83 protein-coding genes and 1 tRNA gene (2 of these 84 cut by a window edge) are annotated in these 115,343 nt (G+C 71.4%); 37 read left to right on the top strand and 47 right to left on the bottom strand.

Annotated features, from left to right (window positions below):
- From AB0K14_RS25890 to AB0K14_RS25875, 4 genes are all read right to left on the bottom strand, one after another.
- On the bottom strand, window positions 1-1,276 hold the start of the coding sequence (locus AB0K14_RS25890) for a polymorphic toxin-type HINT domain-containing protein (protein WP_360459282.1). 5,174 nt of this gene lie to the left of the window's left edge; the window shows 1,276 of its 6,450 coding nt (coding positions 1-1,276); the start codon lies at window positions 1,274-1,276; its stop codon lies beyond the left edge, outside the window.
- A gap of 422 nt (window positions 1,277-1,698) precedes the next feature.
- Window positions 1,699-4,626: a BTAD domain-containing putative transcriptional regulator gene (locus AB0K14_RS25885; RefSeq protein WP_360459280.1), complete on the bottom strand. Its 2,928-nt coding sequence runs from the start codon at window positions 4,624-4,626 to the stop codon at window positions 1,699-1,701.
- A 78-nt stretch (window positions 4,627-4,704) separates the two neighbouring features.
- Window positions 4,705-5,565 carry a calcium-binding protein gene (locus AB0K14_RS25880; RefSeq protein WP_360459278.1) on the bottom strand — a complete coding sequence of 287 codons (861 nt, stop codon included), beginning with the start codon at window positions 5,563-5,565 and terminating at the stop codon, window positions 4,705-4,707.
- A gap of 96 nt (window positions 5,566-5,661) precedes the next feature.
- Window positions 5,662-6,801: a trypsin-like serine protease gene (locus AB0K14_RS25875; protein ID WP_360459277.1), complete on the bottom strand. Its 1,140-nt coding sequence runs from the start codon at window positions 6,799-6,801 to the stop codon at window positions 5,662-5,664.
- Between the two features lie 362 nt (window positions 6,802-7,163).
- Between AB0K14_RS25875 and AB0K14_RS25870 the strand changes: the two genes are divergently transcribed.
- The 4 genes from AB0K14_RS25870 (at window position 7,164) to AB0K14_RS25855 (ending at window position 13,216) form a co-directional block, all read left to right on the top strand.
- Complete coding sequence (locus tag AB0K14_RS25870) at window positions 7,164-8,552, top strand: HAMP domain-containing sensor histidine kinase (RefSeq protein WP_360459275.1); 1,389 nt, start codon at window positions 7,164-7,166, stop codon at window positions 8,550-8,552.
- Window positions 8,553-8,688: 136 nt separating this feature from the next.
- The gene (locus AB0K14_RS25865) at window positions 8,689-11,439 is read left to right on the top strand and encodes an Hsp70 family protein (protein WP_360459273.1); all 2,751 of its coding nucleotides are present in this window, start codon (window positions 8,689-8,691) and stop codon (window positions 11,437-11,439) included.
- Window positions 11,440-11,587: 148 nt separating this feature from the next.
- Window positions 11,588-12,019, top strand: coding sequence for a hypothetical protein (locus AB0K14_RS25860; RefSeq protein WP_360459271.1), 432 nt, complete (start codon window positions 11,588-11,590; stop codon window positions 12,017-12,019).
- Window positions 12,020-12,163: 144 nt separating this feature from the next.
- Window positions 12,164-13,216: a DUF6042 family protein gene (locus AB0K14_RS25855; RefSeq protein WP_360459269.1), complete on the top strand. Its 1,053-nt coding sequence runs from the start codon at window positions 12,164-12,166 to the stop codon at window positions 13,214-13,216.
- 450 nt (window positions 13,217-13,666) lie between these two features.
- Here AB0K14_RS25855 and AB0K14_RS25850 read toward each other — a convergent pair whose 3' ends face one another.
- Window positions 13,667-13,855: a hypothetical protein gene (locus AB0K14_RS25850; protein ID WP_360459267.1), complete on the bottom strand. Its 189-nt coding sequence runs from the start codon at window positions 13,853-13,855 to the stop codon at window positions 13,667-13,669.
- 119 nt (window positions 13,856-13,974) lie between these two features.
- On the bottom strand, window positions 13,975-14,451 hold the full coding sequence (locus tag AB0K14_RS25845) for an EF-hand domain-containing protein (RefSeq protein WP_360459265.1): 477 nt from the start codon (window positions 14,449-14,451) through the stop codon (window positions 13,975-13,977).
- Window positions 14,452-14,613: 162 nt separating this feature from the next.
- On the opposite strand from AB0K14_RS25845, the gene AB0K14_RS25840 reads away from it, so the two are divergent.
- The 6 genes from AB0K14_RS25840 to AB0K14_RS25815 all read left to right on the top strand — a co-directional run bounded on the left by AB0K14_RS25840 (window position 14,614) and on the right by AB0K14_RS25815 (window position 19,725).
- Entirely contained in the window at window positions 14,614-15,672 is a 1,059-nt protein-coding gene (locus AB0K14_RS25840) for an SDR family oxidoreductase (RefSeq protein WP_360459263.1), read from the top strand.
- Window positions 15,669-17,348: a fatty acyl-AMP ligase gene (locus AB0K14_RS25835; protein ID WP_360459261.1), complete on the top strand. Its 1,680-nt coding sequence runs from the start codon at window positions 15,669-15,671 to the stop codon at window positions 17,346-17,348. Before AB0K14_RS25840 ends, AB0K14_RS25835 begins: the two co-directional genes overlap by 4 nt.
- On the top strand, window positions 17,341-17,586 hold the full coding sequence (locus AB0K14_RS25830; protein ID WP_360459259.1) for an acyl carrier protein: 246 nt from the start codon (window positions 17,341-17,343) through the stop codon (window positions 17,584-17,586). The genes AB0K14_RS25835 and AB0K14_RS25830 overlap by 8 nt, the downstream gene beginning before the upstream one ends.
- A gap of 303 nt (window positions 17,587-17,889) precedes the next feature.
- Window positions 17,890-18,369 carry a YbaB/EbfC family nucleoid-associated protein gene (locus AB0K14_RS25825; RefSeq protein WP_360459258.1) on the top strand — a complete coding sequence of 160 codons (480 nt, stop codon included), beginning with the start codon at window positions 17,890-17,892 and terminating at the stop codon, window positions 18,367-18,369.
- 123 nt (window positions 18,370-18,492) lie between these two features.
- Window positions 18,493-19,059, top strand: a complete 567-nt coding sequence (locus AB0K14_RS25820) for a dihydrofolate reductase family protein (protein ID WP_360459256.1) — start codon at window positions 18,493-18,495, stop codon at window positions 19,057-19,059.
- 240 nt (window positions 19,060-19,299) lie between these two features.
- Window positions 19,300-19,725, top strand: coding sequence for a hypothetical protein (locus AB0K14_RS25815; RefSeq protein ID WP_360459254.1), 426 nt, complete (start codon window positions 19,300-19,302; stop codon window positions 19,723-19,725).
- A 66-nt stretch (window positions 19,726-19,791) separates the two neighbouring features.
- On the opposite strand, the gene AB0K14_RS25810 is transcribed toward AB0K14_RS25815, so the two are convergent.
- Window positions 19,792-20,838, bottom strand: coding sequence for a saccharopine dehydrogenase NADP-binding domain-containing protein (locus tag AB0K14_RS25810; RefSeq protein ID WP_360459253.1), 1,047 nt, complete (start codon window positions 20,836-20,838; stop codon window positions 19,792-19,794).
- A 71-nt stretch (window positions 20,839-20,909) separates the two neighbouring features.
- Between AB0K14_RS25810 and AB0K14_RS25805 the strand changes: the two genes are divergently transcribed.
- From AB0K14_RS25805 to AB0K14_RS25785, 5 genes are all read left to right on the top strand, one after another.
- Window positions 20,910-21,854, top strand: coding sequence for a helix-turn-helix domain-containing protein (locus AB0K14_RS25805; RefSeq protein ID WP_360459251.1), 945 nt, complete (start codon window positions 20,910-20,912; stop codon window positions 21,852-21,854).
- 213 nt (window positions 21,855-22,067) lie between these two features.
- Window positions 22,068-24,176 (top strand): UvrD-helicase domain-containing protein, encoded by a 2,109-nt coding sequence (locus AB0K14_RS25800; RefSeq protein ID WP_360459249.1) that lies wholly within the window; start codon window positions 22,068-22,070, stop codon window positions 24,174-24,176.
- A gap of 133 nt (window positions 24,177-24,309) precedes the next feature.
- Window positions 24,310-26,457, top strand: coding sequence for a tetratricopeptide repeat protein (locus AB0K14_RS25795; protein ID WP_360459247.1), 2,148 nt, complete (start codon window positions 24,310-24,312; stop codon window positions 26,455-26,457).
- Window positions 26,458-26,590: 133 nt separating this feature from the next.
- Window positions 26,591-29,122, top strand: a complete 2,532-nt coding sequence (gene fxsT, locus AB0K14_RS25790; protein ID WP_360459245.1) for an FxSxx-COOH system tetratricopeptide repeat protein — start codon at window positions 26,591-26,593, stop codon at window positions 29,120-29,122.
- A gap of 174 nt (window positions 29,123-29,296) precedes the next feature.
- Entirely contained in the window at window positions 29,297-29,863 is a 567-nt protein-coding gene (locus tag AB0K14_RS25785) for a hypothetical protein (RefSeq protein ID WP_360459243.1), read from the top strand.
- Between the two features lie 156 nt (window positions 29,864-30,019).
- Here AB0K14_RS25785 and AB0K14_RS25780 read toward each other — a convergent pair whose 3' ends face one another.
- A complete protein-coding gene (locus AB0K14_RS25780) occupies window positions 30,020-31,555 on the bottom strand; it encodes an ankyrin repeat domain-containing protein (protein ID WP_360459241.1) in 1,536 nt (511 codons plus the stop codon).
- A gap of 246 nt (window positions 31,556-31,801) precedes the next feature.
- Between AB0K14_RS25780 and AB0K14_RS25775 the strand changes: the two genes are divergently transcribed.
- Both AB0K14_RS25775 and AB0K14_RS25770 read left to right on the top strand, forming a co-directional pair.
- Window positions 31,802-32,083: a hypothetical protein gene (locus AB0K14_RS25775; protein WP_360459240.1), complete on the top strand. Its 282-nt coding sequence runs from the start codon at window positions 31,802-31,804 to the stop codon at window positions 32,081-32,083.
- Window positions 32,084-32,207: 124 nt separating this feature from the next.
- Window positions 32,208-32,690, top strand: a complete 483-nt coding sequence (locus AB0K14_RS25770) for a GNAT family N-acetyltransferase (protein ID WP_360459238.1) — start codon at window positions 32,208-32,210, stop codon at window positions 32,688-32,690.
- Between the two features lie 193 nt (window positions 32,691-32,883).
- Here AB0K14_RS25770 and AB0K14_RS25765 read toward each other — a convergent pair whose 3' ends face one another.
- Complete coding sequence (locus AB0K14_RS25765; RefSeq protein WP_360459236.1) at window positions 32,884-33,663, bottom strand: AraC family transcriptional regulator; 780 nt, start codon at window positions 33,661-33,663, stop codon at window positions 32,884-32,886.
- A 50-nt stretch (window positions 33,664-33,713) separates the two neighbouring features.
- Here AB0K14_RS25765 and AB0K14_RS25760 point away from each other — a divergent pair, with 50 nt between their 5' ends.
- From AB0K14_RS25760 to AB0K14_RS25750, 3 genes are all read left to right on the top strand, one after another.
- Window positions 33,714-34,127: a DUF2000 domain-containing protein gene (locus AB0K14_RS25760; RefSeq protein WP_360459234.1), complete on the top strand. Its 414-nt coding sequence runs from the start codon at window positions 33,714-33,716 to the stop codon at window positions 34,125-34,127.
- A gap of 214 nt (window positions 34,128-34,341) precedes the next feature.
- Window positions 34,342-34,905, top strand: coding sequence for an RNA polymerase sigma factor (locus AB0K14_RS25755; RefSeq protein WP_360459232.1), 564 nt, complete (start codon window positions 34,342-34,344; stop codon window positions 34,903-34,905).
- Window positions 34,902-35,552, top strand: coding sequence for a hypothetical protein (locus AB0K14_RS25750; RefSeq protein WP_360459230.1), 651 nt, complete (start codon window positions 34,902-34,904; stop codon window positions 35,550-35,552). The genes AB0K14_RS25755 and AB0K14_RS25750 overlap by 4 nt, the downstream gene beginning before the upstream one ends.
- Before the next feature lie 85 nt (window positions 35,553-35,637).
- Here AB0K14_RS25750 and AB0K14_RS25745 read toward each other — a convergent pair whose 3' ends face one another.
- Together AB0K14_RS25745 and AB0K14_RS25740 are read right to left on the bottom strand one after the other, a co-directional pair.
- A complete protein-coding gene (locus AB0K14_RS25745) occupies window positions 35,638-35,862 on the bottom strand; it encodes a hypothetical protein (protein ID WP_360459228.1) in 225 nt (74 codons plus the stop codon).
- Between the two features lie 135 nt (window positions 35,863-35,997).
- Window positions 35,998-37,353, bottom strand: a complete 1,356-nt coding sequence (locus AB0K14_RS25740; RefSeq protein WP_360459226.1) for a WD40 repeat domain-containing protein — start codon at window positions 37,351-37,353, stop codon at window positions 35,998-36,000.
- A gap of 464 nt (window positions 37,354-37,817) precedes the next feature.
- On the opposite strand from AB0K14_RS25740, the gene AB0K14_RS25735 reads away from it, so the two are divergent.
- Window positions 37,818-38,660, top strand: coding sequence for a VCBS repeat-containing protein (locus tag AB0K14_RS25735; RefSeq protein WP_360459224.1), 843 nt, complete (start codon window positions 37,818-37,820; stop codon window positions 38,658-38,660).
- Window positions 38,661-38,822: 162 nt separating this feature from the next.
- Here the strand turns inward: AB0K14_RS25735 and AB0K14_RS25730 are convergent, their stop codons facing one another.
- Window positions 38,823-42,032 (bottom strand): family 78 glycoside hydrolase catalytic domain, encoded by a 3,210-nt coding sequence (locus tag AB0K14_RS25730; protein WP_360456194.1) that lies wholly within the window; start codon window positions 42,030-42,032, stop codon window positions 38,823-38,825.
- Between the two features lie 48 nt (window positions 42,033-42,080).
- Window positions 42,081-43,292: an alpha-L-fucosidase gene (locus AB0K14_RS25725; protein ID WP_360456191.1), complete on the bottom strand. Its 1,212-nt coding sequence runs from the start codon at window positions 43,290-43,292 to the stop codon at window positions 42,081-42,083.
- Window positions 43,293-43,775: 483 nt separating this feature from the next.
- On the opposite strand from AB0K14_RS25725, the gene AB0K14_RS25720 reads away from it, so the two are divergent.
- Together AB0K14_RS25720 and AB0K14_RS25715 are read left to right on the top strand one after the other, a co-directional pair.
- Window positions 43,776-47,120 (top strand): discoidin domain-containing protein, encoded by a 3,345-nt coding sequence (locus tag AB0K14_RS25720; protein WP_360456188.1) that lies wholly within the window; start codon window positions 43,776-43,778, stop codon window positions 47,118-47,120.
- A gap of 55 nt (window positions 47,121-47,175) precedes the next feature.
- A complete protein-coding gene (locus AB0K14_RS25715; protein ID WP_360456185.1) occupies window positions 47,176-48,153 on the top strand; it encodes a hypothetical protein in 978 nt (325 codons plus the stop codon).
- A gap of 87 nt (window positions 48,154-48,240) precedes the next feature.
- On the opposite strand, the gene AB0K14_RS25710 is transcribed toward AB0K14_RS25715, so the two are convergent.
- Window positions 48,241-49,401, bottom strand: a complete 1,161-nt coding sequence (locus AB0K14_RS25710; RefSeq protein WP_360456183.1) for a S1 family peptidase — start codon at window positions 49,399-49,401, stop codon at window positions 48,241-48,243.
- Window positions 49,402-49,850: 449 nt separating this feature from the next.
- On the opposite strand from AB0K14_RS25710, the gene AB0K14_RS25705 reads away from it, so the two are divergent.
- Window positions 49,851-50,360: a hypothetical protein gene (locus AB0K14_RS25705; RefSeq protein ID WP_360456180.1), complete on the top strand. Its 510-nt coding sequence runs from the start codon at window positions 49,851-49,853 to the stop codon at window positions 50,358-50,360.
- A gap of 524 nt (window positions 50,361-50,884) precedes the next feature.
- On the opposite strand, the gene AB0K14_RS25700 is transcribed toward AB0K14_RS25705, so the two are convergent.
- From AB0K14_RS25700 to AB0K14_RS25650, 11 genes are all read right to left on the bottom strand, one after another.
- Window positions 50,885-51,019, bottom strand: a complete 135-nt coding sequence (locus AB0K14_RS25700) for a hypothetical protein (RefSeq protein WP_360456177.1) — start codon at window positions 51,017-51,019, stop codon at window positions 50,885-50,887.
- Window positions 51,016-51,924, bottom strand: a complete 909-nt coding sequence (locus AB0K14_RS25695) for a phytanoyl-CoA dioxygenase family protein (RefSeq protein ID WP_360456174.1) — start codon at window positions 51,922-51,924, stop codon at window positions 51,016-51,018. Before AB0K14_RS25695 ends, AB0K14_RS25700 begins: the two co-directional genes overlap by 4 nt.
- A 90-nt stretch (window positions 51,925-52,014) precedes the next feature.
- Window positions 52,015-52,698 (bottom strand): LuxR C-terminal-related transcriptional regulator, encoded by a 684-nt coding sequence (locus AB0K14_RS25690; RefSeq protein ID WP_360456171.1) that lies wholly within the window; start codon window positions 52,696-52,698, stop codon window positions 52,015-52,017.
- 74 nt (window positions 52,699-52,772) lie between these two features.
- Window positions 52,773-54,257, bottom strand: a complete 1,485-nt coding sequence (locus tag AB0K14_RS25685) for an AMP-binding protein (RefSeq protein WP_360456168.1) — start codon at window positions 54,255-54,257, stop codon at window positions 52,773-52,775.
- Window positions 54,258-54,292: 35 nt separating this feature from the next.
- A complete protein-coding gene (locus AB0K14_RS25680) occupies window positions 54,293-55,087 on the bottom strand; it encodes a phytanoyl-CoA dioxygenase family protein (RefSeq protein ID WP_360456165.1) in 795 nt (264 codons plus the stop codon).
- A 23-nt stretch (window positions 55,088-55,110) separates the two neighbouring features.
- Complete coding sequence (locus AB0K14_RS25675) at window positions 55,111-55,962, bottom strand: AAA family ATPase (RefSeq protein ID WP_360456162.1); 852 nt, start codon at window positions 55,960-55,962, stop codon at window positions 55,111-55,113.
- Between the two features lie 85 nt (window positions 55,963-56,047).
- Window positions 56,048-57,826, bottom strand: a complete 1,779-nt coding sequence (locus AB0K14_RS25670; RefSeq protein WP_360456159.1) for an ABC transporter ATP-binding protein — start codon at window positions 57,824-57,826, stop codon at window positions 56,048-56,050.
- Window positions 57,823-59,616, bottom strand: a complete 1,794-nt coding sequence (locus tag AB0K14_RS25665; protein ID WP_360456156.1) for an ABC transporter ATP-binding protein — start codon at window positions 59,614-59,616, stop codon at window positions 57,823-57,825. The genes AB0K14_RS25670 and AB0K14_RS25665 overlap by 4 nt, the downstream gene beginning before the upstream one ends.
- Before the next feature lie 11 nt (window positions 59,617-59,627).
- Window positions 59,628-62,219: a condensation domain-containing protein gene (locus AB0K14_RS25660; RefSeq protein WP_360456153.1), complete on the bottom strand. Its 2,592-nt coding sequence runs from the start codon at window positions 62,217-62,219 to the stop codon at window positions 59,628-59,630.
- Window positions 62,209-63,183, bottom strand: a complete 975-nt coding sequence (locus AB0K14_RS25655; protein WP_360456150.1) for a TauD/TfdA family dioxygenase — start codon at window positions 63,181-63,183, stop codon at window positions 62,209-62,211. The genes AB0K14_RS25660 and AB0K14_RS25655 overlap by 11 nt, the downstream gene beginning before the upstream one ends.
- Entirely contained in the window at window positions 63,164-68,017 is a 4,854-nt protein-coding gene (locus AB0K14_RS25650) for an amino acid adenylation domain-containing protein (RefSeq protein ID WP_360456214.1), read from the bottom strand. Before AB0K14_RS25650 ends, AB0K14_RS25655 begins: the two co-directional genes overlap by 20 nt.
- A gap of 88 nt (window positions 68,018-68,105) precedes the next feature.
- Between AB0K14_RS25650 and AB0K14_RS25645 the strand changes: the two genes are divergently transcribed.
- The gene (locus AB0K14_RS25645; RefSeq protein WP_360456147.1) at window positions 68,106-68,807 is read left to right on the top strand and encodes a hypothetical protein; all 702 of its coding nucleotides are present in this window, start codon (window positions 68,106-68,108) and stop codon (window positions 68,805-68,807) included.
- On the opposite strand, the gene AB0K14_RS25640 is transcribed toward AB0K14_RS25645, so the two are convergent.
- The 7 genes from AB0K14_RS25640 to vioD all read right to left on the bottom strand — a co-directional run bounded on the left by AB0K14_RS25640 (window position 68,762) and on the right by vioD (window position 85,085).
- Window positions 68,762-70,573: a non-ribosomal peptide synthetase gene (locus tag AB0K14_RS25640; RefSeq protein ID WP_360456211.1), complete on the bottom strand. Its 1,812-nt coding sequence runs from the start codon at window positions 70,571-70,573 to the stop codon at window positions 68,762-68,764. The genes AB0K14_RS25645 and AB0K14_RS25640 overlap by 46 nt on opposite strands.
- Window positions 70,573-71,604 (bottom strand): guanitoxin biosynthesis L-enduracididine beta-hydroxylase GntD, encoded by a 1,032-nt coding sequence (gene gntD, locus AB0K14_RS25635; RefSeq protein ID WP_360456144.1) that lies wholly within the window; start codon window positions 71,602-71,604, stop codon window positions 70,573-70,575. The genes AB0K14_RS25640 and gntD overlap by 1 nt, the downstream gene beginning before the upstream one ends.
- Window positions 71,601-74,699, bottom strand: coding sequence for a condensation domain-containing protein (locus AB0K14_RS25630; RefSeq protein ID WP_360456141.1), 3,099 nt, complete (start codon window positions 74,697-74,699; stop codon window positions 71,601-71,603). Before AB0K14_RS25630 ends, gntD begins: the two co-directional genes overlap by 4 nt.
- 37 nt (window positions 74,700-74,736) lie before the next feature.
- On the bottom strand, window positions 74,737-82,455 hold the full coding sequence (locus AB0K14_RS25625) for an amino acid adenylation domain-containing protein (RefSeq protein WP_360456138.1): 7,719 nt from the start codon (window positions 82,453-82,455) through the stop codon (window positions 74,737-74,739).
- Window positions 82,452-82,676 (bottom strand): MbtH family protein, encoded by a 225-nt coding sequence (locus AB0K14_RS25620; RefSeq protein ID WP_360456135.1) that lies wholly within the window; start codon window positions 82,674-82,676, stop codon window positions 82,452-82,454. The genes AB0K14_RS25625 and AB0K14_RS25620 overlap by 4 nt, the downstream gene beginning before the upstream one ends.
- Window positions 82,677-82,844: 168 nt before the next feature.
- Window positions 82,845-83,783, bottom strand: coding sequence for a ParB N-terminal domain-containing protein (locus AB0K14_RS25615; protein ID WP_360456132.1), 939 nt, complete (start codon window positions 83,781-83,783; stop codon window positions 82,845-82,847).
- 177 nt (window positions 83,784-83,960) lie between these two features.
- Complete coding sequence (gene vioD / locus AB0K14_RS25610; RefSeq protein WP_360456129.1) at window positions 83,961-85,085, bottom strand: capreomycidine synthase; 1,125 nt, start codon at window positions 85,083-85,085, stop codon at window positions 83,961-83,963.
- Window positions 85,086-85,285: 200 nt separating this feature from the next.
- Here vioD and AB0K14_RS25605 point away from each other — a divergent pair, with 200 nt between their 5' ends.
- Window positions 85,286-86,374, top strand: a complete 1,089-nt coding sequence (locus AB0K14_RS25605) for a hypothetical protein (protein WP_360456126.1) — start codon at window positions 85,286-85,288, stop codon at window positions 86,372-86,374.
- 136 nt (window positions 86,375-86,510) lie between these two features.
- On the opposite strand, the gene AB0K14_RS25600 is transcribed toward AB0K14_RS25605, so the two are convergent.
- Window positions 86,511-87,350, bottom strand: coding sequence for a hypothetical protein (locus AB0K14_RS25600; protein WP_360456123.1), 840 nt, complete (start codon window positions 87,348-87,350; stop codon window positions 86,511-86,513).
- Window positions 87,351-87,989: 639 nt separating this feature from the next.
- On the opposite strand from AB0K14_RS25600, the gene AB0K14_RS25595 reads away from it, so the two are divergent.
- Window positions 87,990-90,410, top strand: coding sequence for a hypothetical protein (locus AB0K14_RS25595; protein WP_364338908.1), 2,421 nt, complete (start codon window positions 87,990-87,992; stop codon window positions 90,408-90,410).
- 108 nt (window positions 90,411-90,518) lie between these two features.
- Here AB0K14_RS25595 and AB0K14_RS25590 read toward each other — a convergent pair whose 3' ends face one another.
- Both AB0K14_RS25590 and AB0K14_RS25585 read right to left on the bottom strand, forming a co-directional pair.
- Window positions 90,519-91,388 (bottom strand): hypothetical protein, encoded by an 870-nt coding sequence (locus tag AB0K14_RS25590; RefSeq protein ID WP_360456117.1) that lies wholly within the window; start codon window positions 91,386-91,388, stop codon window positions 90,519-90,521.
- 141 nt (window positions 91,389-91,529) lie between these two features.
- Window positions 91,530-92,027, bottom strand: coding sequence for a hypothetical protein (locus AB0K14_RS25585; RefSeq protein WP_360456114.1), 498 nt, complete (start codon window positions 92,025-92,027; stop codon window positions 91,530-91,532).
- Between the two features lie 300 nt (window positions 92,028-92,327).
- Between AB0K14_RS25585 and AB0K14_RS25580 the strand changes: the two genes are divergently transcribed.
- The 7 genes from AB0K14_RS25580 to AB0K14_RS25550 all read left to right on the top strand — a co-directional run bounded on the left by AB0K14_RS25580 (window position 92,328) and on the right by AB0K14_RS25550 (window position 98,461).
- Window positions 92,328-92,510, top strand: coding sequence for a hypothetical protein (locus AB0K14_RS25580; RefSeq protein ID WP_360456111.1), 183 nt, complete (start codon window positions 92,328-92,330; stop codon window positions 92,508-92,510).
- Between the two features lie 351 nt (window positions 92,511-92,861).
- Window positions 92,862-93,041: a hypothetical protein gene (locus tag AB0K14_RS25575; protein WP_360456108.1), complete on the top strand. Its 180-nt coding sequence runs from the start codon at window positions 92,862-92,864 to the stop codon at window positions 93,039-93,041.
- Window positions 93,042-93,280: 239 nt separating this feature from the next.
- Window positions 93,281-93,354: transfer RNA gene (locus AB0K14_RS25570), tRNA-Arg, on the top strand.
- 308 nt (window positions 93,355-93,662) lie between these two features.
- The gene (locus tag AB0K14_RS25565; RefSeq protein WP_360456106.1) at window positions 93,663-94,691 is read left to right on the top strand and encodes a pectate lyase; all 1,029 of its coding nucleotides are present in this window, start codon (window positions 93,663-93,665) and stop codon (window positions 94,689-94,691) included.
- A 14-nt stretch (window positions 94,692-94,705) separates the two neighbouring features.
- The gene (locus tag AB0K14_RS25560) at window positions 94,706-95,695 is read left to right on the top strand and encodes a right-handed parallel beta-helix repeat-containing protein (RefSeq protein ID WP_360456103.1); all 990 of its coding nucleotides are present in this window, start codon (window positions 94,706-94,708) and stop codon (window positions 95,693-95,695) included.
- Between the two features lie 25 nt (window positions 95,696-95,720).
- Complete coding sequence (locus AB0K14_RS25555) at window positions 95,721-96,716, top strand: pectate lyase (RefSeq protein WP_360456100.1); 996 nt, start codon at window positions 95,721-95,723, stop codon at window positions 96,714-96,716.
- Window positions 96,717-96,889: 173 nt separating this feature from the next.
- Window positions 96,890-98,461, top strand: a complete 1,572-nt coding sequence (locus AB0K14_RS25550; RefSeq protein WP_360456097.1) for a hypothetical protein — start codon at window positions 96,890-96,892, stop codon at window positions 98,459-98,461.
- A gap of 55 nt (window positions 98,462-98,516) precedes the next feature.
- Here the strand turns inward: AB0K14_RS25550 and AB0K14_RS25545 are convergent, their stop codons facing one another.
- Together AB0K14_RS25545 and AB0K14_RS25540 are read right to left on the bottom strand one after the other, a co-directional pair.
- Complete coding sequence (locus AB0K14_RS25545; protein WP_360456208.1) at window positions 98,517-99,110, bottom strand: lytic polysaccharide monooxygenase; 594 nt, start codon at window positions 99,108-99,110, stop codon at window positions 98,517-98,519.
- A 284-nt stretch (window positions 99,111-99,394) separates the two neighbouring features.
- Window positions 99,395-100,627 carry an SGNH/GDSL hydrolase family protein gene (locus AB0K14_RS25540; RefSeq protein ID WP_360456094.1) on the bottom strand — a complete coding sequence of 411 codons (1,233 nt, stop codon included), beginning with the start codon at window positions 100,625-100,627 and terminating at the stop codon, window positions 99,395-99,397.
- A 222-nt stretch (window positions 100,628-100,849) separates the two neighbouring features.
- Between AB0K14_RS25540 and AB0K14_RS25535 the strand changes: the two genes are divergently transcribed.
- Window positions 100,850-102,016: an endo-1,4-beta-xylanase gene (locus AB0K14_RS25535; RefSeq protein WP_360456091.1), complete on the top strand. Its 1,167-nt coding sequence runs from the start codon at window positions 100,850-100,852 to the stop codon at window positions 102,014-102,016.
- Between the two features lie 146 nt (window positions 102,017-102,162).
- Here the strand turns inward: AB0K14_RS25535 and AB0K14_RS25530 are convergent, their stop codons facing one another.
- Window positions 102,163-102,576, bottom strand: coding sequence for a DUF3995 domain-containing protein (locus AB0K14_RS25530; protein ID WP_360456088.1), 414 nt, complete (start codon window positions 102,574-102,576; stop codon window positions 102,163-102,165).
- A 262-nt stretch (window positions 102,577-102,838) separates the two neighbouring features.
- A complete protein-coding gene (locus tag AB0K14_RS25525) occupies window positions 102,839-103,849 on the bottom strand; it encodes an NADP-dependent oxidoreductase (protein ID WP_360456086.1) in 1,011 nt (336 codons plus the stop codon).
- Between the two features lie 100 nt (window positions 103,850-103,949).
- Here AB0K14_RS25525 and AB0K14_RS25520 point away from each other — a divergent pair, with 100 nt between their 5' ends.
- Window positions 103,950-107,054: a BTAD domain-containing putative transcriptional regulator gene (locus AB0K14_RS25520; protein ID WP_360456083.1), complete on the top strand. Its 3,105-nt coding sequence runs from the start codon at window positions 103,950-103,952 to the stop codon at window positions 107,052-107,054.
- Between the two features lie 258 nt (window positions 107,055-107,312).
- Here AB0K14_RS25520 and AB0K14_RS25515 read toward each other — a convergent pair whose 3' ends face one another.
- From AB0K14_RS25515 to wrbA, 7 genes are all read right to left on the bottom strand, one after another.
- A complete protein-coding gene (locus AB0K14_RS25515) occupies window positions 107,313-107,915 on the bottom strand; it encodes a hypothetical protein (RefSeq protein ID WP_360456080.1) in 603 nt (200 codons plus the stop codon).
- Window positions 107,912-109,531: a VWA domain-containing protein gene (locus tag AB0K14_RS25510; protein WP_360456077.1), complete on the bottom strand. Its 1,620-nt coding sequence runs from the start codon at window positions 109,529-109,531 to the stop codon at window positions 107,912-107,914. Before AB0K14_RS25510 ends, AB0K14_RS25515 begins: the two co-directional genes overlap by 4 nt.
- Entirely contained in the window at window positions 109,528-110,682 is a 1,155-nt protein-coding gene (locus AB0K14_RS25505) for a toxic anion resistance protein (protein WP_360456074.1), read from the bottom strand. Before AB0K14_RS25505 ends, AB0K14_RS25510 begins: the two co-directional genes overlap by 4 nt.
- The gene (locus AB0K14_RS25500; protein ID WP_360456071.1) at window positions 110,679-111,755 is read right to left on the bottom strand and encodes a hypothetical protein; all 1,077 of its coding nucleotides are present in this window, start codon (window positions 111,753-111,755) and stop codon (window positions 110,679-110,681) included. The genes AB0K14_RS25505 and AB0K14_RS25500 overlap by 4 nt, the downstream gene beginning before the upstream one ends.
- A gap of 190 nt (window positions 111,756-111,945) precedes the next feature.
- On the bottom strand, window positions 111,946-112,092 hold the full coding sequence (locus AB0K14_RS25495) for a DUF1059 domain-containing protein (RefSeq protein ID WP_360456068.1): 147 nt from the start codon (window positions 112,090-112,092) through the stop codon (window positions 111,946-111,948).
- 95 nt (window positions 112,093-112,187) lie between these two features.
- Entirely contained in the window at window positions 112,188-113,273 is a 1,086-nt protein-coding gene (locus tag AB0K14_RS25490) for a serine hydrolase domain-containing protein (protein WP_360456205.1), read from the bottom strand.
- Entirely contained in the window at window positions 113,273-113,905 is a 633-nt protein-coding gene (gene wrbA, locus AB0K14_RS25485) for an NAD(P)H:quinone oxidoreductase (protein WP_360456065.1), read from the bottom strand. The genes AB0K14_RS25490 and wrbA overlap by 1 nt, the downstream gene beginning before the upstream one ends.
- A 74-nt stretch (window positions 113,906-113,979) precedes the next feature.
- Between wrbA and AB0K14_RS25480 the strand changes: the two genes are divergently transcribed.
- Window positions 113,980-114,438 carry a MarR family transcriptional regulator gene (locus tag AB0K14_RS25480; protein ID WP_360456062.1) on the top strand — a complete coding sequence of 153 codons (459 nt, stop codon included), beginning with the start codon at window positions 113,980-113,982 and terminating at the stop codon, window positions 114,436-114,438.
- Between the two features lie 27 nt (window positions 114,439-114,465).
- Here the strand turns inward: AB0K14_RS25480 and AB0K14_RS25475 are convergent, their stop codons facing one another.
- Window positions 114,466-115,343: the 3' portion of an esterase-like activity of phytase family protein gene (locus tag AB0K14_RS25475; RefSeq protein WP_360456059.1), read on the bottom strand. Its footprint extends 316 nt past the window's final position; the window shows 878 of its 1,194 coding nt (coding positions 317-1,194); its start codon lies beyond the right edge, outside the window; the stop codon is at window positions 114,466-114,468.

The raw sequence follows: 115,343 nt of genomic DNA, 5'->3' as shown, positions 1-115,343 counted from the left end.
GCTTGGCGTCCGGGTTGCCCAGCCCGTCCACGACCTCACCCAGGTGCCCCTTGTCGGTGTAGGTCAACGCCACCACCCGACCGGACACGTCGGTGACGGACTTGAGCTTGTTGATGATGAACAGGTTGTCCAGGTTCGTCCCGGTCAGCTTCCTGCCGCCGAGGATGTACGAGAACGCGTCCCCGCGCTGGTAGTAGTCCAGGGTCAGCGTGCGGCGGCCGGTGGCGTCGGTGACGTGCTTCAGCACACCGGTGTTGCGGTTGCCCAGCAGCGCCCGCTCGTAGGTGAACGACATGGTGTTGCCGCTCTTGTCCACCGTCGCCGTGTGGTAGCCCTGCGCGTCGAAGAAGAACTCCGTGCGCTCCGGCGTGGTGAACACCCAGCGCCGCTCGTCATCGCCGCCCGGGAGGTACCGCAGGTACAGGTGCACGCCCGCCGGCGCGTCGTAGGTCCAGTTGCGGCTGTCGGCGCTGTCGTGCTTGTTCAGCTCGAACACGTGCCCGGTGCCGTCGCCGTCGACCAGGCTCACCGTGGTCGGCCAACCGAGCAGCCCCGGCAGGAGGCCGCCGAACTCCAGCGGTGTGCCGAGCCGGTTCAGCGTCGACGCCGTGACCGACCACCCGGGGCCGGCGTAGGAGTTCGAGGTGTCCGAGGAGTTGTAGGACAGCCGGCTGAAGCTCGCCAGGCCACGGCTGGGGTTGGTCAGCACGTCGTAGTTCCACACGGCGTTGCCGGAGAACTGGTTGACCGACAGGTCCCCGCCCGCGCCGGTGGGCAGGCTGGCGTAGGAGTAGAAGTGCTCCAGCCCGAGCTGGTCGGAAGTGGGCTGCTCCACGCGCACGTCCAGGTCGAGCGTGGGCACGCCCGCCGTCTCGGACAGCCACCTGCGGGTGCTGGTGTCGTAGACGTCCCACCGCAGCGTGAACTGCTCGCGGTCGTTGCCGATGTCGGCCAGCGCCGGGGCCTTCACGCGTGCGTCGAGGGTGACCTCCGCGCCCGGCGCGAGGTTCGCCGGCAACGCCGTGTCCAGCCGGTTCCCCGCCGTGGCGTCACCGCCGTTGGGCAGGGTCCAGTGGTAGGACAGCACGTGCCTGCCCGCCACCAGCGGTGACTGCGTGGTGTTGCGGACGGTCACCCGCACCGGGTGCTCGTCGCCCGGGATCATCCGCCGCGGCGTGTCCGGCGCCGCGTAGGCGGCGGACGCCTGATCGGCCTGGATCGGCCTGCTCTGCGGCGCCTGCGCGGACGATTCGGCCGCCTCCGCCGCCACGGCCACCTGGGTGCACCTCGGTGACGGTGGCGCGGCCACCCTGGGCGCGGTCTCCGCGGCTCTCGCGGCCGGTGCCGGCACCGGTGACAATCCTGCCGCCACCAGCGCCAGCAGCGAAGCGGCAGACCAGAACAGACGTGCTTTCCCCTTGTTCACGCGTTTCCCCCCGCGCCGTGCGCAGGCACGCTCCACCCATCGGCGGTCCCCGAAGAACGCCGCCGACGTGAGCAACCTGCGTTCCACCCCTACGAACAACAAGGCCTCATGATCCCCACCAAGGCGGCCTTGCGAGCATTCAAGCACAGCGGACGTGTTCGGTGATGGGCTTTCCAGGTGACGGGACGGCCGTCGTGGACCTACTCCGCGTAGAGCCGGCGCCCACGTGCGTATTCCACGTGGGAAGGCAGAAGTGCATACCTGCCACCAGATCACCGCTGGACGGAACGATCCAGTCCGTCCGGGCCGGCGGGCTCGGCGAGCACGTCCGCCACCGAGAGGCCCGTCTCCAGGCTGACGGCGTACCGCTCGGCCGACGAGAGCCGCCGGGACAGCGTCTCCTGAGTCTGCCGGAGCCAAGCCCGCTCCTGCGCGGGCACCGGCACTCCCAGCTCCTCCCGGATCGTGGTGGCCAGCCACAGCAAGCGGTACGCGTGCACCGGTCGGTCGACGTGCGCCGCCGCCAGTGCCTCCAGCACGCTCGCCTGCCGCCACCGGTCCCCCACCTCGTAGTGCACCCGCAGCCCGGCCCGCAGCGCGGGCACCGCGTCACCGCCCTCCCGCAACGCGATCAAGCCCAGGATGTTGTGCGTCCAGGCGATCCCCTCCCGGAAGTCCAGCTCGACGAAGTGGCTCAACGCCTGTCCCGCCAACACCCGCGCCCGCGTCAGGTCGCCCGAGTACAGCGACACCGCCGCCAGGTGCACCCGCGTGGACGACACGTTCTCCGCATCACCCAACGCCCCGTAGTCACGCAACGCCCTCTCCAGCAGCGGTTTCGCCCCCGCGAGATCACCGGCGAGCCACGAAGCGAACCCGGTCATCTGGACGACGTCCGTGCGCCCCGACTCGTCGTCCGCCGACTCGTAGGTCGCCAGAGCCTCGGCATACCAGGCCATGGACGCGCGATACTCACCGCGCTCGCACGCGATCGAGCCCAACAACCGCCGGCACTGCGCCATCCCCTGCCGATCCGCCAACTCCCCGTGCGCGGACAGGGCACGACGGGCGAAGTCGGCCGCCACGCCGTAAGAACCCTCGAAGTAGCTCAGGAACGCCACCGACGACAACGCCCGGGCCCGCTCCCCCGCCGGCGCGTCCGGACACCGCCGAAGCGCCTCCAGCAACGAACTCCGCCCCTCCCGGTACCGCCCGCGCGACCGGCGGTACCGGGCCAGCGCCAGAGCCATCCGCAGCTCACCCGGCGTACCGGCGAGGTGCCCCGACGCGGCCCGCAGGTTGTCGTCGTCGACCGCGAGGCGGTCCAGCCACACGGCGGAATCCGCCCCGCGCGACTGCCGGTCGGCCTCGACCGCCAGCGCCAGGTAGTGCTCGGCGTGCCTGCGCCGGGTCTCGGCTTCCTCGGAGCCCTCCCCCGCCAGCCTTTCCCAGGCGTGATGACGGATCGTCGCCGGCAACCGGTACCGCGCCCGACCACGCCGCCGGTCCACCATCACCAGGGACTTGGCCACCAGGTCGGACAGCACGTCGACCGCACGCCCGGCCGTCTCGGGCCACACCGCCTCCACCGCGGCCCGGTCGAACCCGCTCGCGAACACCGCCAGCCTCCGGAACCGTGACCGGCCCGCCGGATCGAGCAGGTCGTAGCTCCACGCCAACGTGTCGTCCAACGCCCGGTGGTGCGGCCGGTCCGGGTGCCGGTGCGCCCGCAGCAGCGCCGGATCCCGGAGCCGATCGGCGATCTCGCGCACGGTGAGCACCGCCGTCCGGGCCGCGGCCAGCTCCAGCGCCAGCGGCAGCCCGTCCAACCCGAGGCAGATCGCGGCCAGCGCGGGCGCGTCGGCGTCGGTCAGCTCCCGCACGGCGGGCAACGCCGCCCGGTCCAGGAACAGCCGCACCGCGTCGAAGTCGCGGGCCTCGGCCAACGTCACCGCGGCACGGGTCGGCACCGGCAGCGGCGCCACCGGCCACACCACCTCGCCGACCAGCGCCAGCGACTCCCGGCTGGTGGCGAGCACGCGCAACCGCGGGCAGGACCGCAACAGCCCTTCGACCAGCCCCGCGCACGCGTCCACCAGGTGCTCGCAGTTGTCCAGCACCAGCAGCAGCTCCCGGTCACGCAGCCGCTCCGCCAGCGCAGTCACGTCGGGATCGCCCCGCACGCCCAACGCGTCACAGACCGCCCGCGGCACCAACCCCGGTTCCGACACCGCCGTGAGGTCGACGAACCCGTGGGCGACCGAGCCGGCGACCGCGATCGCCAACCGGGTCTTGCCGCAGCCGCCGACACCGGTGAGCGTCACCAGCCGGCGCTCGGCGACCAGGCTGGTCAGCTCCGCCACGTCCTTGTCCCGGCCGATCAGGCTGGTCAACGGCGCGGGAACGGACGCGGGAACGAAGGCGTGGCGCGTCCGCTCCCACGGCGTCCGCGGTTCCCGACCCGCCAGGATCGCGGCTTCGAGCCGACGCAACGCCGGTCCCGGCTCCACCCCCAGCTCGGTCAGCAGGGTGGTGCGCGCCCGGTGGTACGCGGCGAGCGCGTCGGCCTGCCGGCCGCCCCGGTACAGGGCCAGCATCAGCAGTTCCCACAGCCGTTCACGCAACGGGTACCGCGCAACCAGCGGCTCCAGCTCGACGGCCACCCTGGCGTGCCCGCCCAACGCGAGTTCGGCACCGCACAGCTCCTCCACCGCGTACTGCCGGGCCTCGCGCAGCCGCGCCACCTCGGCCCGCGCCCACTCACCCACCGCGCAGTCCGCGAGCACGTCACCCCGCCACAGCTCCAGCGCGGCGCGCAACGCTTGGGCCGCCTCCTCCGCGGACGGCGCCGTGCGGCCCGACCGGAGCAACGTGTCGAAGCGGTGCACGTCGACGTGCTCGACCGGGACGTCGAGCAGGTAGCCCGGCGACCGGGTGCCGATCAACGACCTCAGCCCCGCGGTGCCCAGCGCCCGGCGCAGGTGCGCGACGTGCGCGTTGAGCGTCTTGACCGCCGAACCGGGTGGCTGCTCGTCCCACAGCGCGTCGATCAGCGCCGAGCGGGACACCACGTGCCGGGCCCGCAGCGCCAGCAGGCCGAGCAGGGTCCGTTGCCGCGGCTTGCCCAGCGCCACCGGACCGCCCGGCCCGATGACCTCCACCGGGCCGAGCAGTCGGATGTCGAACGTGTCGGGGAACATGTCCGCGGGCGCCCCCTCCGAGGTCCTCGGGAGGAGGAGGCCGCACGCCCCCGGCTGATACCGCCGATGCCGAACTCCTCAGCGGGTCCGCTCGCAGCCGACGAGCCGGGCACCCTGCGGACCGGGGTCGCAGAGGTCGGACTCGACGGCGCCGGACGGTCCGGTGCCGCCGTCCAGGAGGTCGGAGCCGGAACCACCGTGCAGGCGGTCGACCCCGGCGTACCCGAACAGCAAGTCGTCACCGCCACCACCGACGAGGTCGTTCACCCCGCCGTTGCCGCCGAGGAAGTCCGCGGCCGGGCCGCCGGAGATGTTCTCCACGTCGGTGGCGATCGTGTCGCCCTCGCCGGCCTGCCCATCGTCGTTGGCCTGGCCGTCGGCGTCGGCGTTCACGCCCACGAGGTGGTCGGCGTAGCTGACCGTGTCCACGCCGGGGCCGCCGGCCATCCGGTCGGCGCCCGTGCCGCCCAGCAGCAGGTCGTTCCCGAACCCGCCGTGGAGGAAGTCGGCGCCGGGCCCGCCCTTGAGGGTCGCGCTCCCCGAGTCGGCCCGCAGCACGTCATCGCCGCCACCACCCGTCACCAGCGCCGACATCGGGTCCCGCACCAGCAGCCGGTCGTCCAGGTCGCCCAGGTCCAGCAGGATCGAGGTCACCCCGGAGAGGTCGCAGGTGACCTTGTCCGGGAAGTAGTCATCGGGGCTGGGCGTGCACTCCGGCCCCCGGGCGTCGAGCGGGCCGATGTCGACGACGTCCATGTGGGTGGCGTTCGACCGCCAGGTCTCCACGTGGTTCGCGACCCCGTCGGAGGCCCTGAACTCCAGGACCGAGCCGACCACCTGGAGCGACCCCACCGCCGGATCGCCTTCCTCGGCCGTCACCACGGGCGCCGGCGCGACGCACAGCACGGCAACCACCGCCGCGTTCACCATCGTGCGCATGATCTCTCCTGTCTCTTCACGTGTGCGCTCTTGGTATCCGGGGACGGTTGCCGTCGGGTTGCCGAGGGCCCGCGAAGGCACTCGGCAACCGGGTTCCTACTCGCAGGGGTGGTCGTTGAACGCGCTCGGGAAGGCGTGGATCCAGTCGCAGAAGTTGTTCGACCGGGCCGGGGTCACCCTGGTCGCCCAGTTGCCGTGGTAGGCGAGGACCCCGATCACCCGCCGGTCACCGCTGTTGTACTTGTAGACCGGCGACCCGCTCTGGCCGTTCTGGGCGTCGACGTTGGTCTTGATCTGCCTGGCCAGCAGGAGCTGCGCCGTGCCGTCGCCGCCGTACTGGTAGTTGTCGCACTGGCCGTCGGCCGAGGGAGAGGCGGCGCACTGGTAGGACGAGCCCGGGTAGCCGGCGGTCCAGTGGTCACCCGTGTGCCCGCTGGAACGCCACCCCAGCCAGCCGAGGTGCGCGGTGGAGTTGAGGTCCTGGAGCACGATCATCCCGTAGTCGTAGGCCGGGTCGGCCCAGTCGTACCAGCCGCTCACGCTGAAGTACCAGTGGCTGTTCTTCAGGCCGTTCGGGAAGACGCCGATCCCGTCCTGGCCGGGCGCCACCTTGCGGTTGTGGTACCAGCCCGTGCCCGCCCCGCCGCCGCCCTGGTGGATGCAGTGACCGGCGGTGAGGAGGTGCCGCGGCCCGATCAGCGAACCCGAGCAGTTCGAGGTGCTCGCACCGGGGGCCAGGATCGAGCTGATCGTCCGCCACGGGTAGCCCGTGGTCACCGGGCGCAGCACCCGGTTGTCGGGGCCGAAGATCGTCCGGGTGCCGAACCCGCCCTCGGCGGTGCTCGTGGTCCCCGGCTTCGGTTCGCCCTCCGGGTCCTGGTCGGGTGGTGTCGGGTTGTGCGGGCGGACCTCCTGCGGGCCCGTCGGTGACAGCGCGGTCTGCCGGTAGAGCCGGCCGTCCGGGGAGATCGCGACGCCGAGCTCCCAGGTCGTCGGCCGGGTGATGTCGAGCCGCCTGGCGTCGTCGTCGGTGAGCGCGGCGACCTTCGGCTGGGCGTTGGGGTCGGTGTACTTGGCCAGCCCGACGCAACGCCAGTCGCCGCGCCGGTCCAACTCGGTCGCCGGGCGGTCCGCGCACGGGTCCTCCGCCTTGGCCGCCGACGCCGTCACGACCGGGGCCAGTGCCGCGAGCAGCAGCACCCCGATCGCCAGGGCCGGCAGGTGTTCCCTTCTCATCGTGTCCCACCTCTCTGGCCCGGCGGTCCGGGCCGTGGGACACAGCAGAGGACCGCGTGGTTGCCGCGGGGCTGGCGGAAGGCTGCCGTCGGGTTGCCGCGGCCTGGGCTGTCGACAGCCTCGCGAACCAGCGGTTCCGGTTGCGGCCGGTCACCGCCCGGGTGGGCTCGGCGGCCGGGCACCCTGAAGGGACGCTGAAGTCGGCTGAACCGGATTTCAGGGACGTCGCCGCGTGGCTGGGGCATAGTCTTCGGCACGCGGCCGCAGGCGGCGGCACGCCGGGACACCACGTCGCTGGCCGGGGAGTGCACCGTTCGGCGCACGGGCTACCGACCGGTCGACCACGACGGGGGTGCGAAGTGATGTGGCGCCGATCTCGACACCGCTCGTTGCGCCTGTCGGTCACGGTCGCGGTCACCGCGGGGATAGCCGTCCCGGTTGTCGTGGTCGCGGCGTTCGCCGCGGTGTTCGTGCGGGACGAGGCGACGTGGCTCGACTCCGTGGCGCTGAGTTCCCACGTCCTGTGCAGCCCGGTCACCGAGGCGACGCAACAGGACCTCGGATTCGACCGCACCGAGGCGGTCCAGGCGGGCAGACCCCACTACTGCGTCGAGCGCGTCGAGCGGGTCGACGCCCCGCTGACCGCGGAGGAGTCGACAGGCCGGATCGCTTCCGCGTCCAGGACACCGCACGAGATCACGCTGACCCCGCAGTTGTCGTTGTGGCCGTGGACCGATACGCAGCGGGTCACCTACCGGATCACCACTGATGACGAGCGGATCCTGGCCGGTTTCGACGCCGAACGCCTGCTGTCGCCCGAACAGCGGGGCCGGTTGTCGAACGCCCAGCAGGCCCTCAACGAGCAGGTCGTGCTGCTGGCCTACGGCGCGGTGCTGTTGATCGCCCTGTTCGGCGGGATCGTGTGGATCGCCACCGGGCGGGTGCTGCGGCCGGTGGAGGCGATCCGGCAGGAGGTCGCCGACATCACCGAACACGACCTCACCCGCCGGGTCGCCGTGCCGCGCACCTACCGGGAGATCGCGGTCCTGGCGACCACGCTCAACACCACCCTCGACCGGCTGGAGACCGCGGTGGTGCAGAACCGGCGGTTCGTCGCCGATGCCTCGCACGAACTGCGCAGCCCGATCACCGCGCTGCGGGCGGAGCTGGAGATCGCCACCGCCCACCCCGACCTGGCCGACTGGCCCGCCGTGGTCGACGCCGCGCTGGCCGACACCGACCGCCTGCAACACCTGGCCACCGACCTGCTCCTGCTCTCCCGCCTCGACGACAACCCCGCCGCCGCGGTCGACCAGGACACCGTCGACCTCACCGCCCTGGTCCGCGAGGAGGTCGAGCTCCGCCGCACCCGGCACGCCCTCACCATCGACACGGCCGACGATCCGGTGCCCGTGCGCGGTAGCCGGGCACTGCTGCGCCGACTGCTGGGCAACCTGCTCGACAACGCCGAACGCCACGCCACCACCGCCGTCACCGTCCGTCTCACCACCACCGGCGACCACGCGGTGCTGGACGTCCTCGACGACGGCCCCGGCATCCCGCCCGAACACCGCGAACGCGTCTTCGACCGCTTCACCCGCCTCGACGACGCCCGCACCCGCGACACCGGCGGCACCGGCCTCGGCCTGCCCATCGCCCGCCGCATCGCCACCACCCACGGCGGCAGCCTCCACGTCACCGGGCACCCCACCGGCGGCGCACGCCTGACCGCCACCCTCCCCCTGCGGTGACCAGTTCCCCGCCGGGTGCGCCACGACAGGATCTGCCGGTAGCTCGCGCGATGCACTGCGTAGCCTGGTCGTGAGAAGCACCCGGCACGTCGCGGGCCCCGGTAACGCCTGACCGCACGGAAGTGACCTTGTACGCATGGTGCACGTTGGGGTGGCGATCGGCTGTTCGCGTTACGACGACCCGCGGGTCGCGGATCTGAAGTACGCCCACGAGGACGCCGCGCGGTTCGCGGGCACCCTCACGTCCGTCGCCGGAGTCGCGCACCGCGACATGCTGGTGTTGCACGACGGCGTGGGCAGTCCACGTGCGCTCCCGACCCGCTCCAACGTGCTGCGCACCCTGGCTTCGCTGGCGACCCGCCCGGAACCGATCGACACCCTGCACTTCTTCTTCAGCGGTCACGGCTACCACTCGTGGGCTGACGGGTCCGACTACCTGATGGTGGTGGACTCGATCGCCGAGGCGATGGAGGAGACGTCGCTGCGGTTCGAACTGCTGCTCAGGCTCATCAAGGAGAGCGGCGCGCGGCACACCGTGCTCTACCTGGACGCGTGCCGCTCCTCGATCGCCGGCGGCAAGGCCGCGGAGTCGACGTTGGCGCACGTCGAGGACCTGTGCGCGCCCGGGATGGTGTCGTTCTGCTCGTGTGCGCCGGGTGCGGTGTCCTACGAGGCGGACGAACTGGGCGGCGGGGTGTTCACCGCCGCCCTCACCGAGGGCCTGAGCGAGGCCGGGCGCTGCGTGACCGTGCAGGACCTGGACGACTACCTGCGGGTCGCCGTGCCGAACCTGAGCCACCGCACGGGCAAGCCCGTCCAGCACGCGCACACGCGTGTCGAGCCGCTGCCGGTGCGGGACCTGGAGATCGTCGAGCCCCGGATCCGCAATTCGTGGCGGTTGGAGACCACGTTCGGCGCGGAGCTCCGCCCCCGACGCCCGCAGGCGCCCGCCGTGGCCGACGACCCGCTGGTCGCGGTGGACTTCGGCACCAGCTACTCGGCGATCGCGTTCACCGACGAGAGCGGCGAGGTGCGGCTGGTCAAGGGAGGTGACCACCGGGTACTGGTGCCGTCGGTCGTGTCGTTCACACCGGACCTGGACTACCGGGTGGGCACGGGCGCGATCGAGATGGAGTCCTACGCCGTCGACCGGACCGTCCGGCACGTCAAGCGGCACCTCGGGACCGGGAAGCTCGTCCCCGTCGGCGACCGCGGCGTCGCACCGGAGGCGGTGGCGTCACTGGTGATCGGCAGCCTCAAGGCGTCGGCGGAGGAAGCGCTGGGTGTGCCGGTGCGGCGGTGCATCGCGAGCTACCCCGCCAACTTCGGGATCCGGCAGACCAACGCGCTGCTGCGCGCGTTCCAGCTCGCCGGGATCCGGGTGGACCGCATGGTCGGCGAACCCAACATCGCCGCCACCCTGCTGCACGCCGCCAGGCCGGACCTGGAGGAGGCCCTCGCCTTGGTGGTGGACCTGGGCGGCGGCACGTTCGACGTGGCCGTGGCGGAACTGGGCGACGGGATTGCCGAGATCAAATCAGTGGCCGGCAGCAACGAGCTGGGCGGCTTGGACTACGACGAGGCGATCCTCGGTCACGTCCGCCGCGAGCTGGTCTCGCGGCACAGCGGCCTGATCCTCGGTGAGCAGGTGGTGTCCGAGCTGCGGCGCGAGGCCGAACGGGCGAAACGCGCCCTCACGACCCACGACAAGGCCCGCGTGGTCCTGCGCGACCTGGAGACCGACCACGGCCTCGGGGACGTCGAGGTCGTCGTGACCCGCGACGCCGTGCGCCTTGCGGTCTCCTACCTGGACGACCAGGTCACGAAGGTCGTGCGGTCCGCGCTGGGCGGCGCCGGGATCAGGCCTTCGGACCTGGACGTCGTGCTGCTCAGCGGACAGGGCGCGAAGATCTTCACCGTCGCGGAGATGATCCGGGCGCTGGCCCCGCGCGCGGAGGTCGTGGACCAGTTCCAGGAACTGGCCGTGGTGCGCGGCCTCGCCACCTACGCGAACGTGATGACAGGCCGTGACAACCACTTGTTGCTGCTCGACGTGGCACATCGGGGTATCGGCTTCCGCGCTCGCCTGGCTGACGACGGCTCGGCGTTCCACAAGTCCGCTGACGCTCCCGACCACACCGAGACCATCACGCAGCGGCTCACGACCATCCCGAGCACCCGGTCGGAGACCTACGTGTTCACCGGAGCCGGTGACCACGTGGAGATCAGCGTTGTGGAGACAGCCGAGGTACCCGACGACGACCTGGAGATCGGCGTCGTCCGATTCGCCGCACCCGGCACGGAGGTGGTCCTGGAGTTGTTCATCGACTTCGACGCGAACAGCACGGCCACCCTGAGCGTGCACGATCGCACCAACAGCGTGTGGCGCTCATTCCAGCTCAACCAGCTGTACCGCGATGCCTACCGCATGTCTCGCGCAACGGACGCAAGCCTCGTGCGCCCCATGATGAAGCTGCAGCACGATGGCGTGACGACCGACGACCACGTTCTGCGGCCGACGGACACCGACGTGCACGGGACACGTGCCGCCCTGCTCGTGGAGCAGAACGACGTCCGCATCACGAAGGGTGGGCTGGCCATCCGGTCCGGACGCCCCGACACCGCGATGCGGTTGTTCTACCAGGTCATGGTGTTCGGCATCGACGGGGCGAAGGAGGCCCGAGACCTCACGAGCGGTGTGTGCGGGGCATTGGCGCAGTCGCCCGAACGACACCGCGTGCCGGTCGTCTCCGACCTGGTGAAAGCGCTCGTGGCGTTCTGGCGACAGCGTCCGATCGACCGCCACAGCATCGGCGAGCAGATCGAAGCCATCCGTCGGCTGGGCGACTTCCCGCAGGTGCGCGACCTGGAGGCGTTGCTGACCTGATGCGGCCCGGTGAGCGCATGGGTATGCCCCACTTGGACCGATCACCCGGCCGAGGTTGCGTGATGCAGCACTGCATCCCCGTCCGCCGTCCGGCCGCACACGCGCCAACCCGGCCCACGGCGTTCCACGACCCGCTTAAGATGCCGGAATGGCGGAGGGCGGGTTCGTCGAAGTACGCGGGGCCAACCGGGCCAACAACGTGGTCCTGCACCTCTTCGCCGTGGCGTTGATGGTCACCGGACCGATCGTCTACGCGGCCAACGACGGCGGCACCGTCGGCATCGTGCTCACCGCGGTCCTGCTGCCGTTCGGCATCGCCGTGTGGCGCGGTATCGCGCGCGCCAAGCGGCGGCTGCTGCGCCTGGACGAGCTGGGTCTGCCCGCGACCGCCGTGGTCCTGTCCGTGGAGCCGATCAGCGAGGACGCCACGGTCCGCGTCCGGCTCCTGATCAAGGGCCCGGACGTGCCCGAGTTCGTGATCGAGCACGACACCAGGTACGACTCCAGCCTGAAGCGAGGGAACAAGCTCGCCGCCACGGTCGACCCCGACGACCACCGCGACTTCGAACTGGACTACTAGTAGGACTTCGCCAGGCTCGAAGTGGTCCAGGCCCAGGCCGTCCTTGAGTTCGCGGTAGTCGTGCTCGATGCGCCACCGCATCGCATTGAGACGTCGGAGGGTGGATCGCCCGAGTGAGTCCGGTGTCGCTGTTAGGTTGACGTCATGGCGATCTTGGGGACGTTCGAAGACGACGGCTACCGGCCGGAGTCCGGCACGCTCATCGTGCGTGATGACGGTCCGTACGAACGGCGGGGCCCGTTCGGCCAGAACAATCCGAAGGTGCAGCCGTGCGGCACGATCGTGCGCACCGGTAACGGCTGGTTGGAGGGCTCGGCGGGTCCTGGCCCGGACGTGGTGCGCCTGGAGGTGCACGACTCGGCGCCGGAGGACGACACCGTCGATTGGGCGGACGTCGTGGAGATCCCGTATCGAAGCCCGTCCGGCAAGGTAGGTCTCGGCTACGTGACCGGCGGGTTCAGTGGGGACACCTTCGCGCTCTCCGGTGCGGGTGCCTATCGCGTGCGGGTGACCCGGCGACGTATCGCCGAGGGTGCGCGGGCTGATCGCTGGCTGCTTCGCTTCTGGCCCGCCGAACCGGCCCCACCACGGTGGTGGAAACGACGCGAAACCGCCGTGCTGCCCGCCCAACCGGGGTGGGACAACCTGTTCAGCACCGAGTTCACAGCGCTGCTCCGGGCCGTGGAGGACACGCAGAAGGAGCCAGGGGGCGCGACGATCGAGTCGCTGCGGCAGTGGTTCGTCCGGCGGGAGCAGGGGCACTGGCTGGACCTGTCGGTGCGGGACCGGGTCCCGGTCCTGCTGCACCCACCGGATTTCGCCAGGCAACTCGGCATTCGGGAGCCGGACACGCTGATCGATACGCTGGACGTGTTCGTCGCCGTCGGGGCACTGGTCGAGGATGGCGGCAGCTACCGGAAGCCGGCCGTGGCACCGAATCCGGAGGACGTGATCGACATGTCCGACACGCACCGTGATCGGATCGTCAGGCAGCGCGACCACGACCGGTTCCGCGACTACGCCACGGACCTGGTATCCGTCGCCTTGTGGAACGGTTCGACACAGACACTTGGCGATCTCGCCGACCGCACACTCGTTCCCGAGGACGACGTCCGCGCCACTCTCGAGTGGGCCGAGCGTCAGAACCTCCTGCACGTCGTGGGTTCCCTCGACGCAACGTTCACCATGACGCTGTAGCTACGCATCGAGGAAGATCGTTGTGCGCTGGACAGGTGGTCTCCGGTGAGGCGGGCGGCGCGACTGCGGATGTGGCTGATCGATTCGGGTGGATGGTGTGGCGCAACGGTTGTCAGTCGGGCAGCACCGGCTTCTGGGACGTCCCTGTCGCTGATGGGCGTTCTGGGGCGCGGCGCGGTGGTCGGTGTCGCGGTCGGGGGTTCTCGTTCCATGCCTTGATCCAGTCGCGGATGTCGTTCTCCAGGGCGCGCGGGGATTTGTGGGCGGCGCGTCGTGGTGGTCTGCCGGTGAGCAGACCGAACCACCGCTCGACCCTTTTCAGACGCAGGACCCTACCTGTGGATTTCCCGCTACGCCGGTGACGGGATCGGCGGGCCGCTCGACCGGCCAGGCGGGCTTCTCCGTCGCTCGGGCGGTTGGGCCGGCGTCAGATACCACGTGCCATGGCGATCATCCCTTTGAGGTCCGGACCCGCCCTCGTTCCTCCGTCGACCAGGATGTCGGTCCGGTCAGGTACCCGGGTTTGTCATCAGCGCAGAAGGCGAGCACCTCGGCGATCTCGTCGGGCAGGCCGAATCGCTTGAGTGCCGCGAACTCAAGCATCTTGCCGGCGCCGGTTTTCTCTTCGACGCGACCCATGGAGGTGTCGAACGGCCCCGGCGAGACGGATACCTTTCGGAAACAGGTCCGGGAACTCGGGCGAGAACGCCATCGCCACCCGAAAGGCCTCGGCTGTCCGGGTGGCGTCGACGCGCCGGTCAGGCCGCGATCGGGCCGAAGATCCAGTTCCCCTTGGCGTCCTCCTCCGGGCTGCGGAAGAACTGCTCGTTGGCGGCGTGCAGTTCGTCGCGGTCGAGCCACCCGTTGCCGTTCAGGTCGAGCTGGTCGAACGCGGCGCTCCCCGCCTCCTCGGACAGGCGGAAGGCGCTGGCCGCCATGCGCACGTACTCGGTCCTGGTGATCCGGCCGTCGCCGTCGACGTCCATCAGGTCGTAGAAGGCGTCGGCGACCGGTGCGATGTGGGTCCGGTAGCCCTCGTCGGACGTGGTGACGAATCGGTCCATGCCCGAGGAGTACTCGTCGACGTCGACGCGATCGTCCCCGTCGGTGTCCATCGGGAGCGTGACCGCCTCCCACAGCCTGTTGTAGCGCTCCCGGACGAGTTCGCTCTCGGACGAGCCCGGCGCGTACCCGAAGGCGGTGACGAGGCGGTCGGCCGAAGCCGTGTAGTCCATCCTGTCAATGGTGCCGTCGTCATCCACGTCCAGCAGGGCGAAGAGGTGTGCGATTTTCCGCCGGAGCAGTTCGTTGAGCATCGGGAGCGGCCCTTTCTTCGAGGGGCGTTACGCTGACGACGTGAACGCTACTCGGCGATGCGACCAGACCAAGGTTGCTTGATGGCCAACCACGTGGTAGATGGGGCAAACGGGTTTGTGGCTTCCCATCTCATCGGTGCGCTCGTGGGGCGCGGTGACACCGTGGTCGCTTTGGCGCGCGCCAGCGGGGAAGTCGTCAGGAGAAAGGTCTCCGATGCCCTGGCCACGCTGCACCTGAACCCCGCCTTGGTGGAGGAAGTCCAGGTCAGGGCATTCTCACTGGCAGAACCCGGGCTGGGGATCCCGGCGTCGGAGGTGTTCGTCGAACCGTGCACGTATTGGCACAGCGCCGCTCTCATCACGTTCTTCCCGCGTCGTGAGGCCGAGTTGCACTCCGTCAACGTGGTCGGCTCGGCCAACACCGCGGCCGCGTTCGCCAGGCACGCGAAACCCGGTTCCCGGTACGTCCACGTCAGCACGGCCTACCAACACGGGACCACTCAGGGTAGAGCGCCCGAGCAATGGCCTGAATATAGTCATCCTTCTGAGTTCAGAAATGACTACGAGCACTCCAAAAGGGCGGCCGAAGTCGCACTTTCGCAGACCGGATTAGCACAGAAGGGTGACGTGCTGGTCACTCGACTGGGTGTCATGGTCGGCCACTCCGAAACCGGTCGGGCGTTGACCGACCTCGGCATGTACGACTTCCTGCGGGTCATCGCGCTGTTCGCGAGGCGCACCCCCGGTGAACGCGTCCGCTTCGTCTGCCACCCGAGGGCGGCGCTGCACCTGACACCGGTCGACGGCACGGTGGACCGGATGCTGGCGCTGGCGAGCGGTCCGCTGGACCGGCCGGTGCGGCACCTCGTGCCCTCGGTCGCGGTGCCGGTGACCGACCTGTTCGCCGCGATCTCCACGCACCTGCCCGTCGAGCTGGTCGCCGTCACCGCCGACGACGTCGCGGCCGAGCCGTTCAGCAGGTTCGAGGCGATCGTCAACATGCGGTGCAAGTTCACCTCCCCTTACCTGCGCTACGAGTACGAGTTCGAGTCCAGCGCGGACGCCGAGCCGCCACCGGTCACACCTCGGGTCCTCGACCTCCTCATCTCCTGGTACGTCCGCGAGGGACTCCCCGCATGACGGACTTCGTCTCCCGCTTCCGCGCGCACCCACGCGCCGACCGCACGGTCACCTACCTCGCCGACGGGCGTCCGGCGGCGGAACTGACCCACCTCGAACTCGACCGGAGGGCCAGGGCCGTGGCGTCCTGGCTGACCGGGTCCGGGATGGCGGGCCGACCGGTGCTGCTGCTCTACCCGGCCGGGCTGGACTTCCTCGTCGCGTTCCTCGGCTGCCTCTACGCGCGTGCCGTGGCGGTGCCCGCGCCGCTGCCCCTGTCGGGGTCCTCGCGGGTCGACCGGGTGGACCGCCTGGTCCAGGACTCGGGTGCGCGCCTGGTGCTCACCGACGAGGCGCACGTGGCCGTGCTGAGTGGTCTGTCGGCGCGGGCCTTCGAGGAGACCGCCGACCCCGACTCCTGGGAGCCGCCGGAGGTGGGTGCCGACACCGTCGCCTACCTCCAGTACACCTCCGGGTCGACCAGCCGGCCGCGTGGTGTCGAGGTCACCCACGGCAGCCTGACGCACAACCTGGAGCTGTTCGGGAAGATCAGCGGCGACGTGCCCGTCCGGCGGATCGGTGGTTGGCTGCCGCACCACCACGACATGGGACTCGTCGGACTCCAGTTGCAGGCCCTGCACGCGGAAGCCGACTTGGTCCTGCTCTCGCCGGAGGCGGTCGTGGCCCGTCCGATCCGCTGGCTGCGCGCGATCAGCGACCACCGGGTGGACTGGACCGTGGCCCCGGACTTCGGCTACGCGTGGGCGACCCGCCGGATCGGTGATGAAGAGCTCGACGGACTCGACCTGTCGTGCCTGACGATGGCGGTCAGCGGAGCCGAGCCGATCCGCATCGCCACGCTGGACGCGTTCGCCGACAGGTTCGCGTCCGTCGGGTTCCGGCGCACCGCGCTGAACCCCGGGTACGGGCTCGCGGAGTCCACTTTGGTCGTCACCTGCACGTCACGTGGTCGCGGACCGACCGTCCGCTCGTTCACCCCGGCGTCGTTGGCGGCCGGCGAGGTCGTGCTCACGTCGGACGACGGTGGTGTGCCGCTGGTCGGGTGCGGCGAGCCGGGTGGCATGGAGGTGCGGATCGTCGACGCCGCCTCGGGCGTCGAGGTGGGCGACGGCACCACCGGCGAGATCCGGGTGGCCGGTCCCAGCCTGGCGGCGGGTTACCACGGCGATCCCGCCGCGACGAGCGCCACGTTCGTCACCGGCCCGGACGGTCGGTGGCTGCGGACCGGCGACCTGGGCTTCCTCCTCGACGGACAGCTGTACGTGACCGGGCGGCTCAAGGAACTCATCATCGTCCGCGGCCGGAACCTGTATCCGCACGACATCGAGCACGCGGCGCGGGAGGCGCACCCGGACGCGGGCAGGGGCGCGGCCTTCGGCGTGCGGGATGCGGATTCGGTGGAACACGTCGTGCTGGTGCAGGAGATGCGCCGCGCCTCGCGGGGAGACCCCGGCCGGTTCGCCGATGCCGTGCTCGACGCCGTGACCGAGCAGTTCGGCGTGTCCGTGAGCGTCGTGGTCGTCCGGTCGAACTCGATCCGCCACACCACGAGCGGCAAGGTTCGCCGGGGACACATGCGTGAGCTGTTCCTCGACGGTGGGCTGTCGGCGCTGCACAGCGCGCTGTCCCCCGCGGTCGCCACCGTCGTCGCCCCCTCGGAGGGAAGCCATGTCTGACGAGTCGTTGCGAGCGTGGCTCGTGGACGCCGTGGCCGGATACCTGGGCCTGCCCCCGGCGCAGGTCGGCACCGACGTGGCACTGCGTTCGCTCGGCTTCGACTCCGTGCACGCCATGGGGCTGTGCGTCGACGTCGAGGAACGCTGGGGGATCCTCGTCGAACCCACGCTGGCGTGGGACTTCCCCACGATCGACGCGATCGTGACGCACCTCGGCGGGCAGATCGACCGGACGTGAGCCGTAGTCGGTCAAGTGGGTGAATCGACGTCGACTTGCCTGTTCCCCGGTACCGCTGCGGCCACTCGGTTACGTTGGCCGACAAGCCGAAAACGGAACATCCTCGACGAGTTGCTGAACAAGCCGCACCTCCCGGACGTCAACCCCGAGCCGCCCACCATCGCGACCCGGGCGAACTTCGACCCCCGCGAGTTCAACCTCGGCCCCGCACAGGACGAAGGAGATCAACGAGAAGGTCGACACCGGCCCTCTCGTACCGGATGACGGCACCGGCAAGGCGGGCGCGGGCGTGGGCAAGGGCCGATGACGGACTTCGACCCGGAGACGATCAACGCGAGAGCGGCAGCACTGCAAGAGGCCACCGGTGAGCGTCTGAGCCGCATGAAGCGCCGCAACGAAGCCCTGCTGCAAGCCCAGTCGCGGATGAGGAGCACCACCGCCACGGCGACATCGCCGGACAACGCCGTGCAGGCCACCGTCGACTCCGGCGGCATGCTCATCGACCTTCGCGTCTCCCCGACCGCCAGAGGCGACATCGCCCGGCTCGTGCTCGACACCGCGCAACGGGCAGCCGCGCAGATCCGCTCCGAAACCCACCGCCTGCACGAGCAGCTGCGTGCGGAGGGGGTGCTCCGCGACATCCCGCTCCTGCCGCCCCAACCGACTTCGCCCCCGCCCTCCGGCTCGGCACTGCCTCGCTCCGCACCGTCCCGCCCCAAGCCGGCGAGCCGGGACGATGACGACGACGAACCGCGGGCCGTGCTGCGTGACGAGAGCTGGTAGCGATCAACCGCCGTCCAGCGTCCACGGGTGAAGCCCTGCCCGACGTACGTCGCGTGACGATCACCCGACTCGCCACGACAGGGAACGTGGCGGTGAGCCTGTCCTCGGGCATGCTGTACCACCATGGGAAAGTTGACCTATGGCTTGAACGTCTCGGTGGACGGCTACACCGTCGACGCGAACGGCGACCTCGGCTGGGGCACGCCGGACGACGAACTGCACCAGTACTGGAACGACCGCACCGGGCAGATCGCGCTGTCCCTGTACGGGCGCAAGCTGTACGAGCTGATGTCGTCCCACTGGCCGACCGCCCGCCAGGCACCCGACGTGCCCCCGGTGGAGGCCGAGTACGCCGGGCTGTGGCTCGCCATGCCGAAGGTGGTCTTCTCCCGGACCCTGGAATCGGTCGACTGGAACTCCAGGTTGGAACGGGGTGACGTGGTCGAGGTCGCCAGGCGGCTCAAGGCCGAGACCGACGGCCTGATGGAGGTGGGCGGTGCCACGCTCGCCGCGCCCCTGATCCGGGCAGGCCTGGTGGACGAGTTCCACGTGGTGGTCATGCCGGTCGCGATCGGCGGCGGCACACCGTTCTTCCCGTCACTGGACGCGTGGCTGAAGCTGGAACTGGTGGAGAACCGCACCTTCGCGTCGGGCGCAATCCTCCTGCGCTACAAGTCCGTCCTCGGCTAGGAGCTGTTCGGGGATCGGATCCAGGTGGGCCCGGTGGTGTGCTGGTGGGGCTGGTAGCACGGATGTGGCGCTTTTCGACCTGACCGATGCCGAGTGGGCGCTGATCGAGCCGCATGTGCCGGTGGCTGCCACGGGGCCGTGGAAGCGGTCGGCGCGCAGTGGCGCCGTCACCCTTCCGACGCCTGTGGTGGGTGGGTCGGCCTCGTTACCGTGGCCCGACCCACTACCGGAGGTGCCGTCATGAGAGCCAGATCCCGTGCCGCGTTGTTCGTGACGGTGTTGGCGGCGGTGGCGTGGTCGCTGGTGCCGGCCGCACCGGCGGGAGCGGCGGCCGGCATCACGATCACCGGCCTCTCGGTCGTCTCCAACCCCAACGGGGTGTGGGTCGACGGCACCGCCACCTGCTCCACCACCACCGGTACCGCCACCGTCTCCGTGTCGGTCTCCCAAGACTTCGCGGGTTCCAGGGCCTGGGGGATCGGCGGCACCGGGGTGTCGTGCGCGGACCAGCCCGCGCACTGGTCGGTGCACGTGCCGGTGTTCAGCTTGTGCACCTTTCCCGGCGGTCTCGGGTGCTTCCAACCCGACTCGATCGCCGACGCGTGGGCGTGGCTGACCAGGAACGGCGTGCAGGAGGCGTCCCACGGCGGCAGCTTCCCGACCTGATCCCCACGACACGTGATCGGACAAGCCGGGCGTGCGCCCACCGCACCGGCGAGAACCGGTCGTCGGCTATCGGATTGCCGCGGACGGTTGCCGGTCGGACCGGACCGTGATGGCACGGGCGTTCCGCGTCAGTGCGGCGAGGGTGTCGGCGGCGTCGAACGCTTCGCCGGGCGCCGCCGCGCCCGGGCCGCGGTGGCGTCCGTCGAGGAGTCGGACGGTGCCTTCGACGGCGATCGGCGCGGTGACGGCGTAGATGTCGCGCCCGCTCGCACTGATCCGCCGGGTGTCCGCGCCCTGGCGCACGACGACGTCCACGACGAACCGCTGTGCCGATCGTCCCTGCTCGTCGGTCGAGCTCGGCGCCGGTGTGGCGGCGTCGTGGAGGTCGTCGAGCGGGGCGGTGTTGAGGTATGAGCGGAGCTCGCCCACGTCGAGGTGGCGAGCGATCGTGATCACCTCGGAGAACGGCAGCTGCACGACCGATTGGTCGCCCAGCGGTGACGGGTAGGACCAGGTACCGGACGGTGCGGGGCTTTCCAGCGCGGTCAGTGCGCCGCCGCGGATCACCAAGCGGGTCGCGGTGTTGCGCTCGCCGGTGATCCGGGTGCCGGCGGTCGGCCACCAGCGGTCCAGGCCGATCGCGACGTCGACCTCGTCGGCTCGCGACTCACCGTCGAGCGCGGCCGTGACCAGCAGGTCGGCGAGACCGCCGTAGAAGGCCATGGCGGGGACGACGGCGACACCCGCGGCTCGGGCAGGGGCGTCGAGGTCGCGGTAGAGGGCCTGCACGACCGGTTGCTCGGCGGTGACGTCGAGGTAGTGGGCGCCGACCTCCACCGCGGCGCGGGCGAGCGGGAGCGCCGTGTCGAGGAACGGACCGGCGCAGTTGATGACCGCGCCGGTACCGGCCACCGCACGTCGGAGCAGGTCGGGATCGTCGATGCCCACCACCCGCCGGTCCAGCGCCGCGTGGCGCGTCGGGACGGCGGACAGGCGCTCAGCGCTGCGGCCGGCCAGCACGGGAACCAGCCCGCGCCGCAGCAGCTCGTCGACGACGAAGCGCCCCGTGTGACCGGTGGCGCCGTAGACAAGGACTCGATTGGTCGCGTTCACGAGACCATCGTCGGGCGTGACACCGGGCCGGCACGAGTGTCCGAAACGACCTGGACCGTACAATATGAGACATGCTCAGGGTCGCACTCGTCATGCACGGCTCGGCGATGCTGTACGAGATCGCGATCGCTGCCGAGATCTTCGGCGTCGACCGTTCGGAGCTGTCCCCCACCGGCGCGTGGTACGACCTCGTGGTCTGCACCGCCGACGGTGCCCCACACCCCTGGCTGGCGCACCTGCCGACCACGTCGTACGCCGGGATCGCGCACGTCGACACCGTCGTCGTGCCCTCGTCCGACGACCTCGACGACAACCCCGACCCGGAGCTCCTCGACGCGCTGCGCACGGCCCGCGACCGCGGCGCCCGCATCGCCTCCCTGTGCACCGGCGCGTTCGTCCTGGCGGCGGCCGGGGTGCTCGACGGCCGGGTCGCCACGACGCACTGGATGCACGCCGAGGACCTCGCCCGCCGCTACCCGCAGGTCGACGTCCGACCCGACGTGCTCTACGTCGACGAGGGCGACGTGCTCACCTCGGCCGGGAAGACCGCGGCACTCGACCTCTGCCTCCACCTGGTGCGTCACGACCTCGGCGCCGCCGTCGCCAACGGGATCGCCCGGCGGCTCGTCGTGCCCGCCCACCGCAGCGGCGGTCAAGCGCAGTTCATCACCCCACCCGCCGAGCCACGAAGCCCGGACGGCCTCACACCCACCCTCGAATGGGCACGCGGTCGTCTCGACCAGCCCCTGACCGTGCGCGACCTCGCCGGACACGCCAACCTCAGCACCCGCCAATTCGCCCGCCGCATGCGGGCGGAACTCCAGGCCGGGCCACTCGACTGGCTCCACCACCAGCGGATCACCCGCGCCCAGGAACTCCTCGAACGCACCGACGCCTCGATCGACCAGATCGCGGCCAACTGCGGCATGGGAACCGCCACCACCCTGCGCCGACACTTCCACCGGGTCCTCGGCGTCACCCCCACCGCCTACCGGGCAACGTTCCGCCTGGAATGACACCAGCGACCACGCCCTACGACGGCAAGCGTCCCGGTGATCGTCCACTTCTACCGGTGAGCGTGGCGTGCGTGTGGGGTCGGCATCGCGAGGCCGGCGGCGGCTGCCTGACATGGGCGGCTGAGATGACGGGGAAGAACAAGACTGTTTTCCCCCAGTGCCACCGTGCACGCTCGATGGCACTGAACGTCGAGCTGGGGGGATCGCGTGGCGGTGACCGGTGGGGGCTTCGATCGTGAGATCGACGTCGAGCAGGAGTACGTGGCGGGCTTGTACGCCCGGCTGGACGCCCTGCGCGAGGAGGCGGCCGAGCGGCTGGTGGCGGCGCGGGCCGGTGGGGACGGCGAGGCGGTGTCCGTCTGGCAGGCGGAGGTGGGGCGACTGGACGCGGTGGAGGAGGGGTTGTGCTTCGGGCGGCTGGACATGCACGACGGTCGGCGCGTCCACATCGGCAGGCTCGGCCTGTTCCGGGACGAGGGCGGTGAACCGTTGCTGGTGGACTGGCGCGCTCCGGTGGCCCGGGCGTTCTACACCGCGACGGCGACCGCTCCGCAGGGGGTGCGGCGACGGCGGCGCATCACCACGCGAGGCCGGACGGTCGTCGCGCTCGACGACGAGTTGCTGGACCCCGCCGGTGCCGGTGACGACGGTCTGGTCGGCGAGGCGGCGTTGTTGGCGGCGGTGACCGCGCAGCGAACCGGGCGGATGCACGACATCGTGACCACCCTGCAAGCCGAACAGGATCGGATCATCCGGCACGCGTCCGGTGGGGTGCTGGTGGTGCAGGGCGGTCCCGGCACGGGGAAGACGGCCGTCGCGCTGCACCGGGTCGCCTACCTGCTCTACGCCCGCCCGCACCTGCGCACCCGCGGTGTCCTGGTAGTGGGTCCCAGCCGGATCTTCCTCGACTACATCGGCCAGGTCCTGCCCGGTCTCGGCGAGCACAGCGTGGTGACCGCGACCATCGCCGACCTGCGGCCGGACGTCGAGGTCGGCCGGGTGGACCCGCCCGGGACCGCCCGGCTCAAGGGCGAGGCGGTCATGGCCGAACGGCTGGCGGCGGCGGTGCGGTCACGGGTTTGGACACCGGACCACCCGGTCGACGTGGAATTCGAGCAGCAGGTGCTCAGGCTCGACCCGCGCAGCTGCGGCCGTGCCGTGCGCAAGGCCAGGCGGACCGGACTTCCGCACAACCAGGCCAGGCTGGTCTTCCAGCGGGAAGTCGTGGACGAGCTCGCGCGGCGCCTGATCGAGGGTATGGAGGCGGTCGTGCTCACCGACACCGGCGAGGCGATCGACGGCGGCAGCCCGGACGGCCGGCTCGGCGAGGCCGATCTGCGTGCGCTGACCGCCGCGGGTGTCGTGATCGACCACGACGAGCTCGACGACGGACCAAGGACCCTGTTGGACGAGACCGACCGGGCCGGCCTGCGGGACTCACTGCTCGCCGACACCGGCGTCCAGGCCGCGCTCGACCTGCTGTGGCCGACGCTGACCCCGCAGCACGTGGTGTCCGACCTCGTGTCGGACCTCCCGGTTGAGCGGGCCGACGGCTGGAGCGCCGCGGACGTCCCCTTGCTGGACGAGGCCGCCGCCCTCGTCGGCCAGGGCGACGACCACGCCAGGTTCGGGCACGTGGTCGTCGACGAGGCCCAGGAACTGTCCGAAATGGCCTGGCGGATGCTGATGCGCCGGTGCCCCACCAAATCGATGACCATCGTCGGGGACCTCGCCCAGACCGGCAACCCGGCCGGCGCCTCGTCGTGGGACCGCGTGCTGCGGCCACACGTCCAGGACCGCTGGGAACTCGCCCGGCTCACGGTCAACTACCGCACCCCGGCCGAGATCATGGACGCCACCGCGGACCTGCTCGCCGCCCACCACCCCGGAACGCCTCCAGCCCGGTCGGTCCGCTCGACCGGCAGGACACCCTGGAGGATCGGCACCACCCGCGCCGGCCTGGCCACGGTCATCACCGACCTCTCCGCGGCACACACCGACGGCCAACTCGCGATCATCGCCGCGAGCGCACACATCGAGCCCCTGGCCGCCGCGCTGTGCCTCACCACCCCACCGGACCTGACCGGCAAGGTGGTACTGCTGACCCCCGACCAGGCCAAAGGCCTGGAGTTCGACTCGGTCCTGATCGCCGACCCGGCCGAGATCCTCGGCACCGCACCACTGGGCCACAACGACCTGTACGTCGCCATGACCAGGGCCACCCACCAGTTGGGCATCGTGCACCCCGGCCGGCCACCAGCCGAGCTGGCCGCCATACCGGAACTCCCACCCGGTCCGATCACACCGGTCAACCGACGGTGACCCCACCCCACCTGCCTGCCTGCGACGCCGGGCGGCCCGTCACGCAGGGATACGACCGCAATCGTGCGGCGGATATTCCGCGCGACCGGGGCACGCTGTGTCGGTCTGCCCGTCGGGTCCCGGAGGTGTCGTCGTGGAGGAAGCCGAACCGGACACCGGATCCCCTGATCCCCAGCCGGTGGTCAACGAGGCGAGGGCGAGGGAGGTCGGCACGCTCGTCCAGGTCGGCACCGTGCACGGCGACCTCACCATCACGTCCGCGACGCCGCCCGAGCGCGTGGTACCGCGCCAACTCCCCGCCGCGCCACATCAGTTCGCCGGCCGTCTGCCGCAGCTGGACCGCTTGGACGAAGCGCTCGACGGGGCCACCGTGTTCATCTCCGCGATCGGCGGCGCGGGAGGTATCGGCAAGACCTGGCTCGCGCTGCACTGGGCCCACCTGCGGGCCGACTCGTTCCCCGACGGCCAGTTGTTCGTCGACCTGCGCGGTTTCAGCCCCGAGGGCGACCACCTCGCGCCGGAGCCGGTGATCCGGGGCTTCCTGGAAGCGCTCGGCGTCGAGCCACAGCGCGTCCCGGTCGGCCTGGCCCCTCAGACCGCGCTCTACCGCAGCCTGGTTGCCGACCGGAAGATGCTGGTGCTGCTGGACAACGCCGCCGATGCCGAGCAGGTGGAGCCCCTGCTGCCGGGTGGTCGCGCGTGCACGGTGGTGGTGACGAGCCGGAAGGTGCTCACCCGGCTCATCACCCGCCACGGTGCCCGGCACCTGTCCCTGGACGTGCTCGGCGACGAGGAAGCCCGCGCGCTGCTGCGCCGCCGGCTCGACCCGGCGCAGGCCGATCCCGTCGCGATCCACGACATCGTCCGCTTGTGCAGCGGTCTCCCGCTGGCCCTGGGCATCGTGGCGGGCCGCGCCGCCGCACGACCCGCCACGATGCCGGCGGAAATCGCCGCGGAACTGCGAGAGCTGGGGTTGGGCGCACTGGACGACGACGATCCGATGACCAGCCTGCCCACAGTGCTGTCCTGGTCGTACACGGCCCTGACACCCGACCAGCGCGTCGCCTTCGGACTGCTCGGCATCGCACCGGGCGCCGACATCAGCCGGCACGCGGCGGCGAGCCTGCTGGACCGGTCGTCACACGACACCGCAACCGTACTGCGGCAGCTGGCAGAGGCCTCGCTGCTGAAGTGCGACGCCCACCACCGCTACTCGATGCACGACCTCGTCCGCGAGTACGCCGCCACCACCGCACGACACATTCCCGACGAGGACCGCGCGGCGGCGCTCACGCGCGTGGTGGACTTCTACCTGCACACCGCGCACACGGCCACCCTGCTCATCAGCCCTCACGACGACCCGCTGGCACTCGACCCGCCCGCACCCGGCACCCACCCGCAGCCACTGGCCGACGCCGACGCCGCGTTCTCCTGGCTCGACACGGAACGCCACCACCTCCTGGCCGCCCAGCACACCGCCACGGCCCAGTACCGCTACGACACCGTGTGGCACCTGGCGTGGACGCTGAACACCTTCCACTACCGGCAGGGCCACCACTACGACGACCTCGCCGCGTGGCAGGCCGCAGCCGACATCGCCGACCACCTGCCCGGCCCGGCCGTCCGCACCCGCGTCCACCGCCACCTGGGCAGCGCCTTCGCCGCACTGGGCCGCCACGAGCAGGCCATCGCCAACCTCGACCACTCGCTCACCATCGCCGAGGCCCACCACGACCACACCCAGCAGGCTCACACCCACTACGACCTCTCCGGCGCCTGGGAGCGGGTGGGCGACCCGGCCCGGGCATTCACCCACGCCCGCCGCGCGTTGGAGCTGTACCGCGAGATCGGGCAGCCGGTGTGGGAGGCGGACGCGCTCAGCGCCGTGGGCTGGTTCGCCACCCTCCTCGGCGACCACGACACCGCCGACCTCCACTGCCGGCAGGCCCTGGACCGGCACCGCGCCAACGGCAATGTCGAGGGCGAAGCCGGCACCCTGGACAGCCTGGGCCACATCGCCCACCGAACCAACCGCCACGACCACGCCGTCGACCTCTACCAGCAGGCCTTGGACCTGTGCCGCGCCATCGACTACCCCACCGGGACGGCCGACATCCTCGAACACCTCGGCCACCCGCTCGTCACCCTCGGACGCGGCCCGGAAGCACGAATCGCGTGGACGGAGGCACTCGACCTCTTCGACCGCCAAGGCCGCACCGACGACGCGACACGTGTCCGACGACAGATCGAGACGCTCGACCGAACCACCGCGGATCAGTGAAGGTATTCGCTTCGTCCCCTACGCCGGTGACCGCGTGTTGTGTGGTGCAACGTGGTGGGTTGTCGGGACGATGTGGGTGTCGTGGTGTTGTCCGGGGTGTGGGGGTGGGCTAGTGGGTGGGTCGGCTCGGCGGGTGTTCATCAGTCATACCTCGGAGTTGCGGGCGTATCCGGTGGAGCGGTCGTTCGTGGCGGCGGTGGAGTCGGCGGTGACGCAGGCCGGTGACGTGGTGGTGGACATGGCCTACTTCGCCGCGCGTGACACGTCTCCGGCGGTGGTGTGTCGTGAGGCGGTGGCGGGTGCGGACGTGTACGTGCTGGTGGCGGGGTTCCGGTACGGCATGCCGGTGCGGGACCGGCCGGAGGTGTCCTACACCGAGTTGGAGTTCGAGACCGCCGGGGAGTTGGGCATCCCGAGGTTGGTGTTCCTGCTGGACGAGGCCACGGTCGGGCCGGTCGCGCTGACCAGGGACGTCAAGTACGCGGCGCGGCAGGAGGGTTTCCGCGAGCGGGTCAACGACAGCGGGCTGACCGCGGCGGTGGTGTCCTCGCCGGAGGCGTTGGAGCTGGCGGTGTTCCGGGCGTTGCGGGGCCTGCCTCGGCCCGAACCCGCCACCGGTACCGGTGCGGCGGTGCGGGTGTGGAACGTGCCGGCCCGGGTGGCGGGCTTCACCGGTCGCCGCGAGTTACTCGACGGGGTGGCGGAGACGTTGGCCGGGGAGGGGCCGGTGGTGGTGTCGGCGATCGCGGGGATGGGCGGTGTCGGCAAGACCAGCACGGTGGTCGAGTACGCCCACCGCCACGCGGGCGACTACGACGTGGTGTGGTGGATCTCCGCCGAGGACCCCGACCTCGTCCCCGCGCAGCTGGTGCTGCTCGGGCAGGCGCTGCGGCTGGTGGGCGCCGACGAGCCCGTCGCGGCGGCGGTGCCGCGCGTGCTGGGCGAACTGCGGGACCGGGAGCGGGTGCTGCTGGTGTTCGACAACGCCGAACACCCCGACCTCCTCACGCCGTACCTGCCCGGCGGCCAGGTCCGGGTCGCCATCACCTCACGCCACCCCCACTGGGACGGCGTCGCCACCACCCTGCCCGTCGACGTGTTCACCGCCGACGAATCCGCCCGCTTCCTGCACACCCACGCCCCCACCCTCACCGACGCGCAGGTCACCGCGATCGGCGACGCCCTGGGCAGACTGCCCTCCGCACTGCACCAAGCCGCCGCCCTGCTCACCGACGGCGACCTCACCCCCGACCAATACCTCGAACTACTGGACTCACGCGCCCAGGACCTGCTGCAACGCGGACACGACCACGACATACCCGGAGGCCGCACGTCGGTCACCGCCTCCTGGTCACTGGCCTTCGACGCCCTCGCCACCCATGATCCCGCCGCACTGCAACTACTCACCCTGCTCGCCTGGCTCGCCCCCGAACCCGTCCCCCTCACCCTGATCACCGACCACCCCGACCTACTACCCCAACCCCTCGCAGGCGTCGCCGCCGACCCACTGCGCATCGCCGACACCATGCGCATCCTGCGCCGACGCGCACTCGCCCGCGTCCAGACCGACAACCTGCAACTACACCGCGTCCCCGCCGCCCTGCTCCGCACCAACCCCACCCACCCACAGGCCACCACCGCACACCCGTGGCCAGCCACAGCCCTGCTCCTAATGCACCACAACATGCCCGACGAACCGTGGAACAACCCCGCGGTGTGGCCACAATGGCAACGACTGCTGCCCCACCTGCTCACCACCACCGCACCCGACCGACAAAATCACCTCACCACCCACCAGGACACCCTCATCGACCTGCTCGACGACATCTCCACCTACCTGGGCACCAGCGGACAACCTCTCCAAGCCCTCTCCCACGCCCAACGAGCACACCGAATCGCCCGCGACCACCACGGACCCGACCACCCCATCACCCTCGGCACCACCACCCGCCTGGCCATCTGGCTCGCCACCCTGGGCCGGTACCAGGCCGCACGCGAACTCAACGAGGACACCCTCACCCGCTCCCGCCGCGTCCTGGGTGACGACCACCCCGACACCCTTAGCTCCGCCAGCAACCTCGCCGCCTATTTGCACGAGCTGGGTGAGCACCAGGCCGCACGCGAACTCAACGAGGACACCCTCACCCGCTACCGCCGCGTCCTCGGCGAAGACCACCTCAACGCCCTCAACTCCGCCAACAACCTCGCCCTCTACCTACATGCGTTGGGTGATTACCAGGCCGCACGCGAACTCAACGAGGACACCCTCACCCGCTGCCGCCGCGTCCTGGGCGAAGACCACCCCGACACCCTCGCCTCCGCCAACAACCTCGCCGTCGACCTGCACGCGTTGGGTGATTACCAGGCCGCACGCGAACTCAACGAAGACTCCCTCACCCGCTGCCGCCGCGTCCTCGGCGAAGACCACCCCGACACCCTCGCCTCCGCCAACAACCTCGCCCTCCACCTACATGTGTTGGGTGATTACCAGGCCGCACGCGAACTCAACGAGGACACCCTCACCCGACGCCGCCACGTCCTCGGCGAAGACCACCCCGAAACTCTGCGCACCACGCGAAACCTCGTCCAGGTTCTACGTGACCTCGACCAGCACGACGAAGCCGACGCGCTACAGGCCTACATCGACAACGCCTCAGGATCCTGACGACAGCAGGCCACGACGCGAACTCGTGAGAACCGCGGAAGTAGCTTGAAAGATGACTCATCCGCCGGGGCGCTCGACCTCGCACTTGACCTGGCGTGCGATGCGAGGTCGGCAGGTGCGGTGCGGACGACGGCCTGCGGCCGCGTGGATCAAGAGACGAGGGACAGCTCCAAGATGAGTGAGAAAACCACAGCGAAGCCCGACGCCGACGTGCTGGACCGAGTCGTCATCCTGGGCACCTGCGGATCCGGGAAGTCCACGTTGGCTAAGAAGCTCGCGCGGCGAAACGGGGCGCCGCACGTCGAGCTCGACGGCCTGCACCACGGACCCAACTGGACTGGTGTGCCGGTCGAGGTCTTCCGGGAGCGGGTGGCCGAGCAGACCGCCGGGAAGACGTGGGTGGTCGACGGCAACTACATCGACCTGGTGAGCGACATGCTGTGGAGTCGGGCGCGCACGATCATCTGGCTCGACATCCCGCTGACCATCATCCTGCCCAGGATCATCCGGCGCACCCTGGGGCGCATCATCCGCCGGACCGAACTGTGGGCGGGCAACAAGGAGACGCTCGGCGCGTTGTTCGGTCGCAAGTCGTTGGTCCGGTGGGCGATCAGTTCGCACCGCCGCCACAGCCGCGAACTGCCACTGCGGTTGTCACCCCCGCAGTTGACCGGTGTGTCGGTCGTGCGGCTGCGCTCGTCGGCCGAGGCCGACCGCTGGCTGGCCGGCCTGCCCACCTGATCCCCAGGTGCCGCGCCAGCGTGGTGGCTCCGGCTAAGTCGATCCGCTAACGCCACGTAGGCACGCGTCAGCCCAGTCGGTGCCGTCAGAATCGGGCGGGGCTCCTGCTGACGGCGGTCGGTCGGCGGAATGCGCGACGGGAGCGGGACCACCGGCTCAGTCGCCGCTCACAGGGCGAGCGGTGACTGGTCCGAGCAGGTCGGCGGTGGACAGCTGGTGGAAGTGCCGGGCCCAGTCGAGCGGGGTCGCGTCGAAGCGCCGGTCGCGGAGGTCGGGGTCCGCGCCCAGGTCCAGCAGCCGACGCGTGAGCTCGACGTTGCCCGCCATCGCGCTGTGGTGCAGTGCGGTCTCCCAGGCCTCTTCGACCGGCGCATCGCCGCGGCCGTAGGCGTTCACGTCGAAGCCGAGCTCCGCCAGCAACGTGACCGTCTCGACGGACGCGCGGGCCGCCGCCCACACGATGAGCCCGGGGCGGCTGCGGCGTGTTTCCGCCACGGCGTCGGGATGCTCGGCGCGGACTCGGTCGACGGTGGGCCGGTCGGCGCGGAACGCCGCAGCGATCAGCTCGCGCACCGGATCGGGGACGGGCTGCGCGGCACCTCGGGTGACGAGGTAGTCGGCGATCTCCACGTCGCCGTTGAGGCGGGCCAGCTCGACCGGTGTCCTGCCGTCGCCGGGACTCCACGCGGGCCCGTCGTCCTCGAACGGCGAGTGGAAGTCGACGCCGTGCTCGACCAGCAACCGCACGCGGGCGGGTTGGTGGTGCTCGACCGCCCAGCGGAGCTGGGTGCGCAGCAACCGCGCGGGCGTGGCCAGCTCGGCGATCCGTGTCCTCCACGGGCCGCCGTCGCCGGTACCGAGCCCGTATTCGAACAGCAGCTCCAAGTGCGAGTCGTCCGGCTCGAACATCCTGTTGTACAGGGTCTGGGCGTCGTTGGGGTCGGCGCCCGCGTCGAGCAGCAGCCGGCCCAACGCCTGCCAGTGCGGGTGGCGGGGCTGACTCCGCCGACCCAGTTCGCCGTGGCCGAACACCCCGGTCAGCAACGTGAACGGTGACGGCAGGGCGTCGAAGAGGTAGCCGTCGTCCGGGTCGGCGCCGGCGTCGAGCAGTTGCCGGGCGACCGTGAGCACCCGCTCGGCCGGCACGGTTTCGTCGAATCGCGAGTAGACGAGGTAGAACAGCGGCCGCCACCGGAACGGGCCACCCCGCTCGGCCACCCGCCCCGGCTGCTCCGCGAGCAGTCGGCCGACGTCGTCCGGGCGGGCGGCCGCCGCAGCGGCCCAGATGTCCTGGGTGGTCAGATCGGGACGCTCGGCCAGCAGTCGACGGGCCTGCGCCCAGCGCTCCGGCCCGTCCTCGCGGCTGTAGGTCAGGCAGGCGAGGCGGCAGAACTCCTCCGCCGGACCGGCCGCGGGCGCCGCACCGAGCCTGGTGTCCCAGCCGTGTTCAGCCGCGGTTTCCAGGTATCGCGCGAGCCGTGGCCAGCTGGCGAATCCGTACTCGCGAGCGACGACGAACTGCGCCGCGCTGAGCTGGAACCCGCCGGCGTGGTCGGGCAGGGCACCGGGGTGGTGACGTGCCAGCCGCGTGACGGCGTCGGGCTCACCGGCCCGGACGGCCCGCTGCAGGGCACGGGCCTGCCGGCGGAAGCTGTCGAGGTGGGGGCGGTTGGGCATGCCCAAGGTCGGCACGGCGATCTCCTTTCGTCCGCCTGATGTCCGCTCGTTCAGGCCGAAAGGAGAGCGATGGTGACGCGTGGTGCACGTACCAGGTGGGCTGAGCCCATTCCCGCGGACCGGTGGCTTCCTGGCAGCCACCGCCACTATAGCCCGGCCGCGCCGGCGCACCCGGATCCGTCGGGGTGAGCCGTGACGGGAAGGGGCTCGGGCGGTGCTCGCCAAGTAGCCTCGGGGTCGGGACGGCGAACGGAGTGGGAGATGGACGGGAAGCAGGAGCCGGTGATCGACGCCGAGGTCGTCGAGGACGAGGCGCCCACCGCGGTGCCGGCCGGCGACTACACCGAGAACGGCGTGCCGACCTTCGAGCATGTCCGGGACCGGATCGAGGGCCGGGTGGCGACCGGTATCGGCGCCGGTGAACTCGCCGGTGCGGCCCCGGAGGCCAAGGAGGTCGAGGACCGGTTCGAGGCGCGCAGGCAGGCGGGGATCGACAAGCTGGAGGAGATCCGGCGCTCGATGCGCGGCGACAGCGGATCGTGAAGCTTCGGCTTCGCCCAGCCGCACGTCGAGTTCGGTCTCCGACAATTCGGAAGCCGACTCGGCACCGCACGCGTTCCCGCTACCGTTGACCGACCGTCGGCCGGCAGGCGGAGGACAAGGGGCGATGACTTCTCCACAGGTGCAGTTGCGCGAGATCACCGACGAGAACCGCGACGCGGTGTGCGCGTTGCGCATCCGTCCGGGACAGGAGCGTTTCGTCGCCTCGGTGGCGGCGTCGTTGGACGACGCGGCCACCACACCGGAGGCCGAGCCGTGGTTCCGGGCGATCTACTCGGACGGGCAACCGGTCGGCTTCGTCATGCTGAGCTGGAACGTGCCACCGGACCGCGTCGGCATCATCGGCCCGTACTACCTGTGGCGGTTGCTGATCGACGACCGGCACCAGGGGCGGGGGTTCGGCCGTGCGGCCCTGAGCCTCGTGGTGGACCTCATCCGCGCGGACGGCGCCACCGAGTTGCTCACCAGCTACCAACCCGGCGACGGTGAACCCTGGCCCTTCTACCGGCGGCTCGGCTTCCAGCCCACCGGAGAGATCGACAACGGCGAGGTCGTGATCAGGCTCGACCTCACCCGAACCGCCCACTGACCGTCTCCTGAGGACCGTTGCGGCCCCGCCAGGCGCGCCTCCGGTGACGGCGCGTCGCCGTTCAGCCGCCCAGCCTCACGTCTCTCCCCCACCGGGGACTCCAGGCCGCGCCGGGCGCGAGGACCAGCACCGGCGCGGTGGCCACCACTCGTCCCTGGTGGCAGGCGGCTCGCGGTGTGCTGGTCCGGGAACGTCAGCGGCTCCGCGCGTAGCGGGCCGGCGGAACGCCGAGCGTGCGCTTGAAGTGGCGACCGAGGTGGGCCTGGTCGTGGAAGCCGACAGCCTGGGCCACGTCGGCGGGGCGGTGGCCCAGGAGCAGCAACCGGCGGGCCCGGTCGACCCGCCGACCGGTGAGGTACCGGTGGGGCGGGATGCCGAACGTGCCGGTGAACACGCGGACCAGGTGCACCGGGTGCGCCTGGAGCGCCCTGGCCGCCTCGGCGAGCGAGACGCCCTCGACGACGTTGGCGTCCAGCAGGTCGCGCAGCTGCGCGGCGAGACCGGGGTCGCGGCGGCGCAGCGGTCGGACATCGGCCAGGTGGTGCCGCAGCCGTTCGACGACGAGCGCGAGCCTGCTCTCGACCTCCAGGTCCTCCTGGAACGGGGTGAGCGCCCGGTGCAGCTGGTCGATCCGGTGGCGCAGCAGGCCGTCGTGCAGCTCGGGCGCGTCCACGGCCGAGCCGACCAGGTCCGCGCCGAGGACGTCGGTCTCCAGGTACAGCACGCGCTTGTGGAAGCCGTCGGGCGTGGTGGCACGACCGTCGTGCGGGACGTGCGGCGGCAGGAGGGTCACGTGCGAGGTGCGGGTGCCGTGCTCGTGGCGGTCGAGCCGGTAGGTCACCGCACCGGTGTCGACGATCAGCAGCGTCCACGCGTCGTGGGTGTGCGCCGGGTAGGCGTGGTCGGTGAACCGGGCGTGGAAGACCTCCCGGACACCGCCGATCGCCGGGCTCCACGCGCGGACCTGCTCCACGTTGAGAACGTACAAGACCGAGCGGTCGGGCTCGGTGAGACTTCCGTCCCGTGGAACGCTTCGACACCAAGATCGCAGTGCTGCTGAGGGACGACCTGCTGCCGTGGCAGTGCCTGAACGTGTCCGCCTTCCTGGTGAGCGGCATCGCCGCGGCCCTGCCGGAGCTGATCGGCGAGCCGTACCGGGACGCGGACGACACCGAGTACCTCGCGATGTTCCGCCAGCCGGTGCTGGTGTTGCAGGGCGGGAAGGAGACGCTGACCGCCGCTCACGCCAGGGCGGTGGGCCGGGGTATGCGGATCGCGGTGTTCACCTCGGACCTGTTCGCCACCGGCAACGACCGCGACAACCGGGCCGCGGTGCGGGCGGTGGCGGGCGACGCCCTGGACCTGGTCGGGATCGGTGTGCACGGTCCGCGCAACGCCGTGGACAAGGTTCTCAAGGGCGCCCGGATGCATCCCTGATCCGTGTTCCGACCTGATCGGTGCGGCCTGGGTCGATCGATCGCGACCCCCTGCCGTGACCCGTGCCTATGCTTTCGCGGTGGTCAGCGGGTCCCTGCCCGCGTGTCCACCGGCCGCCGCGGTGGCGATGAGCGTGAGCACGCCGCCGACAGCTCGTAACGCAATGGCGGGATCTCGGCAACCAGGTGGTGTGAGCGACACAATGGCAGACGCGGTGGCAGACCACGTGGAGCCACTCCAACACCCCCCGCCCGGCAACCGAGCGGGTGCCGCGGCCGAGTTCGAGAAGGTCTACCGGGCGCACGTGGGCATGATCACCGCCTACTTCGCGCGGCGCAGCTCCGACCCCCAGACGGTGGCCGACCTGACCGCGGACACCTTCGTCCGCGCGATCACCTCGTTCGCCACCTTCGACCCGGCCAGGGGAAGCGCCCGGGCCTGGCTGATCGGCATCGCGAGCCGGGTGTTCGCCGGCCACTGCGAGGCCCACAGCCAGCGCAGCGACAGCACGCGGCGCATCGCCGGACAGCGGGCGCTCGACGCGGACGCGGTGGAGGACCTGGTCGATCGGATCGACGCGGAGCAGGCGGGGGCCGCGCTGCTCGCCAGACTGGCCGAACTGCCCCGGCTCGACCGCGAGGTCGTGGAGCTGGTGGATCTTGGCGGCCTACGCCCGAAGGAAGCCGCCGAGGCCTTGGGCGTCTCGGCGGGCGCGGTGCGCATCCGACTGTTCCGGGCCCGAGCGAAACTGCGGAAGACGACAGGGATGGAACGATGATGGCCAAGTTCGAGGACCAGCTCTTCGACGATCTGATGCGCAACCACGGGTCCGCGCTGGACGGCGTGCCGGACCGCGCGGCGACCGGGCGGCCCGGAGTCGGCCGCACGCTGGGCATCGGCGGGTCGGTGTTGGGCGTGGCGGGTGTGATCGCGCTGACCGGCACGTTGCTCACCGGTGGTGCCCCGGCCGCCTACGCGGTCACCAAGGGTGCCGACGGCGTGGTGACGGTGTCGCTCACCGACATCACCGGCGTGACCGGCGCGAACGAGGAACTGCGCAGGCTGGGCGTGCGAGCGGTCGCGGTCCCGATGCGCGACGGGTGCGTCGACCTGAGCGACCTGCCGGTCGACACCGGTGGCCAGGGCACGGGTGTCTCTTCGAAGATGGAGGCGGTGGACGGTGGTGATGCCACCGCGGGTTCGGTGACGTTCGACGCCGACAGCATCCCCGCGGGCAACACGCTGCTGCTGGCGGCGACGCAGTCGTCCACCAGCGTCGCCCTGGCCGCCGCGATGATCAAGGGCGACGCGCCGGAGTGCGTGAGCGCGCCGACGCCGCCCGCGGGTGGGCCGGTGGAAGGGGAACAGGGGCAGCAGGTCCGGCCGGAAGCGTCGGAGGGCACCGTCCAGCACGGCGGCAACTGATCCTGCCGGTGGAACGCCCTGGGAAGCGCATCGTCGCTTCCCAGGGCGTTTCGCCGGGCGTGGGTCGCCGCGGTGGCGCGAACTCCTACTTCGAGGCGCCTTCCAAGGCCACCAGCGACGCGGCGAGCGTGAAGTACCTGCTGGTACCGAGGTCGCGAACGGTCTTGATCCCGAAGGCGGCGTCCAGCTTCTGCGCGTCGCCCTCGCTGACGCCGGACAGCGCGGCGACCGGCGCGTCGAGGACCTCGGACACGGTCAGACCCTCGTACGCCTTGTCGAGCTGGGAGTCCAAGTTGACCGAAACAGCCACGGGTGATGTCCCTTCACAGAGTTGCCGATCACGTCTTTGTCACCCGGTCGAGTACCCACCGAAGGGTGATGGGAACCCACTTCGCCGAGAGCATCCACTCAGGACGTTCGGCGCGCGCCCTCGACTCACCACGACTCACAAGCTCCAGGTCCAGATCGAGCCGTCCCAATGCCCGGAGACGACCACGGTCCGGCCGCCGACGCCGCTGAGGGCGATGGCTTCGGCAGCCTGCTCCGGGCCCGCGAGGCCGTTGCCGTAGGGACGTCCGGTGGCCAGGTCCCAGACCCTGATGGTCACGTCGTCGTTGCCGGAGACGGCGACCGTCCGGCCGTTGATCGTGCCGATGGCGATGGTCTTGACCGCGTTGGCGATCCGGCTCAACCGGGTGCCGGTGGGCTCCTCCGCGGTCAGGTCCCAGGTCCGGATCTCGCCGTCGTCACTACCTGACACCGCGATGGTCCGGCGGTCCACCGTGCCGATCGCGACCGTCCAGACCGTGTCCTCGTGCGCGCCCAGCAGCCGTGTGACGCGTCCCGCCTCCAGGTCCCACAGCCGGACCGTGCCGTCCGCGCTGCCGGACACCGCGATCGGCACACCGTCGAGGCTGCCGGCGGCGATGCTCTTGACCTGGGAGTCGAGCCGCTCGCCGAGCACCCGGCCGACCAGCCGGGGTGCGGTGGGGTCCCACAGCCGAACCGTGTGGTCGTCACCGGCGGACACGGCGGCGGTCCGGCCGCCGACGCCGACGAGCGCGACGCTGTTGAGGCCGCCGGCGAGCTGTTCACCGACGCGGGTGCACGTCGGCGGGTGGACGGCCAGGTCCCACACCCGCAGGGTGCCGTCGACGCCGGCGGACACCGCGAGGGGGGCGTCCAGCCCGATGGAGTACACCGGCTTGTCGTGACCGGCGAGCGGATCCGTGCGCGCGACGCCCGTGACCGGGTTCCACAGCTGCACGGTGCCGTCACCGCGCCCGACGACCGCGACGGGCTCGCCGTCCAGCCTGCCGATCGCGACGGCCCAGACCGGGTTGTCCGAGGTTCCCGGCGGGCTGAGGAGCTTGCCGACCGGGCTGTAGCCATCAGGGCTGTGCTCGTCGTCGGCGGCAGGGTCCACCAATCCGCTCCCGCGCAGCCACCCGGGAGCCAGGGCGGCCAAGCCGCCGAGGGTCAACGCCACCGACGCCGTGAGGACGAGCTGCCTTCGGGTGAGCAGTGGTTCACGCCGGGTCGCCGGAGGTGCGGGTTCCGGGGAAGGCACCGGGTCGACGCGCCGCGGTTGCGCGACGGACACCGGGGCGCGGGGTGCGGCGCGACGGGGGTGCCGGTCGAGTTGCTCGCGGAGCTCGCGGTAGGCGTCGTCCCACGCGGGGCGGTCACCGAGAGCGGCGGGAAGGGCGGTGTCCCGTTCCGCGGCGACACGCAGGCAGGTGTCGATGAACACCTCGAAATTCGCCGGCTCCGGCCGGACCGAGCGCACCTGGCTGGTCATTCCGGCGATCGTGCTGCGTTTGAGCCGAATCGGCTCTTCGTTCCTGCGGCGCGGCGTCCGCCCACTTTCGATCTCCAGCTGGCGGATGGAAAGACCCACCGCTTCGCGCAATGCCCGCAACCGGCGGGCGAAGTCCGCGCGCGGGTCCGGTGTCTCGTCCACTCGGCCTCCCCGGTCCGCAGCAGGTGTCCGACGGTGCCGGACACCTTCGCCCGCTCAGCGTACCGACACTGACCAGCGGTTTTTCGGGCACCGGTCGGCAATGCGTCCGGACTGCTTGCCGGACGTCGCACCAGCGCGACACCGTTCGGCGAGGGCCTCTCGCCCGGCGGTACGAACGTCTCGATTCAATCGGAAATCCCGATCTGGGGAAGGCACGCATGAAGACAATGCTCACGAAATTGACACGGGTACTGGTCGCGGGAATCCTGACGACACTCATGCTCAGCGGAACCGCGAATGCGGTGAACGCGACCACGGACCTGATGTGGTTCGACAGGAGCAGCGGTCAGGTGTCGACCTGGCTGCTCAACGGACACGGCAACGTTCTCGGCGCCCAGTCGATGAACTGGACGTGCTCGTACGCCTCCGGGTGTTCCACCGCCTGGGTCCCGGTGGGGACCGGCGACCTCGACAACGACGGCAACCAGGACCTGACCTGGTTCAACGCGGGCAGCGGTGAGGTGTCCACCTGGCTGACCGACGGGTCGGGCACGGTGCTGGGCACCCAGTGGGTCGACTGGCGCTGCGGCTCCGGGTGCTCGTCGCAGTGGCGCCCCATCACGCTGGGCGACTTCAACGGTGACGACAACGAGGACCTGCTGTGGTGGAACTCCACGTCCGGAGTGGTGTCCGCCTGGCTCATGAACGGCTACGGCAACGTGCTCGCCAAGCAGGACCTCGACTGGCGCTGCGACTTCCCTTCCTGCGCCTGGTACGAGAGCCCGATCGGGGCCGGTGACATGGACAACGACGGCCGCACGGACCTCGTCTGGTTCAACTACCAGACCGGCGTGGTGTCGACGTGGCTGCTCAACGACTACGGCAACGTCCTGGCCAAGCAGACCGTGGACTGGAGGTGCGACGCCACCTCCGGCTGCTCGTACCAGTGGTCCCCGATGGGTGTCGGCGACCTCGACGGCAACGGCGCGCAGGACGTGGTCTGGCACGACACGTCCAGCGGTGTGGTGTCGACGTGGCTGCTCAACGGCTACGGCAACGTCCTGGCCAAGCAGGACCTCGACTGGAGGTGCGGCCTCGCCTCCAGCTGCTCGTCGCAGTGGAAGTCAGTCGACCTCGTCCGGTAGCCCTCGTGCCCACCGTGCACGCCCTATCCGGGACGTGCTCGACGCCGTCCCACCCGTCAGCGGACGGGTGGGACGGCGTCGAGCAACGGCACCTGACAACCGTTCACATCGCCGGTCCCAGGATCCTCAGCCCGTCACCGATCACCTGCCTGGCACCTCCGGTCAGGCGTTCGCCGTCGTGAAGACGTAGCGGCCGCTTGGCACTGTGAAGAGGCGGTAGTTGCCTTCCGAGCCTGCGGGGACGGCGCCGGGCGGCGCGATCACCCGTTGGCCGCCCGTGACCGGCACGTGGATCGTGCCTGTCCGGTTGACCGGCACCTCGACGGTGAGGGTGAGTTGGCCGTTCGTGAGCGTCCAACCCGATGAGGCTGTGCCGCCGTTGGTCCGCAGCGAGGTGGAGGCCCGTTGGAGGTTCGCCGGTACGTGCGGCTTCACGACCACCTTGGTCGAGTTGCTCCCGATTTGGGCGAGGCCGGCGATGTCGGCGAGCATCCAGTCCTCGGCTGTGCCGAGGAAGGGGTGTCCCTTCGATCGTGTGGTGGTCCACTCCTCCCACAGGGTGGTGGCACCGGCGGCCATCCAGGCGCCGTAGCCGGGGGCGGTGCGGTTTGTTGCGGCTTTGTAGGCGGTGTCGAGATGCCCGTACTGGGTGAGCACGCGGAACAGCCACTTGGTGCCCAGGACGCCGGTGCCGAGGTGGTCGCCGCGGGCCGTGACGTCGGCGGCCACGGCGTTGACCACGGCTTGGCGGTTCGCCTCGGGCGTGATCCCGAACGCGACCGGGAGGAGGTTGTTGGTCTGGAGGAACCTGGCCCCGCTCGCCGTCCGGTAGGTGCCCGACCTGAAGTAGTCGGTGTTGAACGCCGTCCGCGCGGCGGCGGCGCGATTCGCGAACGTCGTGGCGTCGCCGGCATGGCCGAGCTGCTGGGCGACGCCGGCGAACTGGTCGAGTGTCCGGTACACGTAGGCGCGCGCCACCAGCCTCTTGTCGGCTGTGGTGTTGCACGCGCTGTCTCCCTCGGGGCACACCCAGTCGCCCCAGAGCTCGACGGGGTTGGTGGTCTGGGACGACACGAACTCCGCGTATGCCTTGAGTTGTCCGTAACGGGCGTTGACGGCCTGCTTGGCGTCGTGGTCGCGCAGGAGCAGGGTCGCCACTTCGGTGAACGCGTTGCCCCACGCGGCGCTGGACAGGTCGGCCGCCTTGGTCGGGACCGGGGCCCAGGCGGGCAGGTCGCCGTTGCCGCGCAGGCTGTCGGCGATGTCGTTGTACCACTTGGTGTAGAGGGTCTTGGCGTCGAAGTTGCGCATCGTCGCGTCGGCCATCAGAGCGCCGTCGCCGAGCCACGGCAACTTCTCCAGGTAGGACCCGTCGGTGGGTGCCGCGAGCACGAAGTTGTTCAGGATCGTTTCCCGGCCGGCCTTGTGGACGAAGTTCAGCACATCGTTGGACGAGTCGAAGGTACCCACGCTCTGGATGTCGTTGTGGATGCGCAAGGCCGTCACCCGGGGTGCCGGGGCGCCGCTCGGCAAGCCGCTGACTTCGATGTACTGGAAACCCTTGTGGGTGAACGACGGGGCCCAGGTCGCCGGTCCCGAACCCTTGCTGATGAAGGTGTCGTCCTGGGGGCGGTTGCCCGCGACCACAGCGCGTCCGTTGCTGAGCGACTCCGCGTACCGGATCCTGACCGACGTGCCCGCCGGCACGTCGACCGTGACGCGCGCGTTGCCGGAGATGTTCTGGCGGACGTTGTAGACGAACACCCCCGCGGCCGGGGTGGAGGGACTCCCGAGGCTGATCTCGCCGACGACGCGTGAGGGCTCGATCGGACTGGCCTGAAGGCGTGCCGTGCCGTTGCCGACGGTCACCGCCGGCGCCCACCGGCTGGCGTCGAACGCCGGAGTGTTCCAGCCGGGTTGCTCCTTCCGTGCGTCGTAGCCCTCCTTCTCCGGGAGCACGGCGGGGTTGACGAAGGGCAGGGACGGTCCCTGTGCGGCGGCCCAACCTGTGCTGGTGGGGACGGACTGCGTTGTGCCGTCGGTGTAGGTCACCTGGAGCAGTGCCCTTGTGCGCAGGATGCCGTCCCAGGCGCCGCGGTTCTCGGCCGTGGTCCAGTTGTGCAGGCCGTTGAACGTTCCCTGGCCGAGCGCGATACCGACGGCGTTCTGGCCTTGCTGGACCGCGGCCGTGACGTCGATCCCGTCGTAATAACTGAGCTTGTCGTACTTGGTCCACCCGGAGCCGAGCACGATGGTGCCGGCCGGTTTGCCGTTGACGGACGCCGCGTACGCGCCGAGGCCGGAGACGTAGAGGCTCGCGTTGGCGACCGGCTTGGTGACGGAGAAGTTCGTGCGCAACAGGGGAAGGCCGAGCACCGTGCCGCCGGGCGCGGGTACTCCTCGACTCGTCACCCAGTCCCGTTGGGAGATCCAGGCCGCGCCGTTCCAGTCCTGGTCGCCCAGCATCCCGGTACCGAATCGGAAGTCCTGGCTCCAGACGCTCCAGTCACCGGCGGCGTCCCTCACCCGCACGCGCCACGTGTAGCGGTGCTTCGCGGCCAACGGCGGCCCGCCGTAGGTCACGGAGGCGACACCGGCGGCCTCGGCACGGTGGGTCCAGATCGGCTCGGCCGTCCGTTCCGCGTCACGCACCTCCACCTCGGCCGCCGCGACGGCGGCACCGGCCCGGCCCGACGTCACACCCCACGCCAACTCAGGCCTGGGATTGTCCACCGCGAGCGGGCCGTTCAGACCCTGGGTGGTACCCCGGACCACGACCGGACCGTCCCCGCCACCACCCCCGTCCGGCGTGACCGCCTCCAGGAAGTCGATGTTGGCCAACCCGTCGGCGATCGTCGCGGCGAGCCGCACGGTGTTGACGCCCGCCGACAGCTGGACCGTCACCGTCTTCGTCGCCCAGGTGGTCCACGCGCCGGTGGCCTCGAAAGGGAAACCGGACTGCACCACCGTGCCGTTGACCGCGACGTCCGCCGGCCGGCTCGCCGGACCGCCGTTGGCATACCGGACACTCGCCGTCGCGGTACCCGCCGCCGCCGAGTTGATCGTGAACTGCACGGCCGAACCGACGGCGTTGGTCGTGTCGCAGAAACCGCCACCGGAGTAGCCGGCGTGGTTCGACGCCACGACACCACCGCACACTGCGGGTGCGGACTCCGCCTCGTACCGCGTCGTCACCGCCCCCGCCCCGACCGCGGGCGGGGCCTTCAGACCCTGGGCGGCGCCTTGGACGGCCACGAGCGGCGATCCGGTGCCGGGCAACGGAGCCGCCCCCGACGGCATCGCCGTCATGGTGGTCAGGACGACGAGCAGTGCAGCTGCCGCGGACGCGCTCGCGCGACGTGGAGGTCTCACTGGACCCACTCCAATCGTTGAATCGTTTCAGTTACCTGCGGGTGGAGATCACTGGGCGACGAGGATGTGGTCGATGTTGGCCAGGTCCTGACCGGTGGTCTCGAAGCGGATGGTGTTGCCGGCACCGGTGTTCAACGACACCGTCACCGACATCGTCTGCCAGGTGGCCCACGAACCGGTGGCCGGAGTCGTGATGTCCCGACCGACACCGTTGACCACCAGCCGGCCGGTGCGGCTGCTCCCGCTGCCGTTCGCGAACCGGACCGTCACCGTCCTGCTGCCCCCGGCACCACCATCGACGTTGTCGAACCGCAACGACCCACCGCCGGCCGGGAGGTTCACGAACCCCGTCCCGGTGAACCCCGCGTGGTTGGAGTCGACGCTCGCACCACCGCCCAACACGCCGTGCTCGGCCCGGTACGTGGTGCCCGACGGGGTGCCGGCCGTGGGCTCGCCGACGACCTCCACCACGACCACGGACACGTCCGCGTTGGGCGCCGACGCGGGCAGCGTGACGGTGATACCGCCGCTGCTCCTGGTGTAGGGAAGTGAGGTTCCGGGGTTGTCGAGCAGGTAGACCCGGTTGACGGCGTTGGTCAGCGAGCCGATCACCAGTTGACGGCTGGTGGGCCAGGTGACCACGTGGGCGAACAGCTTGCCGAGCTTCTTGGTGTAACGACCCCACGTCGGCTCGGACGTGAACGGGCTGCCGGTGGTGCCGTGGATGCTGTCGCCGTAGGTGCCCATCCAGGCGCCGATGCCGGTCAGCGCGTTGACCGACCCCGCGGTCACCACACCGTCGCCGCGCGGGCCGATGTTGAGCAGGTAGTTGCCATCGCGGGAGACCACCGTCACCAGTTCCCGCACCAACGTCCGGACCGACTTGTACTGGCCCTCCTTGCGGGAGTCGTAACCCCACGCGCCGTTCAGCGTCTGGCAGGTCTCCCACGGCCGGGGCAGCGGCCTGGCCGGAACGGTCTGCTCCGGGCAGAGGTAGTCACCCAGCCCCGTGTCGCGCTTGACCCGCTCGTTGATGACGAGGTTCGGCTTGAGGCCGAGGCAGAAGTCGTACAGGTCGCGTCCGTCGGCGGCGTTCCACCAGTCGGTCAGGGTCTGCGGGTTCCGCTCGGGGAACCAGTCCCCGTCGAACCACAGCAGCGCCGGGTCGTAGCTGGTCACCAGCTCCCGCAAGTGCTCCTTCCCGCTGCGGCAGGGGGCGGATGACCGCCAGTGAATGGGACTGCGTTTGCGACTACGCAACGGCTTCGTGCCCGGCGAAGCACGCTGCGAGCGCGCGGCATCCGGCCATGCGGAGGTTGGTGGGGAGTCGCCGCAGGCCAAGTAGAACCGACCGGCGGGACCGTGGTCCGGGAGTCGGGCTCGGCCCTGGTGGTGGCCTCACTGGTTCCCGGTAGAATCCAGGTGTGTCACATAGCTTGGCCAGCGCCACAGGAAGTGTCAACGATCGGGTCTCGATACGCGTCTCATCGTCGAACCAGCGTTGCCGGCGCGTAGGACTCGCCCATCACGTGATGTGAGCACCTCTCCCGACCGGACGCTCGACGGTCCACAAGAACTGATCGAACCGCAGGGACGCGGTGCACTTTGGTCCATTGTGGACCTACCTACCCCGGTCGGCCGATTGACACCACCTCCGTCCAGGACAAAAATCGTCGTGCGGCTTGAATCGATTCAACGCCTCCGCGTCCGCCTCTCCGCCTTGTCACGAAAAGGATCCCGCCGATGTCGCAGGTATCCCGTCGATCGGTCCTTCGCACCGCCATGGCCGCGACCGTGGCGCCGACGGCGGGCTCGCTGGTGCTGGCCCCGCCCGCTTCGGAGGCCTCCGCCGTCTCCTGGTCGGCGCGGTGGATCTGGGCGCCGTCCAGCCGCACGAACCAGTGGCTCGCGTTCCGCAGGTCCTTCACCCTGGACTCCGCGCCGTCCACCGCCGTGACCCGGATCGCCGCGGACTCCAAGTACTGGCTGTGGGTGAACGGCACGCTCGTCGTGTTCGAAGGCCAGCTCAAGCGCGGACCCGACCGCACCGGCACCTACTACGACGAGATCGACCTCGCCCCCCACCTCACCGCCGGCGACAACACGGTGGCGCTGCTCGTGTGGTACTTCGGCAAGGAGGGCTTCTCGCACCACGGCAGCGGCCAGGGCGGCCTGCTGTTCCAGTCCGACATCGTGACCGGCTCCACCACCCGACTGGTCAGCGACACCAGGTGGAAGCACGTCGTCCACCCCGGCTACAACCACGACACCACCGGCACCCAGCCCAACTTCCGGCTGTCCGAGTCCAACGTCCACTACGACGCCCGCAACGCCACCGCCATGGCGGGCTGGCAGTCCCCGCGCTTCAACGACAACGCCTGGACGGCGCCCACCGACCGGGGCACGGCCGGCGTCGCTCCGTGGAACGGCCTGGTGGCGCGGCCGATCCCGCAGTTCCGGTACTCCGCCCTGAAGCCGTACGCGAACGCCGCCTCGCTCCCGACCACCGGTCTGGGCGCCACCGCCATCTCGGCCGTGCTGCCGTCCAACCTCCAGGTGACGCCGTACCTGAGGGTGGACGCCCCGGCGGGTGCGGTGATCGACATCCGGACCGACCACTACAACGACGGCGGCAGGCTGACGGGCACCGGTTACGCCGTCCGCTCCACCTACATCTGCACGGGCGGCGTCCAGGAGTTCGAGTCGCTGGGTTGGATGAGCGGGACCGCGGTGCGGTACACCATTCCGACGGGCGTGCGGATCCTGGAGCTGAAGTACCGGGAGAGCGGCTACGACACCGACTTCGCCGGGTCGTTCACCAGCAACGACGCCTTCTTCAACACCCTGTGGGCCAAGGCCGCCCGCACGGTGTACGTCAACATGCGGGACAACTACATGGACTGCCCCACCCGCGAACGCGCCCAGTGGTGGGGTGACGTGGTCAACCAGATCAAGGAGGGTTTCCACACCTTCGACACGAGGGCCGACGCGCTCGGCAGGAAGGCCATCGCGCAGTTGACGTCCTGGCAGGAACCCGGTGGTGTGCTGTACTCCCCCGTGCCGTCGGTCGCCTACACCGACGAGCTGCCCGCCCAGATGCTCGCCTCGGTGTGGTCGTTCTGGACGTTCTACCTCTACACCGGCGACGCGAGCGCCGTCACCGGGGCCTACCCGGCGGTGAAGCGCTACCTCGACCTGTGGGGCCTGGACGGCGACGGCCTGGTCGCCCACCGCGCCGGGGACTGGGACTGGCACGACTGGGGCAGCAACATCGACACCCGCGTCCTGGACAACTGCTGGTACTACCTGGCCCTGGACACCGCGGCCAAGCTGGCCGACCTCAGCGGCAACGGTGGTGACGTGGCCCGCTGGAAAGCCAGGCGGGACAGTATCAAGGCCAACTTCGACCGCGTGCTGTGGAACGCGTCGGGGAACGAGTACCGCTCGCCCGGCTACACCAAGGACACCGACGACCGGGCCAACGCGCTCGCGGTGGTCGCGGGCCTGGCCGCCCCGACCCGCCATCCGCGGATCGTCGACGTGCTGCGCACCCACTCCAACGCCAGTCCGTACATGGAGTTCTACGTCCTGGAGGCGCTCTACCTGATGGGCGCGGCCACGGTCGCCGAGGAGCGGATGCGCAACCGGTTCGCGGCGCAGGTCGCCGATCCCGCCTGCCACACCCTGTGGGAGCTGTGGGTCAAGGCCGACGGCACCGACAACCACGCCTGGAACGGCGGCCCGCTGTACGCCCTGTCCGCCTACGCCGCCGGTGTACGTCCCACCCAGCCCGGCTGGGCGACCTACGACGTCATCCCGCAGACCGGCACGTTCACGTCCATCAGCACCGTCACGGCGACCGTGAAGGGCGACATCCGCTTCGGCTTCACCCGGGCCGGCAACACCGCCACCCTGAACCTCACCTCTCCCGACGCGACCACCGCCCGCGTCGGCGTACCCACCTACCACGGTGCCCGACCCGTCATCACGGCCAACGGCACCACGGTCTACACCGGTGGCGCTCCCACCGGCGATGTCCCGGGCCTGACCTACGCGGGTGCCGACTCCTCCTACGTGTACTTCACCCTGCGACCGGGCGGGTGGACGCTGATCGCCACCGGCACCGGACACGGCGACAACCTCGCCCTCGGCCGCACCGTCACCAGCAACAACAGCGTGGAGGACGGTGACTGGGGCAGGAACCGGCTCACCGATGGCGTGCTCACGGGCGTGGTCGGAGCCAAGGGCTACACCAGCAACGCCTTCACCTCCGCCGACGTGAGCGCGTCCCCCGTCTGGGTCGAGGTCGACCTGGGCGCCAACGCGGGCCTCGACGCGGTGCGTCTCTTCCCCCGCACCGACACCGCCGCCACCGGGGGCGGCACCGCCGGCTTCCCCGTGGACTTCACCGTCCAGACCCGTGCCGACGGCGCGGCCACGTACACCACCGTCCGCAGGGTCACCGGCCAGTCCAACCCCGGCGGGCGCCCGCAGACCTTCGGGTTCAGGACCACCACCGCCCGCCACGTGCGCATCCAGGCGACGAAGCTCGGCGCACCCTCCACCGACGAGCCGGCCCGCCACCGCCTCCAACTCGCCGAACTCCAGGTTCCCGCCGCCGGGCTCACCGTCACCAGCAACTACAGCCTGGAGAACGGCGACTGGGGCCGGACGCGCGTGCTGGACGGCACCACGACCAGCGTCACCGGGGCCAAGGGCTACACGAGCACCGACTTCGGCTCCGCCGACATCCGCACCACACCGGTTTGGCTGGAGGTCGACCTCGGCGTCGGCCGCGCGATCAGCTCGGTGACCCTGTTCCCCCGGACCGACGCCGCGGCCACCGGAGGCGGCTCCCCCGGCTTCCCCGTCGACTTCACCCTCCAGACCCGTGCCGACGGCGCCACCGCCTACACCACCGTCCGCACCGTGACCGGGCAGTCCAAGCCGAACGGCGCTCCGCAGACCTACGCCCTCGCCTCGGCGACCGGCCGCTACCTCCGCCTCCGGGTCACCAGGCTCGGCACACCCCCGACCGACGAGCCCACCCGCTACCGCCTCCAACTCGCCGAGATCCGCATCGACTAGCGCGCGGGGACGCAGGCCGGTCTGCCCGCCGTCTGTCGTTGGTAGCGTCGTGGGGGTGATCACCGACGACCGGGCACGGCGCTTGGCCGCGCACGAAGTGGTGGCTGCCCGACTCGCCGGCTTGAGCGACCGCGAACTCGCCGAACGGGTGGCCTCGGCCACCGCGCTGGGAACGGGCATCGGTGGCCGGTCGGCCGAGTTGGACGTCGCGGGCACGCGCGTCTTCGTCAAACAGGTGCCGCTGACCGACCTCGAACTGCGCAACCCCCACTCGACGGCCAACCTCTTCGGACTGCCGACCTGGTACCAGTACGGCATCGGGTCGGCCGGGTTCGGCGCGTGGCGGGAGTTGGCCGTGCACACCATGACGACGCGGTGGGTCGTGGACGGCGAGTACGACGGTTTCCCGCTCACCCACCACTGGCGCGTCCTACCCGGCTCGGCACCTCACGGGTTCACCGACTTCCTCGGCGGGATCGACGGCGCGGTGGCGCACTGGGAGGGCTCGGCGGCCGTCCGGGGGCGGTTGGAGGCGATCGGTCGGGCTTCGGCGAGCCTGGTGCTGTTCCTGGAGCACGTGCCGTGGACGCTGTCCTCCTGGCTCGCCGACCACTCGGAGGCCGTGCCGCGGGTCGACCGGGCCTTGGCCCGTGGGGCGGCGTTCATGGGTGCCCGCGGACTGGTCCACTTCGACGCCCACTTCCGGAACGTGCTGACCGACGGTCGACGGCTGTACTTCGCGGACTTCGGACTCGCCCTCGGCGCGGGGTTCGACCTCTCCCCGGCAGAGCGTGACTTCCTGTCGCGCCACCTGGCGTACGACCGCTACTACGTCGCGAGCCACCTGCTCCGCCACCACCTGCCGGACGACCCCGCCCCGGCGATCGCCGCGGTCGCCGACCGGCACGCCCGCGTCGCGGCCGTCCTGGACGACTTCCACCACCGCCTGCTCACCGAGTCCAGGCGGACGCCGTTCCCGACCGCGGACCTCGAAGCGGCCGAACGGATCGACCTCCGCGGCCCTGAAGCCTGAACCACGTCCGCGCTCGATCGACCCGACCGGCCTCCGGGCAGAGGACGAAGGCCGGTCGGGTCGTCGGATGGGGAGACCGCTCAGCGGTCAGGACAGGATCAGCGACAAGCCGTAGGCGGCCAGGATCGGGTTGACCTCCTGGTAGTACGTGGTTCCACCGGTCGAGCAGTTGCCCGAACCGCCCGAGGTCACGCCCTGGGCCTGGTTCGAGCTGAGCCACGAGCCGCCGGAGTCACCGGGTTGGGCGCAGACGTTCGTCCGGGTCAGGTTGTAGACGACGCCCTGCGGGTAGTTCACGGTCTGGTTGCGGGCTTGGATGTAGTTGCACCACATGCCGGTGGTCGAGCCCGAGCGGCACACGCCGGAGCCCACCGGGACCTGCGCGGAACCGCGCACGTAGTACCAGTAGCCGTTGTAGCCCTCCATGTAGCCCCAGAGGTTCACGCCGGCGACGGTCTGCACCCACGCGTAGTCGAAGTAGGGGAACGTGGAGCCGGCGAAGTAGCCGTAGAGCGCGCCGTTCTGGTCGGTGGCCTGGGAGCCGGGCGTGCCGCAGTGGCCCGCCGTCACGAACCCGCCGTACACGGCGAAGCCGATGGAGCACCGGCCGGCGTTGTTGATCCAGTACGGCCAGCCGCCGACGACGTCGGCGTACGGCACCGGGGAGTGGTCCTCCTCCACCACGCGCACGGCGCGGTGCAGGGCCTTGGCCTCGTCGAGGAACGCGTCCACGGCGGCGTCGAGCTTGTTCCGGTTGACGGTGACGACGACCGTGTTGGTCCGCACATCGACGTACCAGCCGTTCACGCCCGCGGGCGCGGCCTTGCCGGCCTGCCGGTCGAGGGCGGTCTTGGCGGCGTCGAGCTGGGCGTAGCTGTGCGCGACGGGCACGACGGTGACGTCGAGGCCGGTCTTGTGGACCCCGGCCTCACCGGCGACCGCCACGGCGAGCTTGCCGGTCGCGGGGTCGAACCAGCTGCCCGCGTAGGCCGAGCCGTAGAGCTTGCGGGCGACGACCTCGGCGCCACGGGCCCTCTCCTCCTGGGCCAGGCGCGTCTGCACGCCCTCGGCGGAGAGGCCGAAGTCGCGCTTCATCGCCTCGGCCATGCCGAGGGAGACGCGCGTCGCGGAGGTGGGGGACGTGGTCGCCACGCCGCTGGGCTCGGCGACCGCGGGCAGGGATGGAATGGCGAGACCGATCGCGAGGACGACCGCGCCCGTTAATCGGACGGTACGTGAAGACGTCATTTGGGCAGCCCTTTCAGGCGAGGGTGCAGGGAAGTACACCGGTCGGTCGCCCGGGAGGTGCCAGCGGAGCCCGGGAACCGATCGGCAACGCCGTTTATGAACCCGGCGGATTCCGGACGTTACTTTCCGCTCCGACCCGCCCGTACCGCCGAGACGGTGGCGTTCGAGGATTGTTTCGGCAGTTCACGGCACATGGAATCGTTTAGTCATGTCGAACTTGTTACCGATATCGTGCATTCGTCGTTCCGTAGTGACAACCCCTTGACACGCCGGGCAACGTCGAGCGGAAGCGCGGACCGATTCCCGCGGCGTGGAAGTTGACGGGATTGGTCACGCGTAGCACCCGGCGTTCGGATGAGTCACTCCGCGGGCCGCGCAAAATGATCAACGTGGTGGCGTCGGGTGCGTCCGGTGCAGATCGTGTTCGGCTGACAAAGGAGTCTGCTCGAATGACCTCGCCCCTGTTATCCGGGATCGGCCGCGCCACCGCCGTGGCGTTCGCGGCCGCAACGACCACCCTCACCCTCACCGGCGGCGCGAGCGCCGACCCCGCCGCGGCGGCGGTGGCGTTCAAGGCGGAGCACACCGACCGCTGCCTCAGCAGCTACACCGCGGGCCAGTTGGCCTGGCGCAACGCGCAACCGACCCCTTCACCCCTGCCGGTGACCGCGATCGAGGTCACCGGTGAGGTGGCGCTGCGCAACACCACCCCGTGCGCCCCTCCGACCCGCACCGTCGCGGTGGCCGTGTTCACCGCCTACAACGGCCGCACCGTCGTCGACACCGAACGCCAGAGCACCACCGGCGCGACGAAGTTCGAGTTCGTGCTCTCCGCTCCGCTCAGCCCGACCCCGGTGCCCATCGACCGGGTCACCGTCCAGGTATGCCACACCGCCATCGCCCCCAGCCCCACGCCGGATCCGCTCACCTGCGGTGACATCTCCAGCTACCCGATCTGAACCCGCGCCGGGGGAGCCGGTGCCGACACCGGGCGTCTTGACGCATTGGTGCAGTCGGTCACCTTCCCGGCGGCCCTTGAAGTCGCTGCCGTGGGCGGTGACGCACAAGGAGTGGTTGCCCACGTCCAAGGGCGGCGTCTGCACGGCAGCAGGGCCGGCAGGGCGTCGAAGTCGCCCTGGACGCAGGTGCCCAGGTCGCCTCGGACATCCGCTTCCGGGTCCGAGGCCCACCGAGGCAGTTGGCGTCCGGGCCGAACGTCACGGTGTGGGTGTCCGCCCGCTCCGGTACTTCCGCCAACGCGCCCTCGGAGTTCTCCAGCACGTGGTTGTCGCGGCCGTCGGACAGGAAGAACAGGATCGTCCGCGGACCGGTCATCGCGTTCGCGATCTCGGTGCCCTCCCGCAACCCCGCGGTGAAGTTCGGCCCCTGCCTTCGGGAGCGTGCCGTCCACGGCAGCCGCCGGCGCACCGTTGGACACCACCAGCGCGGCGGCAGCCAACCCGACCCCAGTTTCCGCATTGCTTCAGTACGTCACGTCGCAGTAGTCGCGCACGCGCAACGAGCACGGGAGGAAACCGGGGTCACCCGCACGGGTGATCACGACGTCAGGACGACGGCCGAAGTCGTCGCGTCTGCCCGCACCGCGACAAGTCGTCATCGACTCACGGTGCCCTCCTCCAACCGCCGCACCATGCGGTGCGTGGTCTCCAGAGGGGATTCCCGGAACGTCGGTTGAGAGGACCCGTTGCGCAGGTTCAGGTCGGCGACCTCGGCGTTCCAGGTCTCGTGACCGCGGAACGGAATGGTCTCCTCCGGCGCGTAGACCGGGTAGTCACGGTACTGGTTGGCCGCGCTGCCCGGCTTGCCCCGGACCAGGATCGGGTCGAGGTACAGCCCTTCGTTCGCCACCAGGGTGGACGTGGGGATGTAACCGATGTCCAGGCCGCACCGGCGCTTGGCCGATGTGTTGGCCTCGGAGCAGTGCAGGGCGTTCGGGTGGTGGATCGACACGTCACCGGGTCGCAGCTCGATGTCCACGACCCCCGCGCGGTCGACCCATTCCCGCACGACCTCTTCACGCGTCTGCGAGTAGAGCATGTTCGCGACGTCCGTGCGTGGGCGCGGCGGGTGGATGTCCATGACGTGGCTGCCGGGCACGATCCGAAGGCAGCCGTTCTCGGTGGTGGACTCGTCGATCGCCGCCCACACCGTCAGCGCCTCCATGGGCTTGAGCTTCCAGTAGGCACCGTCCTGGTGCCACAGCACGGGACGACCGTCGTGCGCCGGCTTGCACACGTAGTGGGAGGTGAAGCAGGCCACATCAGGGCCGAGGAACAGCTCCGCGATGTCCACCAGGCGCTGATCCGAGACCAGGCGCACCCAGAACGCATCGTTGCGCATGAGTGGGTGGTGGTACTCCTCAGGGCGAAGGTCGGGGTACTTGCGGCCCAGCCACGACACGTGCTCGCGGGCCTCTCCGATGAGGTCCGGGTCGAGCACATCGCGGATGATCGCGAAGCCGTTCTTCTCGTAGTCGTTGCGCACGGTCTCGATGTTGAACATCAGCAAGGCTCCCGATGGTTGTCGGCTACGCTGACAACCCTTGTCCCCCAACGGGAACCTGTCACCGGTTCGGCCGTGGCCGGAACCGGCCTACCAGTTCTCGTCCTCGATGTCCTCGACCGTGATCAGCCCGTACAGCGCCGCCAGCGCGCCCGCTTGGAAGCGGCTGCGCGCACCGAGTTCCTGCATCAGGTCCGCCGCGATCCGCCGGGCGGTCCGGGAGGACACCCCGAGTCGCCGCGCGATCGCGTCGTCGGTGTGGCCCAACGCCAGCAACCTCAGCGCCATCGCCTCCGTCGTGGACAGACCCTGGTGGTCGGTGCCGGCCCAGCCGAACGGCACGGCGCGCCGCCACTTCGCCTCGAACAGGCTTCGCAGCGTGGACACGAATCCGGTGCCGCTCAGCAGCAGGGCGGCGCCGGCGCACGGCTCGCGCAGCAGCGCCGCCGACCGGTCCACGACCAGCATCCGCAGCGGCAGCGAACGCGCGATGCGGACCTGCACGCCCATGTCGGCCAGCAGGGTCGCGCAGTCGAGCCCGGGTGAGCTGTCACGCACCTGATCGGGGTAGATCACCCGCACCCGCACGCCCCGCGCGAGCAGCTCCGCCTCCTCCACGCCCAACGCACCGTCCCCGATGGCCCGCAGACCGTCCGGAGCGAACACCGAGACTGCGTCACGCGCCCCCTCGCACAGCAGCCGGATCCGATCACGCACCTCCTCCGGGTCGGTGAGGCACTCGACCTCCGAGTCCAGCCTGGTGGTTCCCGACATCGTCCCCCTCGGAATGTGCCCCGGTGGCGCCCGCAGTCCACACCCCGCGGGCGCCACCTGACCTGCCGATCACGTCACCGGCGGCCCAGTGACGTCGCTCCACGCCGAGCCGCCGCCACGTCGGCCAGCCGGCGTCGGTCGACCTTGCCGTTGGCGTTGACGGGCAGCGCGTCCACCACCGAGCAGTAGGTGGGCACCATGTACTCCGGCAGGCTCTCCTCGCACGCCTCGCGCAGTTCCTCTTCCGTCACCACCGAGTCGTCCCCGGTCACCACGAACGCGGCCAGCAGGACCACCCCGCCACGTTCCACGCCCACCACCGCGGCCCGCCGGACCCCGTCGACCCGGGCCAGCACGGCCTCCACCTCGCCCGGCTCGACCCGGTAGCCCTTGATCTTGAGCTGGTCGTCCACCCGGGACAGGAACTGGAAGCCGCCCTCGTCCAGCCGGACCAGGTCCCCGGAGAAATAGCACCGACGGTCGGTGCCGTCGCGGTGGGGCAGCACCCGGAACTTGCGGTCGGTCAGCTCCGGGTCGCCGACGTAGCCCAAGCCCACGCAGTCGCCCGCGATCACCAGTTCGCCGCTCTCCCCCGGCTCGAAGGGTCGCAGCACACCGTCGACGTGGCGCAGCAGTTCGGCGCTGGTCACGGCGATGCCGATGGGCGGCCGGTCGGGCCAGCCCGCCGGGTCGCCGGAGAGCCGGCACTGGGTCACGACGTGGGTCTCGCTGGGGCCGTACTGGTTGACCAGGGTGATGCCCCTGCTCCCGCAGAACTCGCGGACCTCGTCGTTGATCACCAACTGCTCGCCGCCGGGTGCCAGTTCCCGCAGGGTCGGCAACCGGGCGTCGTCGAAGAGCGCGGCCATCGCCAACCCGTGCAGCAGCGCGACCGGCAGGAACATCCGAGCCGCGGAGTGCTCTTCGATCAATCGCACCAGGGTGAACGGGTCGCGACGCTGCTCGTCGTCCACGACCACCAGCGTCGCCCCGGCCAACCAGGTCGCCACCATGTCCTCGTAGACCACGTCGAAACCGATGGGTGCCGCGTGCAGGGTGTGAGGTGGGACGTCGTGCACCCAGTGGTCGATGTGCCAGGCCCCGAGGTCCGCGAGCACGACCGGGGGCACGGCGACCGACTTCGGGGTGCCGGTCGATCCGGACGTGGGGATCACGTAGGCCGTAGGGCCGTCCACGACCTCGGTCACAGGTGCGCCCAAGACCTCGGCGAACGAGACCACCGGCAGACCGGACCCCGCGGTCGCGCCGGCCTCGTCGCCGACCACGAGCGCACAGCCGGCGGTGGTGAGGATCGCCTTGGCCCGCTCCTGCGGCATCGTGGTGTCCAGCGACAGCACACCGGCGCCGATTCGCCACGCACCGAGCACCGCCGTGCAGCGCGACCAACCGCGGGTCGAGTTGATCGCCACCACGTCACCGGGGCGCACGCCGCGTTCGCGCAGCCCGCCGGCCACCTCGGCAGAGGCGCGGTCGAGCTCCGCGTAGGTATGGGCCACCCCTCCGTCCACCACCGCGACGGCCGCGGGGTGTGCGCGCACCGCGGCCACCAGAGACTCGGCCAGGGCCCGGCGGCTCACAGGGCGCCCGCCAGCACTTCCAGCGGGGTCCGGTTGCGCGCGGCGAGGAACTCCGGCCTGGGCCGGGAGACCTCCTGCGGGACGTTCTCCACGCTGTTGTAGCTGAACAGCGCCATGCTCCGGTCTTGGGGTGTCATGTTCGCCCCCGAGCCGTGCACGAGCATCGGGTCGAAGAAGAGCAGGCTGCCCGCGGGTCCGGTCAACGAGCGGATGCCCCGCTCGGCCACCAACGGCGCCAGTTGGTCGGCGCGCAAGGCGAAGTCGATGTCCGCGGTGAAGTTGGCCTTCCACTCGTCGCCCGAGCCGGTGCCGCGGTTCCCGCCGACGAGCGTCCCGAGCCGGTGCGAGCCGGGCACCACGAGCAACGCCCCGTTGTGCTCGGTCGCTTCGTCGAGGAACACCCCGGCGTTGACCACCAGCGGCGCCGTCAGCCCGTCGTGCTGCTGCCAGAACACGAAGTCCTGGTGCCACTGCCACACGTCGCCGGTCAACGCCCGCTTGGCGTTGACCTTGCACTGGTGGAGGTAGACCCGGCTGCCCAGCAGCTGCTCCGCCACCGACAGCAGCTGCGGCAACCTCGCCAACCGTGCGAACAGCTCACTGACCTGGTGCGAACCGTGGATCGCCCGAACGGTCACACCGTCCTTCTCCATCACCCTCCCGTCGTGGTCGAGCGCGTACAACCGCTCGACCTCCGCCCGCACCCGTCCGACGTCCCCCGCTCCCAGGACGTCCTCGACGAGCAGGAAGCCCTCGTCGCGGTACCGCTCGACCTGAGCCCCGTTCAACATCGCCCACCTCCGGTTGTCGAAACTCATCCCGCGGCGTCGACCGCGGCCAGCACCTCGGCCAGCACCTGCTCCGGCGACGCGACCGCCGAGTCCACGACCAGGTGCGGCTCGTCCCACCGCTCCCAACGCCTCTTCATGCGCAGCACGTGCTCCCAGGACACCGTCGAGTGCCAGCCGGGGATGCCGCGCGACCTGCCCTCGACCCGGCCGCGCTGCACCGCCTCGTCGGAGCACACGCACTCCACCCCGACGAAGACACCGCCCAGCCGCTCGGTGACCGAGCGCCACCGCTGCCGCACCTCACGGCGGTGACCGGTCGCGTCCACGATCACGTCCAACCCGAGCTGCACCTGGCGGGCGATGGACGCGGTCAGGTTCGCCTCGGCCAGCGGCAGGGAGTTGTCCAGTCGCAGCGCCCCGAACGGGACCAGCGCGCCCAGCTGCCAGTCCATCGAGTACACCGGCGCGCGCAGCCGCCAGGCCAGTGCCTCGGCCAGGGTGCTCTTCCCGGTGCCCGGTGCCCCGGCCAGCAGGACCGTCCGGGGCGGCCGGACGGCGTCCGGCCGGGGTACCGGGGTGAGTTGCTCGTACGTCAGCTGCGCCCGCTCGGCCATCACCCACTGCAACTGCTCTCGGACCCGTTCGAGGCCCGGTGCCCGCCCGTCATCGCGTTCGGCGGCCAGCCGCGCCCACCCCAGCACCAGGTGCTCGGGTCGCACCGTGATGTCGCCGAGCCGGTCCGACTCCCACGAGGCGGCGCTGACCAGGTCGGCGGGCGCCACCGTCCCGCCGTCGAGGTCGCCCGGCTCCAGGCGCTCCAGCAGCCGGCCGGCGATCCCGCCCTCCTCGGCCAGGGCGGCGAGCAGGTCGGTCACGTCGAGGAGCTCACCTCCACCCGGTCGTGGGATGAAACGGGCCGAGGACGGGTGCACAGGTAGATCAACCACTGGGTCGGAACTCCTATCGGTAGACACGTGCCTGCATCTCGTAAAGCTCCGCGTACAGACCACCGCCGGCCACCAGCGCGTCGTGCGTGCCGACCTGCGACACGCGGCCCTGGTCGAGCACGACGACCAGGTCGGCGGCACGGACCGTGGCGAAACGGTGCGAGACGAACAACAACACCCCGCCGTGGGTCTGTGCGGCCGAGCGCATCCCGACCAGCCGCTTGAACAGCTCGTGCTCGCTGACCGCGTCGAGACTGGCCGCGGGTTCGTCCATCATGGCCAACAACGGCGCCGGTCGCGTCAGGGCCCGGGCGAGCGCGAGCTTCTGCCACTGCCCGCCGCTGAGCCCGACCGCTTCCGGCCACCGCGCGCCCAGCGGGGTGTCCGCGCCGCGCGGCAGTGCCGAGACGAACCCGTGGGCGCCCGCGCGGCGGATCGCCCGGTCGACGAGCAGGTCCCGGCCGCGGGCCGCGTGGTTGCCCAGGCCCACGCCCTCGCGGACCGCCAGCTCGAACCGCACGAAGTCCTGGAAGCCGGCGGTCGTGGCGCGGCGCCAGTCCTCGACGTCGAACGCCTCGACCGGCACGCCGTCGACGGTGATCGACCCGGCGGTCGGCCGGTACATCCGGGCCAGCAACTTGACCAGGGTGCTCTTGCCGGACCCGTTCTCACCGACCAGCGCCACGCAGGCGCCCGCGGGCAGTCGCAGATCGATGCCGTGCAGGACGGTGCGCTCGCTGTCGGGATAGCGGAAGGAGACGTCCGACAGGCGGATGCCGTCCCGCAAGGTCGCCGGCACGGTCGTGGTGGCGGGTGGGTCGCGCCGGGACTCGGCGTGCTCCTCCAGCCACAGCAGGCGCTCCCCGGTCTCGACGACCTGGTGCAGGTACGCCGCGGTCGCCGCCGCGGCGGACAGTTGTGCGTTGACCAGCCCCACCAGGGTCAGTGCGAGCACCGCCGAGCCGATGCCCGCGCCGGTCGCGCCGCCCAGGACCACGGCGATCGTGGTGCCGAAGGCCGCCGCCACCACGACGGCCGCCAGGCTCGTCGCCGCCCACCCCCGCAACGCAGCGCGCAGCGTCACCGCGTCGGCTCGTTCCGACAGCGCCAGGTGTCGTCGCGCGAGCTCCGGCGCCAAGCCGAACAACCGCAACTCGGTGCCGGACTCCGGTGACGTGGCCACCTTGAACAGGTGGTCGCGGGCGCGGATCAGGGGTGCGTTGGCGCGGCGGGCGCGGCGGGAGAGCCGCTTGGCCACGCGGTGTGCCAAGAGCAACGCCACCCCGGCCACGGGCAGCAGGGCGAGCAGTGGGTCGATCCACGCCAACAGCGCCAGCGCGCCCGAGAAGAACCCGACCACGCGCAGGTTCACCACGAGGGCGTTGACCATCTGCGGCATCACCTGGCGGTCCTCGCGCAGCGAGGTCATCTCGTCGAGGTAGCGACCGCGCTCGTGGTGATCGATCGTCGGGATGCCCGCGCTGAGCCGCATCAACCGCTCGTCGATCACCAGCGCCGCGCTGTCGATCACCCGGTCGGTCAGCCGCAGGTAGCCCTGCGCGGTCAGCCCGGCCCCGGTGAGCGCCAGCGCCATCACCACCGCTGCCGCGACCGCGCCGCGCGGGTCGCCGCGCAGCACGGCGTCGACCTCCAGCTTCACCCCGAAGGCCGCGAGCAGCTTCAGCGCGGTGCCGAGCAGCTCACAGGCCACGAGCACGGCTATCCGGCGAGGATCGGCTCGCAGGCAGATCTTCGCCAGGACCACCAGTGGACGCCAGTTCAGGTGGGTCATCGGTCGCCCTCCGCGTCCAGCTCGCCGAACCAGGACGCTTGGAGCGCGAACATCTCGGCGTAGCGCCCGCCCCGGTCGACCAGTTCGTCGTGCGAACCCAGCTCGGTCACCCTCCCACCGTCGAGCACGCAGATGAGGTCGGCGCGGCGCACCGACGCGAACCGGTGCGAGATCACCAGCGTCGTGACCCCGGCGGTGAGGTCGAAGAAGCGGTCGTAGAACTCCGCTTCCGCCCGCACGTCCAGGCTCGCCGTCGGTTCGTCCATCACCAGCACGGTGGCACCGGCCTCGACCGCGAACAGCGCACGGGCCAAGGCGATCCGCTGCCACTCGCCGCCCGACAGGTCCGCGCCACCGGGCAGGTGGCCGCCCAAGGGGGTGTCCCACCCCGTCGGCAGGGCGTTGATCCGGTCCAGCACGCCGGCTCGCGCCGCCACGTCCTCCAGCAGCGCCGCGTCCTGCGCACGGCCCAGCGCACCGAACGCGATGTTGTCCCGAACCGGCAGGTCGTAGCGAAGGAACTCCTGGAAGACCGGGGCGATCCGGCGCTGCCAAGCGCGCACGTCGGTGTCGCGCAGGTCCACGCCGTCGACCCGGATCGTGCCGGAGGTCGGTTCGAGCACCCCGCACAGCAGGTTGACCAGGGTCGTCTTCCCCGCCCCGTTGCCCCCGACGATGGCGACCGAACGGCCCGCCGGTATCCGCACGTCGACTCCCCGCAGCACCGGTTCATCGGCGCCCGGGTAGCGGAAGGTCACTCCGTCCAAGACGACGTCGTGCGTCGGTGCGACCGACGACAGGACGATCGCGCCCGCACGTGACCGCTCGCCGGCCACCGCTGCCTCGAAGTCCAGCAGCGCGGGCAGCGTCGCGGTGCCGTAGGCGATGCGCAGGTCGTTGTTGTCCGCCGGAACACCGGCGGCGACCCGGTGAACGGCACGCAGCAGGACTGTCAACGCGCCCACGCCCACCACGCCCGCCACGGCGTCCACGCCGATGAGCGCGAACGCGAGCAGCGCGGTGCCGCCGGCGAGCAGCACGGCCGTCGACTGGACCGCCCAGCCCTGCTTGCGCTGCGCCCACACCTCCGTCATGGCCGCCAGCCACTCGACGCGGAACCTCTCGACCAGCCACGGTCCCAGACCGAACACCCGCACCTCCTTCGCGGCCGCCGGTTCCAGCGCGAGGTCGCGGAAGTACGCCGCACGCCGCACCAGGGACGTCTGCCGGGTCAGCACGGCCAACTGCCTGAGGTACGTGCGCCGCACGCTCCAACCGAGCAGTACCTGGGCGACCAGCAGCACGGCCGCGAGCCACCAGTGGTAGGACGCCACCAAGGCTGCCGCGAACACCACCTGGAGCCACTGCGCCGCCTTCTCCGCGACCCCGGCCAGCGCTCCGCCCGGCGTGTACCGGGAGCTGCCGTCGTTCGAGGCGTGGAACAGCACGTCGCGCACCTCAGGGCGGCTCAGGTGCGCGGTGCCGGCCGGGAGCGCAGCGGCGAGCACGACCCGCTCCCGCAGTACCCGGTCGGCCTTCGCACCGAGGTGGTTGCCCACCACGGTCAGCAGCGAGGAGCCCACCTCCGCCACGGTGATCAGCACGGCCAGCAGCACCACTCGCCGAGCGACTCCGGTCGCGGTGCCGGCGTGGCCGAACCCGTCTGCCAGCGTCTGCACCAGCGAACCCATCACCAGCATCTGGGCGGGCACGACCGCCGCGACGGCCGGCACGAGCAGCGCCAGCCCGGCCACACCGACCGGCCCCGCGCCGCGCACCACCGCCATCATCGCCGAGGTCCTCACGAGTGAGCCTGCCCGTCGAGCGGACCGGGGTACGCGGCGTCCCCTGGTCGCGGCACGTCCGGGTCTTCCGCCTCCAGCAGGGTGACCAGGCGGGCCACCGAGGGCGCCCGGAACAGCAGGGGAAGCGGGATGTCCACACCGAGCTCGGATCCTGCGCGGGCAGCGAACACCGCGGCCTGTGCCGAGGTCCCGCCCAGGTCGAAGAAGCCGTCGTGCACACCGACCCGGGATGTCCCGAGGACATCGGCGATCAACCGGCACAGCGCCGCTTCGCGTGGCCCGCGCGGCCCTCGGTCGCGGAGCAGGACGAACTCCACCGGCACGTCGTGTTCCGGTAGCCGCGCACCGAGGTGGTCCCGAAGCCGGTCGCCGCGCGGGTCTTCGCCGACCACGTAGGCCGTGTGGCCGCGGGTGGTGGCCACGACCACCGCGCGGCGCACGCCCGGCCCCGCCGTCAACTCCCGTTCCACCGCGCTCGACTCCCCCGGCGAGCAGGCGCCGTCGATGCGCAGCAGGCGCGGGAGGGTCGTGGTCCCGGCCTCCAGCGGCAGCACCGTCGCTCCGGTGTCGCGCACCGTCGCGCCGAGATCCGTCGGCGGCGTACCCGGCGCTGGTGCCACCAGCCGTGCCCCCCGGGTCAGCGCCGCCCAGACACCGTGCACGGCCGCCGCCGTGGGCCTCTGTGTCAGCAGCACGGCGTCCGGGGTGTCGAGCAGCTCGGCGGCCTGCCGAACGAATTCCACGACCGCTCCGTGTGTCACCGGCACCGTCTCGGGCGGCATCCAGACCACCTCGTCGGGACGCACCGGGTCCGGGGCGTCCCCGACCGCGGGCGGAGCGTCCAGCAGCACGGTCCGCCGCACCAGGCCGGCGGCGATCCCCGCGCGCCCCGGTGTGCCCGCGCCGGTCAGCAGGACCGGGCAGTCCGCCGCGGCGAGCCGCTCCCGGGTCCGCGCCCGGGGCTCGTCGACGGGCAGCAGCATGACCCGGGCACCCGCCATCGCAGCGGCGACCACCGCCACGACGAGGTCGGCCGGCTGGTCGGCCAGCACCGCGGCCCGCGACCGGGGTCCGCCCAGCTGAACCGCGGTGCGGGTGGCTCGGCGGTCCAGCTGGGCGTAGGTGAGCACCGTCTCCCCCACCACCACGGCAGGTGCGTCCGGTGCCGTGGCGACCCGGGTCCGGAACAGGCCCGGCAGGTCCACGGCCCGCCCGCCGGGCTCGCCGACCCACCGGCCGGCCGGCAGGTCGAGTCGCTGACCCGGATCCCGGGCCACCGACGCCAGCAGCTCCCGGTACTCCGACGCGAGCCGGTTGGCCACCACCTCCGGGTACACGTCGCGATCGTGGACGAGGCGGCAGCTCAGGGTGTGACCCCGGTCCACGACGACGCACTCCAGGTCGAACCGGGAGGTGGTGGTCGCGATCGGGAACCGCTCGGTGACCAGGCCCGCCGGCCGGGGCCGCCGGCGGGCAGGCTCCTCCCAGAGCTGGAAGACCACCTGCGCCAGCGGTGACCGGGTTGGGTGGCGGCTCGGCGCGAGCGCGGCGACCACGTGCTCGAACGGCACGTCCTGGTGGTCGTAGGCGCTCAGCACGGTGCGACGGACGCGGGCGAGCAGGTGGTCGAAGCTCAGCCCGGCCGTGCAGTCCACCCGCATGACCACCAGGTTGACGAAGAACCCCACCGCGTCCTCGAACTCCGGCCTGGTCCGGCCGGTCGTCTGGACACCGACGGCGACGTCGGTGCGGCCCGAGGCGCGCGCGAGGAGCAGTTGGAACGCGGCCAGTGCGGTCATGAACAGCGTCGCGCCCCTTCTCCTGCCCACCTCGCGCAACGCGGCCGTCACCTCCCGGGAGACCTCGAACTCCAGCACCCGCCCCCGGAACCGCCCGACCTCCGGCCGGGGCCGCGCGCCGGGCAGCTCCAGCACGTCGGGCATGCCCGCGAGCTGCTCTCGCCAGTACCGCAGCCGCCGCTGCGGCCCTCCGCTCTGCCGGACCGCGTCGTCCGGGGAGTGCACCTGCACCTCGGTCCGCCCGACCTCCCGACCGGCCTCGAACGCCGTGTAGTCGTCCCACAGCTCGCGCATGACGCGGTCCTGCGTCACGTCGTCGGAGACGATGTGGTGGATCACCACCAGCAGCACGTGGTCCGCCGCGGCGAGGCGCGCCAGCGCGGGGCGCACCAGCAGGTCCCGCTCCAGGTCGAACGGTTCGGCCAACCGCTCGGCGAGCACGGCACGCGCGTGGTCCTCGTCCGCCGCCGTGATCACCGGCACCTCGACCGGCGCGGCATCGCGGACCACGAGTGCAGGCAGGCCGTCTTGGGCCGGGAACGTGCTGCGCAGCGCCCCGTGCCGGGCGACCACGGCGGTGATCGCCCGGCCCAGTGCGGCCACGTCGAGCGGACCGCGCAGCCGGGTCACGGTAGCCATGTGGTGGTTGGCGAGACGGGGGTGGAGCCGGTCGAGCAGCCACAGCCCGCGCTGTGCCGACGACGGCTCGGGTCGGACCGGCGGGCCGACCGCGCCGTCTCGCCGCCGCAGCGCGGCGATCAAGCGGTCGCGCCGCGCGTCAACGGACATCCGGCGCGCCTCCCACGCCCGCCATCGCGACGAGCACCGTACGTTCACCGACGTAGGCGTCGCGGCCGTGGGCGACCGCCTCGTTGTCCACCAGGAGCACGTCGTCCGCCTGCCAGGGCTCCCTCCAGGTCGCCCTCCCGGCCGACGCGTTGACCGCGGCGACGTCCTCGTCCGGGATGGGGCTCCCGTCGCCGAACAGGACGTTGCGGGGCAGCCGGTCGCCGGCACGCGCGCGCAGCGCGGCCGCCGTGTCCGCGGGCAACGCGGCGGGGTGGAACAGGCCGACCTGGTTGAACCAGACCTCGCGGCCGTCGCGCCGGATCGTCGCCTGGGCGGCCTGTCGGGTGCGCAGCACCGCGCCGCCGTCGTACCACGAGGTCTCGATGCCCATCCCGGCGCACACCCGGTCCACTTCGAGCGGGTCGTCGGTCTGGAACACCTCGGGCCACGGCAGGTCGAGGAACGGCTGGTACCAGCGCTCGTAGCGCACACCGCTCGCCGTGAACCGCCGGACGAGATCCGTCGGCAGACCGGCGAGCACCTCGGCGTTCGACGCGAGGGTGGTCGCGCCGCCCTCCCGCGCCGGCTGCCGGCACCAGAACCCGACCACCTTGGGCCACGACGTGGCGTAGGACTGCTCGCTGTGCAGGTGGATCACCTGGTCCCGCCGGTACTCGGTGGAGGTGTAGATCCGGCCCTCCACCTTGCGCCGCGGCGTCGACCGCTGCACGTAGTCGGCCAGCGGGGCGTCCGCCACCGCCGAGACGAGCTCGCCGAACGAGTCGGCCGTCACTCCGGCACCCCGCACCCGCACCGCGCCGTGCTCGCGCAGCAGGGCGCTCAACTCGTCCAACGTGGACACCGCCCAGTCCCACAGGTCCACATCGCGCCGCACCGTGATCGAGGCAGGGCGCCAGCGCTCCGCCACCGACGGACCGGTCGACTCAGCCGAGTGTGTGGTCATCGTCTTCCCCCAATTCCCGCAGCATTCGTGAGACGTCCTCATCGGACAGTCCGGCCACCAGATCGACGACACCGTCCCGCGGTTCGCGGTCCGTCACCTCGGCGGCCAGCTCCGCGATGGTGGGCCGGTCGAAGAACACCTCCAGCGGGATCTCCACCCCGAGCCGCTGCCGCACCCTGGTCACCATCTTGATCGCCAGCAACGACCGGCCACCCACGTCGAAGAAGTTGTCGTGCACGCCGATCTTCTCCACTCCTAGCACCTCTCGCCACACCTCGGCGAGCACGCGCTGTGCGGCCGTGGCCGGTTCGACGAACCGAACCGGTCCCGCCGGCGGGATCGGCTCGGCCCGCGCGGCGATTCCCCGAGCACCGGCCACGGCCACCAAGTCCGACAGCGGGCGGTCCGGGTCCACGGCGACCGCGGCGAGGAACCGCTCGTACTCGCGCGCCCACGCGTCCACCCGGTCCTGGTCGAACAGGTCGCGGCTGAAGGTGATGCCGCCGGTGAGACCACCGTCCCGCTCGATCAGATCGCACTCCAGGTCGAACCGGGTGGTGGGCGTGCGCGATCCGTACGACGAAGCCTCCAGTCCGGTCAGTCGCCACTGCCTACCACCGGCTTCCAGCAACTGGAACTCCACCTGGACCAAGGGGTTGCGGTTGCCCTCCCGCACCGGTGACAGCTCGGCGACCAGTTCGTCGAACGGCAGGTCCTGGTGGGCGTAGGCGGCCAGGGTCGACCGTCGCACCCGCCCCAGCAGGTCGGTGAACGACAGCGGTCCCGAGCAGTCGGCCCGCACCGCGAGCGTGTTGACGAAGAACCCGACCAGCCGCTCCAGTTCCGGCCGCACCCGTCCGGCGACCGGCACGCCGACCATGACGTCGTCGACACCGGCCCACCGGCTCAGCAGGTACTGGAAGCCGGCCAGCAGCGTCATGAACAGGCTCGCGCCCCGTTCACGTCCCAGCGTCCGCAGCCGGTCGGTCAGCTCGGGCGGGACGCGCAGTTCCGCCAGACCGCCCGAGTAGCTCGGCCGTTGCGGGCGCGGGCGGTCGGCGGGCAGCTCCAGCACGGTCGGGGCGCCGGCGAGCGCCGCTCGCCAGTGGTCCAGTTCGGCCCGCAGGACGTCGCCCGTCATCCAGGTTCGTTGCCACAGGGCGAAGTCGGCGTACTGCACCGGCAACGGCGGCAACACCGCGACACGACCCGACACCGCCGCCGAATACAACTCACCCAACTCACCCACCACAACACCACGCGACCACCCATCCGACACCACATGATGCATCACCACCACCAACACGTGATCCACCAACGACAACCGCACCAACACCACCCGCACCAACGGAACCACACCCAAATCAAACGGACGCAACGCCTCCTCCTCCACCACCACCCGCGCCCGACCCTCCACACCAGACCCACCCGACACATCCACCACCCGAACCGGAACCGACACACCAACCACCGGAACCTGAACCGGCTCACCACCCACCACAACAATCCGCGACCGCAAAACCTCATGACGTGCCACCATCTCCCCAACAGCACCCTCCAACGCCACCACATCCACCACCCCCCGCAACCGCACCGCATAAGGCACGTTGTAAACCGGGCTACCCGGCAGCAGGCGGTCGAAGAACCAGAGCCGCTGCTGCGCGAACGACAGCGGCAGCGGTCGGTCACGCGGCACGGGCTCCAGCGGCCCGGCGGTCCCGCTCGTCCGCCGGCCGACCACCTCGGACGCGATCCGGGCCACCGTGGGTGCCTCGTAGACAGCCTTCGCGGACAGGTCGACACCCAGCTCGGCGCGGACGCGCGCGACGAGCTTGACCGCGAGCAGCGAATGGCCGCCGAGGCGGAAGAAGTCGTCGTCGCGGCCGACCCGGTCGAGTCCCAGCAGGTCGACCCACATCCGCGCGATGGTCCGCTCGACGTCGGTGCGCGGCGGCCGGTACTCCTCCAACCAGTCCGGGCGGTCACCGCCGGGCGCAGGCAGCGCACGCCGGTCCAGCTTGCCCGCCGGCGTGAGCGGGAGGCGGTCGAGCACCACGAACGCGGACGGCACCAGGTGGGCGGGCAACCGCCCGACGAGGTGGTCGCGCAGCAGCCGCGGGTCCGGGGCAGGTTCCCCGACGGCGTAACCCACCAGGCGTTTGTCGCCCGGCAGATCCTCACGGATCACCACAACCGCGTCGCGCACACCGGGCGCGCCGGCCAGCGCCACGCGCACTTCGTCGGGCTCGACCCGGAAGCCGCCGACCTTCGCCTGGTCGTCGGTCCGACCGACGAACTCCAGCACTCCGGCGTCGGTCCACCGCGCGAGGTCACCGGTCCGGTACAGGCGCCGGCCCGGGGCACCGAACGGGTCGGGGACGAACCGCCCGGCGGTAGCCCCGGACTGCCCGAGGTAGCCGTGCGCCAGTCCATCGCCGCCGACGTACACCTCACCGACGAGGCCGATGGGCGCGACCTCCAGCCGCGGGTCGAGCACGTGCACGGCGGCACCGGCGATCGGCCGGCCGACGGGTACACGCGCGGGCATGCCCTCCTCGACGCGCACCTGGTGCGCTGTCGCGAAGACCATCGTCTCCACCGGGCCGTAACCGTTGACCACCCGCAGACCCGGGAAGTCCCGGCCCACCCGCTGCACGTGCGCGGGCGAGACGACGTCGCCGCCGGTCATGACCTGGCGCAGCAGCCCGAACAGTTCGACGTGCTCGTCCGCGAAGACGTTGAACAGCCCGGCGGACAGCCACAGGGTCGTCACGCCGTGCCGTCGCACCAGCTCGACGACCTGGTCCGGTGACGGGCCGTCGTCCGCCAGGACGCACCGCCCGCCGTGCAGCAGGGCGGGCCACAACTCCAGCACGAAGGCGTCCCACGACACCGGCGCGAGTTGCAGCGACACCTCGTCCGGGCCGAAGCGCGCGAAGTCCTGGCCGAAGAACGTCCGCACGACCGCCCGGTGCGGCGCGGCCACCGGCTTGGGGACACCGGTCGTGCCGGAGGTGAACATGACGCAAGCCAGGTCCTCCGGTGACACCTCGACGTCGAGGTCGCCGTCGGGCTCGGCCGCGATCGACGGCTCGTCGACCACCACGACATCGCGGTCACCGAGCCAGGGCGCGGCGGCGTTCTCACGTTCGGCCACCACCACCAGCCGGACCGCGGCCAGGCCGAGCAGGGCGGAGGTGCGCTCGTCGGGTAGCGCCACGTCCAGGGGCAGGTACGCGGCACCGGTCTTGAGCACCGCCAGCACGGCCACGACGAGGTCCGAGCCCTTGCCCAGGCGCACCGCCACCAGCTCGCCGGGACGGACTCCGCGCCGCGACAGGTGCCGGGCCAGTCGGTTCGCGCGGCGGTTCAGCTCGCCGCGGGTCAGCGTCCCGTCCCCCGCCACCAAGGCGACGGCGTCCGGCTCGGCGGCGACCCGCTCCTCGACCAGGCGGTGGACCGGTCGAGCGGGGTAGCGGCCCTCGGTCCGCCCCCAGTCGCGGACCAGCAGGTCCACCTCGGCCGGATCGACCGGCCGGTACTCCTCCAGCGGGCGTCCCGGGTCGGCGGCGATGTCGGCGAGCATCCGCTCGTACTGCCGGGCCAGGCGGTCCATCCTCGTGGGGTCGAGCATGTCCCGGCGGTAGGTCAACTCGCCGACGAGACCGCCGTCGCGCTCCACCAGCCGGCACTCCAGGTCGAACCGGGTCGTGACCGCTTTGAGGCCGAACGACGAGGCCTCCAGACCGGCCAACCGCAGCTGCGGCCCTTGGCCTGCGATGAGCTGGAAAACCACCTGGACCAGCGGGTTGCGGTCGGCCTCTCGCTGCGGGACCACCTCGGCGACGATCCGGTCGAACGGCAGGTCCTGGTGCGCGAGGTCGTCCAGCACGTGGCCGCGGACCAGGTCCAGGAACTCGGCGAAAGTCGCCTGCCGCGGCAGGCGCACCCGCACCGGGACGGTGGTGAGGAAGTACCCGACCAGGCGCTCCAACTCCGGCCGCTCGCGCCCCGCCACGGGTACGCCCACCACCAGGTCGTCCACCCCGGTCCAGCGAGCCAACAGCAATTGGAAGGCGGCCAGGGCGGTCATGAACGGCGTCGCGCCGCGAGCCTGGCCGATGTCCCGCAGACGGGACACGACGGCGGGCGGCACGCTCAGTTCCGCGACCCCGGCCGCGAAGGAGGGCCGCACCGGGCGGGACCGGTCCGCGGGCAGCTCCAGCACGGTCGGCGCGCCGGCGAGCCGCTCGTTCCAGTAGGCGACCAGGTCTCCCGCCGCCGCGGAGGTCAGCTTCTTCCGCTGCCACAGGGCGAAGTCGGCGTACTGCACCGGCAACGGCGGCAACACCGCGACACGACCCGACACCGCCGCCGAATACAACTCACCCAACTCACCCACCACAACACCACGCGACCACCCATCCGACACCACATGATGCATCACCACCACCAACACGTGATCCACCAACGACAACCGCACCAACACCACCCGCACCAACGGAACCACACCCAAATCAAACGGACGCAACGCCTCCTCCTCCACCACCACCCGCGCCCGACCCTCCACACCAGACCCACCCGACACATCCACCACCCGAACCGGAACCGACACACCAACCACCGGAACCTGAACCGGCTCACCACCCACCACAACAATCCGCGACCGCAAAACCTCATGACGTGCCACCATCTCCCCAACAGCACCCTCCAACGCCACCACATCCACCACCCCCCGCAACCGCACCGCATAAGGCACGTTGTAGACCGCCTTGTCGTCGACGAACTGCTGCGCGAGCCACAGCCCGTGCTGCGCAACCGACAACGGCAGCATTTCCTCGCTCATCAGCAGACCTCCGACGCTTTGCCCATCCGGGTGTTGTGGGATGTCCGACCGCCGTGCGACGGCGGGAGAGGAACACATGGAAACGTCATCAACGATCCTGGCCCTCGACTTCACCGGCGTCGGGGCGGCGCAATCGTTCGGTTCTCTGCCGATCGCCCGGACCGCCCGTCGCGTCGACCCGCTGGGGGCCCACTTCGACCGCCGGCGCGCGATCACCGAGCAGGCCGCCGAGCTGTGCGAGCAGCTCGGTGAAGCACCCCGGCACGTCTTCGGCTACTGCTCCGGCGCCGTGCTGGCCGCGACCGTCGCCGCCTGCTTCCGGGAGCGCACCGGCACCGAGCCTCAGGTCGTGCTGTTCGATCCCGACCCGGTGGGTCCCGACTACGTGCGCGACGAGTTCGCGCTGCTGTTCGCCAGCCTGGGCGGTGTCCCACCGGTGACGACTGGCGCCGACCTCACGTGGTACGAGCAGCGGCTCGCCGACCTGCGGCCGGACCTGGTCCGGGACGCGGGTGGCGATGAGGCCGCGGGTGAGCTGGTGGACTACCTGCTCGCGCGCCACCGCGCCTGGCTGCGCTTCCTGGACGCCTGTGCGGAAGCGCCGCCGGCCAGTCTGGAAGGGGTGGTCTCGGTGATCACCGGTCGCAAGGCCGTCACCCTGGCGGGTGTGCTGACCCGCCCGGAGCGGCACGTCGCTTTCCAAGGCGACGCCCCGGAAGGCGCCCTGCTCGCTCACCCGTCGACCGAGTCGCTGGTCAGGGCGGCCCTGATGCGCTGATCGACCGCTCCGGCCAGCCCGGCGACAGTCGGGTTGCCGAAGAGGTCGCCGGGCTCGACCGGGAGCCCTCTGTCGCGCAGACCGCCGACGACCCGCACGGCGAGCACGGACGTTCCGCCGATGGAGAAGAAGTCCTCTTCCGCGCCGACAGCGCCGACGCCCAGCCCGGTGCTCCACGCCTCGGCGATCCGCTCCTCCAGCTCGCCGCTGGGCGCCCTGCCCTCCGGGTGCCTGCCGGCCATCGCTTCGGGCAGTGCCGCCGCCAGCGCGGCACGATCCAGCTTGCCGTTGCGCGTCAGCGGCAACGCGTCGCGCCGCAGGTACAGGTTGGGCACCTGGTGCGCGGCCAGGCGCCCGGCCACGAACCGGCGCACGTCGGCGGCGGACACCTCCTCTGCTGCCGCGTAGACGCAGACCAGCTGCTCGGCCGGATTGCCGCGAACCAGCACCGCCCCGCCTCGCACGCCCGGACACGCGGTAACGGCGGCCTCCACCTCCTCGATCTCCACCCGGAAGCCGCGGATCTTCACCTGCGAGTCGGTGCGTCCCCGGAACTCCAAGGTCCACCCGCCCTGCCCGTTCGGGCGCAGGCACGCCAGGTCCCCGCTGCGGTACACCCGCTCCGTGCCGCCGTCGGGCAGGTCGAGGCTGCCGAACGCCTTCGCGGTGGCCTCGGCGGACTGGTAGCGCAGCGCCAGCCCGTCCCCGGCGATCAACAGCTCGCCGACCACCTCCGGCGGGCACAGCTCGTGGTGCTCGTCCACCACGTACAGGCGGTAGTTGGGCAGCGGCACGCCGATCGGCACCTGGCCGTGCTCCACCTCGGGGTCCAGTACCACCCAGGTCGCGTTGATGGTGGCCTCGGTGGGGCCGTAGATGTTGTCCAGCAGCGCGGGCGAGGACGTCAGGCGGTGCCACTGGTGCACCTGCTCGTAGTGCATGGTCTCGCCGCCGATGACGATCCAGCGCAGGTCGGGCAGCTCACCCAGCGCCGGTTCGCCGGCGATCGCCTCCCGCAGCTGCTGCCAGTGCGAGGTGACGATGTCCAGGTGCGTGATGCGCTCCCGCCGCAGCCACCGGGCCAGTGCCCGCGGGTCCAGCAGCTCCGCCTCGGGCACCGGCACCACGCAGGCGCCGGTGACCCAGGCGGGGAAGATCTGCTGGACCGACGGGTCGAAGGTGAGCGACGCGGCCTGTGCCAGGCGGTGGTGTGCGCCGATCGAGTGCCGCGACACCATCCAGTGCACGAAGTTGAGCACGCTGCGCTCACCGATGCGCACGCCCTTGGGTCGTCCTGTGGTGCCGGAGGTGTGGATGACGTAGCACGCCGGGTCGGGGTCCCGCTCGACCGGCGTCGCAGTGGGTGTGACCGTTCCCGCCGCGCTGACCAGGGCCTCGGCCCGCGCGTCGTCGAGCACCAAGTGCCGCCGTTGCGGCGGGTCGGTCGGGTCCACGGGCACGAATCCGCACCCGGCCTTCACCACGCCCAGCAGGGCGGCGTAGGTGCCGACCGTGCGGGTCGACTCGACGGCGACGATCCCGCCGGGCGAGACGCCTGCCCCGCGCACCGCGTCAGCCACCGCGTCGGAGCGGGCATCCAGCTCGGCGTAGGTCAGCGTGCCGTCCACGGCGCGCACCGCGGGCCGTTCCGGGAACTCGGCGGCGGCCCGGGCGATCCACTCGACCAGCCGACCCTCGTCCGGGTGGTGTGTCGTGCTGTCGTTGTAGGCCCGCCACGCCCGCCAGGCTTCCTCGTGCGCCTCCATCACCCGATCACCCTCGTCTCGGCCGTCGATCGTCCGGGTCTGGTCCGCCGCACGTCCCGAACGGTGTTCACGCGCTTGAGCCAGCGGTCGTTCCCGTCGTAGCGCGGCCCGAACGGCCGCCTGCCGTGCGCGACGCTGTGGTTGTCGAGGAAGCACACGTCACCGGGGGCCAGCGTCACCTCGTAGACGTTGCGGTCCAACTGCTCGACCAGCGCCCACAACGCTCGCGCGGCCTGTTCGTCGTCCTCGTCGGCGACCATGAAGTCCCGGTCCACCCGCAGGGTGGGCGCCTGTGGCGAACCGCCCACCACGGCCACCAGCGGTGGCCGTTCGCGCATCCGCTCCACGGCCGCGAACGCGGTGGCGTCGCCGCCGGCGGGTGCGCTGAACTGCGCGGTGTGCGAGGTGTCCGGCAGCACGTGGAAGCGCGGCTGGCCGAGCACCTCCAGCACGTCGTCCGGCAGGTCGCCCGGGCCCAAGTGGGTGATCGTGGTGGGGGTCTCGTCCGGGCTGCGCAGGCACAGCAGGCCCACGTGGTCGGCTCGGTGCGGGGAGAAGGCGTCCTCGGTGTGCCAGGCCAGTTCGCTGCGGCTGCCCGCGCTGACCAGGCTGTGCTCCAATCCGGCGATCGGGAGCACGTCGGTGACCAGACGGCCGTCCTGTTGGGTGCGCCAGCCGATCAGGTCCCCCAGCAGCGACGCGTAGAGAGCCAGCAGGAACGCGTAGGGCCGGCTGCCCGGTGTGCCCGCGTCGCGCCAGTGCCGCGGTGTGGGCTCCAGGCCCTCGTCGACCCGGTGGCCGCGCAGCAACAACGCGTGCACCCCTTCCGCGAGCCGCACCTGGTTGGCGGCGGCCCGGACCTGACGCGGCAGGTCATGGGCGATGACGGCCGCCTCCGGACCGAACCCGGGGTCGTCGACGTCCGCGTACCGGGCGGCGCACGCGGACGCCAGGTCCAACGCCTGGCGCGCACCGTCCTCGTCGAGGTCGAGCCGGACCACCCCGTGGGTGGTCACGCTGTTCGTCGTCATGCCTGTGCTCCGTTGGTAGACAAGGGGTTGTTCGGCTGGTTGATCTCGGACAGGCGGAGCCGCGGGTCTCGGCCCGCCAGGCGCAGCAGGACCACCAGCCGGGTGATCAGGGCCGACGCGGTCTCGAACCGGACCACGTCAACGGCGTGGACGAGTTGCCCGGTGACGGTGGTCGCGCCCTCGTGGAAGTGGAACTCCAGGTCGGCGCGAGCCCCGCCCTCCAGGTTGTCCAGGCGGACCGCGGAGACACCGTCGAACCGGGGGACGGTGTCCTCCTTCTCCACCCCCACCGTCACCTGGGTCAGCGGCGTGACACCGAGCGCGCGGTCCGGGACGACCGCCTTCACCACCTGGTCGAAGGGCACGTCCTGGCGGTCGTAGGCGGCCACGACCCAGTCCCGCGCCCTCCGGACCAACGTCCGGAAGGGAGGGTCGTCGCCGCAGTCCAGGCGCGTGGGCAGGGTGGTGAGGAAGAACCCGACCAGGTCGTGCAGCTCCGGTCGCGGGCGGTCCGCGCTGAGCAGGCCCACCACGAGGTCGGTGGCACCGGTGTGCCGAGCCAGTGCGGCGTGGCAGCCCGCGAGCAGCACGACGGCAAGGGTCGTGCCCTCGCTGCGGGCCAACTCGCGCAGGGAGTCCAGGACCCCGGCGTCGAGGGCGAAGGGCACGGCGTGGCCGACCGTCCCCGGCACGGCCGGTCGCTCCACCGGCTCCAGCACCAGCGGCGGCGGCAGGTCGGCCAAGCGCTCCCGCCACCAGTCCAGACCCGCGGCCAGGAGCGGGCCCGCCATCCGCTCGCGCTCCCACGCGGCGAAGTCGGCGTACTGGACCGGCAGCGGCGGCAGGTCAACGGGTCTGCCGGTCCTCGCCGCCGCGTACCGCTCGGTCAGCTCGCGCACGACCAGGTCGTTGGACCAGCCGTCGGTGACCAGGTGGTGCAGGGTCAGGGCGAACAGCGCCTCGTCCGCCGCGATCCTCACCAGCAGCGCGCGGACGGGGGATCCCCGATCGAGGGCGAACGGCCGCCGGGCGTCCCGCTCCACCAGTGCCAGCGCGCTCGCGTGGTCGTCCTGTGCGTCGACCTTGCGCAGCCAGACGTCCGTCCCGGAACCGGTGACCTGGGCAGGTACGCCGTCCCGCACCACGATCCGACCACGCAGCACCTCGTGCCGGTCGACGAGACCGCGCACGGCCGACTCCAGCGCGTCCTCGTCCAGCGGACCGCTCAGGCGGAACACCAGCGGGACGTTGTAGGCGGGGCTGTCCGGTGCGAACTGGTGCAGCGCCCACAAGCGCTGCTGCCCGAACGAGAGGGGCGCCGGACGGTCGTCGCCGCGAGGGCGAACACCCCGGTCCTCCCGACCCGACCCGGTGTCGCGGGCCGCCGCCACCAGCCGTGCCATGCCCGCCGGCGTGCCTCCCTCGCCGTAGAGCACCGATGTGGGCAGGTCGACGCCGAGCACCTCGGAAACGGAAGCCAGCAGCTTGGTCCCGAGGATCGAGTCGCCACCCGCCGAGAGGAAGTCGTCCTCGTCGTCGACGTGCCCGACCCCGAGCACGTCGCACCACAACGCGGCGAGCGCCGCCACCAACGGCGGGCGCGCACTGGGGCCGGCGGCCTGGACCCGCTCCGTCGCGAACCTCTCCGCCAGCAGCCGGCGCTGCGGTTTCCCGACGGATCCGCCGGGCAGCTCGTCGACCACGTGCACCCGGCGCGGCACCAGGTGCGGTGCCAGCCGACCGCTGAGGTAGTGCCGCAGCTCGTCGGGGACCACCTGTTGACCGGCCACCGGCACCACCGCCACCTCGACGTCCTCACCCAGCCGCGGATGGGGCACGCCGAAGGCGGTCGCCCGGTGTGTCAGCGGGTGGGACAGGCACGCGGCGTCGATGTCGGGCAACCACACCTTCTCGCCACCGCGGTTGACCGTGTCGCTGGTGCGGCCGACGACGCGCAGCCTCGCGGCTTGGTCGAGCCACCCGATGTCGCCGGTGCGCAGCCACCCGTCCACGAACACGCGGGCGGTGGCCTGTGGGTCGGCGTGGTACCGCTGGGCCATGGCCGGTCCGCGCACCACGACCTCGCCCCGGACGCCCGGCGCACACGGTCGCCCGTCCTCGTCGCGCACCTCGATCTCGAAGCCGTGCCGGGCCACGCCCACCGTGCCCGGCTCGTGGACGCCCGGCTCGGTGGCCGCCACCTGTCCCGCAGCCTCGGTCACCGCGTAGGCCTCCACCAGCGGCGCCGACGTGGTGACCGCCCAGCGCCTGGCCAGTTCGTCCGGCAGCGGCGCGGAGGTGCTGCGGACCACCCGCAGCGGCAGTCCGGCCAGGTCGGCCCCGGTGGCGTCGAGCACTGCGGCGTGCACCACCGGGGCCGCGGTGAGCCAGGTCGGCCGGCACTCGGCCAGCCACCCGGCCAACTGCGGCAACCGGATCTCGCCCGGGCACACCACTTCGCCACCCGCGCACAACGAGGCCAGCACCGCGCCGTTGAGCCCGTGGTTGTGGAACAGCGGCATGAGGTTGACCGTGCGGTCACCGGGACGCAGGTCGAGGTAGTGCACCACCCGTGCGGCACCGTCGAGCCACTGGCCGTGGGTCAGCTCGACCAGTCGCGGCCGGGTGGTGCTGCCCGAGGTCTCGACCAGCAGCGCGGGCCGGTCGGCCGCCGGCTCGCCGTACTGCCCGGCGGGGGTCGGTACGTCGGCGGCGTGGAGCACTGGTATCCCGGGATCGGGTACGGGATCGCCGCCCGCGGGCACCAGCACCAAGGCCGGCGCGGCCGTGGACAGCACGTGCTGCGACCGCCCGATCGCGGCGGCGTCGACCGGCACCGCGATGGCTGCCGACATCGCGGCCAGCACGGCCACCACGGCTTCCGGTGTGTTGGTCATCGGCACGAGCACCCGGTCGTCGGGGCGCACGCGGGCGGCCAGCCGTCCGGCCAGGTCGTCGACCTGTTCCCGGAGGCCGAGGTACGTCAGTCCCGGGCTCCCCGGCGCGCGGAGCGCGGTGGCCGCGGGGTGTTCCCGCGCCCGCTGCCGCAGCAACGCGGGCACCGTCTGCGGCGTGGTGGAAGGCGGACTGGTCACGATGGATCCTCGTTTCGCTGTGGCGGACGGTCGGTGGTCATCGCTGCCTCGGCCGCAGGGGTGGCTCCTCCGCGACGGTTCGGCGGCGCTCGGCCACGACACCGGCGAGCGTGCCCAGACGCCGGTTCTCGAAGACGGCGGCCAGCGGGAGGCGGACCCCGAAGGCCACCTCGATCCGCGCGCACAGCCGTGCGGCCACCAACGAGTGGCCACCCAGCCGGAAGAAGTCGTCGTCGGGGCCGACCCGGTCCACCTCAAGCAACTCGCACCACAGCTCGGCCAACACGTCGCCGACGTCCGGGTCACCGACACCGGACGGCCCGGACCGCAGGTCGGCGGTCGCGGGCCGGTCCGCTCGGTCCGCGCGCAGCAGTGCAACGGGTCCGGCGGTGAGCGTCGACACCGGCCGCGACGGCTGCCGGGCGACCCCCTCCAGGAGCAGCCGCCAAGCCGCGGCGAAGGACTCGATGGCCACGCGGTCGTGGATGTCGACCGCGTAGGTGATCCGGCCCCTGGCTCCTCCGCCCGCCTCCCGGCGCACGTCCACGACCAGGTCGAAGCGCGCGGTGGGCACCTCCACCTCGAACGGCTCGACGCGCATTCCGACCGCCTGCGGCGGCGCGGGCACGCCCCACGACTGGCCGATGACCTGGAACAGGACGCCCACCAGCGGGTTGCGGCCTACCGAACGGTCCGGCGCCAGCTCCCTGACCAGCAGCTCGAACGGCAGGTCCTGGTTCGCGAAGGCGTCCAGCGTGTGGCGGCGCACCCGGTCCACCAGCTCGGTGAACCGGGGATCACCGCTCACGTCGGTGCGGATGGGCAGCGTGTTGACGAGCATCCCGACCACGCCGTGCAGCTCCGGCACCGGACGTCCCGCGACCGGCGTGCCGACCACGACGTCGTCCTGGCCGGTCCAGTTCGCCAGCAGCGCCTGCAGTGCCGCCAGCATGGTCATGAACAGCGTGGCCGAGCGATCCGCCGCGATCCGGTCCAACCCGGCCACGACGTCGGCACCCAAATCGAACCGCACGACGGCACCCCCGTGGCCGACCACGTCCGGCTCCGGTCGAGTCGCCGGGACGGCGGGTCCGGTCGGGGCGCCCGCCATCCGCTCGACCCAATGGCGCAACTGCCGCCGGCCCACCGGACCGTCCACCCTCGCGTGCTGCCACATCGCGAAATCGCGGTACCGCAGCGGCAGTTCGGGCAGGTCCGGTCGTGTGCCGAGCACCGCCGCGTTGTAGAGCACCCACAGCTCACGCGCGATGATGGCCTTGGACCACGCGTCCAAGGCGATGTGGTGGCCCACCAGCACGAGCACGTGGTCGTCGGGGGCGAGCCTGATCAGCCGGCCGCGCAGCAGCGGCGCCTGGCCGAGGTCGAACGGGCGCGCCAGCTCCGCCAACGCCAGCCGGTGGGCCTGGTCGTCCGGCGTCCGGCCACCGGCGCTCTCCACGCTCAACCCGATCCCGACGACGTCCTCCACCACCGGCACCGGCTGACCTTCGATCGCGACGAACCGGGTCCGCAGCACCTCGTGCCGGGCGATCAGCCCGTTGACCGCTTGCCAGAGCGCGCCGGCGTCCAGCTCCCCGCGCATGCGGAACGCCATGGGCACGTTGTAGAACGGGTCGTCCGGCGCCAGCTGGTCGACCAGCCACATGCCTCGCTGGGCAGAGGACGCGGGCACCTCGACGTCGTCGGGAACCCGCGTCGGCAGGTCCTCGGCCGACGGCTCGGCGAGCCCGGCGACCATCCGGGCGACCGTGGGCCAGTCGAACGCCGCGGCGGCGGGCACGTCCACCCCGAGGGCCTGTCCGGCCAGGCCGGCGATGCGCATGGCGGCGAGCGAATGCCCGCCGAGGTCGAAGAAGTCGTCGTGCACGCCGACCTCCGGCACCCCGAGCACGTCGGCCCAGATCCCGGCGAGCACGCCTTCCTGCGGCGTGCGCGGTGGCACCCGCTCCGATCGCGCGGGCGCGGCGTCCGGCAACGGCAGCGCGCCGTGGTCCACCTTGCCGTTGGCCTTGAGCGGCAAGGCTGCCAGCGGGACGAACAGCGCGGGCACCAGGTGGTCGGGCACGCGCTCGCGGAGCTGGTCGCGCAGCCGCGCGGCGACCAGGTCGCTCGCGGACCGGCCCGCCGACGGCGTCACGTACGCAACCAGCCGCCGCCCACCCGCAGGGTCGACCAGTGCCAGCACGGCCACGCCACCGATGTCGGGCAGTGCCGCCACCGCGGCTTCCACCTCGCCGCACTCGACGCGGAAGCCGCGGATCTTGACCTGGCGGTCGATCCGTCCTTGGTACTCCAGCACGCCGTCGGCCCGGCGGCGCACCAGGTCACCGGTGCGGTACAGCCTGGAACCGGGAGGACCCCACGGGTCCGGCACGAACCGCTCGGCGGTCAGCGCCGCGCGGCCCACGTAGCCGACGGCCACGCCGATCCCGGCGACGACGAGCTCGCCGGCGATCCCGTCGGGCACCTCCCGCCCCTGCGGGTCGGTCACGTGCGCCCGGTGGCCGGCGATCGGCCTGCCGATCGGCACGGAGGCGGGCGTGTGGTCCGGCAACGCCCAGGAGGTGACGTCGATGGTCGCCTCGGTCGGCCCGTAGAGGTTGTGGCGCCGCGCCGCCGGGAACACCGCACGCGTCCCCTCCACGACGGCGGGCATGAGCGCCTCGCCGCTGGTGACGACCAGGCGCACCCCGCCGAACGCCCGTCCGGCGGCCGGCAGGTAGGCGTCCAACGCCGACGGCACGAAGTGCAGGACCGTGCAGCCCGACTCGACGATCGCCGCGGTCAGCCCGGCGTGGTCGCGCTCCACCAGCGGTTCCGTCACGTGCAGGCACGCGCCGAAGGCCAAGGGCCACAGCAGTTCCCACACCGCGACGTCGAAGCCGAACGCCGTCTTCTGCAACACCACGTCTCGCGGCGTGAGCCCGCACTCGCGCGCCATCCACGCCAGTCGATTGACCAGTCCGCCGTGGCGCAGCAGCACGCCCTTGGGCAGCCCGGTGGAGCCGGAGGTGTAGATGACGTACGCCGGGTCGTCCTCGCGAGGTGCGACGGCGTCGGTCGTGGCCGGCGCCGGGCCCAACTGGTCCAGTTCCATCGGTGTGGCCGCATCCGGCCAGTCGACGTCCACGTCGGACTTTGTCACCACGATCGAGGCGTTGACGTCGTCGACCATGAAGGCGAGCCGGGCGGGTGGTTCCCGCCGGTCGAGCGGCAGGAACGCACCGCCCGCGCTGAGCACGGCCAGGACCGCGACGACGAGCTCGGGCGAGCGGTCCAGGCAGATCCCGACGACGGTGCCCGCGGTGACGCCCGCGGCCCGCAGGTGGGAGGCCAGCGCGTCCACCCGGTGGGCGAGCTCGGCGTAGGTGAACCGTCCTCCGGTGAAGGTGAGCGCCGTCGTGTCGGGCGCTTGCGCGGCTCGTGACCGGAACAGCTCGACCACCGATCGCGCGGGCAGTTCGGCGGCATCCGCGGGCTCGGGCCGACCGTCCCTGGCCCGCAGCGGGATCGCGCCGAGCGGGCGCCCCGGATCCCGCGCCACCTCCCCCAGCAAGTGGGCGAGCAGCTCGGCCATCAGCCGCACCTCGTCGTCGCCGATGGCGGCCGGCTCGTAGACGAGCTTCAGCCCGAGCCCGTCGGTGGCGGGCTTGACGATGACCGTCAGCGGGAAGTCCGGTTGGGACAGAGCGGGAAGCACGGTGCCGGTCACCGCGTTGACCCCTTCGGTGGTGTCACCGGCACGCCTGTTCGAGGAGAAGTTCTCGAACGCCACCACCGAGTCGCACAGCACCGCGCCCGAGGGCAGCCCGGCGGTCGCGGTGATGGCGCCGAACGGGAGCGGGGGCTGCTCGCGCAGGTCCAGCAGCTGCTCCTGGACCTCGTGCAGCCAGGTCAGGGTGGGTGCTTCGGGGGACAGCGCCACGCGGACCGGTGCGGTGCCGATCATCGGCCCGACCATGCGTTCCACATCGGGGATCTCGTCCGGTCGCACCGCGTAGGTGGTCGCGAACACGACGTCCGACCGCCCGGTGTGGGTGGCGACGGCGAGCGCCCAGCAGGCGTGGACGAGGGAGCCCGGCGTGAGGCCGTGCCGGCTGGTCAGGTCGCGCAGCGCGCCCACCACTTCCGGTCCCACCGGGAGCAGGTATTCGCGGTGTCCGTGACCTCCCTGCCCCGCGGCGACCGGCCGGGTGACCGGTGTGGACTGCGCCCCGGCGAGCCGTTCCCGCCAGAAGTCGACCGCAGGTCCGGTCGGCTGGGCCCGCAGCCACTCCACGTACCGGCTGAACGGGGGCGCGGGAGCGGCTGGGTCGTCGAGCGCGGCCAGCTCGTCCAGCAGCACGCCGTAGCTCCAACCGTCGAGCAGCAGGTGGTGGTGGGTGAACACCAACCGCACCCCCGCCTCGTCGGTCCGCACCTTCGCCAAGCGGGCCAGCGGTGGTGAGCCGAGGTCGAAGCCGGTCACGCGGTCACGGCGGAGGAAATCGGCGAACGCACCCTCCGGGTCGGCGGTGCCGGTGAGGTCCACGACGGCGACCGGTAGCCGCACCTCCTCGGCGAGGAACTGCGTGGGCGCGTCCCCTCCATCCCGGCGGATGCCGGTGCGCAGCGCCTCGTGTCGCGCGAACAACCGCTGCCATCCCTCGACCGCCGCGTCGGCCTCCGCGTCCGCCAACCGCCACACGCGCTGCTCGACGTAGGTCCCCGGGCCACCGCGCCACGTCGCGAACGCGATCCCGGCCTGTGCCGGGGTCAGCTCGAACCCGGTCGTCGCACTCGCGCCGAGTCGATGCAGCGCGTCGGTGAACCCTGCCGCGAGCCGTTCGATCGCGGCGCTGCTGTGGACCGCGGTGTCGTAGGTGAAGTCGACGGTGAGTCGCCCGCCGGCGATGTGCGCCACGACGGCCAGCGGGTGGACGGGTGCGTCCTCCGAACCGGTGTTCGTGCCGATCCGGGGCCGCCAGGACCAGCCGTTGCCCGCACCGGCGTCGACCCTGCCCAAGTAGTTGAAACTCACCTCGCGTGCCGCGGTCTCGTGCTCGGCGGACCCGCCCACCGCCAGGCGTGCCCGGACCTCCCGCAAGTGGTCCAGCGGTCCGTCCGCGGCGGGCAGGGGGAACGGCTCGACGCGGGTGAACCAGCCGACGGTGCGCAACAGGTCGAGGTCGTCGCCGTGATCGCGCCCGTGCGACTCGACGTCGACGACCCGCCGCGCCGGGCCGCCCACCGCGGTGAGGGCATGGCCGAGCGCTGCCAGCAGGACCTCCTGGGCACCTACGGCCACCAGCCGCGTGGTCTCGTCGGCGGCGAGCCGCACGCTCGTGCGGTCCGGGGTGGAACCCGCGGTCCGACGTGGGGCCGGTGGCAGCGGCTCGCTGCGCCCCTCTCGGGCCCACCGGGCGAAGGACGCCGTACGCATCAGCTGGGCGGGGTGGCCCGGGACCGCAGCGTCGTACAGTGCCTCCAGGTCCTCCACCAGGATTGCCCACGAGACGGTGTCCACGGCGAGGTGGTGGGCCACGAGCAGCAGTTCGGCCCCGGCGGCACCCTGATCGAACAGGACCGCGCGCAGCAGCGGCGGCTGGTCGATCCGCAAACCTTGCTCTGCGGCGCTCGTGCGGTCGTGCACCGCCGCACCCGCGGCCGACGGTCCAAGGCCGACGAGGTCGACGACTTCCAGCGGCACCGCCACGATGTCCTCGACCGCCGCGAGTTGCTGCCGCCACACGCCGTCCTCGGTGCGCCAGAACCGCAGTCGCAGCGCGTCGTGCCAGTTCACCAGGTCGGCCAGGGCGCGGCGCAGTGCCGCCGCGTCGACCGGTCCGTCGAGCGTGACGAGGACCGACTGGGTGAAGTGGTGAGGACTTCGCCGGTCCTGGTCGAAGAACCAGCGCTGGATCGGGGTGAGTGGAAGCGGCGTGGCGGTGTCTTCGTGCGGTACCCACCCTTGCGCCGGCTCGTGCTCCGGCTCGACCCGCACGGCGAGGGCCAGTTCTGCGACGGTCCGGCCGGCGAAGAAGTCCTTCGGGACCAGCCGCAGGCCGCGTCGCCTGGCCCGCGCGGTCACGCGCATGATGAGGATGGAGTCACCGCCGAGCCCGAAGAAGTCGTCGTGGACGCCGACGCTGTCCACCCCCAGCACCTGGGCCCAGATGTCGGCGAGTTCCCGCTCGACCGCCGTGCGAGGCTCGACGCCGGAGGTCGGCGCGAACCGCGGCACGGGCAGCGCGGTGCGGTCCACCTTGCCGCTCGGGCGCAGGGGCAGCGCGTCGAGCAGCACGACGGCGGAGGGCACCAGGTGCTCCGGGAGCCTCTCGGCCAAGAAGTCGATCAGCGCGGCCTCGGTCACCTCCCGCTCGTCCGCGACCGCGTACCCGACCAGCGCCGGGCCACCGGTGAGGTCGTCGCGCACCACCGCGACCGCCCGAAGCACCTGCGGATGCGCCTCGATGGCGGCGGCGACCTCACCCGGCTCGACCCGGAACCCGCGCAGCTTGCGCTGGTCGTCGTTGCGGCCCAGGAACTCCAGCTCCCCGGTGTCACCGAACCGCACGAGGTCACCGGTCCGGTACAGGCGGGCGCCGGGCTGCCCGAACGGATCCGGCACGAACCGCTCGGCCGTGGCGCCCGGCGCGCCGAGGTAACCCAACGCCAGGCCGTGGCCGCCGATGAGCAGTTCCCCGACCTCCCCTGGCCGGACGGGCTCGCCCGCCTCGTCCAGCACCACGACCGAGGTGTTGGCCAGCGGTGTCCCGATGGGGGCGACGCCCCTCGCCAGGTCGTCGTCGGTCAGGTCGTGCGCGGTCGCGTACACCATCGACTCGACCGGGCCGTACCCGTTGGTCAGCCGGAGCCCTGGGAACCGCTCGCGCAACTCCGCCAGTTTGGTGGGCGAGGCGGCGTCGCCGTGGGTGATGGCTTGGCGCAGACCGGAGAACACCTCCGGGACCTCGTCGACGGCGACGTTGAACAGGCCTGCCGACAACGACAGCACGGTGACCCGATGGCGGGCGGTGAGTTCCGCGATCGTGTCCAGGTCCAGCCGACCGGACGGCGCGAGGACGCTCGTGCCGCCGTGCAGGAGGGCGGGCCACAGTTCCAACGAGTGGATGTCCCACGAGATCGGAGCGCACTGGAGCAGCACCACGTCCGGGCCGTAGTCCGCGAACGACTGCCCGAAGAAGGTGCGCACGGTGGAGCGGTGGTCGGACAGGACGGCTTTGGGTGCTCCGGTCGACCCGGAGGTGAACAGCACGCACGCGGGGTCGTCCAGCGACACCTCCACCGCGGGCGGCGTGTCGGGGTGGCCCTCGGCGTCGACCGGCACGTCCTCCACCGGACCGGTGTAGGTCCCCCACCCCAGTGGCGCGGAGCCGCGAACGACGTGGCGGATCGCGCACCGGGTCGCCATGAGCTTGAGCCGCTCATCGGGCAGGTCGGTGTCCAGCGGGACGTAACCGCCACCCGCCTTGAGCACCGCCAGGAGCGCGACGACCAGGTCGACGCCCCGTTCCAGCAGGACACCCACCAGGTCTCCGCGCCGCACGCCGCGCTCGACCAGCCGGTGCGCCAGGCGATTGGCCCGGCGGTCCAGGTCGAGGTAGGACACGGATTCACCGCCGCTCACCAGCGCGGTCGCATCGGGCTGTCGGGCCACCTGGGCGCTGAACAGCGCGTGCACCGGCGCATCGGGAAGCGCGACCGCGGGACCGACGAGACGGGAGCCGCTCATGCGCTGGTCTCGTGTTCGGCCAGCCGCAACCGGAGGCTGCGCGGCCGGATGTCGGTCCACACGCGTTCGATGTGCGCGAGGCATTCCACGCGACTTCCCTCGAACCCCGAGGGAATCCATCCGGCAGGCACCTGCTTGACCGCGGGCCAAATCGAATGCTGTTCCTCGTCGTTGACCACGACGAAATACCGGTCGAACGGGTCTTCAGACCATTCTGACATGACTCGACTCCTAGCTGAATTACTTCGGAGATCGCCGGCACAATTCACGGCAACACGCGGCACGGTCACGCTGTATCGATGATGCTAGTGCGCACCCGATAACGGACGTCAAGGAAAACGGCTCCGACGCCTGTCCCGCCGTCGGGACGGGGCGCCACCGTCGGCCGGTCAGCGGCCGGTCGCGCGCCGCTTCAGGTGGTCGGCGACGTTGCGCCACAGCACGGCGCACTGGTCGGCCGCCTCGGCGACGGTCGGCGCACAGTGCGGCGGGAGCAGGTCGATCAGGCGGACCCAGTCGTCGTTGTCCATCGAGTGGACGTCGAGCAGGCGCAGGACCAGCCGTCCGACGTCGGTGAACCGCAGTGACGGGTCGTTGCGCAGCCGGGTCACCACGTCGGCGACGACCTCCGCGGCGTCACGCACGTCGAGTCCCGCGGCCTGCTGCGTGCTCCCACCACGGCGAGGGTCCGGCACAGCAACGGATCCCCGCCGAGCAGGCACCGGATCCTCACCTGATACCACGCGTCGGCGCACGTCACGCGCGGTGGAAAGAGCGATCTCGCCCGCCGCCGCCAACTCGCGCACGGTGGCGTCCGGCCGGCGGACCAAGTGCTCGGCCGCCCGGAGCCGGCCGTCCTCGGCACTAGCGGCCCACACCCTCCCGTCCCGGCCGATCCCCCTGGGCGCCTGCGGAAAACCCGCACCCGAACGCCTGCGTATCGCCGCCACCGTCTTGTCCGACAGGCCGACCTTGGCGGCGATCGCCCGGTTCGACCAGTACGGGTGCGTGGCCACGATGCGGGCCGCCGCGTGGTTGCGGTCCCGACGCGTCAGCGGCAACCCGTGCGCCACGTTCGCCTCCACCGACGCGACGAACGCGTCGGCCGCCGAGCCGTCGAGGAAGCGCGCCGCGATGTGCTCCCGACCGCGCAACCGCGCCGCGCTCACCCGGTGCATACCGTCCATGACCCGCATGGTGGCCCGGTGCACCAGGATCGGCGGCAGTTCGTCGAGCGTTTCCGCGAGCAGCCGCACGTGCCGGCGGTCCTGTCCGTCGGAACGCAGCATGTCCCCGGGGGCCAGCGCCGCGATTTCGACGGTTTCCACGGTCGGCGGATCGAATTCCCGCGACATACCGACATCCGCCACCGAAGCTCCCGCGCCGGCGCGGTCTATGCGTAAGGTATCGACGCGCGACCCATCCATGTCGAATTCCCCCTGTTTCGGAAACAAGCGCCAACACTTTTCACCTTGCCACCGCGTCCGTATACCGGCAAGCGACGCTCAGGAGAATCGCGCTGCCCGCCGGGCCGCGGCTACGACGGCCGCCAGTCCGTCGGCCAACTCGTCACCCGGCCCGCCGATGCCGATGCGCATCCGGTCCGGGTGGTCGAAGCAGCTCCCCGGTACGACGAGGACTCCTTGGGCGTCGCAGAGGTCCGCGCAGAGCGCATCCACGGAATCGAACCCGCGAAGCCGGGGAAACGCGGAGACTCCGCCCTGCGGAAGTCGGAGATCCACCAGGTCGGCGTTGTCCGCAGCCCAGTCCGCGAGCAGTGCACGGTTGCGGCGAGCCTGGGCCAGGCGCGGGCCGATGACGGCGTCGGCTCGGTCGAGCACCCTGGTCGCGATCGTCTCGACGAGCGGTGAGGTGTTCAACGACACGTAGTCGCGCAGCAGGACCATCCGGTCCAGCACCTCGTGCGGGCCGATGCACCAACCCACCCGGAGCCCGGGGAGTCCGTACGCCTTGGACAAGGTCCCGAACGACAGCGCCCTGGGGTGCACGGCACCGGGTTCGGGCAGCGGAGGGGCGTCGTAGACCAGTTCGGCGAACGCCGCGTCCCACAGCAGGTACGCGCCGCAGGCGTCCACCAGGTCCAGCAGGGCTTGATACCCGACGTGGTCCAAGGTGACACCCAGCGGGTTGTGCGGGAAGTTGACCACCACGGCCTTGGTCCGGTCCGACAGCACGCCGGCCAGCCGGTCCAGGTCGGGTCGGAAGCCCTCGGTGGGATCACATTCCCAGATCTTCAGCACCACGCCGATCGACTGCGCGATGGAGCGCAGCGACGGGTACGCGGGCTGTTGCACCACGACCTCGTCCCCCGGCCGCAGCAGGGCCGACATCGCCAACAGCAGCGCCTCGCTGGAACCGTTGGTGATCATCACCTTCCCGGTCTCGGCCCCGAAGCGCCGCCCGACGGCCGCGCGCAGGGCGTCACCCCCGAGCGAAGGGCTGTCCCGGAACACGACGTCGTCGAGGTCGTCGACCGGGATGTCCAGCAACTCCCTGAGATCGCCCAACGAGTAGTTCTCCACACCGGAGCTGGAGATGTCGACGCGGGCGGAGAAGTAGCGCGTCCTGAGCCACTCCTCCAGCGCGGAGGGTGCGATGTTGCCCAGCACCAGAACTCGGCCTCCCTTCGGATGGCGTCCAGGCCGAAGCTACCGACACCCGGAGGCGGTTGGCCGTCACCCACCCTGACCGGAATAGGACTCGATCGACGATCTGTCGAACTCGACCGTCCCGCGGTTAGGTTCACACCGCCGTCGGGTCCAGGAGGGGCCACTGCGGCCCGCGCACGCCGAACGGGGAACGAGGAGTCATGAACGCAACCAGCGTCCCGCACGGCCGGTTGACCATCGCCGTCGACACGGAACCCGGTTACGGCAGCGCACCGGACCTCTGGCCGTCGGTCGGCGAGTACCCCGTCTACGACCCGATGCTCTACCACTCCATGACGAACGACGTCCACCGCGACCACGCCTACCGGCAGGCGCTGCGCCCGGCGGTGGCAGGTCGCAGGGTGCTCGACATAGGCACTGGTCAAGATCTCAACTGGGCCTTGGTCGCGGCGCGGTCCGGCGCGGCCCACGTCGTCGCGGTAGAAGCGATGGAACGCAGCCACCGCGCGGCGGAGCTCCGGCTCGCGGGCCTGCCGGAGGCGGACACGGTCGACTTGGTGCCCGGCCTGTCGTTCGACTTCACGCCGCGGCGGCGGGCCGAGGTGTGCGTCTCGGAGCTGATCGGCTCGATCGCCAGCGCCGAGGGCGCGCTGGCGGTCATGGCCGACGCGCGCGCCCGGCTGCTCACGCCGGACGCCGTCGTGGTGCCTGTCGCGTGCGACACCGTGGTGGGCGGCGTGTCGCTCAGGTCGTTGTTCCCGCGCGGTGTGGCCTTCGCACGGGACGCGCTTCCCTACCTGCTCCAGGTGTTCGAGCTCAACGGTGGCCCGTTCGACATCCGGCTCGCCGTGGCGAACCCACCGCCGGACTCGGTGGTGACCGACGCGGCACCCGTGGAGCGGTTGCCCCTCGACGGTTCGGCCCCCTTGGACGACACCACCACCGCACGGCTGACGGTGCAACGCGCGGGCGAGATCGACGGCTTGTTGTGCTGGATCAGGTTGAACACCGGTGGCGGTGCGCCGATCGTGGACTCGCTGCGGCAACGCACCAGTTGGATACCCGCCTACCTGCCGCTGTTCGACACCGCCGTGGAGGTCCGGCCGGGCGACTCGCTGGACATCGTCTTCCAACGCCGCACGAGTGACGATGGCGTTCACCCCGACTACCTCGTGCACGCCGATCTGACCACCACAACCGGTCACGTCACCGGTTCGTGCCGCTCGATGCACCACAGTGGACCGTTGGGCGAGCGCGCCGTCCATCGCGAGCTGTTCGGGCTGCGCTGACCGGCACGACCAGAACCCGGCGCCTCGGCGGGGCGTGCCGGCGGCATGTGCGGGCGGCGCCGGAGGGCCGTTGTCACGGAATGAGGGCCGGCGCGAGGACCGCCTGCTTGTGCGCTTCGCCGCTGCCGGACCGGTGTCACCCGACCGGGCCGCGGCTCTGGTGGGAGGCGCGGTGCTCGAGGGCAGCGTCGAGTTCGGAGAACAGCGAGGTCGGGGCGCTCCGCCCGTAGCGGGTGGCGATCACGGGCCACAGGCGGCGGCCCAGGTCCAAGGCGGCACGCAGCGCGTGGGTCAGCTCCCGCGGCGACGCAGCAGAGGTGGCTGCCCTCAGCTCCGCCACCGTGTCCGCGGACAACTCGCGCTCGGCACCTCGCGACGGAGTCAACCAGTGCGCGGTGGACTCCTCGGCAAGGCGTGCCATCCACAGGAGGTGCCGTTGCGCATGCCCGAGTGCGTCCCAGGCACGCAGATCCTCACCTCGCGCCGCCAGGTGATGCGCCAACACCAGCCAGTTGACGAAAGGGTCGCAGTACTGCGTGATGATCTCGGGGCTGTCGACCGGCGGCACGTACCGCTGGGGCAGGCCGCGCAGCACCGGAGCCAACGCTCCACTGCGATCCACCATCAGCATCCGCTCGACCGCGGCGCCACGCGCCGGCCACTCCGCCACGCCGGCGATCTCGTCCACCGTCGCGAAGTGGAACTCGCCGCGCACGAGGCCGGGGAAGAACGCCACGTAGGAGCCGAACTCGTTGAGCAGGCCGTAGCTGATCGGCGCGATGTCGGCGCACCACGACCGCGGATCGATCTCGGCGCGTCTCCGCGTGGTGAAGAACAGCCAGAACTCGATGTCGCTGTGCTCGTCCGCCTCCCCAGCGGCGAAGGAGCCGTACATCAGCACGGCGTCCAACCCGTCATCGCTCTCGCACACTTCGCGAACACGTCCGATCAGCTCTTCCTGAAACAGCACACGCACACCCAAGCACCTTGACCCGCGCGGCGGTGACCGGCGCGCATCGGGTCGGTGCCGTCGAGCCCTGTACGGACACCTCAACGCCTTCCGGACCATGGCCGTTCACTCGTTCGGGTGCATGTCGACGGTCGACCGTAACGGTAGGTAGCGGGCATGTCGACTAACGGTGTACCAGTCATCAGTGCTCAAGGCGCTGTGAGGTGCGACATGACCGTCGGACGTCGGCACGTTGTGTGCCTGGTGGTTCTCGCCTTGGCCTCACTGGTCGTGCTCGGCCAGGTGGACTCCAGCATGGGCCGCATCCAAGTGCCGTCCAGGCACGCCTACACGATCACCGGCCTGTCCGGCCTCAATCCGGCCGATGCCCCGCCGAACGTGGCCGAAGCCCGGTGCGTCTGGAGCGGTGCCGCCGCCCTGGACGACCCGGAGGAGAAGGTCGGTGCCTGCGCAGCCCCCGCACCGGGATCGTTCGCCACGGCTCGTCGGCTGCTCATCGCCTACGTCGTCGCGGACGGGTTCTTCACCGCCTCCTACCTGGTCCTCGCATGGCTCCTGCTCGGCTGGTTGGCCGGGCAGATCCACACGAATCGCTCGGTCGGCACCGCCCTGCGCAAGTCGGCCACCGGTCGAGTACGGGTCCTCGTGCTGACGGTGATCCTGGTCGCCGAGGTGGCCGAGAGCGTTGCTTTCCTGATGATCACGGGAAGGGCCGGGTCGTCCCAGTTCACCGGGTGGCTGCTGGGCATCGGGACGCTGGCGAAGTGGTTGGCCCTCGCGGTCCTGGTACTCCTCGCCGCGGCGCTCGCCTTCCAAGCGCAGGTGATCCGCAAGCACGTCAACGGCCAAACAATGACCGCCGTCAAGCAGCTGCGCTGGCAGGTGGGCATCGCGTTGGTGCTGACCGCGCTGCTGACCGGCGTCAGCACCGATCAGATACAGGACGCCCTGCTCGCGATCGCCGACAGCCCCGCCCGGGCGGTGTCGAGCGGTGTCGCCGTCGTGCTGCTGTCCCTCACGATGTGGGCGAGCGTCCACCGGGCCGCAGGTACCGAACGCGAGAAGTCGGATCCGATCCGGCCATGGGTGATCTTGTCGGCGTGTGTCCTCGCGGGCATTGCCGGAATCTGGTGGCGCAACCTGTGGGGGCTCGCGATCGTCCTTGCCGCACTGGTGGCCTTGTCGTGGCTTGCCGGGGTCCCGCCCTGGAGATCCGACAACCCCGACAGTGACAGTTCGACCGCTCGGCAGAAACTCGACGTGACAGTATGGGCCGCCCGGTTCGCCGTGTTCCCGTGCGTCGTGACGGCGTTGTTCATCATCAGGTCTTCAGCCGTGCCCGCCGTGCTGGCGAAGGAGTTGCTGTCACGGCCGGTCGTGTTGTTCGCGGTCGGCCTTGGTGCGGCCTTCTTGCCGATCGTGTTGTTGTCACTGCTGAGGCCCTCCGCAGCCGCACGTCGGGACGACACGCCGTCGGGGACGGACGACCGGCGTCGGATCAACTGGGCGTACGGCTTCGCAGCAGTGACCGGTGTGATCACCTTCGTGCTCTGCGGCGTGCCCGCGACGATGTTCGGCTTCGCGGTCACGGTCGGACCGATCGCGGTGGTGACCTTCTTCCTCGTCGCCGTCCTGGTCTTCGGGACCGAACTGGAACGCTGGGCGGACCACGCCACGCCCATCGCCGGGCTGCGTGGGTTCCGCTTGCACCGCACGCCGGTCTTCTTCCTCCTCTTGGCGTGGTTCCTGCTCGCCTCGGTGGTGGACGGTCGAGGGCACCACACGGTGCGCCGAGCCGAGGTGGACGCACCGCCGTCGCTGACGGTCGCCGAGGCGCTGGCCTCGTGGTCGCAGGCCAACTGCACGGCCGAACCCGGCCGCGAGGACCCGGCGAACCTGGTCATCGTCGCCGCCTCCGGAGGCGGGATCAGGGCCGCCTACTGGACCGAAGGCGTCCTCCGGTCGTTGTTCCCCGATCAGACCGGTTGTGACCGACCGGTCTTCGCGGCCAGTGGCGTGTCCGGTGGCAGCCTCGGGATCATGTCGTGGCTCTCCAAGCCGGAGGAGAAGGCCGAGCAGGTGTTCGACCAGGACCACCTGAGCGCCACCGTCGCATGGCTGCTCCACGTCGACCTCCCCCGCTCCTTCCTCGGCTTCGGCGGACTGGACCGCGCGGCGGTGCTGGAGATGTCGTGGGAACGCGAGCAGAGGGCGTTGGAGCAGCCGTTCTACGCACACTGGGCACCGGGCGCAGAGTGGATGCCGTTGGCGCTGCTCAACGGCACCTCGGTGGAGAGCGGCTGCCGAACCCTCGTCGCGCCGTTGGCGTTGAGCGGCTACGACCGGTCCGGCAACCCGATGGCGTGCAAGGGGCGCCCCGACGATCCCCCGATCGCTGGATCCTCCTCGGCGGACGCACCGGCCCTGATCGACCTCGGCCAGCACTACCTGCGCTGCGGTGACGTCAACGGCTCGACCGCGGCCCTGCTGTCCGCCCGGTTCCCCTACATCACACCGGCCGGCCGACTCACCTCCTGCGGCAACGACGAGGAACACCACGTCCACGTCGTCGACGGAGGCTACGTGGAGGCCAGCGCAAGCCTCACCGCCCACGACCTCTACCTGACCCTCCGCCCGTTCATCGAATGCCACAACGCCGCGGTGGCCGGCGCGAGCCCAGGGGAAGGCTGCCCAGTGCTGAGCCAACGACCCACACGGCGCATCGTGCCGACGATGCTCCAGATCGACAACGGCTACGACAGCGTCGCCACCCCGGAAGCCGGCGACCGACCACGTGAACTGCTCGTCCCCTTGGAAGGCGTACGGGCAACGGCCGGGATCGGCGATTCCGCCGCACGGCAACGCACCTATGACGCCTTCGGCTGCGAAAGCTACGTGCGGATCGCGAACGTGCCCAGCCCTGGCGTCCAAGCGCCCTTGGGCTGGACCCTGTCCAAGGACGCGCAAGCCGACCTCGACGATCAGCTCAAGGCTGTGCTGAAAGGCAGAGCCACCTTCGAGGAGCAGGTGCGACACGCGCGCGAGCGCTGCACCGCGTCGAGGTGAGTCAAGGGCAGGACGCCTGACGCAGAGACTCCACCCACGACGTCACCCAGTCGATCGTCGCCTCTTCGGATGGCGGACTGGCGAGTCGTCGCCGGGAGGCGTTTCGCGTCAGACGTCGGTGGCGGTGAACGTGAGTGCGGCGGTGTGCAGCTGCCCGTTGTGGCGGAATTCCAGGAACAGCCGGTGGTCGCCGGCGTCGCCGAACCACACGTCGAACGTCAGGGTGCCTTGCAGGACCGGGATCCCCACCACCTCGACGGGGTGCAGGTGGGTGGTGGACAGCTGCTCGGTGTGGAACGCGGTGACGTGGCCGTAGGCACCCAGGTGGGGTTCCAGCGCCGTCACCGGAGCACCCCCGGGATCGCTGATGGCCAACCGGATCTTCGCCGGGGCGCCCAGCGGGAGGGCGAGTCCGTCCCGCACGACGACCCGGTAGCCGGACTCGGTGGTGGTCTCCACGCTCAGCGAGGGCAGCGCTGCTTTCGTCGCGTCACCGGGGATCTCGAAAGGCGCGCCGAGCACGACCGGCTCGGGGTGTCGGGCGGTGCTGGGCGGGATGAACTCGGTGTACATGCGGTAGCGGCCGGCGCCCGGTAGTGAGAGCGTGGTGCGCCAGGTGTCGCCGTCCGGCTCGGGGTGGACGTGCTGGTACACGCTGAGGTCGTCCCGGACGACGAAGAAGTGCAGCTGCTTGGTCATGTTGGGCTGGAACGCGGTAGCGGGCCGCTGGTCGGGGTCGATGATCCGGAACGCGAACGGCAGGTCCAGGCCGTGCCGGTCGGGGACCTCGACCGGTTCGAGCCGGTAGCCCTCGAACGAGTCGGATCGCCCCGCACCCGACGCCGCGCTCGTCACGGTGGCGGCCACGTGGTTCTGGTGCGCCGGCGGGGCGTCCTGCCCGAACACCACGAAGGCCGCCGCGAGGATCACCACGGCCAGGGCGGCGATGAGGAGCTCGGCGATGCGTGGCTTGCGCACGGTCGGTCCCCTCGAATCGGCCGACTCCCCTGCGGTCGCGGTAGCGAAAACGCTAGGGAGCCCTTATGGCGGAGTCAATACGAAACCGGGCGCCGGCGGTAACCGGGCGTGGCGACTTCCTGCCACACGCTCGTCAGACGCTCAGGGGCTGTAGATGGTGAGCGTCGTCGGGCCGGTGAGGCTGCCGATGCCCGAACCGGCGCACGCGAGAGCGTCCGGCGTCACGAGCGTGGCGACCTGGACCGCGCTGCCCGGCGAGTACCGCCCTGCCGTGATCACACCGGTGTTGGTGACCACGACCTGCCCGCCGACCACGGTGGTGGTGAAGTTGTAGGTGAAGGTGGTCGGCGCGGCGAGCGGGTTGCCCCAGGTGTAGGTGCGGGACGTGGCGCCCGCGTTGAGCAACGTCGTGCAGGAGACCGTGTCGGTGAACACCTGCCGGTAGGTCGCGGTGAAGGCCTGGAGGTCGGTGCAGGCCGGGAACGTCCCGGTGAGGACACCGGCGACGAGTTGGGGCGTGTCGGTGATGGGCGGGTCGTAGGTGACCGCCCAGGTGCCGACACAGGTCTGCGCGGCGGCCTCCGCGTGCGCCTGGCCCGTGGCAGCGGCCACGCCCCCTGCCACTGCGAGCGCCGTCATCAGGGAGGCTCCCCACGTCCGCGTCCGATTCATGGCAGTCCGCCTCCCGCAACACCGTCCGGTTCCACGACTCGCGTAATAGACCACGGACGGGGACGCGTCGCGTACCGCCGTTACGGCATCCCTCGCGCCTCGGGGCCGAAGGCGATGGTGCGACGTGGCGGATCGAGGCCGGGCGACCAGGTCATGTCGGCCACCGCGCCGCATGCCCCTTCGGTGTAACGGCCTCCTGTCCGCTTCGATGCACCGGTCATGGGGTTGCGTCGGCGTGCGGGTCGGAAGCCGGTTCGGGGTCGTCGGGTGGTCGCGCTGATCGTTGTCTTCGTGGTCGTGGCGATCGTCCAGGGTGTGATCGGGGTCGAGGCCCGGGCGTGGTGGGCGTGGGTGGTGGCCGCGGCGTGCGTGGTCGTCGCGGTGATCCTGTGGGTCGGCGAGCCCCCGGCAGTGCGGCGCAGGCGGCTGAGGTGGGGCGCAGACGGCTGAAGCGGGGCGCGCGGGGCACTGCCACCAAGGTCGCGGTCCTGGGCTTGGGTTGCACCCTCGTCGCCGTGGCGGGCGAGGTCGTCAGCTGGACCGCCAACGGGTTGGCCTCTCGGAGCGGTCGGGTGGCGGGTCGGCTTCGGCGCCGGTCGTGTCGGGCTCGGCGGTGACCGGGTCCACCTCGACCGCGACGGTCGCGTTCCCCCCGGACGAGGCTCGCGTGCGGTTGTCGGACCTCGAACTGGTGGATGTCACCGCGGCCGGGCGCGGTGAGCAGACCGTGCTGCTGGACGTGACGCTGCGGAACGAACCCGGTTCGACGTCGCGGTGGTGTTCTTCGACCGGGAAGGCGCCATGCTCTCCGAGCCCGTGCTGCTGTCGCTCCCAGGTCGGCTCCCGTCCAAATCGGACTGGCGCACGTGGGCTGTGCGGGACGTGGGCTGTGCCGAGGTGAACCTCGTGCACCTGGACTTCATGCTCGGCCTTCCCGGTCGGCGGAGCCCGGACCTCCAGCTGCTGACCGGTGAGCCGTGAAATCCGCCGCCCCGGCGTCGGGGAATGCGCCGGAAATGGTTTGACGGCACCGTGCGACGGTAGGCAGCATGGCAGCACACACCGAGCGGAGGAGGGGCGATGACGAACACGCGTCGACGCCGTCCGGGCCGCTCGTGCTCCCCGCCGTGACCTGGTGACAGGTCCGGTCCAGGGAGCCGCCCGTCGGGGAACCGACCAGGGCGGCTTTTTCTTTCCCCCGCAATTGCCGCACCATTCCAGCCTCCATAGCTCAGCAGGACAGAGCGCGCCGCTACGAACGGCGAGGCCCCAGGTTCGAGTCCTGGTGGAGGCACCGCTGGAGCCCTGTGCCACCGCGACCCGCCTGGACGAACCCGGTGGGGCGCGGTCGGTGGTTCCAGACCAGCAACGCCCTCGCGCGGCGGGCGAGAATAGCCGCGCGGAGCATTCCCGGTTAGCCGGAATGGGCGTTCGGCGACACATATGTGAACGACTCCGACTAATAGTCCGGCCACATATGTGAACCTCGGACCCGAGGTGTCGCCGACCGTTGACAGGCCGGGAACATGCGCTACGGTGCGATCAGAGAGCGCTTTCCCGATAACTCCTGCACTCACCCCTCATACGGGAGAGGAAATAGCCATGCCCACATCTGTCGGGAACAGGCGCGCCCTGCTGAAGGTCGTCGTGGCCGTCGCACTGGCCACGACCGCGGTCGCGGTGCCGAGCGCCACGCCGGCGCTGGCCGCGACCACCGCGGACGGGTTCGCCTCGGTGAACGCACTGGGACAGAACGGCACCACCGGCGGCGCGGGCGGCGCCGTCGTCACCGCCACCACCCCCGCCCAGTTCCTGAACTACATCGCCCGGCCGGAACCGCTGGTCGTGCAGGTCAGAGGCACGATCACGCTGCCGACCGGCAGCACGGACGGCATGCACCCCGTCGCCTCGGACAAGACCATCATCGGCCTCGGCACGGACGCGCGGCTGGTCGGCGGCGGGCTGAACATCGGCCTGCCGGTCGACGACGACGTCACCACTCCCTCGGCCAACGCCGTGCACAACATCATCATCCGGAACCTCGCGCTGACCGGCGCCACTGACGACCTGATCAACGTGCAGATGTTCAGCCACCACATCTGGATCGACCACAACGACTTCTCCAACGGCGACGACGGCGCGGTCGACATCAAAAGGGGCAGCGATTTCGTCACCGTCTCGTGGAACAGGTTCCACGACCACGACAAGACGTTGCTGCTCGGCCACGACGACGACAACGGCGCGCAGGACATCGGCCGACTGCGGGTGACCTACCACCACAACTACTTCGACGGCTCGGACCAGCGCAACCCGCGCGTCCGGTTCGGCGAGTCGGTGCACGTCTACAACAACTACTACCGCGACAACAGCTACGGCGTCGCCTCGGCGATGAACGCGGGCGTGGTGCTGGAGGGCAACTACTTCTTCAGCGTGAACAACCCCGGCCGGGTGGACTTCAGCGGCGACCTGGGCCGCATGGTCGCCCGCGACAACATCCTCGTGGAGTGCAACCACGAGATCGAGCTCCGCGGTTCCGTGGTCGAGCCGCGCACGTACTACGCCTACACCCTCAACCGCGCCGCCGAGGTCCCCACGGTCGTGCCCGCCGGTGCGGGCACCGGTCGCATCTGACAGGAGCACCCACGATGAGCGACATCAGCAGGCGCGCCCTCCTCACGGGCGCCGCCGCGACGGTCCTGACCGCCGTCGCCGCACGCCCGGCGGGCGCGAGCCCCGTCACCACCAACCCGGTGTGGGCGGCGCCGTTCCAGACCGCCGACGGGTTCGCCGGGACGAACACGCTCGGCCAGAACGGCACCACCGGCGGCGTGGGCGGGCCCGTGGTCACCGTGCGGGACACGGACACGTTCCTCGACTACTGCGACCGCAACGAGCCCTACGTGATCCAGGTCGACGGGATCATGACGTTCAGCAGCAAGCAGGGACTGCGCTCCAACAAGACCGTCATCGGCCTGCCCGGCGCGGAGATCCGCGGCGGCGGGCTGGACATGTACCGCAGGCAGAACGTGATCATCCGCAACCTGAAGTTCACCGGCGCGGACGACGACGCGATCAGCATCCAGCAGTCCTCGCACCACATCTGGATCGACCACTGCGACCTCAGCGGCGGTCAGGACGGCCTCATCGACATCGTCCGGGGCGCGGACTTCATCACCGTGTCGTGGAACAACTTCCACGACCACAGCAAGACCGCGCTGCTCGGCCACTCCGACTCCAACGCGGGCCAGGACACCGGCAAGCTGCGTGTGACGTTCCACCACAACTACTTCAACGGCACCGACCAGCGGCACCCCCGCGTCCGCTTCGGCGAGCCGATCCACGTCTACAACAACTACTTCCGCAACAACCGGCTCTACGGGGTGGCGTCGACGATGAACGCCGGCGTGCTGGTGGAGGCCAACTACTTCGAGAACGTGCCGCACCCGATCTACTCGGGCTACGACGAGAGCGGGCCGGGCCGGGTGGTGCAGCGCAACAACGTCTTCGTCAACTCCGGCACTCCGCAGACCCTCGGCACGGTCGTCGAACCCCGCACCTACTACGCCTACACCCCGGACAACCCGTCGACCCTGCCCAGCACCGTGCCGGCCGGCGCCGGCGTCGGCCGCATCTGAGCCAGGACAGCCAGGAGGACTTCACATGAGCGCCATCAATCGCCGTCGGCTGCTCTCCGGCTCGGCGCTGGCCGCCTTGGCGGCCGCCGTCCCGCGCACGGCCTCGGCCGGTGTGTCACCGCTCAACGTCGCCAACGGGTTCGCGGGCGTGAACGCCCTCGGCCAGAACGGCACCACCGGCGGCGCGGGTGGCCAGGCCGTCACCGTGACGACGGCCGCCGCCCTCGCCGACTACGTCGGCCGCAAGGAGCCGTACGTCATCTCGGTGTCCGGCCGCATCCAGGTCGGCGACGAGATGCTGACCGTGGTCGCGAACAAGACCATCGTCGGGGTCGGCTCCACCGCCGAGATCACCGGCGGCGGGCTGCAGCTCGGCTCGACCACGCGCCCCGGCAACAACGTGATCATCCGCAACCTGCGGTTCACCGACGCTGCGGACGACTCGATCAGCGTCACCAACTCCGCCCACCACGTGTGGATCGACCACTGCGACCTGTCCGACGGCTACGACGGCCTGCTGGACATCAAGCGCAACTCCGACTACGTCACGGTGTCGTGGAACCACTTCCACCACCACAGCAAGGCCGCGCTGCTCGGCCACTCCGACACCTACACCAGCGACAAGGGCAAGCTGCGCGTCACCTACCACCACAACTTCTTCGACGGCACCGACCAGCGCCACCCGCGTGTCCGGTTCGGTGAGCCGGTGCACGTCTACAACAACTACTACCGGGGCAACTCGCTCTACGGCGTCGCCTCGACCATGGACGCCGGTGTCGTGGTCGAGGGCAACTACTTCGAGAACGTCTCGTACCCGATCCTGTCCGGTTACGACAAGAGCGGTCCGGGGCGGGTGATCGAGCGCAACAACATCTACGCCGGCTCCGGCGCGCCGGAAACGCTCGGTACCGTCGTGGAGCCGCGCACCTATTACAGCTACACGGTGGACGACCCCGCGTCCGTGCCGCGACTCGTCACGGCCGGCGCAGGTGTCGGCCGCGTCCAAGGCGTGGCGGGATGAGCAGGACGACCGCGTCGGGCTGAGACCTCGGCCGGTCGTCGACACGGGCGAGGTCCGCCGAGAGCTGCGACGAACGGCGGTATTCGAGACGCGATCCCCGCCCGGGAGTGCGGATCAGGGCAGCCGACTTTATAGTTCGGCCGCCCTGATCCACATCCGGAGGGAACACGACCATGTCGAGACGATTAAGACGAGCGTTGCTCTCGTTGTCCGGTTGCGTAGCGCTGCTCGTCGCCGCGAACGGCACGGCTTCCGCGAGCGGTTCGGCGTGGCAGGCCATCGCCGCCGTCAACCCCGTCGTCGGCGCCCAGCTCCAGCCCAACCAGGGCCTGTTGAGCGCACCGACCTCGATCACCACCCCGCTGCCCGCCGACCCGACCGGCGCGCTGGCCACCGCCGTCTCCGCCCTCTCCGCCGGGGTCGGCCTGCCGCAGGACGCCACCGCGGCCATCAGCTCGTCGGGCCTGTCCACCGAGGTCGCGGGCCGGGTGGCCAACCTGCTCACCGCGATGATCACGTGCCAGCAGGTCACCGAGACGCGCTTCGCCGCCATCCCGACCGGCCTGCTGCCGCTCGTGCTCAAGACCGGCGGCGCCCTCGACCCCCTGGCGCACGCCGGGATCCGCGCGTGCGCCGAACCCGTCTGGCGGCGAACGGTCGAGCTGCAGCTCGCGCTGGACGGCCTGGCGTCCCAGCCCGCGGCCGCCTCGTGCGCCGTGCCCGGCACCGCCGACCTCGACCTGTGGCCCGTGCTGCGGCTGGACGGCAGCACCTGCGGCGACAACACCTACGCGCACGACTACATGCTGATCATCGACGTCGGCGGCGACGACACCTACCGCAACAACGCCGGCGGCAACATGGTCGACCTGAACTTCTCCCCCGTCGGGTCCGCCGTCACGGGCCTGCGCGGCACCGGCCCCGCTCAGGGCTGCCAGCGCGCCATCCCCGGCCTGACCGCGCTGGACTGCGTGCCCGCGGTCGGCGTGCTGCTCGACCTCGCGGGCCAGGACACCTACGGCGTCAAGGAAACCCCGGACCACGACACCGGCTGCACCACCGACCCGGTCGTGCGCCGGATGATGACCGGCGGCGCGGGTTTCCTCGGCGTGAGCGTCCTGCGCGACTCGGGCGGCACGGCCGACGCCTACACCGGCAAGACCGGCTCGCTCGGCGCGGGCCACATCTTCGGCGTCGGACTGCTGTCGGACGACGGCGGGAACGACACCTACTCCGCCGTGCGCAACAGCCAGGGCTTCGCGCTGGTCGGCGGTTTCGGCCTGCTGCACGACCAGGCGGGCGCCGACACCTACGACTACTACATGCCCGCACCGGTCAACCCGTCCGCGCCCAACCAGACCGAGGGGGCGGGCGGTGTGCGGGACGACGAGGGCGAGGGCCTGTGCGACCGCATCCCGCGGTTCGTCCAGGGCACGGCCAACGTGCTGCCCGGCACCACCGGCATCCTGATCGACGACGCCGGCGCGGACAGCTACCACGGCGCGTTCGCCGGTGAGTTCGTCGGCCCGATCCAGAACCCGAGCACCAGGGCGGGCAGCCTCGGCTTCGGCAACAACCAGGGCCTCGGCGTGTTCCTCGACCGCGCGACCACCGACGACACCTACGTGGTGGACGGCGAGCCGACGGTCGTGGGCGTCCCAGCGCGCGGCGACAACGTGACCGTGCAGCCGGGCAACGACTCCTCCGGAGCCGGCTTCGGGCAGGGCCTGTTCATCGACCAGTGACCCAGGACGGGTTCCGTGCCCACCCCGGTCGGGGTGGGCACGGAACCCCGCTCGCCTACTGGAAGATGACGTCGCTGCAGAAGTAGTACGACTGGTCGGAGTGGCTGGCCTGCCAGATCGCGTAGACCACGTGGCGGCCGGTGCGGCTGCCCGCGTTCACCGCGACCCGGTAGTGGTCCGACGGCGCGTAACGGCCGGTCGTCGCGACCAGGTCCAGGTGGTTCCAGCCCAACCGCGTCGTCGTCGCGTCGTAACCCTGCTTGGTCACGTACACCCGGAGGTAGTCCGCGCCGTGGCGGGCCTGGTCCCAGATGTCGAGGGTGAACTGCCGCGGCTTGGTCACCGCCTTCCACTGACCGGGGTTGTCCAGCGCCGCGTAGCGCATGCCGCCGGTGCGCCCGGCGCTGCACAGCTGGCCGTTGGGGATGGCACCCTGGTGGTTGCCGGCCACGCCTTCGCGGTACAGGCCGTTCCAGTTCCACATCGCGGTGGTGTCGGCCTGCCACGCCTGCCAGCACATGGGGTCCTGCTGGGCCATCGTCGGGTTCTGGAAATCGCTGCCCCACCGCTGCCAGCAGCCGTAGTTGCGCGACGGCGGGTCGACGGTGGACCCGTGCGCCTGGGCGACGCCGGTCATCATGCTCGCCATGAGTCCGGCGACGACCGCGAGCGTCGCGAAGACCTTGACGAGCAGGCTCTTGTTCGCAGGGACGGTTATGAGCGCCACTCTCTCCTCCTCGTTGAGGACAGCCATGTCGGACAAAGACCCATGAGGGACTGGGAGCGCTCCCAAATCGCACTGTAACCATTCGTGTGCGGAAAGGGGAAGTGTTGGGCGACAACGGATCCGCATTCGACGCGCGTTCGACCGCAATTCGACAAAACGCCCTCCCGGCGGGTGCCGGGAGGGCGTTTCGCGGGTGGGTCGCCGGACTACAGCGTCGAGAGGTCCACGGCTTCGGCCATCGCCCGGTACCCGGCGTCACCGGGGTGCAGGCGGTCACCGCTGTCGTAGGCGGGGAGCAACGCGTCCGGATCCGCCGGGTCGGCCAGCGCGCGGTCGAAGTCGACCACCGCGTCGAACTCGCCGGACGTGCGGATCCACGCGTTCACCTCGTCCCGCACCGCCTCGCCCGCCTCGGTGTAGTACTGGGCGCCCTTGAACGGCAGCAGCGTGCCGCCCACGACCCGCACGCCCCTGGCGTGGGCCTGGCCGATCAGCTCCCGGTAGCCGGCGATCAGCTCGGCCGCGGTGACCTCCGGGTTCGGCGTGGTGCACTCGAACGGGAACTGGTTGAACCCGATGTCGTTGATGCCCTCCAGCAGGATCACCGTGCGCACGTCGGGCTGCGCCAACGCGTCCCGCTCGAACCGCGACGTGGCCTTCTCGCCGAAGCACGTCGAGTCGTTGAGCACGCGGTTGCCGCCTATGCCCGCGTTCACCACACCGCGCCGCCCGCCGAGCCGTTCGGCCAGCTCGTCCGGGTAGCGGTTGTCGGCGTCCACAGTGGACCCCACACCGTCGGTGATGGAGTCGCCGAACGCCACCACGACCTCGCGCCGCGGCACGAGGTCGACCACCTCGACCGCGTTGAGGTAGAACCACGACTCCGACGCCTCGGTGAACGCGTCGGCCGCCACGTCGGCCCGGTGGTCGCCGGACGCCCGCCAGCTCGTCGTGGTGGCGAACGCGTGCCCGGTGGCCGGACCGGTCTTCCCGGCCAGGTAGAGCGTCACCGTCACCCGGCTGAGCGGCGCCACGGGCAGCGCCGCGAGGTCGCCGACCACCTCACCGCCGACCGGCACGGTCACCGAGCGGTGGCCGCGGAAGGCCAGGTGCCGCACCGTGCCCGGCCGCACCTGCGCGCCCGCCGCGCTCCGCGCCACCGTCGCACCGGTCACCACGAGCGGTGACGTGCCGTAGGCGTTGGACAGCCTGATCCGCACCGCCGCGCCGCCGTCGCTGATCCGCACGACCTGGCGGACGGTGTGGTTGTCGAACCCGGCCGGCCCCCAGCTCGGTCCGAAGGCCTCGGTCGGGGAGTGCGGCGAGGCGGCCCACGTCGCGTTCCACCCGAGGCCCGAGGCCCCCGCCGAACCCGCCGCCGCGCCCGGGACCAGTGCCAGTCCCAGCACCGCGACCAGCGCTACCGCCGATTTCCTCATCTGCGTGACCCCCAGTCACATCGCTGACCGTTCGGCGACCACGCTAGCCCTCGGCACCGACAAAACTCTCCGACCAGCACCTACGGGCGGTAGTGGGTACTTGAGGAAGTCTTGACGTTGGCACGGCGGGCGTCTTAAGGTCCGGCATCTCGAAAATTGCTGGATTCAAGACGAAACTTTCGAAAGCCGCCGTCGCAGTCGTCCGAGAAAGCGAAGACCGCAATGAAGTCGATCCGCCTCGTCACCGCCGCGCTCACCGCGCTGGCGCTGACATCGCCGCTCGCCCTGGTCGCCGCAGCCACGCCCGACACGGGTGAGCTGTCGCCGGGCCACGCGAAGAAGGACACCCTCCGCTGGGCCGCACCGAAGGGCTTCTACATCGGCACCGCCGCAGCCGGTGGCGGCCACCACGAGGAACAGCCCTACCCGGACCCGTTCACCAAGGACCACGAGTACCGCTCCGTGCTGGCCAAGGAGTTCAGCTCGGTGTCCGCCGAGAACCAGATGAAGTGGGAGTACATCCACCCGGAGCGCAACCGCTACAACTTCGGGATGGCCGACGCCATCGCGAAGTTCGCGCAGCGCAACCGCCAGGTGGTCCGCGGGCACACCCTGCTGTGGCACAGCCAGAACCCCGCATGGCTGGAGCAGGGCGACTTCACCGCCGACGAGCTCCGCCAGATCCTGCGCGAGCACATCACCACCGTCGTGGGCCGCTACAAGGGCAAGATCCAGCAGTGGGACGTGGCCAACGAGATCTTCGACGACTCGGGCAACCTGCGCACCACCGACAACATCTGGATCCGCGAGCTCGGCCCCGGCATCATCGCGGACGCGTTCCGCTGGGCGCACCAGGCCGACCCCAAGGCGGACCTGTACTTCAACGACTACAACGTCGAGGGCGTCAACGCCAAGAGCAACGCCTACCACGCGTTGATCAAGGACCTGCTGGCGCAGGGCGTGCCGGTGCACGGCTTCTCCGCCCAGGCGCACCTCAGCACCCGGTACGGCTTCCCCGGTGACCTGGAGACGAACCTGAAGCGGTTCGCCGACCTGGGCCTGGGCACCGCCATCACCGAGCTGGACGTGCGGATGGACCTGCCCGCGAACGGCGTGCCGACCGCCGAGATGCTGGCCAAGCAGGCCGACTACTACAACCGGACCCTGGTCGCGTGCCTGAACGTCAAGGGCTGTGACTCCTTCACGATCTGGGGCTTCACCGACAAGTACTCCTGGGTGCCGGTGTTCTTCGAGGGCCAGGGCGCGGCGACCGTGATGTGGGAGGACTTCACCCGCAAGCCCGCCTACCACGCCCTGCAGTGCACGCTGGCGAAGGAGTCGGTCGAGCGCGGCGAGCGCCACCCGCACCTGCCGGCCTGCGCGAAGTGATCCCGACGCACGCCTGATCGCGTCACCACGAGCCATCGGCCCTCGTCCGAGCCCCGGAGCTCGGGCGGGGGCCGATCGCCATCCCGGCCCACCGCAATCCCGGCCCACCGCCGGCCGCAGGTCGCCGGTCGCCGTCGAGCCGGCGTTCAGCCGATCGCGACCACCGCGCAGGCCGCCGCCAGCGCCACGCACAACGGCGAGTAGACGCGCAGGTCCAGCCGGGCGAACTCGGTCGACCGCCGCGACGACACGACGAACCCGCCCGCACCGCGCAGCAGGAACACCGCCGCCACGCCCGCCGTTCCCACGACCGGGAGCCAGGACGGGCCCGGCACCCCGACCAGGTCCGCCCGACCGATCACCAGGTAGGCCGCCAGGCCGAGCGCCAGCGCCACGGCGAGCGTCAGGCCCGCCGACGGCAGTCGGTCCATCGGCACACCCACCACCCGGCGGGCGTACTCCTCACGTGACCGCAGTGGCCACGGCGAGAAGATCCACAGCACGTGCAGCGCGCCCACGAGCACGAGCAAACCTGCCGTGAGCAGGGCCAACACCGCCATCCCACACCTCCGTACGCCTGCGTATGGTCGCTGTCCGTACGGTACCGTACGGACAGCTCGGCGAACTGAGACGCACACCACGGCCGGACGGGAACACCAGCGGCCACCGAGCCGTTGGAAGCTTCGGTCGGTGCGGTCCGTGTCCCCGGGCCTCACCAAGCGCCGTCGCGGAATACCGTCAGGCTGGAGCCGCGTCGAGCCACTCGCCGAGAGGCGACCGCCGCGCCGACCCCTTACTCCCCGGTCGCGGACCGGCGCGGCTTCACCGCGCGTCCAGGCGGACGAGCATCTTGCCGGTGTTGGCGCCGCTCAACACCCCGAGGAACGCCTCCGGCGCACGCTCCAGGCCGTCGAACACCGTCTCCTCGGTGCGCAGCCCGCCGTCCGCGAGCCACCCGGCGGCACGCCCGACGTACTCCGGGAACCGGTGCAGGTAGGAGCTCACCACCATGCCCCGCAGGCTGAGCTGCTTGACCGCCGCCGGGTACAGGTCCGGCCCGCGCACCGGCCCGGTCGCGTTGTACTGGCTGATCGCGCCGACCAGCGCGATCCGGCCGCCCTCGCGCATCGCGCCGATGGCCGCCTCCAGGTGGTCTCCGCCGACGTGGTCCAGGTAGACGTCGATGCCCTCGGGCGCGGCCGACGCCAGCCGTTCCGCGATCGGACCCGACTTGTAGTCGACGGCGGCGTCGAAGCCGAAGTCGTGCAACAGCTTCCCCGCCTTCACCGGACCGCCCGCCGAGCCGATCACCCGGGACGCGCCGAGCCGCTTGGCGATCTGCCCGGCGACGCTGCCGACCGCGCCCGCAGCGGCGGACACGAACACCACGTCACCGGGCCGCACGGGCGCGATCTCGGTCAGGCTCACGTACGCGGTGAGCCCCGGCGTGCCCAGCACGCCCAGGTAGGCCTGCGGGGGTGCGACCGCGGTGTCCACCACGGTCACCGCCGACGCGGCCACCACGGCGTGCTCACGCCACCCGAGGAAGTGGACCACGGTCGCGCCGACCGGCACGGCCTCCGACTTCGACGCGACGACCTCGCCGACCGCCGCGCCCTCCAGGGCCGCGCCGACCCGGAACGGCGCGATGTAGGACTCCCCCTCGTCCATCCGGCCGCGCATGTACGGGTCGACCGACATCCACGTGTTGCGCACGAGCACCTGGCCGTCGGTCGGCTCGGGCAGGTCGGCGGTCGCGAGGGTGAAGTGGTCCGGGCCCGGTTCGCCGACCGGGCGCGCGGCGAGCCGGATCTCCCGGGTGGTGTTCGACATGGTGTTCCTCCAGCAGGTCGTGACTTGAGGACCACGGTGCCGACACCCTGTTCGGATCCTGTTCCGATCTTGTCCGGGTCGCCTCGACTACGGTTGGGCCATGCGTTTCGGGGTGCTGGGTCCGCTGGACGTGCGGACCGCCGACGGCACACCGGTGCGGGTGCCCGAGCGCAAGGTGCGCGTGCTGCTCGCCGTCCTGCTGGCCCACCGCGGCCGGTCGGTGTCGGCGGACCGACTGGTCGCCGACCTGTGGGGCGACGGCGGTCCCGGCAACCCGCTGCGGGCGTTGCACGCGAAGGTCTCGCAGTTGCGGCGTGCCCTGGAGGAAGCCGAGCCGGGTGGCCGTGACCTGGTCGAATCACGGGCCCCCGGCTACCTCGTGCACGCCGACGACCTGGATGCCGACCGGTTCTCGACGTTGACCGCGCGGGCGCGCGAGGCCACCGACCCGACCGCGCGTGCCGCGTTGCTGACCGACGCGCTGGACCTGTGGCGCGGCCCGGCGTTCGCGGAGTTCGCCGAGCTGGACCTCACCCGGCCCGCGACCACCCGGCTCGAAGAGCAGCGGCTGGTCGCGCTGGAGGACCTGGCGCTGGCGCGGCTGGACCTCGGCGACCACGCGGCCGTGGTGTCCGAGCTCGCCGACGTCGTCGCCCGGCACCCGCTGCGGGAACGCCTGCGCGCGGTCCACCTGCGCGCCCTCTACCGGTCCGGTCGGCAGGGCGAGGCGCTGGCCGGTTACGACGACCTGCGCCGCCGGTTGGCGGGCGAGCTCGGCGTCGACCCGAGCCCCGAGCTGGCCGCCCTGCACCGGGCGATGCTGAACCAGGACGCCGCCCTCGCGCCGCCCGCGCGGCCGGGCGGCAACCTGCCGAACCCGCTCACCGGGCTGGTGGGCCGGGAACGGGACGTGGCCGAGGTGCGCCGACTGCTGGCGGGGCACCGCCTGGTGACGTTGACCGGTCCCGGCGGGGTCGGCAAGACCAGGCTCGCGGTGGAGACCGCCGGGCGGCTGGCGGACGGGTTCCCGGACGGCGTGTGGGTCGTCGAGGTGTCCGCGCCGTCCTCGTTGCCCGACGTGGTGGCTGCGGTGCTGGGGATCCGCGACGACGGCACGTGGGGCGGCGAGCACGTGGACGCGGTCGACCGGCTGGCGAGGGCGTTGCGGGACAAGCGGATGCTGCTCGTGCTGGACAACTGCGAACCGATCATCGCGCAGGTGGCCGGGCTGACCGCGCAGCTGCTGCGGACCGCGCCCCACCTGCGCGTGCTGGCGACCAGCCGGGAGCCGCTGTCGGTGGCGGGCGAGGTGCGCCACCCCGTCGCACCGCTGGCCGGGGCCGCCGCGGTCGAGCTGTTCGTCGCCCGCGCCACCGCCGCCGCGCCCGGATCGACCATGGACGCCGACGCCGTGGCCGCGATCTGCCGCCGGTTGGACGGCATCCCGCTGGCGTTGGAGCTGGCCGCGACGAAGGTGCGGGCGCTGGGCGTGACCGGCGTGCTGTCCCGGCTGGACGACCGGTTCCGCATGCTGGCGGGCGGGTACCGGGACGCGCCGCCGCGGCAGCGGACCCTGCGCGCGGTGATCGACTGGAGCTGGGAGCTGCTGGACGACGCGTCGCGCGTCGTGCTGCGCCGGCTGGCCGTGCACCAGGAGGGCTGCACGTTCGAGGCGGCCGAGGCGGTGTCCGGCGGCGACGACGTGCTGGAGGTGTTGACCGGCCTGGTCGACCGGTCCCTGGTGGTCGTGGTGGAGGGACCGGCGGGCAACCGGTACCGGTTGCTCGAATCCGTGGCGGCGTACTGCGTCGAGCGCCTGGTCGAGGCCGGCGAGCTGGACGAGGTGCGCGCGCGGCACGTCGAGCACTACACCGACCTCGCCGAGCGGTCCCGGTTGCGCGGGCCGGACCAGCACGAGTGGTTGCGGCGGCTGGACGCCGACTCGGCGAACCTGCGCGGCGCGGTGGACCACGCGGTGCGCCTCGGCCTCACGTCGCAGGCGTTGCGGCTGGTCGACGCCCTGGCGTGGTACTGGGTGCTGCGCGGCAGGCTGGGTGAGGCGCGCCGGGCGTTCGAAGCCGTGCACACGCTCGGTCGCACCGGCGCCACCACCGCGTGGCACGTCGGCATCGGCATCCTGACCGGTGAGGGCGCGGACCGCACCGGGCGGATCGAGGCCGCGCTGCGGTCCTGCCCGGAACCGCACGCCGCCTGGTTCCTCGGCCACGCCCTGTGCGAGATCGGCGACGTCGTCCCGGCGGAGGACCTGACCGCGCGGGCGTTGACGGGCTTCGCCGCGGCCGGCGACCGGTGGGGCACGGCGGCGGCGCTCAGCGACCGCGCGTTCCAGCGCCTCCTGCGCGGCGACCTGGAGGCGGCGGCACGGGACGGCGAGCGCAGCGTCGCCCTCTTCCGCGACCTCGGCGACACGTGGGGCAGGCTGCGCGGCATCCGTCCGCTCGCGGCGGTGGCCGAGGCGTTCGGCGACCACGACGAGGCGGCGGACCGGCTGCGCACGGGCCTGCGCCTGGCCGACCGACTGGGCCTGTGGCCGGAGGTGTCCGACCTGACGGCGGGCCTGGGCCGGATCGCCCTGCTCGCCGGTGACCACGCACGGGCACGTGAGCACCACGAGCGCGCGCTGCACCTGGCCGCGCAGCACGGTTTCCGGGCCGGTGAGGTCAACGCCCGGCTCGGTCTGGCGCTGGGCGCACGCCGTGAGGGCGATCTCGACGCCGCCGAGACGCTCCTGGGTACCGTGCTGGCCTGGCACGACGAGGTGGGGCTGACCGGCGCGAACGCGTTGGTGCTCGCCGAGCTGGGGTTCGTGGCCGAGCTGCGCGGAGACGCCACGACCGCGACGGCCCGGCACCGGCAGGGCTACGCGGCGGCCGTCGACACCGGTGATCCGCGGGCCTTGGCCTTGGCGTTGGAGGGTCTGGCCGGCGCCGCGGACCGCCCGGCGATCGCCGCGACGCTGTTGGGTGCGGCGGACGCGGCCCGACGATCGCGTGGCGCTCCCCTGCCACCGGCCGAACGCGGCGACGTCGACCGGATCACCGCGCGCGTCACCGAAGCCCTGGGCTCGGCGGCGTTCGCCGCGCACTTCGCCCGCGGTGCGACGCTCACGCCGGACGAGGCGCTGCGCTCGGCCGACGCGAACGTGGAACTCGCCGGACCCGAGCGTTCGACTCGCGGGACCTGAGCGTTCGACTCGCGGGACCTGAGCGTTCGACTCGCGGGACCTGAGCGTTCGACTCGCGGGACCTGAGCGTTCGACTCGCCGAGCCTGAAGGTTCGACTCGCGGAACCTGAGCGTTCGACTCGCGGGACCTGAGCGTTCGACTCGCCGAGCCTGAAGGTTCGACTCGCCGAGCCTGAAGGTTCGACTCGCGGAACCTGAGCGTTCGACTCGCGGGACCTGAAGGTTCGACTCGCGGGGTCTGGAGGTTCGGCTCGCGGGTCAGGTGGGGTCGCGCTGGTCGCGTTCCTTCAGGTAGCGGGTGTGGTCGGCCTGCTGGTTGACGTCCGCCGCGTACACGCGCTCGGCCAGCCGGTGCGCCTCGTCCTCCAGCAGGCCGAGCTGGGTGACCAGCTCCTCGCCCGGGCTCGGCTCGCCACCCGCCCGCTGCTTCACCGCGAACCACCACGGCAGGTTCAGGTACGTCTGCACGGACAGCGGCAGGTCGGTGCGCGCCAAGCGAACCACGGTGTGCCGCAGGTCCGGGTTGGCGGCCAACGCGTCCGGCCGGGCGAGGAGGTCGCCGAGCACGGCGCCGATCCGACCGACCGCGGCAACGGCGGGCTCGGGCACCCGGGACGACTGCGCGCCCACCTCCCTCACCAGGCCGTCCAGCTCCGCCCGCAGACGACCGGCCTCGGTGACCACGTCCACCGGCACCAGCCGGACCTTCTCCGGCGGCGCGAGCAGCGCGCCCACCGCGTACAGCCCGGCCACCACCAGCGGCCACACGCCGCCCACCACCCCGGTCAGGTGCAGCAGCACGCCGAGCAGGCCGCCGACGCAGCCGACGAGGTTCTTGGTCGAGCCGAGGTAGCGGATCATTGGTAGCCGCGGATCTCCTGGAACACGTCGCCGAGTTCGGTGTTGCGCGCGTCGAACACCTTGCCGCCGGTCATGGTGGCCACCTGGCCCAGTTCCGCGCCGCTGCCCTCGCCGAACAGCACGGTGAACACGGGCACCTGCCGCAACTGCGCGGGCACCGAGCCGAACGCCGCCTGGAACTCGGCCAGACCGGAGCCGTTCGCGTTCTCGCCGTCGGTCATCAGCACGATCGAGGTGAACCGGTCCGGGTCGGCCGCGACCAGCGGCCCCATCACCTCGTAGGCGCGGGACAGGCTGTCGTAGATGGCCGTGCCGCCGCCTTCCCGCAGTCCTTCGGCGTAGGCCTTGATCTGCGCCAGCTCCGCCCCCGGGTCGCCTTCGGGCAGGGTGAACGTCCGCGGCGTGCCGGGTGTGGTGTTGAACGGCAGCAGGGTCACCTCCTCCCGGCTGCGGAACCGGCGAAAGCGACCGGTGAGCGAGTCGTCCGCACCGGTCAGGCCGACCAGCGCGGACCGCAGCGACGCGATCCGGCCACCGGCCATCGAACCGGACGTGTCGAGCACGTACAGCGTCCGCGACGGCCGCCGGATCTCGTTGAAGTAGGCCGAGAGCAGGGCGTCGACCGAGTCCCGCGCGGCCGGGAACGGCAGCTCGACCAGGTCCCGGACCGCGAACCGGGAGTCCGGCTCGACACCCGGCACGACCGGCCGCCGGTGCGTGGTCTCCATGACCTCGCGCTGCACGGCCGGCGTGCGCAGGTGGTCGGTGAGGCGCTGGTGCGCGCCGCGGGCGTCGTCACCGGCGTCGGCGAGCAGGGTCAGCGGGTAGTCCGCGGTGACCACGCCGTCGTCCGGGTAGACCAGCGCGAGCGGTTCGGGCAGGTTCCCGGCGGCGTTCATGGACAGCAGCACGGACTCGTAGTTGATCAGGCCGTCGACCCGCGCGCCGGGGTCCTGCCCGGTGGCGCGGCGCTGGTAGGCCTCCGACAGCCAGCCCGACGACCCGGCGGACAGCGCCTGGGCCGTGAAGAAGCTCTTGAGCCGCGGCGTCACGGCCGCGATCTGGCCGGCGTCCACGGCGTTGCCCGCGCCCGCCAACGCGGACGCCACGCCGACCAGCGCGGAGAAGCCGGAGTTCGACGCCGACGGGTCGGTCATGCCGTAGCTGAACGCCTTGCGCCCGGCCTGCTCGGCGATCTCGCCCCAGCCGACCCGCCGGTCGGCCCACCCCAGCCGCTGCGCCGACGACGTCGACAGGCCGAGCACCACCGGCGAACTCATGATCTTGACCTGGTTGCCGAGCCGTTTCGCGGCCTCCGGGATGCCCGCCGGGTAGCGGTTGGACGAGAACCAGACGGCGTCGTACTTGCCGTCGACCTCGCCCTTGGCCAGCGCCTCGGCGCCTTCCAGCGTGCCGGTGAAGGTGAACTTCACCTCGACGCCGGTGGCCTTCGCGGCCTCGTCCAGCACCGGCTGCATGTCGGTGAGCTCGCTGCCCGCGAGCACCCGCAGCACACCGGGTTCCGGCGGACCCGCCGGCTGCGCCGGGTCCGGTTCCGGACCCGCGGTGCACGCGGCGGCCGACAGCACCGCGGCGAGCACGAACGCTGTTCTCATCGTTCCCCCTCGACCGCCGCCGCGTCGTGCGAACGGCGCAAGTGCTCTTCGGCGCGGCGGATCTCCCCCGACAGCGACTCGACCGTGACGGCCATCGTGCGCACCGCGTCCGCCCGGTAGCCGTCGACCGCGTCGATCGCCGCGTAGATCCGGTCGAACGACGCGCGGATCGTCTCCACCGCCACGGCGGGGTCGCTGCTCGCCCGCCGGATCTCCGCGCCCTGCAGGTCGAGCAGTTCGGTGTTGGCGCGGATCAGGCCGTCCGTGGTGGCCTGCAACGCGGCGACCTCGTCCAGCACGTCGCGCTGGCTCGCCAGGGCGCCGCTGACCAGCAGGGCGATCCGCAACGCGGCCACGGTCGTGGTCACCGCGCGTTCCACGCCCCGGATCAGCTCGTCGTTGTTGCGCCGCACCAGGTCCAGCGCCAGGTAGCCCTGGGCGCTCACGGCGAGCTGCGTGAGCAGGTCCTGGTGCCGTTGCCGGATCGGGTGCAGCACGTCGGCGCGCAACGCCCGCGCGCGTGCCGGGTCGGTCAGGTCGAACACCTCGGCCTGCCGCTCGATCGCGGCGTCCACCGCCTCGGCGAACGCGGCCGACTCGGCCAGCTTCCCCATGGCCCGCCACAACCGCTCCCGCTCGCCCTTGATGGCGGCGTTGTCGCGGCGCAGCACGTCCTGGCGGGTGCGCAGGTCCACCACCAGCGCGTTCACCGGCTCGCCCGCCGCGCGGTAGCGGTCGAGGGCCTTCTTGGCGGCGTTGGCGGCGGGGAAGAGCCCGAGCAGCTTGCGGCCGGTGATCGGAAGCTTGGCCGGGTCGAGCTCGGCGACGGTGCGCCGCAGGCCGGTCAACGACGTGGTGACCCGGACCTGCGGTGAGTCGTCGCGCAACGCGCGCGCCGAGCGGTCCAGCATCGCGCCCGCCACGCCCGCCGCCGCGCGCATGTCGGCCTCGCCGACGGCCAGCACGTCGTCCAGCACGGTGGTGAACTCCGGCGACCGGACGTCCAGCGCCCGCAGGCGTTCGGCGAACCGCTCGGCCCGCTCGTCGACGTCCGCGCGCACGTCGTCGCCGAGCGCGATCAGCCCGGCCGCACGTTCCACCGGGATGGGCGTCACCGGCTCGGGCGGGGTGAGGGCGAACTCGTCGGTCACGGGGCGACCGCGTCGAGCAGGCGTTCCAGCGTCTCGAACGACGGCGGCTCGACCGCGTCCACCAAGTCCGCGGGCGCCTTGTCCCCCACCACGTCGGCGAACGCGCGCGGGTCGGACGTGCGGAAGCCGAAGGTGGCGGCGAGCTCGGCCAACCCCGGGTCGGTGCTCAGCAGCCGGCCGACCTGGTCGCCCCGCTCGGACAGCGGCACGAGCGTGTGCTTGGAGTAGACGGTCGGCGCGAGGTAGAGCAGGCGCATGTCCGGGCGGATGGAGCCGTCGGCGCGCAGCACCCGGTCGAGGTACTGGGATTCGTAGATCAGCGCCAGCGGCGTCTTGCCCATGCCGGCCGCGAGGTAGTCCTCGAACGGGCCCTCGGTGCTGTTCTGCGTGTAGCCCTGGTCGCGGAAGAGCCGGGCGACGTCGGGCAGCACGGCCGCCTCCTGCTCGGGCGTGCCGACCACGGTGTTGCCGTTGGCCACGAACGACATGATCGACAGGTACATCGCGGCGGAGTTCGACTCGGCCGGGTTGGTGGTGGTGACCAGCACGTTCTTGCGCGCCGGGTAGGCGGTGTTGCCGGGCAGCTGGTCCCAGCGCGTACCCGCCTCGGCCAGCTCCAGGTACTTGGCCACGTCGAGCACCTGGTAGTCGCCCGCGCCCTTCGTCACGACACCGGCCGCTTCGAGCAGCCGCACGATCGGCTCGAACGTCGCCACCGCCATGGGCGACTGGAACGGCGTGTGGGCGGCGGTCGTCTTGCGGTCGCGCTGGATCCGCTGCGCGGCGGGCGAGGACGACGGGAACGCGAACTCGTACTTGTCGAGGTCGACCGAGGTGGCGATCTGCCGTGAACCGGCCGTGTCGACCTCGACCTTCAAGCCGTGGGCCGCGAAGGCGGCCACCACCCGCTGGTCGCTGAAGAACGCCAGCTTCTCCGACCCGATGACGCCGCGCACGGTGGTCAACCCACCCCGCGCGCCGCCTTCCGCGTCATCCGGACGGCCCCACACGACCACCGCTGTGACGGCGGCCAACAACACCACGGCCAAGCCGATGGACAACCGGCGCTTCACTTGACCCGCTCACCCCCGTGTTCACCGCGATCATCTCGCCCGCTCGACTCGTTTGACGCGCGGAGCGGGGATCACGGGGCGAACGGTTGGTGAACGGATGGTGTCGATGCGACCACGGGGGCCGGGGCGACCGTGACCGCGCACGCGGCGTAGGCGGTCGTGCGCGGTGAGGTGGCTTCGGCGGGTGGGCTCAGTAAGCCATGAACAGGATCTCGTCGCGGGAGTAGTCGTGACCCGGGTGGTTCTCCTTCAGGTGCTGCTGGACCTTGGTCACCAGGTCGTCCTCGTCCTGACCGGTGATGGGCTCGCCGCAGGGGCAGGTGAGGTTCCGCTTCATGACAATCCTCCGCTGGTGATCTCTCTCTCACGATCGACTGTACTGAAGGCGCGGAGGATGTCGACCGTTCGAGTTCGGGGCGGCCGGACCCGCCGTCACGCCACCGCGCGCAGCACGGCCGCGACCAGTCGGCGGTTCTCCGGTGCGCCACCGCCGCCACCGGCGACGAACCGCCGCCGCGTGTAGCTGTAGGCGACACCGCTGCCCGGATCCGCGAACGCCTGCGCGCCGACCGCGCCGCTGTGCCCGAACGCGTCCGCGCCCAGCTCCGGGTACCGCACGCCCTGCGCCTCGAAGCCGAGCAGGAAGTGGTCCCGCTCCCCCGTCACCAGGTCGACACCGGCGCTGTGCGGCCGGGTGAACTCGCCCAGGACGTCCGGCTTGAGCAGCGGCGCCCGCCCGTCCACCGGGCCGATCGCCGCCGCGTACATCCGGGCCAGGCCGCGCGCGTTGCCCACGCTGCCCGCCGACGCCTGCCCGAGCGCGCGCACGCGCCGGGTGTTGGCGAACGCGACCAGGTCGAACGGGGCGTTGAACGCGAGCGCGGTGAGCCCTTCCGGCGCCGCCGGCGGCGGTGAGGTCGTCGGCCGCACCGGCGCGTACCGGGGTTCCAGCTCCGCGGGCAGGCCGAGGTGGAGGTCCAGCCCGTACGGCGCCCGCACCCGCTCCTCGTAGACCTCCCGCAACGTCCGCCCGGTCACCCGCCGCACCACCTCACCGGTCAGCGCGCCGATGGTCAGGGCGTGGTAGCCGTACCCGTCCGTCCACGCCGGACGTTCACCGGCCAGTCGTGCGGCGATGAGCCGGTCGTCGGCCACCTCCTCCGCGTCGAACCCACCGGTCACACCCACGAGACCGGCCCGGTGCGCGAGCAGGTCCCGCAGCGTCAACCGCTCCTTGCCCCCGGCCGCGAACTCCGGCCAGTACGACGCCACCGCGCGGTCCAGGTCGAGCACGCCGTCCTGCACCAGCAGCGCCACCACGAGGTGCGCCGCGCCCTTGCCCGACGAGTACAGCGCGAGCAGCGCGTCCCGCGCCAACCCGGCCCACAGGTCGACCACGGGGCGTCCGTGGTGGTACACGGCCAGCTGGGCGCCCGGGTCGGGCTCGGCGGCCACGACCACCGCGAACTCCTCGCGCACGCCCTCGAAGCCGGGCGCGACGACACCGTCGACCGACATCACGCCGCGGCGATCGCGCGGGCGAACCGGACCACCCGCTCGGCCTGCACGCGGGCCGCCGCACGCACCGTGTCGTCGACCGCGGCCGTGCCGCCCGCGTCGTGGTGCGAGGTGCCGTAGGGGTTGCCGTCGGCGAACTTGTCCGGGTGGGTGTAGCCGGGCGCCACCACGATGCCGCCGAAGTGGTGGAACGTGTTGGCCAACGCCAGCAACGTCGACTCGTGGCCGCCGTGCAGCGTGCCGGTCGAGGTGAAGCCGCTGTAGACCTTGTCCGCCAGCAGCCCCTGCTGCCACGCGCCGCCGAGCGTGTCGAGGAACTGCTTGAGCTGCGCGGCGACGTTGCCGAACCGGGTCGGCGTGCCCATCACCACGGCGTCGGCCCAGATCAGGTCGCCGGCGACGGCGACCGGGACGTCGGCGGTCGCGGCGGCGTTGGCGACCCACGCCGGGTTGGCGTCGATCGCGGACCGCGGCGCGAGTTCGGCGACCTGGCGCAGTCGGACCTCGGCGCCGGCCTTCTCCGCGGTCTCGGCGATCTCCTGGGCGATCCGGGCGATGTTGCCGGTGGCCGAGTAGTACACGACCGCGACCTTGACCGGGTTGTCCACGGGCCCCTCCTCCTGCTTGATCATGACTCGAACGATATAGTCATGAACGGTGATCGTCAAATATGGTGACTATCACCTTTGGTGACCAAAGGAGTGGTATGCGCCGGGGCGAACGCAAGCACACGGAACCCGACCTGGGCGTCCTCACCGGCCGACTGCTGTTCGCCGTGCAGGAGGAGTTGTTCGACACCCTCGCCCGCGACGGCTACCCGGACCTGCGCCCGCAGCACGGCGCGGTGCTCGCCTACCTGGACGAGGAGGGCACCCGGGCCACCGACCTGGCCCGCCGGTCGGGGCAGCACAAGCAGGTCGTGGGCAAGGTGCTGGACGAGTTGGAGGCGCTGGGCTACGTCACCAGGCAGCCGGACCCGGACGACCGGCGGGCGAAGCTCGTCGTGCCCACCGAACGCGGGCTGGCCCAGATGAGCCGGTCGGACGCGATCGTGGCGGCCATCGAGCGCCGCCTCGCCGAACGCGTCGGCGAGGACGCGTTCGGCGGGTTCAAGCGGCTGTTCCGGCGGATCGCCGAGGACCAGCGGTCCTGGCGCGAGCGGTGAGCCGCGAGCGGTTCGCGGCCGGGAGGGCTAGCGGCGGCGCAGCACGCGCGGGTCGGCGTCGAGGTCGTCGCCGAGGCGCAGGGTGATGAACTCGTTGTCGTCGGGCAGACCCGGCGTGCGGCCGGACGAGGACGGGAAGTTGTTGTCGTTGAGCACGCCGATCGTGCGGTCGTCCAAGACCACCACGTCCTCGATGGTGGTGAACGGGAACGTGAACGTCTCGCCCGAGCCGCCGAGCCCGCGCGGGTCGGCGATGTCGAGCAGGTCGGCGACCAGCGTCTTGTCCAGCACACCGTCCCGGTCGCGGTCGCGCTTGTCGACCAGGTAGACGCGCTTGACGCGGGCGTCCACGCCCTGCGCGCCGTCGCGTTCGATCACCAGCAGCCGGTTGCGGTCCACCGTGGCGGCGTCGCCGATCGCGTGCTCCGGCCGGTCCAGCCGGTAGGTCCAGCGGACGCCGGTGTACCGGCCGCGTTCCAGGTCGAACTGGTTGAGGCGCAACGTGCCGGGCTCGTCACCGGCGACCGTGCCCTCCAGCAGCGCGTCCAGCGTGCGGCCGTCGACGGACAGCGCCAGGCCCTCGTAACCCTTGCTGCCGCCGAGGTTCGGCGTGCCCGCCGGGTGCTCCGGCGCGAAGACGCCCGGCAGCGGCACGGGCGGGGCGAGCAACCGGCCCGCGCGATCGAAGTGCAGCAGGTAGGGGCCGAACTCGTCGCCCATCCAGTAACCGCCGTCGCCCGCGCGGGCGATCGACTCGACGTCGAAGTCCGCGCCGGTCAGCACCCGGTCCGGCCGGGTCAGCCCGAACGGCACGTGCCCGTTCGGGTCGGTCAGCGTGATGCCGCCGAGCACGTCCACCGCGCCGGTGGCGAAGTCCGGACCGATCCGGTGCACGCGGAGCATGA

The sequence above is a fragment of the Actinosynnema sp. NPDC050801 genome (assembly GCF_040673975.1).
In the GTDB taxonomy this organism is placed as follows: Bacteria; Actinomycetota; Actinomycetes; order Mycobacteriales; family Pseudonocardiaceae; genus Actinosynnema.
Note: the sequence above shows the minus strand (reverse complement) of the source record. Positions and strands in the feature narration are given on the sequence as shown.

What these genes read in the sequence shown, in the direction of transcription:
- AB0K14_RS25560 (WP_360456103.1), top strand. Translation starts at nt 94,706, where the DNA reads ATGAGCGACATCAGCAGGCGCGCCCTCCTCACGGGCGCCGCCGCGACG.
- AB0K14_RS25645 (WP_360456147.1), top strand. Translation starts at nt 68,106, where the DNA reads ATGGAAACGTCATCAACGATCCTGGCCCTCGACTTCACCGGCGTCGGG.
- AB0K14_RS25605 (WP_360456126.1), top strand. Translation starts at nt 85,286, where the DNA reads ATGAACGCAACCAGCGTCCCGCACGGCCGGTTGACCATCGCCGTCGAC.
- AB0K14_RS25740 (WP_360459226.1), bottom strand. Translation starts at nt 37,353, where the DNA reads ATGACCAGCCAGGTGCGCTCGGTCCGGCCGGAGCCGGCGAATTTCGAG.
- AB0K14_RS25830 (WP_360459259.1), top strand. Translation starts at nt 17,341, where the DNA reads ATGTCTGACGAGTCGTTGCGAGCGTGGCTCGTGGACGCCGTGGCCGGA.
- AB0K14_RS25490 (WP_360456205.1), bottom strand. Translation starts at nt 113,273, where the DNA reads ATGTCGGTCGACGGTGTCGTCGCGCCCGGCTTCGAGGGCGTGCGCGAG.
- AB0K14_RS25620 (WP_360456135.1), bottom strand. Translation starts at nt 82,676, where the DNA reads ATGTCAGAATGGTCTGAAGACCCGTTCGACCGGTATTTCGTCGTGGTC.
- AB0K14_RS25770 (WP_360459238.1), top strand. Translation starts at nt 32,208, where the DNA reads ATGACTTCTCCACAGGTGCAGTTGCGCGAGATCACCGACGAGAACCGC.
- AB0K14_RS25495 (WP_360456068.1), bottom strand. Translation starts at nt 112,092, where the DNA reads ATGAAGCGGAACCTCACCTGCCCCTGCGGCGAGCCCATCACCGGTCAG.
- AB0K14_RS25700 (WP_360456177.1), bottom strand. Translation starts at nt 51,019, where the DNA reads ATGACGACTTGTCGCGGTGCGGGCAGACGCGACGACTTCGGCCGTCGT.
- AB0K14_RS25815 (WP_360459254.1), top strand. Translation starts at nt 19,300, where the DNA reads ATGAGAGCCAGATCCCGTGCCGCGTTGTTCGTGACGGTGTTGGCGGCG.
- AB0K14_RS25875 (WP_360459277.1), bottom strand. Translation starts at nt 6,801, where the DNA reads ATGAGAAGGGAACACCTGCCGGCCCTGGCGATCGGGGTGCTGCTGCTC.
- gntD (WP_360456144.1), bottom strand. Translation starts at nt 71,604, where the DNA reads ATGACGACGAACAGCGTGACCACCCACGGGGTGGTCCGGCTCGACCTC.
- AB0K14_RS25845 (WP_360459265.1), bottom strand. Translation starts at nt 14,451, where the DNA reads ATGGACTACACGGCTTCGGCCGACCGCCTCGTCACCGCCTTCGGGTAC.
- AB0K14_RS25720 (WP_360456188.1), top strand. Translation starts at nt 43,776, where the DNA reads ATGTCGCAGGTATCCCGTCGATCGGTCCTTCGCACCGCCATGGCCGCG.
- AB0K14_RS25690 (WP_360456171.1), bottom strand. Translation starts at nt 52,698, where the DNA reads ATGTCGGGAACCACCAGGCTGGACTCGGAGGTCGAGTGCCTCACCGAC.
- AB0K14_RS25670 (WP_360456159.1), bottom strand. Translation starts at nt 57,826, where the DNA reads ATGACCCACCTGAACTGGCGTCCACTGGTGGTCCTGGCGAAGATCTGC.
- AB0K14_RS25545 (WP_360456208.1), bottom strand. Translation starts at nt 99,110, where the DNA reads ATGGCGAGCATGATGACCGGCGTCGCCCAGGCGCACGGGTCCACCGTC.
- AB0K14_RS25525 (WP_360456086.1), bottom strand. Translation starts at nt 103,849, where the DNA reads ATGTCGAACACCACCCGGGAGATCCGGCTCGCCGCGCGCCCGGTCGGC.
- AB0K14_RS25550 (WP_360456097.1), top strand. Translation starts at nt 96,890, where the DNA reads ATGTCGAGACGATTAAGACGAGCGTTGCTCTCGTTGTCCGGTTGCGTA.
- AB0K14_RS25655 (WP_360456150.1), bottom strand. Translation starts at nt 63,183, where the DNA reads ATGACCACACACTCGGCTGAGTCGACCGGTCCGTCGGTGGCGGAGCGC.
- AB0K14_RS25750 (WP_360459230.1), top strand. Translation starts at nt 34,902, where the DNA reads ATGATGGCCAAGTTCGAGGACCAGCTCTTCGACGATCTGATGCGCAAC.
- AB0K14_RS25840 (WP_360459263.1), top strand. Translation starts at nt 14,614, where the DNA reads ATGGCCAACCACGTGGTAGATGGGGCAAACGGGTTTGTGGCTTCCCAT.
- AB0K14_RS25850 (WP_360459267.1), bottom strand. Translation starts at nt 13,855, where the DNA reads ATGGGTCGCGTCGAAGAGAAAACCGGCGCCGGCAAGATGCTTGAGTTC.
- AB0K14_RS25565 (WP_360456106.1), top strand. Translation starts at nt 93,663, where the DNA reads ATGCCCACATCTGTCGGGAACAGGCGCGCCCTGCTGAAGGTCGTCGTG.
- AB0K14_RS25625 (WP_360456138.1), bottom strand. Translation starts at nt 82,455, where the DNA reads ATGAGCGGCTCCCGTCTCGTCGGTCCCGCGGTCGCGCTTCCCGATGCG.
- AB0K14_RS25835 (WP_360459261.1), top strand. Translation starts at nt 15,669, where the DNA reads ATGACGGACTTCGTCTCCCGCTTCCGCGCGCACCCACGCGCCGACCGC.
- AB0K14_RS25555 (WP_360456100.1), top strand. Translation starts at nt 95,721, where the DNA reads ATGAGCGCCATCAATCGCCGTCGGCTGCTCTCCGGCTCGGCGCTGGCC.
- AB0K14_RS25510 (WP_360456077.1), bottom strand. Translation starts at nt 109,531, where the DNA reads ATGAGAACAGCGTTCGTGCTCGCCGCGGTGCTGTCGGCCGCCGCGTGC.
- AB0K14_RS25865 (WP_360459273.1), top strand. Translation starts at nt 8,689, where the DNA reads ATGGTGCACGTTGGGGTGGCGATCGGCTGTTCGCGTTACGACGACCCG.
- AB0K14_RS25515 (WP_360456080.1), bottom strand. Translation starts at nt 107,915, where the DNA reads ATGATCCGCTACCTCGGCTCGACCAAGAACCTCGTCGGCTGCGTCGGC.
- AB0K14_RS25585 (WP_360456114.1), bottom strand. Translation starts at nt 92,027, where the DNA reads ATGACGGCGCTCGCAGTGGCAGGGGGCGTGGCCGCTGCCACGGGCCAG.
- AB0K14_RS25820 (WP_360459256.1), top strand. Translation starts at nt 18,493, where the DNA reads ATGGGAAAGTTGACCTATGGCTTGAACGTCTCGGTGGACGGCTACACC.
- AB0K14_RS25530 (WP_360456088.1), bottom strand. Translation starts at nt 102,576, where the DNA reads ATGGCGGTGTTGGCCCTGCTCACGGCAGGTTTGCTCGTGCTCGTGGGC.
- AB0K14_RS25870 (WP_360459275.1), top strand. Translation starts at nt 7,164, where the DNA reads ATGTGGCGCCGATCTCGACACCGCTCGTTGCGCCTGTCGGTCACGGTC.
- wrbA (WP_360456065.1), bottom strand. Translation starts at nt 113,905, where the DNA reads ATGATCAAGCAGGAGGAGGGGCCCGTGGACAACCCGGTCAAGGTCGCG.
- AB0K14_RS25575 (WP_360456108.1), top strand. Translation starts at nt 92,862, where the DNA reads ATGCTCTCCGAGCCCGTGCTGCTGTCGCTCCCAGGTCGGCTCCCGTCC.
- AB0K14_RS25535 (WP_360456091.1), top strand. Translation starts at nt 100,850, where the DNA reads ATGAAGTCGATCCGCCTCGTCACCGCCGCGCTCACCGCGCTGGCGCTG.
- AB0K14_RS25665 (WP_360456156.1), bottom strand. Translation starts at nt 59,616, where the DNA reads ATGATGGCGGTGGTGCGCGGCGCGGGGCCGGTCGGTGTGGCCGGGCTG.
- AB0K14_RS25880 (WP_360459278.1), bottom strand. Translation starts at nt 5,565, where the DNA reads ATGCGCACGATGGTGAACGCGGCGGTGGTTGCCGTGCTGTGCGTCGCG.
- AB0K14_RS25805 (WP_360459251.1), top strand. Translation starts at nt 20,910, where the DNA reads ATGCTCAGGGTCGCACTCGTCATGCACGGCTCGGCGATGCTGTACGAG.
- AB0K14_RS25680 (WP_360456165.1), bottom strand. Translation starts at nt 55,087, where the DNA reads ATGTTGAACGGGGCTCAGGTCGAGCGGTACCGCGACGAGGGCTTCCTG.
- AB0K14_RS25520 (WP_360456083.1), top strand. Translation starts at nt 103,950, where the DNA reads ATGCGTTTCGGGGTGCTGGGTCCGCTGGACGTGCGGACCGCCGACGGC.
- AB0K14_RS25885 (WP_360459280.1), bottom strand. Translation starts at nt 4,626, where the DNA reads ATGTTCCCCGACACGTTCGACATCCGACTGCTCGGCCCGGTGGAGGTC.
- AB0K14_RS25775 (WP_360459240.1), top strand. Translation starts at nt 31,802, where the DNA reads ATGGACGGGAAGCAGGAGCCGGTGATCGACGCCGAGGTCGTCGAGGAC.
- AB0K14_RS25480 (WP_360456062.1), top strand. Translation starts at nt 113,980, where the DNA reads ATGCGCCGGGGCGAACGCAAGCACACGGAACCCGACCTGGGCGTCCTC.
- AB0K14_RS25540 (WP_360456094.1), bottom strand. Translation starts at nt 100,627, where the DNA reads ATGAGGAAATCGGCGGTAGCGCTGGTCGCGGTGCTGGGACTGGCACTG.
- AB0K14_RS25705 (WP_360456180.1), top strand. Translation starts at nt 49,851, where the DNA reads ATGACCTCGCCCCTGTTATCCGGGATCGGCCGCGCCACCGCCGTGGCG.
- AB0K14_RS25660 (WP_360456153.1), bottom strand. Translation starts at nt 62,219, where the DNA reads ATGTCCGTTGACGCGCGGCGCGACCGCTTGATCGCCGCGCTGCGGCGG.
- AB0K14_RS25860 (WP_360459271.1), top strand. Translation starts at nt 11,588, where the DNA reads ATGGCGGAGGGCGGGTTCGTCGAAGTACGCGGGGCCAACCGGGCCAAC.
- AB0K14_RS25855 (WP_360459269.1), top strand. Translation starts at nt 12,164, where the DNA reads ATGGCGATCTTGGGGACGTTCGAAGACGACGGCTACCGGCCGGAGTCC.
- AB0K14_RS25650 (WP_360456214.1), bottom strand. Translation starts at nt 68,017, where the DNA reads ATGCTGCCGTTGTCGGTTGCGCAGCACGGGCTGTGGCTCGCGCAGCAG.
- AB0K14_RS25695 (WP_360456174.1), bottom strand. Translation starts at nt 51,924, where the DNA reads ATGTTCAACATCGAGACCGTGCGCAACGACTACGAGAAGAACGGCTTC.
- AB0K14_RS25785 (WP_360459243.1), top strand. Translation starts at nt 29,297, where the DNA reads ATGAGTGAGAAAACCACAGCGAAGCCCGACGCCGACGTGCTGGACCGA.
- AB0K14_RS25825 (WP_360459258.1), top strand. Translation starts at nt 17,890, where the DNA reads ATGACGGACTTCGACCCGGAGACGATCAACGCGAGAGCGGCAGCACTG.
- AB0K14_RS25710 (WP_360456183.1), bottom strand. Translation starts at nt 49,401, where the DNA reads ATGACGTCTTCACGTACCGTCCGATTAACGGGCGCGGTCGTCCTCGCG.
- AB0K14_RS25640 (WP_360456211.1), bottom strand. Translation starts at nt 70,573, where the DNA reads ATGGAGGCGCACGAGGAAGCCTGGCGGGCGTGGCGGGCCTACAACGAC.